General features: G+C 65.3%; 95 protein-coding genes and 2 tRNA genes (1 of these 97 running past the window's edge). 49 read left to right on the forward strand and 48 right to left on the reverse strand.

The window, feature by feature from the left end; genetic code table 11:
- On the forward strand, positions 1–840 hold an 840-nt coding region (gene dmpG / locus LC062_RS09670; RefSeq protein WP_224910834.1), incomplete at its 5' end, for a 4-hydroxy-2-oxovalerate aldolase.
- A gap of 13 nt (positions 841–853) precedes the next feature.
- Here the strand turns inward: dmpG and LC062_RS09675 are convergent.
- Positions 854–1,525, reverse strand: coding sequence for a TetR/AcrR family transcriptional regulator (locus LC062_RS09675; protein ID WP_224910835.1), 672 nt, complete (start codon positions 1,523–1,525; stop codon positions 854–856).
- 67 nt (positions 1,526–1,592) lie between these two features.
- On the opposite strand from LC062_RS09675, the gene LC062_RS09680 reads away from it, so the two are divergent.
- Positions 1,593–2,804, forward strand: a complete 1,212-nt coding sequence (locus tag LC062_RS09680) for an NAD(P)/FAD-dependent oxidoreductase (RefSeq protein ID WP_224910836.1) — start codon at positions 1,593–1,595, stop codon at positions 2,802–2,804.
- Between the two features lie 12 nt (positions 2,805–2,816).
- Here the strand turns inward: LC062_RS09680 and LC062_RS09685 are convergent, their stop codons facing one another.
- A complete protein-coding gene (locus tag LC062_RS09685) occupies positions 2,817–3,233 on the reverse strand; it encodes an Rrf2 family transcriptional regulator (protein WP_224910837.1) in 417 nt (138 codons plus the stop codon).
- Positions 3,234–3,370: 137 nt separating this feature from the next.
- On the opposite strand from LC062_RS09685, the gene LC062_RS09690 reads away from it, so the two are divergent.
- The 3 genes from LC062_RS09690 (at position 3,371) to LC062_RS09700 (ending at position 5,856) form a co-directional block, all read left to right on the forward strand.
- Positions 3,371–4,567, forward strand: coding sequence for an NnrS family protein (locus LC062_RS09690; RefSeq protein ID WP_224910838.1), 1,197 nt, complete (start codon positions 3,371–3,373; stop codon positions 4,565–4,567).
- A gap of 3 nt (positions 4,568–4,570) precedes the next feature.
- Entirely contained in the window at positions 4,571–5,242 is a 672-nt protein-coding gene (locus tag LC062_RS09695) for an NnrU family protein (protein WP_224910839.1), read from the forward strand.
- A 68-nt stretch (positions 5,243–5,310) separates the two neighbouring features.
- On the forward strand, positions 5,311–5,856 hold the full coding sequence (locus tag LC062_RS09700) for a DUF2478 domain-containing protein (protein ID WP_224910840.1): 546 nt from the start codon (positions 5,311–5,313) through the stop codon (positions 5,854–5,856).
- 37 nt (positions 5,857–5,893) lie between these two features.
- Here the strand turns inward: LC062_RS09700 and LC062_RS09705 are convergent, their stop codons facing one another.
- From LC062_RS09705 to LC062_RS09720, 4 genes are read right to left on the reverse strand one after another with little or no spacing between them, the layout of a single operon-like run.
- The gene (locus LC062_RS09705; protein ID WP_224910841.1) at positions 5,894–6,313 is read right to left on the reverse strand and encodes a MaoC/PaaZ C-terminal domain-containing protein; all 420 of its coding nucleotides are present in this window, start codon (positions 6,311–6,313) and stop codon (positions 5,894–5,896) included.
- Positions 6,310–6,735 carry a hypothetical protein gene (locus tag LC062_RS09710; protein ID WP_224910842.1) on the reverse strand — a complete coding sequence of 142 codons (426 nt, stop codon included), beginning with the start codon at positions 6,733–6,735 and terminating at the stop codon, positions 6,310–6,312. Before LC062_RS09710 ends, LC062_RS09705 begins: the two co-directional genes overlap by 4 nt.
- Before the next feature lie 22 nt (positions 6,736–6,757).
- A complete protein-coding gene (locus LC062_RS09715; RefSeq protein ID WP_224910843.1) occupies positions 6,758–7,978 on the reverse strand; it encodes a beta-ketoacyl-[acyl-carrier-protein] synthase family protein in 1,221 nt (406 codons plus the stop codon).
- The gene (locus LC062_RS09720; RefSeq protein WP_224910844.1) at positions 7,975–8,247 is read right to left on the reverse strand and encodes an acyl carrier protein; all 273 of its coding nucleotides are present in this window, start codon (positions 8,245–8,247) and stop codon (positions 7,975–7,977) included. The genes LC062_RS09715 and LC062_RS09720 overlap by 4 nt, the downstream gene beginning before the upstream one ends.
- 287 nt (positions 8,248–8,534) lie before the next feature.
- Between LC062_RS09720 and LC062_RS09725 the strand changes: the two genes are divergently transcribed.
- Complete coding sequence (locus tag LC062_RS09725) at positions 8,535–9,323, forward strand: hypothetical protein (protein WP_224910845.1); 789 nt, start codon at positions 8,535–8,537, stop codon at positions 9,321–9,323.
- 11 nt (positions 9,324–9,334) lie between these two features.
- On the opposite strand, the gene LC062_RS09730 is transcribed toward LC062_RS09725, so the two are convergent.
- Together LC062_RS09730 and LC062_RS09735 are read right to left on the reverse strand one after the other, a co-directional pair.
- Positions 9,335–10,117: a lysophospholipid acyltransferase family protein gene (locus LC062_RS09730; RefSeq protein ID WP_224910846.1), complete on the reverse strand. Its 783-nt coding sequence runs from the start codon at positions 10,115–10,117 to the stop codon at positions 9,335–9,337.
- A gap of 28 nt (positions 10,118–10,145) precedes the next feature.
- Complete coding sequence (locus tag LC062_RS09735; RefSeq protein ID WP_224910847.1) at positions 10,146–10,844, reverse strand: fumarylacetoacetate hydrolase family protein; 699 nt, start codon at positions 10,842–10,844, stop codon at positions 10,146–10,148.
- Positions 10,845–11,063: 219 nt separating this feature from the next.
- Between LC062_RS09735 and parA the strand changes: the two genes are divergently transcribed.
- Entirely contained in the window at positions 11,064–11,711 is a 648-nt protein-coding gene (gene parA, locus LC062_RS09740; RefSeq protein ID WP_224910848.1) for a ParA family partition ATPase, read from the forward strand.
- 45 nt (positions 11,712–11,756) lie between these two features.
- Here the strand turns inward: parA and aat are convergent, their stop codons facing one another.
- The 6 genes from aat to LC062_RS09770 form a co-directional block, all read right to left on the reverse strand.
- Positions 11,757–12,425: a leucyl/phenylalanyl-tRNA--protein transferase gene (gene aat, locus LC062_RS09745; RefSeq protein WP_224910849.1), complete on the reverse strand. Its 669-nt coding sequence runs from the start codon at positions 12,423–12,425 to the stop codon at positions 11,757–11,759.
- 61 nt (positions 12,426–12,486) lie between these two features.
- Entirely contained in the window at positions 12,487–13,836 is a 1,350-nt protein-coding gene (gene accC / locus LC062_RS09750; protein ID WP_224910850.1) for an acetyl-CoA carboxylase biotin carboxylase subunit, read from the reverse strand.
- Positions 13,837–13,850: 14 nt separating this feature from the next.
- A complete protein-coding gene (gene accB / locus LC062_RS09755; RefSeq protein WP_224910851.1) occupies positions 13,851–14,309 on the reverse strand; it encodes an acetyl-CoA carboxylase biotin carboxyl carrier protein in 459 nt (152 codons plus the stop codon).
- A 30-nt stretch (positions 14,310–14,339) separates the two neighbouring features.
- On the reverse strand, positions 14,340–14,780 hold the full coding sequence (aroQ, locus tag LC062_RS09760) for a type II 3-dehydroquinate dehydratase (RefSeq protein WP_224910852.1): 441 nt from the start codon (positions 14,778–14,780) through the stop codon (positions 14,340–14,342).
- Between the two features lie 142 nt (positions 14,781–14,922).
- Positions 14,923–15,681, reverse strand: a complete 759-nt coding sequence (locus LC062_RS09765) for a DsbA family protein (protein WP_224910853.1) — start codon at positions 15,679–15,681, stop codon at positions 14,923–14,925.
- Between the two features lie 84 nt (positions 15,682–15,765).
- Positions 15,766–17,190 (reverse strand): M48 family metalloprotease, encoded by a 1,425-nt coding sequence (locus LC062_RS09770; protein ID WP_224910854.1) that lies wholly within the window; start codon positions 17,188–17,190, stop codon positions 15,766–15,768.
- Between the two features lie 177 nt (positions 17,191–17,367).
- On the opposite strand from LC062_RS09770, the gene LC062_RS09775 reads away from it, so the two are divergent.
- Together LC062_RS09775 and LC062_RS09780 are read left to right on the forward strand one after the other, a co-directional pair.
- Positions 17,368–18,528: a pyridoxal phosphate-dependent aminotransferase gene (locus tag LC062_RS09775; protein ID WP_224910855.1), complete on the forward strand. Its 1,161-nt coding sequence runs from the start codon at positions 17,368–17,370 to the stop codon at positions 18,526–18,528.
- Between the two features lie 97 nt (positions 18,529–18,625).
- Positions 18,626–19,222: a hypothetical protein gene (locus LC062_RS09780; RefSeq protein WP_224910856.1), complete on the forward strand. Its 597-nt coding sequence runs from the start codon at positions 18,626–18,628 to the stop codon at positions 19,220–19,222.
- Positions 19,223–19,341: 119 nt separating this feature from the next.
- Here the strand turns inward: LC062_RS09780 and LC062_RS09785 are convergent, their stop codons facing one another.
- Positions 19,342–22,176 (reverse strand): Rne/Rng family ribonuclease, encoded by a 2,835-nt coding sequence (locus LC062_RS09785; RefSeq protein WP_224910857.1) that lies wholly within the window; start codon positions 22,174–22,176, stop codon positions 19,342–19,344.
- Positions 22,177–22,867: 691 nt separating this feature from the next.
- Between LC062_RS09785 and LC062_RS09790 the strand changes: the two genes are divergently transcribed.
- From LC062_RS09790 to prfB, 3 genes are all read left to right on the forward strand, one after another.
- Complete coding sequence (locus LC062_RS09790) at positions 22,868–24,145, forward strand: N-acetylmuramoyl-L-alanine amidase (RefSeq protein ID WP_224910858.1); 1,278 nt, start codon at positions 22,868–22,870, stop codon at positions 24,143–24,145.
- A 264-nt stretch (positions 24,146–24,409) separates the two neighbouring features.
- Positions 24,410–26,848: a penicillin-binding protein 1A gene (locus LC062_RS09795; protein WP_224911029.1), complete on the forward strand. Its 2,439-nt coding sequence runs from the start codon at positions 24,410–24,412 to the stop codon at positions 26,846–26,848.
- Positions 26,849–26,985: 137 nt separating this feature from the next.
- A protein-coding gene (gene prfB, locus LC062_RS09800; RefSeq protein WP_224910859.1) for a peptide chain release factor 2 occupies positions 26,986–28,117 on the forward strand; the annotation gives its coding sequence in 2 pieces (ribosomal slippage) (positions 26,986–27,054 and positions 27,056–28,117; 1,131 coding nt in all).
- A gap of 133 nt (positions 28,118–28,250) precedes the next feature.
- Here prfB and phnE read toward each other — a convergent pair.
- The 6 genes from phnE to LC062_RS09830 form a co-directional block, all read right to left on the reverse strand.
- Positions 28,251–29,063, reverse strand: a complete 813-nt coding sequence (gene phnE, locus LC062_RS09805; RefSeq protein ID WP_224910860.1) for a phosphonate ABC transporter, permease protein PhnE — start codon at positions 29,061–29,063, stop codon at positions 28,251–28,253.
- Positions 29,064–29,215: 152 nt separating this feature from the next.
- On the reverse strand, positions 29,216–30,220 hold the full coding sequence (gene phnD / locus LC062_RS09810; RefSeq protein ID WP_224910861.1) for a phosphonate ABC transporter substrate-binding protein: 1,005 nt from the start codon (positions 30,218–30,220) through the stop codon (positions 29,216–29,218).
- Positions 30,221–30,263: 43 nt separating this feature from the next.
- Complete coding sequence (gene phnC / locus LC062_RS09815; protein WP_224910862.1) at positions 30,264–31,127, reverse strand: phosphonate ABC transporter ATP-binding protein; 864 nt, start codon at positions 31,125–31,127, stop codon at positions 30,264–30,266.
- A 177-nt stretch (positions 31,128–31,304) separates the two neighbouring features.
- Positions 31,305–32,624: a peptidoglycan DD-metalloendopeptidase family protein gene (locus LC062_RS21470; protein WP_224910863.1), complete on the reverse strand. Its 1,320-nt coding sequence runs from the start codon at positions 32,622–32,624 to the stop codon at positions 31,305–31,307.
- A 134-nt stretch (positions 32,625–32,758) separates the two neighbouring features.
- A complete protein-coding gene (locus LC062_RS09825) occupies positions 32,759–33,610 on the reverse strand; it encodes a ferritin-like domain-containing protein (RefSeq protein WP_224910864.1) in 852 nt (283 codons plus the stop codon).
- A 52-nt stretch (positions 33,611–33,662) separates the two neighbouring features.
- Positions 33,663–34,133, reverse strand: a complete 471-nt coding sequence (locus LC062_RS09830) for a peroxiredoxin (RefSeq protein WP_224910865.1) — start codon at positions 34,131–34,133, stop codon at positions 33,663–33,665.
- Between the two features lie 263 nt (positions 34,134–34,396).
- Here LC062_RS09830 and LC062_RS09835 point away from each other — a divergent pair, with 263 nt between their 5' ends.
- Entirely contained in the window at positions 34,397–37,603 is a 3,207-nt protein-coding gene (locus LC062_RS09835) for an AsmA-like C-terminal domain-containing protein (protein WP_224910866.1), read from the forward strand.
- A gap of 64 nt (positions 37,604–37,667) precedes the next feature.
- On the opposite strand, the gene tyrS is transcribed toward LC062_RS09835, so the two are convergent.
- The 3 genes from tyrS to LC062_RS09850 form a co-directional block, all read right to left on the reverse strand.
- Positions 37,668–38,921: a tyrosine--tRNA ligase gene (gene tyrS / locus LC062_RS09840; RefSeq protein ID WP_224910867.1), complete on the reverse strand. Its 1,254-nt coding sequence runs from the start codon at positions 38,919–38,921 to the stop codon at positions 37,668–37,670.
- Positions 38,922–39,068: 147 nt separating this feature from the next.
- Positions 39,069–40,499 (reverse strand): MFS transporter, encoded by a 1,431-nt coding sequence (locus LC062_RS09845; protein WP_224910868.1) that lies wholly within the window; start codon positions 40,497–40,499, stop codon positions 39,069–39,071.
- On the reverse strand, positions 40,496–40,738 hold the full coding sequence (locus LC062_RS09850) for a DUF2798 domain-containing protein (protein ID WP_224910869.1): 243 nt from the start codon (positions 40,736–40,738) through the stop codon (positions 40,496–40,498). Before LC062_RS09850 ends, LC062_RS09845 begins: the two co-directional genes overlap by 4 nt.
- Before the next feature lie 130 nt (positions 40,739–40,868).
- On the opposite strand from LC062_RS09850, the gene LC062_RS09855 reads away from it, so the two are divergent.
- Together LC062_RS09855 and LC062_RS09860 are read left to right on the forward strand one after the other, a co-directional pair.
- Positions 40,869–41,783: a LysR family transcriptional regulator gene (locus tag LC062_RS09855; protein ID WP_224910870.1), complete on the forward strand. Its 915-nt coding sequence runs from the start codon at positions 40,869–40,871 to the stop codon at positions 41,781–41,783.
- A gap of 61 nt (positions 41,784–41,844) precedes the next feature.
- Positions 41,845–43,086, forward strand: a complete 1,242-nt coding sequence (locus tag LC062_RS09860; RefSeq protein ID WP_224910871.1) for an amidase family protein — start codon at positions 41,845–41,847, stop codon at positions 43,084–43,086.
- A 92-nt stretch (positions 43,087–43,178) separates the two neighbouring features.
- Here LC062_RS09860 and LC062_RS09865 read toward each other — a convergent pair whose 3' ends face one another.
- From LC062_RS09865 to rpsF, 5 genes are all read right to left on the reverse strand, one after another.
- Complete coding sequence (locus LC062_RS09865) at positions 43,179–45,725, reverse strand: zinc-dependent metalloprotease (RefSeq protein ID WP_224910872.1); 2,547 nt, start codon at positions 45,723–45,725, stop codon at positions 43,179–43,181.
- Positions 45,726–46,215: 490 nt separating this feature from the next.
- Positions 46,216–46,920 (reverse strand): carbonic anhydrase, encoded by a 705-nt coding sequence (locus LC062_RS09870; protein WP_224910873.1) that lies wholly within the window; start codon positions 46,918–46,920, stop codon positions 46,216–46,218.
- Between the two features lie 549 nt (positions 46,921–47,469).
- The gene (gene rplI, locus LC062_RS09875; protein WP_224910874.1) at positions 47,470–48,072 is read right to left on the reverse strand and encodes a 50S ribosomal protein L9; all 603 of its coding nucleotides are present in this window, start codon (positions 48,070–48,072) and stop codon (positions 47,470–47,472) included.
- Between the two features lie 131 nt (positions 48,073–48,203).
- Complete coding sequence (rpsR, locus tag LC062_RS09880) at positions 48,204–48,452, reverse strand: 30S ribosomal protein S18 (RefSeq protein WP_224910875.1); 249 nt, start codon at positions 48,450–48,452, stop codon at positions 48,204–48,206.
- An 11-nt stretch (positions 48,453–48,463) separates the two neighbouring features.
- The gene (gene rpsF / locus LC062_RS09885; protein WP_224910876.1) at positions 48,464–48,892 is read right to left on the reverse strand and encodes a 30S ribosomal protein S6; all 429 of its coding nucleotides are present in this window, start codon (positions 48,890–48,892) and stop codon (positions 48,464–48,466) included.
- A 361-nt stretch (positions 48,893–49,253) separates the two neighbouring features.
- On the opposite strand from rpsF, the gene fabD reads away from it, so the two are divergent.
- The 7 genes from fabD to gmk all read left to right on the forward strand — a co-directional run bounded on the left by fabD (position 49,254) and on the right by gmk (position 55,736).
- Complete coding sequence (gene fabD, locus LC062_RS09890; RefSeq protein WP_224910877.1) at positions 49,254–50,201, forward strand: ACP S-malonyltransferase; 948 nt, start codon at positions 49,254–49,256, stop codon at positions 50,199–50,201.
- Between the two features lie 36 nt (positions 50,202–50,237).
- Positions 50,238–50,975 carry a 3-oxoacyl-[acyl-carrier-protein] reductase gene (gene fabG / locus LC062_RS09895; protein ID WP_224910878.1) on the forward strand — a complete coding sequence of 246 codons (738 nt, stop codon included), beginning with the start codon at positions 50,238–50,240 and terminating at the stop codon, positions 50,973–50,975.
- Positions 50,976–51,254: 279 nt separating this feature from the next.
- Positions 51,255–51,491, forward strand: coding sequence for an acyl carrier protein (locus LC062_RS09900; RefSeq protein WP_181759842.1), 237 nt, complete (start codon positions 51,255–51,257; stop codon positions 51,489–51,491).
- A gap of 60 nt (positions 51,492–51,551) precedes the next feature.
- A complete protein-coding gene (gene fabF / locus LC062_RS09905; RefSeq protein ID WP_181759843.1) occupies positions 51,552–52,814 on the forward strand; it encodes a beta-ketoacyl-ACP synthase II in 1,263 nt (420 codons plus the stop codon).
- Positions 52,815–52,899: 85 nt separating this feature from the next.
- Positions 52,900–54,117: an endolytic transglycosylase MltG gene (gene mltG, locus LC062_RS09910; protein ID WP_224910879.1), complete on the forward strand. Its 1,218-nt coding sequence runs from the start codon at positions 52,900–52,902 to the stop codon at positions 54,115–54,117.
- Complete coding sequence (locus LC062_RS09915) at positions 54,114–55,028, forward strand: YicC/YloC family endoribonuclease (protein ID WP_224910880.1); 915 nt, start codon at positions 54,114–54,116, stop codon at positions 55,026–55,028. The genes mltG and LC062_RS09915 overlap by 4 nt, the downstream gene beginning before the upstream one ends.
- Positions 55,029–55,031: 3 nt before the next feature.
- Positions 55,032–55,736, forward strand: a complete 705-nt coding sequence (gmk, locus tag LC062_RS09920; RefSeq protein ID WP_224910881.1) for a guanylate kinase — start codon at positions 55,032–55,034, stop codon at positions 55,734–55,736.
- 47 nt (positions 55,737–55,783) lie between these two features.
- Here the strand turns inward: gmk and rsmA are convergent, their stop codons facing one another.
- The 6 genes from rsmA to lptF all read right to left on the reverse strand — a co-directional run bounded on the left by rsmA (position 55,784) and on the right by lptF (position 63,502).
- Positions 55,784–56,635 carry a 16S rRNA (adenine(1518)-N(6)/adenine(1519)-N(6))-dimethyltransferase RsmA gene (gene rsmA, locus LC062_RS09925; RefSeq protein ID WP_224910882.1) on the reverse strand — a complete coding sequence of 284 codons (852 nt, stop codon included), beginning with the start codon at positions 56,633–56,635 and terminating at the stop codon, positions 55,784–55,786.
- A gap of 10 nt (positions 56,636–56,645) precedes the next feature.
- A complete protein-coding gene (gene pdxA / locus LC062_RS09930) occupies positions 56,646–57,665 on the reverse strand; it encodes a 4-hydroxythreonine-4-phosphate dehydrogenase PdxA (protein WP_224910883.1) in 1,020 nt (339 codons plus the stop codon).
- Positions 57,666–57,672: 7 nt separating this feature from the next.
- The gene (locus LC062_RS09935) at positions 57,673–58,599 is read right to left on the reverse strand and encodes a peptidylprolyl isomerase (RefSeq protein ID WP_224910884.1); all 927 of its coding nucleotides are present in this window, start codon (positions 58,597–58,599) and stop codon (positions 57,673–57,675) included.
- A gap of 178 nt (positions 58,600–58,777) precedes the next feature.
- Positions 58,778–61,204: an LPS-assembly protein LptD gene (locus LC062_RS09940; protein ID WP_224910885.1), complete on the reverse strand. Its 2,427-nt coding sequence runs from the start codon at positions 61,202–61,204 to the stop codon at positions 58,778–58,780.
- Complete coding sequence (lptG, locus tag LC062_RS09945; RefSeq protein WP_404829702.1) at positions 61,204–62,301, reverse strand: LPS export ABC transporter permease LptG; 1,098 nt, start codon at positions 62,299–62,301, stop codon at positions 61,204–61,206. The genes LC062_RS09940 and lptG overlap by 1 nt, the downstream gene beginning before the upstream one ends.
- 13 nt (positions 62,302–62,314) lie before the next feature.
- Positions 62,315–63,502, reverse strand: a complete 1,188-nt coding sequence (gene lptF, locus LC062_RS09950; protein WP_224910886.1) for an LPS export ABC transporter permease LptF — start codon at positions 63,500–63,502, stop codon at positions 62,315–62,317.
- 223 nt (positions 63,503–63,725) lie between these two features.
- On the opposite strand from lptF, the gene LC062_RS09955 reads away from it, so the two are divergent.
- From LC062_RS09955 to LC062_RS09965, 3 genes are all read left to right on the forward strand, one after another.
- Positions 63,726–65,261, forward strand: coding sequence for a leucyl aminopeptidase (locus LC062_RS09955; protein ID WP_224910887.1), 1,536 nt, complete (start codon positions 63,726–63,728; stop codon positions 65,259–65,261).
- A 759-nt stretch (positions 65,262–66,020) separates the two neighbouring features.
- Positions 66,021–66,470, forward strand: a complete 450-nt coding sequence (locus LC062_RS09960) for a DNA polymerase III subunit chi (RefSeq protein WP_224911031.1) — start codon at positions 66,021–66,023, stop codon at positions 66,468–66,470.
- Positions 66,467–67,180, forward strand: a complete 714-nt coding sequence (locus LC062_RS09965; RefSeq protein ID WP_224910888.1) for a class I SAM-dependent methyltransferase — start codon at positions 66,467–66,469, stop codon at positions 67,178–67,180. The genes LC062_RS09960 and LC062_RS09965 overlap by 4 nt, the downstream gene beginning before the upstream one ends.
- An 85-nt stretch (positions 67,181–67,265) precedes the next feature.
- On the opposite strand, the gene LC062_RS09970 is transcribed toward LC062_RS09965, so the two are convergent.
- Together LC062_RS09970 and LC062_RS09975 are read right to left on the reverse strand one after the other, a co-directional pair.
- On the reverse strand, positions 67,266–68,420 hold the full coding sequence (locus LC062_RS09970) for a hypothetical protein (protein ID WP_224911034.1): 1,155 nt from the start codon (positions 68,418–68,420) through the stop codon (positions 67,266–67,268).
- Between the two features lie 223 nt (positions 68,421–68,643).
- Entirely contained in the window at positions 68,644–70,539 is a 1,896-nt protein-coding gene (locus tag LC062_RS09975) for an ABC-F family ATP-binding cassette domain-containing protein (protein ID WP_224910889.1), read from the reverse strand.
- Positions 70,540–70,663: 124 nt separating this feature from the next.
- Between LC062_RS09975 and LC062_RS09980 the strand changes: the two genes are divergently transcribed.
- Positions 70,664–71,488, forward strand: coding sequence for a cyclase family protein (locus tag LC062_RS09980; RefSeq protein WP_224910890.1), 825 nt, complete (start codon positions 70,664–70,666; stop codon positions 71,486–71,488).
- A 398-nt stretch (positions 71,489–71,886) separates the two neighbouring features.
- Here LC062_RS09980 and glnA read toward each other — a convergent pair whose 3' ends face one another.
- Complete coding sequence (glnA, locus tag LC062_RS09985) at positions 71,887–73,296, reverse strand: type I glutamate--ammonia ligase (protein ID WP_224910891.1); 1,410 nt, start codon at positions 73,294–73,296, stop codon at positions 71,887–71,889.
- 188 nt (positions 73,297–73,484) lie between these two features.
- A complete protein-coding gene (locus LC062_RS09990) occupies positions 73,485–73,823 on the reverse strand; it encodes a P-II family nitrogen regulator (protein WP_181759856.1) in 339 nt (112 codons plus the stop codon).
- A gap of 420 nt (positions 73,824–74,243) precedes the next feature.
- On the opposite strand from LC062_RS09990, the gene LC062_RS09995 reads away from it, so the two are divergent.
- The 9 genes from LC062_RS09995 (at position 74,244) to LC062_RS10035 (ending at position 84,587) form a co-directional block, all read left to right on the forward strand.
- Positions 74,244–74,654, forward strand: a complete 411-nt coding sequence (locus LC062_RS09995) for a VOC family protein (RefSeq protein ID WP_224910892.1) — start codon at positions 74,244–74,246, stop codon at positions 74,652–74,654.
- A complete protein-coding gene (locus LC062_RS10000; protein WP_224910893.1) occupies positions 74,651–76,210 on the forward strand; it encodes an NAD(P)H-hydrate dehydratase in 1,560 nt (519 codons plus the stop codon). Before LC062_RS09995 ends, LC062_RS10000 begins: the two co-directional genes overlap by 4 nt.
- Before the next feature lie 101 nt (positions 76,211–76,311).
- Positions 76,312–76,396: transfer RNA gene (locus LC062_RS10005), tRNA-Leu, on the forward strand.
- 95 nt (positions 76,397–76,491) lie between these two features.
- Complete coding sequence (tig, locus tag LC062_RS10010; protein WP_224910894.1) at positions 76,492–77,841, forward strand: trigger factor; 1,350 nt, start codon at positions 76,492–76,494, stop codon at positions 77,839–77,841.
- 201 nt (positions 77,842–78,042) lie between these two features.
- Positions 78,043–78,687 (forward strand): ATP-dependent Clp endopeptidase proteolytic subunit ClpP, encoded by a 645-nt coding sequence (gene clpP, locus LC062_RS10015; RefSeq protein WP_224910895.1) that lies wholly within the window; start codon positions 78,043–78,045, stop codon positions 78,685–78,687.
- 224 nt (positions 78,688–78,911) lie between these two features.
- Positions 78,912–80,177 (forward strand): ATP-dependent Clp protease ATP-binding subunit ClpX, encoded by a 1,266-nt coding sequence (gene clpX, locus LC062_RS10020; RefSeq protein WP_224910896.1) that lies wholly within the window; start codon positions 78,912–78,914, stop codon positions 80,175–80,177.
- Between the two features lie 454 nt (positions 80,178–80,631).
- Positions 80,632–83,067 carry an endopeptidase La gene (gene lon / locus LC062_RS10025; RefSeq protein ID WP_224910897.1) on the forward strand — a complete coding sequence of 812 codons (2,436 nt, stop codon included), beginning with the start codon at positions 80,632–80,634 and terminating at the stop codon, positions 83,065–83,067.
- Between the two features lie 185 nt (positions 83,068–83,252).
- A complete protein-coding gene (locus LC062_RS10030) occupies positions 83,253–83,528 on the forward strand; it encodes an HU family DNA-binding protein (protein WP_181759862.1) in 276 nt (91 codons plus the stop codon).
- Positions 83,529–83,753: 225 nt separating this feature from the next.
- Positions 83,754–84,587 (forward strand): glycosyltransferase family 2 protein, encoded by an 834-nt coding sequence (locus tag LC062_RS10035; protein WP_224910898.1) that lies wholly within the window; start codon positions 83,754–83,756, stop codon positions 84,585–84,587.
- A 358-nt stretch (positions 84,588–84,945) separates the two neighbouring features.
- On the opposite strand, the gene LC062_RS10040 is transcribed toward LC062_RS10035, so the two are convergent.
- On the reverse strand, positions 84,946–85,929 hold the full coding sequence (locus LC062_RS10040; RefSeq protein ID WP_224910899.1) for a trypsin-like peptidase domain-containing protein: 984 nt from the start codon (positions 85,927–85,929) through the stop codon (positions 84,946–84,948).
- 525 nt (positions 85,930–86,454) lie between these two features.
- Positions 86,455–86,530: transfer RNA gene (locus LC062_RS10045), tRNA-Val, on the reverse strand.
- A 281-nt stretch (positions 86,531–86,811) separates the two neighbouring features.
- On the opposite strand from LC062_RS10045, the gene LC062_RS10050 reads away from it, so the two are divergent.
- The 4 genes from LC062_RS10050 to LC062_RS10065 all read left to right on the forward strand — a co-directional run bounded on the left by LC062_RS10050 (position 86,812) and on the right by LC062_RS10065 (position 91,662).
- Entirely contained in the window at positions 86,812–87,408 is a 597-nt protein-coding gene (locus LC062_RS10050; protein WP_224910900.1) for a gamma-glutamylcyclotransferase family protein, read from the forward strand.
- A 212-nt stretch (positions 87,409–87,620) separates the two neighbouring features.
- On the forward strand, positions 87,621–89,003 hold the full coding sequence (locus LC062_RS10055) for a class II 3-deoxy-7-phosphoheptulonate synthase (protein ID WP_224910901.1): 1,383 nt from the start codon (positions 87,621–87,623) through the stop codon (positions 89,001–89,003).
- 353 nt (positions 89,004–89,356) lie between these two features.
- Complete coding sequence (locus LC062_RS10060) at positions 89,357–89,887, forward strand: response regulator (RefSeq protein ID WP_224910902.1); 531 nt, start codon at positions 89,357–89,359, stop codon at positions 89,885–89,887.
- Between the two features lie 86 nt (positions 89,888–89,973).
- A complete protein-coding gene (locus tag LC062_RS10065; protein WP_224910903.1) occupies positions 89,974–91,662 on the forward strand; it encodes an NAD+ synthase in 1,689 nt (562 codons plus the stop codon).
- A 47-nt stretch (positions 91,663–91,709) separates the two neighbouring features.
- On the opposite strand, the gene LC062_RS21475 is transcribed toward LC062_RS10065, so the two are convergent.
- Positions 91,710–92,333: a TetR/AcrR family transcriptional regulator gene (locus LC062_RS21475; protein WP_224910904.1), complete on the reverse strand. Its 624-nt coding sequence runs from the start codon at positions 92,331–92,333 to the stop codon at positions 91,710–91,712.
- 213 nt (positions 92,334–92,546) lie between these two features.
- Between LC062_RS21475 and LC062_RS10075 the strand changes: the two genes are divergently transcribed.
- Together LC062_RS10075 and LC062_RS10080 are read left to right on the forward strand one after the other, a co-directional pair.
- Entirely contained in the window at positions 92,547–93,734 is a 1,188-nt protein-coding gene (locus LC062_RS10075) for an efflux RND transporter periplasmic adaptor subunit (RefSeq protein ID WP_224910905.1), read from the forward strand.
- Entirely contained in the window at positions 93,731–96,814 is a 3,084-nt protein-coding gene (locus LC062_RS10080; protein WP_224910906.1) for an efflux RND transporter permease subunit, read from the forward strand. Before LC062_RS10075 ends, LC062_RS10080 begins: the two co-directional genes overlap by 4 nt.
- A 736-nt stretch (positions 96,815–97,550) precedes the next feature.
- Here LC062_RS10080 and LC062_RS10085 read toward each other — a convergent pair.
- Positions 97,551–99,557, reverse strand: coding sequence for a HAMP domain-containing methyl-accepting chemotaxis protein (locus LC062_RS10085; protein ID WP_224910907.1), 2,007 nt, complete (start codon positions 99,555–99,557; stop codon positions 97,551–97,553).
- Between the two features lie 488 nt (positions 99,558–100,045).
- Between LC062_RS10085 and gltX the strand changes: the two genes are divergently transcribed.
- Entirely contained in the window at positions 100,046–101,419 is a 1,374-nt protein-coding gene (gene gltX / locus LC062_RS10090) for a glutamate--tRNA ligase (RefSeq protein WP_224910908.1), read from the forward strand.
- On the opposite strand, the gene LC062_RS10095 is transcribed toward gltX, so the two are convergent.
- Complete coding sequence (locus LC062_RS10095; RefSeq protein ID WP_224910909.1) at positions 101,382–102,644, reverse strand: DUF2865 domain-containing protein; 1,263 nt, start codon at positions 102,642–102,644, stop codon at positions 101,382–101,384. The genes gltX and LC062_RS10095 overlap by 38 nt on opposite strands.
- 93 nt (positions 102,645–102,737) lie before the next feature.
- Positions 102,738–103,226, reverse strand: a complete 489-nt coding sequence (locus LC062_RS10100) for a MarR family winged helix-turn-helix transcriptional regulator (protein ID WP_224910910.1) — start codon at positions 103,224–103,226, stop codon at positions 102,738–102,740.
- A 253-nt stretch (positions 103,227–103,479) separates the two neighbouring features.
- Between LC062_RS10100 and LC062_RS10105 the strand changes: the two genes are divergently transcribed.
- Positions 103,480–103,833 carry a hypothetical protein gene (locus LC062_RS10105; RefSeq protein ID WP_224910911.1) on the forward strand — a complete coding sequence of 118 codons (354 nt, stop codon included), beginning with the start codon at positions 103,480–103,482 and terminating at the stop codon, positions 103,831–103,833.
- A 161-nt stretch (positions 103,834–103,994) separates the two neighbouring features.
- Positions 103,995–104,522 (forward strand): CreA family protein, encoded by a 528-nt coding sequence (locus tag LC062_RS10110; RefSeq protein ID WP_404829705.1) that lies wholly within the window; start codon positions 103,995–103,997, stop codon positions 104,520–104,522.
- 66 nt (positions 104,523–104,588) lie between these two features.
- Here LC062_RS10110 and LC062_RS10115 read toward each other — a convergent pair whose 3' ends face one another.
- Positions 104,589–104,921, reverse strand: a complete 333-nt coding sequence (locus LC062_RS10115; RefSeq protein ID WP_181759877.1) for an ArsR/SmtB family transcription factor — start codon at positions 104,919–104,921, stop codon at positions 104,589–104,591.
- A gap of 487 nt (positions 104,922–105,408) precedes the next feature.
- A complete protein-coding gene (locus tag LC062_RS10120) occupies positions 105,409–107,124 on the reverse strand; it encodes a L,D-transpeptidase family protein (protein WP_224910913.1) in 1,716 nt (571 codons plus the stop codon).
- A gap of 301 nt (positions 107,125–107,425) precedes the next feature.
- On the opposite strand from LC062_RS10120, the gene cysS reads away from it, so the two are divergent.
- From cysS to rarD, 3 genes are read left to right on the forward strand one after another with little or no spacing between them, the layout of a single operon-like run.
- On the forward strand, positions 107,426–108,859 hold the full coding sequence (gene cysS, locus LC062_RS10125; protein ID WP_224910914.1) for a cysteine--tRNA ligase: 1,434 nt from the start codon (positions 107,426–107,428) through the stop codon (positions 108,857–108,859).
- 35 nt (positions 108,860–108,894) lie between these two features.
- Positions 108,895–110,487, forward strand: coding sequence for a citramalate synthase (cimA, locus tag LC062_RS10130; protein ID WP_224910915.1), 1,593 nt, complete (start codon positions 108,895–108,897; stop codon positions 110,485–110,487).
- Between the two features lie 35 nt (positions 110,488–110,522).
- Positions 110,523–111,452 carry an EamA family transporter RarD gene (rarD, locus tag LC062_RS10135; RefSeq protein ID WP_224910916.1) on the forward strand — a complete coding sequence of 310 codons (930 nt, stop codon included), beginning with the start codon at positions 110,523–110,525 and terminating at the stop codon, positions 111,450–111,452.
- A gap of 73 nt (positions 111,453–111,525) precedes the next feature.
- Here rarD and LC062_RS10140 read toward each other — a convergent pair whose 3' ends face one another.
- Positions 111,526–112,122: an LOG family protein gene (locus LC062_RS10140; protein ID WP_224910917.1), complete on the reverse strand. Its 597-nt coding sequence runs from the start codon at positions 112,120–112,122 to the stop codon at positions 111,526–111,528.
- 273 nt (positions 112,123–112,395) lie between these two features.
- Here LC062_RS10140 and LC062_RS10145 point away from each other — a divergent pair, with 273 nt between their 5' ends.
- Positions 112,396–113,682, forward strand: coding sequence for an Ig-like domain-containing protein (locus tag LC062_RS10145; protein WP_224910918.1), 1,287 nt, complete (start codon positions 112,396–112,398; stop codon positions 113,680–113,682).
- A 111-nt stretch (positions 113,683–113,793) separates the two neighbouring features.
- Positions 113,794–113,993: the 5' portion of an ArsR/SmtB family transcription factor gene (locus LC062_RS10150; RefSeq protein WP_224910919.1), read on the forward strand. The gene runs 148 nt beyond the window's last position; only the first 200 of its 348 coding nucleotides appear in the window; the start codon lies at positions 113,794–113,796; its stop codon lies beyond the right edge, outside the window.

The following is a 113,993-nucleotide window of genomic DNA, read 5'->3' on the forward strand; positions in this document are numbered from 1 at the left end:
TATGGCTTCGGCAAATGCACGGATGCGGCCTGGATCGCCGAGGCAGCCAAGGTGTGCAAGCGTGCCCGGCTGACGACGCTGCTGATCCCCGGCATCGGCACCATCGAGGACCTGCGCCGTGCCCGGGACGTGGGCGTCACCTCCGTGCGCGTCGCCACCCATTCCACCGAAGCGGATGTGTCGGCGCAGCATATCGCCGCCGCCGTCGAGATGGGGATGGATGTCAGCGGCTTTCTGATGATGTCGCATATGACGCCGCCGGAGGTGCTGGCCGGCGAGGCGGCCAAGATGGAAAGCTATGGCGCGGCCTGTGTCTATGTGACCGACTCGGGCGGCGGCATGGTGATGCGCGATGTGGCGGCCCGGTTCGAGGCCTATGACAAGGTGCTGAAGCCGGAAACGGTACGCGGCGCGCATATGCACGAGAACCTGTCGCTGGCGGTGGCCAACTCGGTGGTGGCGGTGGAGCATGGCGCGACCCGGGTCGATGCCTCTCTGGCCGGCATGGGGGCGGGTGCCGGCAACACGCCGCTCGAAGCCTTCGTCGCGGTGGCCAACCTGATGGGCTGGCAGCATGGCTGCGATCTGTTCAAGCTGCAGGACGCGGCCGAAGAGCTGGTGCGCCCGCTGCAGGACCGGCCGGTGCGGGTCGACCGGGAGACCATGACGCTCGGCTATGCCGGGGTCTATTCCAGCTTCCTGCGCCATGCGGAACAGGCGTCGGACCGCTTCGGCATCGACACCCGTGACATTCTGGTGGAACTGGGCAAGCGCCGCATGGTCGGTGGCCAGGAAGACATGATCACCGATGTCGCCCTCGATCTGGCGAAGGCAAGGTGAGGGGATAGGGAGGCTAGCTTTCCGGGCGGTCCCCGTCCGCCGGAGGGGGCGCGGGCGCGGGCGGGGCCAGCATCGCCAGCGCGGTCTCCAGAAACTCCTCCTGCGACACCCGGTCGAGGGTCCGGTGCAAGGTGGCGTCGCCGATCATCAGGCAATAGGTGACGTAGCCGCGCCGGCGGGCCTCCTCCGGTCCATAGCCGAGGTCGCGGAACAGCCGTTCGAAATAGTCCTGGCGGATCTCATCGACCTCTTCCACGACCTCGCGCGGCATGTCCACCCGGCGGGCCCAGTCGCGAATGCTCGATTCGATCTGGGCAAAGGCCGGCGATTTCGGCTGGCGGGGCAGGGCCATCAGGTTGCGCAGCCGCTCCAGCGCCTTCTCGCCCGAGCGGGTGATGGAGCGGATGACATTGAGCGTCATCCGCCGGCGCCAGTTGGACAGGAGCGCGACCAGCAACTCGTTCCGCGTGGCGAAGTGCCAGTAGAAGCTGCCTTTCGTCACGCCGAGCATCTTGCACAGGGTGTCGATCTTGATGCCGCGCACGTTCTCGCGAACGAGGATTGTCGTGGCGGCGTCGATCCAGTCCTGCTCGTTGAGCGGCGCGTCCTTATGGCGGCGGGTGGGGCTGCGTTTGCGGCGCTGCGGCGTCGCCGGCGCTTCGGTCTCGTCGGCTTCGCCGGTCAAGAGGGCAATCCTTTGCAGGAGGCAAGAGCTTGAATCAGGATGCAGTTTATCAGAAGAGGGCAGTGGGATGGAACATGTGATCATCGCCGGCGCGGGACAGGCCGGCGCCGGGGCGGCGCTCAAGCTGCGCGAGCTGGGCTTCGCCGGGCGCATCACGCTTCTGGGGGCGGAAACCGTGCCGCCCTACGAGCGGCCGGAACTGTCGAAGGGCTATGCGCAAGGGACTGTGCCGTTCGAGAAGCTGGTGGTTCTGACGCCGGTGGCCGCGCGCGCCGCCGATATCGACCTGCGACTTGGCACATGCGTCGACGGTCTTGACCGGGATGCGCAGACCTTGCGCGCTGGAGACGAAACACTGTCCTATACGCATCTGGTGCTGGCCACGGGCGGACGGGCGCGCCGGCTGACACCTCCGGAGGGGTGGCGTGCTCCACTTCTCTCCATCCGCGATGTGAGCGATGCGGATGCACTTGCCACGGAATTGACCCGGGCCAGCGCGGGCCGGCGCCGCGCGGTGATCCTTGGCGGCGGCTGGCTCGGTCTTGAAGCCGCAGCGACCTGCCGGGCGGCCGGGTTCGAGGTGCATGTCGCGGAAACCGCCGAGCGGCTGTGTGCGCGGGTCGCCCCGCGCTGGCTGTCCGGTCGCCTTGCCGCGATGCATGGGGACGCGGGGGTCGGGCTTCGGCTTGGTACGCGGCCGTTCCTGGAAGGCGCGCGCGGTGTGCGCCTCGGTACGGATCTGGTTGAGGCGGATCTGGTGATCGCCGCCATCGGCATGCAGGCGAATGATGAAGTGGCCAGGACCGCCGGTCTGGACTGCGACGACGGCGTTCTGGTCGATGCACAGGGGCGCACCGCTGATCCTTCAGTTTTCGCCATTGGCGACTGCGCACGTTATCGTCATCGCGGCAACATGCGGCGCGAATCCTGGCAAAACGCCAATCAGTCGGCAGCGGCGGTTGCCCATCTGATCCTCGGACAGGAACCGCCGGTGGATGAGCCTGACTGGTTCTGGTCGACCCAGTTCGGCCACACCATCCAGATGCTGGGGGCTTGCGACGATGCCTTCGCGCAGGTGGAGCGGGAGGAGCCATCGGGGGGTGGCGTGACCCGCTTCTTTCTCGATCAGGGATGCTTGCGCGGGGTCATCGCCATCGACGCCAAGCGGACTCTGGGCATGGCCCGGCGGTTCGTCGCCTCCGGTGCGGCGATGGAGGCCGCTGACCTTGCCAATCCTGGAACGGCGCTGAAGGACTGCATCACGCGCCCTGCCGCCTGAGCGGGGCGTACCCTATACCTTTTCCGCCGGGGTGTAGATGCAATCGGCGAGGGTGCTTTCGTCGAGCGTGGCGAGAAAGGCCGCTTCGGCCCGGGCGAGCCGCGCCTTCAGCCGGCAGCGCGGGGTCAGGGTGCAGAGGTTTCCCGACGGGGCGAAACACTCCACCAGCACCTGATCGGCTTCCAGCAGACGCACGACTTCGCCAAGGCGGATCTGGTCGGCGGGCCGGGCCAGTATCGCCCCGCCGCCGCCGCCGCGCCGCGTGGCGATCAGCCCCGCGCCGGCCAAGACCGAGATCACCTTGGCCAGATGATGCCGGGACACGGCGAACTCCTCCGCCAGTTCGGCGGTGGAAAAGGCACGGGTTGGCTCGCCAGCCAGACGCATCAAGGCCCGGAGCCCGAAATCGGTGAAAGTGGTGAGACGCATCGCCACGGCCCTGAATTGGTATTTGCAATGCGCATTACATCGGTTTACAGCAAAAGGCAAATGCCGGGTGCCGGCAGGGTGTGCGACATGGTCGCCGTGCGCGGCACCGGAATGTCGCTTTGGCAAGAGGTGGAACCATGGCCTCGACTGCGGAACAGATGCGTGCCTGGACCGGTCCGGCGCTGCTGACTTATGGCTTTCGTCCGTTTTTTCTGTTTGCCGGGCTGTGGGCGGGCCTGGCGATGGCGCTCTGGGTGCCGATGCTCGCCGGGCATCTTGAGCTGCCGACCGCCTTCGATCCGGTCTCCTGGCACGCCCATGAGCTGCTGTTCGGCTATCTCGGTGCCGTCGTCGCCGGGTTTCTGCTGACGGCGGTGCCCAACTGGACCGGGCGGCTGCCGATCGTCGGCTGGCCGCTGGCCGGGCTCGCGGGGCTGTGGCTGGCCGGCCGTCTCGCGGTGTTCTTCTCCGCCGCCCTGTCGCCGCTTATCGTGGCGCTCATTGATCTCGCCTGTCTGATCGTGCTGGCGGGCGTGATTGCGCGGGAGATCGTCGCCGGGCAAAACTGGCGCAACCTGATTGTTCTGGCGATGCTCTTGGTGCTGACCATCGGCAATGCCGTGTTCCACTGGGAGGCGGCAAGCGGCGCCTATGCGGCGCAGGGGCTTGGTCTGCGCATTGGCCTGGCGGCGGGCATCATGATGATCACCGTGATCGGCGGGCGGATCGTCCCGTCCTTTACCCGCAACTGGCTGGTGCGGGAGGGCGATCCGGCGCGGCCCTCGGCCGTCGGACCGTTCGACAAGGCGGCGATCCTGTTGACCCTGTTCGTGCTCTGCGCCTGGGTGGTTATGCCGGAGCGGGCGGTGACCGGCGGCGGGCTGATCCTGGCCGGCGTGGTGCAGGCCGTGCGGCTCGGACGCTGGGCCGGATGGCGGACCGGTACCGAACCGCTGGTGTGGATCCTGCACGTCGGTTACGGCTTCGTGCCGCTCGGCAGTCTGGCCATCGGCGTCTCGATCCTCATTCCCGATTTGCTGCAATTGGCCGCCGCGCAGCATCTGTGGATGGCCGGTGCCATCGGCGTGATGACCGTCGCGGTGATGACGCGGGCGACCCTTGGACACACCGGCCGCGCCCTGACCGCAGGCAAGGGGACCGGGGCGGTCTATCTGGCGCTGATCCTGTCGGTGCTCGCCCGGATGCTGGCCGGGTTTCTGCCCGATATGGCCGCCGGGCTTTATTCTCTTGCCGGCGGCTTGTGGCTTCTGGCCTTCCTCGGCTTCGCCATCCTGTACGGGCCGCTTCTTCTGCTGCCCAAGCCGGTGCGCTGAGCCATGGGGTGGAGCGAATATGCACTCGCCTTCGCGGCGTTCTTCCTGACCCATTCGGTGCCGCTGCGCCCGCCCGTCAAGCGGCGTCTCGTCGGGGTTCTGGGCGCGCGCGGTTTCACGCTGGCCTATTCGGCGCTGTCGCTCTTCGTGCTGGGCTGGTTGATCGAGGCGTCAAGCCGGGCCCCTTATGTGGGGCTCTGGGACTGGGCGCCCTGGCAAAACCATGTGCCGCTGACCGTGATGGGCGTGGTCTGTCTGCTGCTGGCGCTGTCGCTCGGCCGGCCCAATCCGTTCTCCTTTGGCGGGGCGGGCAACGACAGGTTCGATCCGGCACACCCCGGGTTGGTGCGCTGGACCCGCCATCCCCTGCTGTTGGCGCTGGCGCTCTGGGCGGGCGCGCATCTGGTGCCGAATGGCGATCTGGCGCATGTGCTGTTGTTCGGCACCTTCGCCGGCTTCGCGCTGCTGGGCATGTGGATCGTCGACCGGCGCCGACGCCGGGAGATGGGGCCGCGCTGGGATGAGCTGCTGGCAAAGGTTCGTGCCGGCCCCGTGGTGCCGGTGCCGCAGTCGGCCGCCGGGCTGGCCTTGCGCTGCGGGCTGGCGCTCGGCGTCTATCTGCTGCTGCTGGCGGCCCATCCCTATCTGTTCGGCGTTTCGCCATTGCCGGTGTAGGAGCGCGCAGTCTGGGCATTTCTGCCGCCGCGCGAATGTGATACCCCGGGAGGGGAAGAGGTGACGAGATGACGATAGCCTATATCATGGCGCCCGGACGGGGAGACACCGATCAGGTGCTCGCGCGCTTTGCCGCCGCGCTTGTCGCGCGCGGCCTGAACTGCCACGGGGTGGTGCAGATCAACACCGACCGGGGCGAGGAGCATCCCTGCGATATGGACGTGCAGGTGCTGCCCGATGGGGCGGTGTTTCGCATATCCCAGTCGCTGGGGCCGGAAGCGCGGGGCTGTCGGCTCGATCCGGATGCGCTGGAATGCGCCGTTGCCGAGGTCGCGTCGGGCTTCGACACGTCCGCCGATATCCTGGTTCTCAACAAGTTCGGCAAGCATGAGGCGGATGGGCGCGGCTTTCGCGATCTGATCGGCGAAGCGGTGTCCCACGACATTCCCGTCGCCGTTGCCGTCAACAGCATGAACGAGGCGGCCTTTCTGGAGTTCGCCAGTGGGCTTGCGGTCAAGGTTGCTCCGACCGTGGAGGCATTGACCGCTTGGTTCCAGACCCTTGGCGACGGGGCGGCGCAAGATGCGCCAGCGGGGGATACGCTCGCCCTTTGAGCGAGCTGTCTATCCTGAGGTTTTTTGGGGGGGGCTTTCAGAGCCCGATCCGGGCGTCGCCGACGCAAATCGGCGTGCCGGTACCGTCGCGCACCATCAGCCGGACGATCAGCCGGAGCGGCGTCTCGGTCTCGACCTTGGCAACCCGCCCTTCGATGCGAAGGCCGCCGCCAACCGCCAGCGGCCTCAGGAAACGGGTCTGCATCGTCTCGATTCGGCACTCCGGCCGCCAGGCGCGCAAGGTCGCTTCGAACTGCCCCATCACCAGCATGCCGTGAACGATGGTGCCCGACAGTCCCGCCGCGCGGGCGGCATCCTCGTCAAGATGGATCGGATTGTGGTCGCCGGAGGCGGCGGCATAGGCCGCCACCTGCGCGCCATCCAGCGCTGTCACCAGATACTCGGGCAGGCGTTCGCCAATAGCCGGCACGGGAAGAGAGGGGGAGGCCGCAGTCATAAGGACGGGTCCTCCTCGCGACCACGACGATTTTCGAACAGGACGATTTCCGCCCGCAGCCGCTGGACTTCGGTGCCGTCCGCGTCCTGAAGGCGTGCCCGCACGACGATCCGGTCGGCGCGCTCCGGCACCTGGTGCCAGTCGACCACGGCCCGGTAGCGGCTGTCGGGCAGAAGCGGGGCGACATATTCGAACTGCTGCGCCTGATGGACGAGCACGGCATTACGATCCGCTGCGAGCCCCTCCAGCACGCGCAGCACCTCTGGCCGCGACAAAACGGTGAAGGCAAAGGTCGCCGGCACCCGCTGCACGGGCTCTGTCGCTTCCGCAGCGGGTTTACCCGCCAGCGCCGCCGCGAAGGCGGCGACGGTCTCGGACCGCGTGTCGAAATCGACGTCGGCGACGGGCTGCCAGTCGGCCATGTCCTCCACCTGAGCCATGGTGTCAGGCGTAGGCCTTCACCGCCAGGGTGGCGTTGATGCCGCCAAAGGCGAAGGAGTTGCTGATCGCCGCGTTGATCGGATGCGGCCGGGCGGTGTTGGGCACCGGATCCAGCGTGCATTTCGGATCCGGCTCGAGCCAGTTGATGGTCGGCGGCGCCACGCCCGCGCGTATGGCGGAGATGGTGATCACCATTTCGATGGCGCCGGCCGCACCAAGCGCGTGGCCGTGGATCGGCTTCGTCGAGGAGACGGGCAGGGCATCGAGATGATCGCCGAACACCTGACGCAGGGCCTGGGTCTCGGAAATGTCGTTGAGAACCGTGCCGGTGCCATGCGCGTTGACATAGCCGACCTCTTCCGGCGCCAGGCCGGCATCGGCCAGTGCGGCCTCCATCGAAGAAGCCGGACCCTCAACGGTTGGGCGCAGCAGGTCGCTGGCGTCGCTGGTGCTGCCATAGCCGGCGATTTCCGCCAGCGGCGTTGCCCCGCGCGCCAGCGCGTGCTCCAGCTCCTCGATCATCAGGACGGCGGAGCCTTCGCCCAGCACCATGCCGTTGCGCTTTGCCGAAAACGGGCGGCAGGCTTCCGGCGCCATCACCCGCAGCACTTCCCAGGCGCGGAAGGTGGCGGGGGTGAGCAGCGCTTCGCTGCCACCGACCAGCGCGGCGTCGATGATGCCGGCACGAATCATCTGCAGGCCATAGCCGATCGACTGGGTGCCGGAGGCGCAGGCGCTGGAAATCGCCAGCGAGGGACCACGCGCGCCATAGCGCATGCTGACCTGGGAGGCGGCCGCATTCGGCATCACCTTGGCGATGGTCATCAGGTCCGTGCGGCCCTTGCTGACATAAAAGCCGTAATGGCCATCGTCGTTGGTGTTGGCACCGCCAATACCGGAGCCGATGATGACGCCGGTGCGCAGGCCGCGCGGCTCGTCAATGTCGAGGCCGGCCTGTTCCAGCGCCTGGCGTGCGGCCAGAATGGCGAATTGCGCGAACCGGTCCGTGGTCTTCAGTTCCTGGGCGTTGAGAAACCCGGTCGGATCGAAATCGGGAATATGCGCGGCGCATTTGATTCGCTGGGTGGGGAAGCGCTCAAGCTGCAGCTGCGAGACGCCGGAGCGGCCTTCGCGGGCCGCCTCCCACAGGTCGTCGCAAGTCTTGCCCGCAGCCGTGATCGCACCCATGCCGGTCACGACAATGCGTCGATTGTGTTGTGTCACGCCGCATTGTCCTTCATGCGTTCCGCGAGGACCTTCAGGAAGTCCCCAACCGTTTGGGCGTCGGCAAGATCGCCGTCCACCGGAATGTAGACGCCAAATTCCTCTTCGATCGCCATCAGGATGACGACCATGTCGGCCGATTGGATGCCCAGGTCCTCGAAGGTGGCATCCGGCGTCAGCTTGTCCCGTTCGACCATGCCTTCCGTTGCAACGAGGTCAAGGAGGCGGTCAAGCGTCTCGGGTGCGATCCCGTCGACTTTCTGTTCCATGTGGCTTGTCTGTCCCTGTTGGCCCGACGTCTTTCGGGCTGTCATAAGTCCTTGTCGGCTTAGTATCCAGCAGGAAATGCACCGATAGCGCGCGCGGCAGCTTTCCTGCAGGTCTCCCTGACCATCCGGTCTGTGGGGCGCGGCTTGTCATACGGGGCGGCAATCCGGTAAGGACTGGCAATGCTGCTTGGCGCTGCGGCGCGATGACCTTTGCCGTCGATCTGGTGGGGCATGTGCGCGACGGGCATGGTCAAGGCAATCGGGGAAGGTCGAATGGGCTGGGAAACATGATGTCGCGCAGAGGGCTTGTTCTCGGCTTGGTGTTCAGTGCGCCGATCGTCGCCATTCCCCTTGTTCAGATACCGATGATGGTTTGGGCTCGTTGGGCTTTCTACCAGCGTCACCCCGACTACGTCCAGCATAGCGCTCCAACGATCAGCCGGGCAATTTCTGATCCGGTGATCGGCACGCCCTTTGCCGCGATGATCCTGGCGGTAACGACGATCATCGCCCTGGCGCTGGTGCCGATCGTCAACGGCTACCGGCTGGGTATCCTGGCGCGCTGCGGGGCGGGCGAGGAGCGCCGGCGCCGGTCGCTGATGCGCTGGCTGGTCATTGTCCTTTCGGCTCAGATCATCGGCAGTGGCGGCATGGTGGTTTGTACCCAGTACACCTTCGGCAACAATCACGATCTGCACATGCTGGGCAGCTATCTGTTCTTCCTCGGTCAGGGGACGGCGATTCTCCTCAGCGGGTATCTCGGCTCGCGGCTGGTCGATGTGCCGGACGATGGCCTTCGGCCCCGGCTGGCGCTGTTGCCGCGGATGAATGCCCTCAGGGTTCGGGCAGCGAAGATTATCACCGCGACTACGGTCCTTTATCTGGCGATGTTCGTGCTGAAGGGGCTGGTGCCCGATACCATCGAATACACGGTCTATTACATCTACACGCTGCAGGAGATCGTCGCGATCTCCGCTTTCATCGTCTATCTGGCGATGTTCGCGCCGGACCTGTTCGTGATCGGCCGCAGCCTCGGCCGGGAACGGGCGCCGCTGCCGGCGGGCGTCGCCGGCTGAGGCGGCGCTGGTTAGCGACCCGTTTCGGCGGCTTCCACCAGGATCCGCGTCCGGTCTTCGATCGTCTCCTGCAGGCGGGCGCGGAACGCTTCCTGATCGAGGCCGGGGGGAATGGGCGGCAGGATGTCGATGACGATGCGTCCGGGAAAGCGCCACAGACTGCGCCGGGGCCAGAACACGCCGGAATTGAGCGCAATCGGGACGCACGGAACCCTGAGGCTGCGATAGAGTGCCGACAGCCCGGACTTGTAGCTGGGCGGCGCCAGCGGCGCGCTGCGGGTGCCTTCGGGAAAGATCACCACCTGGCGCCCTTCGGCCAGCCGGGCGCGCGCATCGCGCACCATGTTCATCAGGGCGGAGGCGCCGGCCGTGCGGTTGATGCTGATATGTCCCAGCCGCCACATGGTCCAGCCGGCAAGTGGAATGAGGGTCAGCTCTCGTTTCAGCACGATGGCCGGATCGTCGAGAATGACCTGCAGCGCCAGGGTTTCGAAGGCCGACTGGTGCTTGGAGGCAACGAGACAGCCGCCTATCGGCAGGTTCTCACGGCCTCGCACCTCGTAGTCGAGACCGGCGATCACCTTCAGCAGCCACAGCCAGAACCGGAGCACCTGGCGGACGATCGCTAGGCAGGCGCGCCGTGGCATGATCAGGAGCGGGGTCAGCACCGACATCAGCACGAGAGAGGCGAGGACCAGCAAGAGGAACGCCAGAGAGCGCAGCACCACCAGCGGTCCGGCGCGGAGCGGCCGGAACCGGCTCGCGGGCGCGCGATCAGGGCCGGCGGGCGTCACGCGCGCCCCTTCCGCAGGAGGGGAGGGATCATGCGCGCGGACCGATGGTCAGGGAAATATCGGTGATGCCTTCGATGCCGCCTTCGATCTTGTCGCCGGGCTGCAGCGGGCCGACGCCGGCCGGGGTGCCGGTCAGGATCAGATCGCCCGGCTCGAGGCGCACGGCGCGGCTGCAGATGGCGACGATATCGGCGACCGGCCAGATCTGGTCGGCCAGATCGCCCTCCTGACGCAGCTCGCCATTGACCTTGAGCCAGATGCGTCCCGAAACCGGATGGCCGATCCGGCCGGCGGGGATCAGCGGTGCGCAAGGGGCGGATTGATCGAAACCCTTGGCCCAGTCCCAGGGGCGACCGAGTTTCTTGGCCTGGGCCTGCAAATCGCGGCGAGTGAGGTCGAGGCCGGCGCCATAGCCCCAGATGTGATCGTTGGCCGCAGCCGGGTCGATGTCGCTGCCGCCGACGCCGATGGCCACCACCAGCTCCATCTCGTGATGGAGGTCTTCCGTCAGCGGCGGATAGGGCACCGTGCCGCCGGCGTCGCAGACCGCATCCGCCGGTTTTGAGAAGAAGAACGGCGGCTCGCGATCCGGGTCGTTCCCCATTTCCCGGGCGTGGGCCGCGTAGTTGCGGCCAACGCAATACACCCGGCGCAGGGGGAAACGCTCGGCGCTTCTCTCAATGGCAAGGCTCGGCTGGCGGGGGGGAGCGATCACGAACTGAGCCATGCGACATGTCCTTATTTGAAGGGGGCGGGGGCGCGACGGGACCGGGCCCGAGTCGTGCGGAAATAGGATCGGTTGCATTACTAGGGGAAGCCCGGGCGCCGGTCCAGCGGATGCAACTGGCCGGCCGGCGGGGCGTCTTTCCATTTTGTTGCGGCGTCGGGCGAATTCAGCGTTGTCCGCCGCCTTTCGCAGTGCAACACTGTCGCCGGAGGCGATGACATGAGTGGCAGAATTCTTTCGGTGGCGCAGCAGAAGGGCGGATCGGGCAAGACCACGCTGGCCGCGCATCTGGCTGTGGCCCTGGCGCAGAGCGGCGCTTTTCCGGTGGCGCTCGTCGATGTGGATCCGCAAGGATCGCTCGGCACCTGGTTTGAAGCGCGCGAGCAGGCGCTTGGCGAACGCGCCACCGGCCTGACCTTCCGCACATCCAGCGGTTGGGGCGCGCGGCGCGAGGCGCGGTCGCTGGCGCGCGATCATGGGCTGGTGATCATCGATACGCCGCCGAAGACCGATTCGGACGTGCGCCCGGCCATCGAGGCGGCCGATCTGGTGATGATCCCGGTGCAGCCGACCCAGGTGGACCTGTGGGCCACCGGTCAGACGGTCGAGATCGCCGCACGCGAGAAAACCGCGTCGATGGTGGTGCTCAACCGGGTGCCGCCGCGCGCTGCGCTGACGGCGGAAATTCTGGAGGAGATCGCCGGGAACGGCTTCCAGGTCTGTGACGCGCGTCTGGGCAATCGTACCGCCTTCGCCGCCTCCATGGGGATCGGCAAGACGGTGCTGGAGACCGATGCGCGTGGCAAGGGGGCGGAGGAAGCGCGCCACCTGGCGGCGGAAATCGCAAAGGCACTGGACCTCGGCTGACCGGCCACAAGGCCGCGCCGGCAGCGCGGGAAGCCCGTTCTGCCGTTACGCCAGCCCGAGAACCGCAAGCACATCGGCGCCGGTGGCATTGCGCGGCAGGGCAAAGAAGTCGCCGCTATGGGTCAGACTGGCTTCCAGCATCCGGTCGTAGCGGAGCTTGGGCACTTCGATGACGCCGAACTGGGCGAGATGCTCGGTGACGAACTGGGTGTCGAGCAGGGTGAAATGGCCGGCAACCAGTCGGGCGATGAGATGGGCGAGCGCCACCTTGGAGGCATCCCGCTCAAAGGCGAACATGCTTTCACCGAAGAACGCCGCGCCGAGGCAGACGCCGTAGAGTCCGCCGACGAGGCGGCCCTCGCGCCAGGCTTCCACTGTGTGGCAATAGCCCATGTCGAACAGCGCGCCGTAGAGCCGGCGGATCTCGCTGTTGATCCAGGTCTTGCGCCGCCCCGGCATGGGGGCGGCACAGCCGTCGATGATGCCGTCAAAATCGCTGTTGATCCGGATCTCGAACACATCCTGGCGGAGGGTCCGGCGCAGCCGCTTGGGGATGTGCCAGCTATCCAGCGGCAGCACCCCCCGATGCTCCGGCTCGATCCAGAACAGGTTGGGATCGTCCGCCGATTCCGCCATGGGGAAGATCCCGCAGGCATAGGCCTTCAGCAGTACCTGCGGGGTGATCTCCAGAGCGTCGTTCTTGTTTGCGGCCATGTGCTTTCGTCCCGGAGTGCAGCGTCTCCGGTCCGCAACCGATCAGGATCGTCGATCCGGATCAGTCCTCGCCGGTCGCTGCCAGATATTTTTCCAGCCAATGGATATCATACATGCCATTGGCGATATCCTGATTGTCGACCAGATCGCGGAACAACGGAATGGTCGATTCGATCCCGTCGACCACGAATTCATCGAGGCAACGGCGCAGGCGCATCAGGCATTCCACCCGGTTGCGGCCATGGACAATCAGCTTGCCGATCAGGCTGTCATAATACGGCGGGATCCGGTAGCCCTGATAGACACCGGAATCGACCCGCACCCCCAGCCCGCCCGGCGGGTGGTAGTAGGTGATCTGTCCCGGCGAGGGCACGAAGCTGCGCGGGTTCTCCGCGTTGATGCGGCATTCGATGGCATGGCCCTCGAACAGCACATCTTCCTGACGGATGGTCAGCTTGGCACCGGAAGCGATGCGGATCTGCTCGTTGACGAGGTCGATGCCGGTGATCATCTCCGTCACCGGATGTTCCACCTGAAGACGGGTGTTCATCTCGATGAAGTAGAACTCGCCGTTCTCATAGAGGAACTCGATGGTGCCGACGCCGCGGTACTTGAGCTTGCGCATGGCATCGGCGACGATCTCGCCGATTTCGGTGCGCTGGCTGGCATTGAGGGCCGGGGAGGGCGCCTCTTCCCACACCTTCTGGTGCCGGCGCTGCAAGGAGCAGTCGCGCTCGCCCAGATGGATGGCATTGCCTTGGCCGTCGCCCAGCACCTGGATTTCGATGTGGCGCGGCTTGCCCAGGTATTTTTCCATGTAAAGGGCATCATCGCCGAAGGCGGCCTTGGCTTCGGCCCGGGCGGTCGACAGGGCCCGGTCGAGGTCCTTTTCGGTCTCGGCGACCTTCATGCCGCGTCCGCCGCCACCGGCGGCGGCCTTGACCAGCACCGGATAGCCGATTTCACGGGCTATGGCATGGGCGTCGTCCGAGGGGGTGACGGCGCCGTCGGAGCCGGGAACCACCGGAATGCCGAGCCGCTGGGCGGTCAGCTTCGCCTCGATCTTGTCGCCCATGATGCGGATATGATCGGCGGTGGGGCCGATGAAGGCGATGTTATGCGCCTCCAGAATGTCCGCGAACCGGGCGTTCTCCGACAGGAAGCCATAGCCGGGATGGACCGCGTCGGCACCGGTGATCTCGCAGGCCGCCAAGAGTTGCGGAATGTTGAGATAGCTGTCGGTGGCCGAGGGCGGGCCGATGCACACGCTCTCGTCGGCGAGGCGCACATGCATGGCATTGGCATCGGCGGTGGAATGCACCGCCACGGTCTGGATGCCCAGTTCCTTGCACGCGCGCAGAACCCGCAGGGCGATTTCGCCGCGATTCGCGATCAGGATCTTGGAAAACATCGGTTCAACCCCCGTCATTCAAGAATGACGAGGGGCTCGCCATACTCCACCGGCTGCCCGTCCTCGACGAGCACAGCGGTCACCCGGCCGGCCTGCGGCGCCGGGATATGGTTCATGGTCTTCATCGCCTCGATGATCATCAGCGTGTCACCGGCAGCGACCGTATCGCCGACCTCGACGAAATTGCGCGCACCCGGCTCCGGAGCCCGGTAGGCGGTGCCGACCATCGGCGAGGGGACCGCGCCGGGGTGACCGGACGGGTCGGCCGCAGCCGATGCGGCCGCCGGCTGGGCGGATGCTGCCGCCTCGGCGCGCGGCGCGGCGTGAACCGGGGCTTCGATGGTGATCTGACGGGCGACCCGGACGCGGAAATCGTCGCGCTCCAGTTCGATCTCGGTCAGCTTGGTTTCGTCGAGCAGCTCCGCGAGCTGGCGGATCAGATCCTGATCGAGCTTCTGCTTCTTGTCTGACATCGTCTTTTCTTGTTGGGCTCCGGTCGCGGATCAGGGCCTGATGACGGTGGAAAGCGCTTCGAGCGCGAGCCGATATCCGGTCGCGCCGAAGCCGCAGATCACACCGAGGGCCACCGGCGACACATAGGAATGATGCCGAAATGCTTCCCTGGCGAACACGTTCGACAGATGCACCTCGACGGTGGGAATTTCGACGGCACGAATGGCATCGTGGATCGCCACGGAGGTATGGGTGAAGGCCGCCGGGTTGAGCACCAGGCCCTGGGCCAGGTCGCCGGCTTCCTGAATCCAGTCCACCAGCAGCCCTTCGTGATTGGACTGCCGGAATTCGATCTCCAGATTGAGATCCTCACCGACATCGCGGCACAGGCCCTCGATATCGCCAAGCGTCATGCTGCCGTAGGTTTCCGGTTCACGGGTGCCGAGGCGATTGAGGTTGGGGCCATTGAGGATATAGATGGAGGCGGACATTCATTCCCCGCTAAGGGCGGCGCGACATCGATCATGCGCGCGCATCACACCGCCCCTTATATGCATTTGCCCCGGGGAGGAAAAGGGGAAACCGGACCGGGAGTGTCGACAACTCCCGATCGGCTCTTCAGTGCCACAGGGCTCAGCAGCTGCTCTCGTCGCAGTTGCGCGCCGCCGAGATCTTTTCCTTCAACTCGTCATAGCCGACCGCGCCCATCACGACGTCCTTGCCGACCACATAGGACGGGGTGCCGGTCAGGCCGAGCCGGTTGGCCAGCATGTAGACCTCTTCCACGGTGGCGCTGACTTCCGGATCGTTCATCGCCGCTTCCACCTTGCCCATGTCGAGGCCGGCCTTTTGGGCCGCGTCGAGGGCGCGGGCGCGGTTGGCCTGCTCCCGGCCGCCCATCAGCATCTTGTGAAACTCCAGATACTTGGAGGAATCGACCGCCGCCACCGCGATGGCGACCTGCGCGGCCTCCACCGAGCCCTGTCCGAGCACGGGGAATTCCTTCAGCACGACGCGCAGGTTCTTGTCCTCATCGAGGAGACGCAGCATGTCGTCCATGGCCCGCTTGCAGTAGCCGCAGTTGTAGTCGAAGAACTCCACCAGGGTGACGTCGCCATCCGGATTGCCGATCTCCACCTGGCGGGTGGAGTTGAACAAGACGTCGGACACGGTGCTGAGCGCATCGGCCCGGGCCTTGTTCGCCGCCGCGACCTCGCGTCGCTCCAGTTCCTTGATCGCATCGCGGATCACTTCCGGATTGGCGAGAAGGTACTCGCGCACGATGGTTTCCACATCGGCGCGGGCAAGCGGCTCCTCCGCGAGAGCCGGGGCGGGCAGGGCGGGGAGGGCAACGGCCAGCGCCAGCATGGCGGTCTGCAGCAGTTTCTTCATCTTTGTCTCCAGGCGGGTGGGAGCACCCGTATGCGCCAACAGGCGCGCAATTGCGAGAGGACTTGTTGGGTGTTCCGGACGGGGTCAGGACCGGCCCGGCAATTTCGGTGGCTGGTAGGACACGATATCGTCGGCTTGCAGCCAGGCGGGCGTGCCGCGTTTCAATTTTTTCCGGGCGCGAGTGGCGTAGCGCTTGGCGCCGCGGAAGTCACCCCGGGCCATCAGGCCGCGGGCGGTGGCAAGGTCGGCCTCGGCCGCCTCGCCCTGCCGCCCATGGGCGATGGCGAGCTGAGAATAGCCGATCGGCGAATTGGGATCGATCCGCAGACCCGCTTTCAGCATCTTTTCCGCCTCACCCAGGCGCGCGTTGTCGTTGGAGGCGACAAGGGCGAAGCCAAGCCAGATCATGAACTGGGCCTCGCGCGGGCGCAGCGACAGTGCCTTGCGGAAGGGGGCGATCGCCGCCTTCGGGCTGCCTGATTCCAGCAGCGCCTGCCCCTTCAGCTCATGAAAATAGGGATTGTCCGGCTGCCGCGAAATCAGCGCGTCGATCATCTTCACGCTGGTGCGGCGGCTCTTGGTGCGCATCGACACCACCGCCCGAGCGTACTCGGCCGCCAGCGACCGGTCGGACGAGGGGTAGGCGCGGGCCACCACATTCGGGTGGCTGGTGAAGGCCAGCAGCTTGGCGCGGACCATGTCGTGACGCGCCTGCAGGGCGGTCGGCGCCGGCTTGTTGTAGTAGCGGCTGCGTTTGGCGAGGGTTTCCAGCGCGTTGAGCCGCTCGCGCGGCATCGGATGGCTCTGGGCGTAGGGATCGGTGTATTTCGCCGAGAAAAGCGCCTGGTCGGCGAAGCGGGAGAAGGTCTTCAGCATCCCCTTGGCCGATTGACCGGTCTTTTCCAGGAAGGTGATGGCGGCCCGGTCGGCGACCGATTCCTCGCCGCGCCGGTAGGCAAGCAGCGTCCGCTGGGCAAGGCCGGCTCCGGCGGTCAGCGCGCCGGCCCCCCCTTGCACTGCGCTGCTGGAACCGGCCGAGGCGCCGGCCGCGACCGCGCCGGCTCCGAGCAGGATACCAAGGGCGGCCATCAACTGGGCGTTGGCCAGAGCCTGACGCATGCGGACCAGGTGATTGCCGGTGATGTGCCCGGTCTCATGCGCCAGAACGCCGATCACCTCGCCGGGGGTTTCCGCATCGAGGATCACGCCGATGTTGATGAAGATGCGCCGGGCGTCGGCGACAAAGGCGTTGAAGTCGGTCTTGTTGACCAGGATGATGTCGACCTGCGAGCGGGCAATGCCGGCAACGTCGAAGATCGGCGCGGCATAGTCGCGCATCAAGGCCTCGGTCTCCGCATCGCGAACGAGCGGAAGGGAGCGCTGCGCGGCAGCGGGAGGGATGGTGGCGGTCAGCGCCATCACGCCGGCCGTGGCAAGGGCGAGGAGCCGCCGGGGGCGGAGGCGCCGGGGGGGCGTTTCGGCCGCCGATGCGGCTGGGCGATGGTTCATGGCAGCGCCTTGTCGTCTCGATCGTTTTGATGCGCGGCTCTCGACAGAGCTTCGGCTGGAGGGTAGGGAGCAGCCTGACGGCGGTCAACCTGTGCTGGCACGACTTTGACAAGGCGAATGCGGCATCAGCTTGACCGGCACCGGCCCATCGGCCGCCGATTGAAAAGGACAGATGTCATGCCTCACCCTTCCAAACGCTCCGAGGTCGAGCCGTTTCGTGCCATGGATGTTCTGGCCAGGGCGAATGCGCTGGAGGCATCCGGCCGGCATATCCTGCATATGGAGGTGGGCCAGCCGGGCGCGCCGGCGCCCAAGCCGGTGCTGGATGCCGCCCGCGCGGCGCTCGATGGCGGGCGGCTCGGCTATACCGAGGCGCGCGGCCTGCCGCTGCTGCGCGAGGCCATCGCCGGCTACTATCGCGACAGCTTCGGCGCCGAGGTGCCGACCGAGCGGATCATCGCCACGACGGGCTCTTCCGCCGGGTTCAATCTGACCTTCCTTGCCGCCTTCGATCCCGGCGATCGGATCGCCATCGCCGCCCCCGGCTATCCGGCCTATCGCAACATCCTGCGTGCCCTCGGCATCGAGCCGGTGGAGATCGAGGTCGGTCCCGAGACCCGCTGGGCCCTGACGCCGGAGCTGATCGAGGCGGCCCATCGCGAGGCGCCGTTGAAGGGCGTCTTGGTGGCAAGCCCGGCCAACCCGACCGGCACGATGATGACGCCGGAGGCGCTGCGCACGCTGATCGCCGCCTGCGAGGACATGGGCCTGTGGTTCATTTCCGATGAGATCTACCACGGGCTGGTGTTCGCCGGTCAGCAGGAAACCGCGCTGACGTTTTCCGATCAGACCATCGTCATCAACAGCTTCTCCAAATACTATTGCATGACCGGCTGGCGGATTGGCTGGATGGTAGTGCCGGAGGTGCTGGTGCGGCCGATCGAGCGGCTGGCACAGAGCCTTTACATCTCCCCGCCGGAGCTGTCGCAGCGCGCCGCTGCCGCAGCCTTCTCCGCGACCGAGGAGCTGGAAGCGGTGAAGGCGGTCTACGCCAAGAACCGGGCGCTGTTGATGGAGCGGATGCCCGCGCTCGGCTTTGACGAGATGCTGCCGGTGGATGGCGCCTTCTATCTCTATGCCAGCGTGCGCCCCTTCGCCAACGACAGCACCGCCTTCGCGCGGTCGATGCTGGAGGAGGCGGGGATCGCGGCGACGCCCGGCGCAGATTTCGATCCGTTCCAGGGCACGCGCTTCATTCGCTTTTCCTTCGCTGGCACCCATGAGGACATGCGCGAGGCGATGGACCGGCTCGGCGACTGGTTGCCGCGTCAGCGATAAGCGGAGACGGGCGGGGCCCTAAGGCCTCGCCCGGCATGCCTTGCCAGTTTCCTGCCTGCGCCCTAGCCTGAAACCGAGCGGCGAAGGTGGGCTGGCGATGACGAAGTACATCATTCGGGCGGCCATGCAGGACGAGGCCAACGACGGCTGGATCTGGGCCAAGGGTTTTCCCTCCCGCTGCCTCGTGCGCATCGTCAATCCGGACAATGGCTACAACATCGTCTGTCAGGTCCGGGACATGGATTCCGGCTTCACCCGCAAATACAACCAGCCAGGCGCGGGCCGTATTCGCATCCGGCCCGGCACCGATGTGCTCGTCATGTCCTCCTGGTATCGCGACGGGCTCGGAGGCTTCGACCCCACCGACCGCGACGACCAGCGCGGCCGCAAGTCCCTGCAGATCCTGCCCTTCGACGGGTTCCAGTTCTGGGCGCAGATCCGGGCCGCATCGCATCATCCCGACGTGGCGGTGCGGCTGAGTGCGCGCCCTGGGTTGTCGGGCGTCTGGCTCGGCTGTCTCGGCGGCACCCTCGGTCTTTATTCCGCCATTCGCACCGAAGCACTGGAACCGGCGCTGCTGCCGGCCATGCTCACCGCCGTTCTGGGCATCGGCGCCGTCTTCATCGGTGCCTGCCGGGGGCCGAGGCCGCCAGTTCCCCACAAGGATGAACGGAGGCGCCCGGACCAGGACTGAGGCGACGCCACGTCGAATTCCTCCCGGTCAAAAACAAACCCCGCCGCATGTGCGACGGGGTTTGCGAAGAGGCGGAACGCCGGCGGGGCCGGTATTCCCTGTCTGTCGTGACCTTGCGATCAGAAGAAGCTGCGGCGCTGCCACCAGCCGGACCGCTTGGGACCGGTCTCCTTCTCCTCGGCGGTGCCGTCGCCCTTGATCTTCTCGCTGACGACCACCGGCTCCTTGGGAGCAGCAGGCGCCACGGGCGCCGGCTCGGCTTCGGCTGCAACTTCCGGCTCCGCCTCGGGCGTCGCCGTCTCGCCTTCGTCAACGTCGGCCTGCCCGGCCTCGGGCTCAGCCTTGGTCTGGGGCTCGGCCTCGGCCTCTGCCTCGGTGACGACGAGCGGCGCCGGTTCATCCGCCGGCGTTTCGATCGCCTCCGCCGTTTCCGTTGCCATGGTCTCGGCCGGTGCGCTGTCGCCGCTATCGTCCGCTGTGCTCACCGGTGCCAGGGCGGTCTCGTCCGCAGAGGTAGCTTCGGCTGCCTCACTTTCGGAGGCTGCAACGGTTTCCGCGGTCTCGTAACCAGCGGTCTCCATGGCGGTGGGAGCGGGTTCGCCATCGCTGGCCTCCGCAGGTGCCGCTTCGATGGTCTCGGAAGCCGCGTCCGGAGCGGTCTGCGGAACAGCGTCGGAGGTAGGGCTTTCGCTGGAAGCGTCGTCCGACGTCTCCGTCGACGTGTCCGACGCCTCGGCGGTTGCCTCGACGGTCTCCTCGGAGCCTTCGCCGTCGCGCCGACCGCGCCGGCCGCCGCGTCGTCCACGCCGCCGCTTGCGCCGTGCCCGATCATCGTCGCCATCCTCGTCGGAGGCACTCTTGTCCGCAGCGGCTTCGCCCTGGCTGTCGTCGCTGTCGTCTTCGCCGGCGGTCTCGTCGCGCTCGGCGTCCTGCCGGCTCTCCTCGTCGCCACCACCGCTCTTGCGCCGACGCCGGCGCCGGCGGCGCTTGCGCCCCGAACCATCGTCCTCACCGGAGGCGCTTTCGTCGCGGGTGCGTTCGGTCTCCGCCTCCTCGGCGATCTCATCCTCATCCTGATCGTCGGGCGTGATCGGCGTGACCATGTGCGGCTGAACCAGCGGCTGGGCCTCGATCTCGCGCGGTTCGACCGGCTCGCCCCGCTCCATCAGGTAATGGTGCCCGTTCTCCATCGCCGCCGCCTCGATCGCGATCTCCAGGCCGAAACGGGCCTCCAGATCGGACAGATGCGCGCGCTTCTGGTTGAGGATGTAGAGCGCCGCCTCGGTGGTGGTGCGCACGATCAGATTGTGCGTGACGCCCTTCAGCAGCATGTCCTCGATCGACCGCAGCACATGCAGGGCCACCGATTCGACCGAGCGGATCATGCCGGTGCCATGACAGTGCGGGCAGGGCGTCATGGAGCTTTCCAGAACGCCGGTGCGGATGCGCTGGCGCGACATTTCCAAGAGGCCGAAATGGGAGATGCGGCCGACCTGGATGCGTGCCCGGTCGTTCTTCAGGCAATCCTTGACCTTGCGCTCGACCGCCCGGTTGTTCTTGTTCTCCTCCATGTCGATGAAGTCGATCACGATCAGACCGGCGAGGTCGCGCAGGCGAAGCTGGCGTGCCACTTCCTCCGCCGCTTCCAGATTGGTCTGGACGGCGGTGTCCTCGATATTGTGCTCGCGGGTGGACTTGCCCGAGTTGACGTCGATCGCCACCAGCGCTTCGGTCTGGTTGATGACGAGGTAGCCGCCGGACTTCAGGGTCACCTGCGGCGAGAACATGGCGTCAAGCTGCGATTCGACCATGAAGCGGGAGAAGATCGGCGTCGCTTCCTTGTAGGGCTGGACGTTCTTCGCGTGGCTCGGCATGAGCATCCGCATGAAGTCCTTGGCCTCGCGGTAGCCCTCGTCGCCGGCAACCAGGACCTGCTCGATGTCCTTGTTGTAAAGGTCGCGGATCGAGCGCTTGATCAGCGATCCTTCCTCATAGACCAGATAGGGGGCGGAGGATTGCAGCGTCAGGTCGCGCACATTCTCCCAAAGCCGCATCAGGTACTCGAAGTCGCGCTTGATCTCGGCCTTGGTGCGGCTGGCACCGGCGGTGCGTAGAATCACCCCCATGCCCTCCGGCACTTCCAGCTCCGAGGCGATCTTCTTGAGACGCTTGCGGTCGGTCGGGTTGGTGATCTTGCGGGAAATGCCGCCGCCACGGGCGGTGTTGGGCATCAGCACCGAATAGCGGCCGGCCAGCGAAAGATACGTGGTGAGCGCCGCGCCCTTGTTGCCGCGCTCTTCCTTGACGACCTGAACCAGCAGCACCTGGCGGCGCTTGATCACTTCCTGAATTTTGTACTGCTTGCGATGACGGCGGACGCGCTGCGGCACTTCTTCCATCGCATCTTCGGCGCCGACCGATTCCACGTCGTCGTCGCCGTTTCCATCGCTGTCGTCATTGTCGTCGGCAGCACTGTCCGCGCCATTGTCCTCGACGGCGTTTTCCGCGTCAGCAACGGCGTTGTCGTTGCCGCTGGCACTCTCGTCGTCGCCCTTGTCCGAGGCCTCCGAGGCGACGGTGTCCTCCTCGGTTTCGGCCTTGGCGGCGGCGGCGGCCTTGCCACGACGGCGGCGGGGCTTTTCGGTCACTTCCTCGGCACTGGCGTCGTCGGCCTCTTCCTCGTCGAGGAGGGCCTGCCGATCGGCCATCGGGATCTGGTAATAATCCGGATGGATCTCGCTGAAGGCGAGGAAGCCGTGGCGGTTGCCGCCATAATCGACGAAGGCCGCCTGCAGCGACGGTTCGACGCGCGTTACCTTGGCAAGATAGATGTTGCCGCGAAGCTGTTTGCGGTTTGCGGCCTCGAAATCAAATTCTTCGACCCTGTTGCCACGCACGACGACGACCCGGGTCTCTTCCGGATGCGTGGCGTCGATCAGCATTTTGTTTGCCATTGATGGGGATCTCCACGACCGCCGCCCCGGCCCGGCATCGGGATCGTGCCCGATGCAGCCGCGACGTGACGGTCGTCCTGTTCTTCGATGTGAAGGTTGAAGGGGTGGCGCACTGCGCGGCGATCCCAAAGGGGGCGGCGACCTGGAAGTCGCCAGCCTCATTCCCTTGTCGGAACGTCATCGCGCATGTGGTCATTTCAGCGCCTGTCTGAACTATATTTCGCAGCGGTGAACCGGTTTGGCACACCTCGAGAACAACACGCAGGAGCAACCTGCGAACGGGCCTGGTCCGAGAGCGCCCGGCCGTCCCTAAATCGGTTTATCCCGGCTTCGGTCGAACGCCCTGCGGGTATGCGCAAGCTGATATCGTTCGAGCGAGCCAGTGACGCACGCGGGATTTGCCCACCCCGGGTTCAAGCTGCCACGTAATCTATTACGGATGACGCGAGGACAGTTGGCCAGGCCGGGCGCCGGTCAATGGCAACAGAACGTCCCGATTCGACGCATGTCCGAAACCGAGACCCGTTGCCTATCTTTTACGGGCGCGAACGAGTGTTGGCAAGCAAACTCGATCTTTTCCCGTTCTCTGCCGCCTCGCCCTATTGTCAATGAAAGGTTAACTTGCCTAAGGGTATCCCTTGGGATAGGGGCGGCGGCGCCATCGGGCGAAAGATGAATTGCAGGTGCCTTGGTGACCATTTTTACGCGAACACTGTGCGGTGTGGCCTTGATCGCGGCGGTTTTCGCCGGAACGGTCGGTCTGCGCGCCGAGGAGCCCCCCCGGCCGGCGGTGCCGGTCGCCCGCGAGGCGCGCGTTGCCGGGGACGATACCCGGACCCGGTTCGTGATGGATCTGACGCAGGCGGTGCCGTTCACGGTGTCGGTTCTGGCCGACCCGCACCGGTTGGTCATCGACTTTCCCGAGGTGCGATTCGATCTGCCGGAAGGTGCCGGCACCGAGGCACGCGGGCTGGTCGGCGCCTGGCGCTTCGGTCTGTTCGCCAAGGGCAAGTCGCGGATCGTGCTGGACCTGCGCGCGCCGGTGGCGGTCGACAAGGTGTTCGTTCTGCCGTCGGTTTCCGACCAGCCGGCGCGGTTCGTGCTCGATCTGGTGAAGACCTCGCGTTCCGCCTTCCTCGCCAAGGCCGGGGAGGCAACCGCCGCCGCGCCGGTGGCATCGGCGACGACACCAAGCAACAAGGGAGACCGGCTTGCCGGCGGCAAGGTCAAGCACCGGCCGGTGATCGTCATCGACCCGGGGCATGGCGGCATCGACACGGGCGCCGCCGGGACGGGCGGCACGCTGGAAAAGGCCGTGGTCCTGGAGTTCTCGCGGCTCCTGAAGAAGAAGCTCGACGCGCTCGACCGTTACGATGTGCATATGACGCGAGACACGGACATCTTCATTCCGCTGCGCGAGCGGGTGGAGATCGCCCGTGCGCTGGAAGCCGATCTTCTGGTGTCGATCCATGCCGATTCGGTGCGCATCGGCCGCGACCAGGTGCGCGGCGCCGGTGTCTATACCCTGTCGGAGACCGCCAGTGACGAGATCGCCGCCGCGCTGGCGGAGCGGGAGAACCGCTCCGATATCATTGCCGGTATCGATCTTGCCGACGAACCCGATGTAGTGACCGACATTCTGATCGATCTGGCGCGGCAGGAGACCAAGACTTTCTCCCATCTGTTCGCGCGGACCCTGGTGGGCGAGCTCAGCGGCGCGGCGAAGATGGTGAAGAACCCGCATCGTTCCGCCGGTTTCCGGGTGTTGACGGCCCATGACGTACCCTCGACGCTGGTGGAGCTTGGCTATCTGTCCAACCGGCTCGATGAAAAGCTGATGACCACGAGCGAGTGGCGCGAGCGGATGTCCTCGGCGATCAGCGGGGCGATCGACCGATATTTTGCCAAGCGTCGGGGCAAGAGCGCGGCCCTGCGGCTGTCCGTGACGCCGGGTGCCAAGGCGGACTGATTTGCCTCTCGGCATGGGTTAAGGTGGGGCAAGTGGTTGCGCGCGCCTCAGCATCGCCATATTGGTCGCTGATGGAATGGGGCGTGCCGATACCTTGCGAGCCGCAGCGGTGCGGTGCGCGCGCCGCGCCCCCAGGGGCGGCGGCCCGGTGAGGGGTGGAGGATGGCGCTCAGGTGGCCGCTCCGAAGCGACTGGGCCGAGGTGACTGGGCGAGGCGGGCATGGCAGACGTTTTCGGAAACAACGAGCCGGGTATATGAGATTTCTGATCAAGTTCTTTGGCTATCTGTTCGGCATTGGCGCGGTCTTCGCGCTGATCGGTGCGATCGGCGTGTGGCTTTATCTCCAGGAGATGAGCAAGGACCTGCCGGACTATACCGCGCTGAAGAACTACGAGCCGCCGGTGATGAGCCGCGTGCACGCCGCCGACGGCCAGTTGATGGCCGAATACGCGCGCGAGCGCCGGATGTTCCTACCGATCCAGGCGATCCCGGATCTGCTGAAGCAGGCGTATCTGTCCGCCGAGGACAAGAATTTCTACGAGCATTTCGGCATTGATCCGGAAGGCATCGCCCGCGCCGCGCTGACCTATGCGCGCAACTACGGTACCGGCCGCCGGCCGCAGGGCGCCTCGACGATCACCCAGCAGGTTGCCAAGAACTTCCTCTTGACCAACGAAGTGTCGATCGAGCGTAAGGTCAAGGAAGCGATCCTGTCGCTCCGGATCGAGCAGGCCTACACCAAGGACGAGATCCTTGAGCTCTACCTCAACGAGATCTACCTCGGCATCGGCGCCTATGGCGTTGCTGCCGCGTCGCTGCTTTATTTCGACAAATCGGTGCATGAACTCACCCTTGAGGAGATGGCCTATCTGGCCGCGCTGCCCAAGGGACCGAGCAACTACCATCCCTTCCGCCAGCGCGAGGAGGCGATCATCCGGCGCAACTGGGTGATCGACCGCATGGTGCAGAACGGCTACGTCGACAGCGCCGCCGGCGAGGAAGCCAAGGCCAAGCCGCTGGCGGTCAAGCCGCGCACCCGCGGATCGCAGCTGTTCGCCTCGGAGTATTTCGCCGAGGAGGTGCGCCGCAAGGTGGTCACCATCTATGGCGAGGAACGGCTCTACGAAGGCGGGCTGTCGGTGCGCTCCACGCTCGACCCCAGGCTTCAGGTGATCGCCCGCAAGGCGCTGATGGCCGGCCTGATCAATTTCGACCGCCGTCGCGGCGGTTGGCGCGGTCCGGTGGAAACGCTGGAGCTCGGCGCGGGCGACTGGGGCGAGGCGCTGGCCAAGGCGAAATCCTTCTCCGATCTTCCCGAGTGGCAGCTTGGCGTCGTTCTGTCGGTCTCCGACAAGGCGGCGGAAGTCGGCTTGCAGCCGGAGACGTTGGTCAGCGGTGCCCTGTCGACCGAACGGGTCCGGGTTACCCTGCCGTTCGAGGGCGTGAAATGGGCCAGGGTCAAGGGCCGCGCGCCCAAGAGCGTGGCCGATGTGCTCAACCCCGGCGATGTCATCTATGTGGAGAAGCTGGGCGAGCGCTACGAGCTGCGCCAGTTCCCCAAGGTGTCCGGTGCGCTGGTGGCGATGGATCCGTTCACCGGCCGCGTGCTGGCCATGGTCGGCGGGTTCAGCTTCGCCCAGAGCGAGTTCAACCGCGCCACCCAGGCCTATCGCCAGCCCGGCTCGGCCTTCAAGCCGTTCATCTACGCCGCCGCGCTCGACAATGGCTACACGCCGTCCAGCGTGGTGATGGATGCGGAGCTGGAGCTGAGCCAAGGGCCGGGCCTGCCGGTCTGGCGGCCGCAGAACTACGGCGGCAAGTACTATGGTCCCTCGACCCTGCGGCTTGGCATCGAGCTGTCGCGAAACGTGATGACCGTGCGGCTGGCGCAGGACATGGGCATGCCGCTGGTGTCCGAATATGCCAAGCGGTTCGGCATCTACGACGACATGCTGCCGGTGCTGTCCATGTCGCTGGGCGCGGGCGAGACCACCGTCCTGCGCATGGTCACCGCCTATGCGATGCTCGCCAATGGCGGGCGCAAGGTGACGCCGACCCTGATCGACCGCATTCAGGACCGTTACGGCAAGACCGTCTATCGGCATGAGGAGCGGATCTGCGATGCCTGTATCGCCGATCACTGGGCGGAGCAGAGCGAGCCGGAGCTGATCGACAATCGCGAGCAGGTGCTCGATCCGATGACCGCCTATCAGATCACCTCGATGATGGAGGGTGTGGTGTTGCGCGGCACTGCGACCAAGGTCAAGCAGCTCGGCCGTCCGGTCGCTGGCAAGACCGGCACCACCAACGACGAGAAGGACGCCTGGTTCGTGGGCTATACGCCGGACCTTACCGTTGGCGTTTTCGTTGGCTACGACACACCCAAGCCGATGGGCCGTGGCGCCACCGGTGGCCAGATCGCCGCGCCGATCTTCATCGACTTCATGAAGGAAGCGCTGGCGGACACGCCTCCGGTCGAGTTCCGGGTGCCGCGCGGGCTGCAACTGATCCCGATCAACCGGCGCACGGGCCTGCGCGCTTCGGCGGGCGCTCCGGGGACGATCCTGGAGGCTTTCAAGCCGGGCACCGCACCGCCGGACGAGTATTCGATCATCGGCTTCCAGAACGACGTGGGCATCCCGCGCACGGTCTCGCCGGAAGCGGGCGAAGCGGTGATGACGGGAACCGGCGGGCTTTACTGAGCCCTGGGCAAGACCTTGCCCGTCAAGGCGGTTTACAGCGCTGCGGACCTTCCACTATGGTCCGCAGCCGGGCCGGCCTTCGCGCCGGCCGATGATTTGCCATTCCATTCCCGCACCAACCAACAAGGGGAGTTGCGATGCGCGCCGAAACCGAGGCCGTTGTCGACGAAATCAAGCAGGCCATAAGCCTGCTGAGGAGGCATCTTTGACTGGGATACTGCAGTTTCCCGTCTGGATGAACTGAACGCCGCCTCCGAGGATCCCACCCTTTGGGACGATCCCGCGCGGGCACAGAAGCTGATGCGTGAGCGCCAGCAGCTCGATGACGGGCTGAACGGCGTGCGCGCGCTGGAAGCCGACCTGAACGACAATCTGGAGCTGATCGAGCTCGGTGAAATGGAAGGTGACAAGGACGTCATCCAGGAGGCCGAGACGGCGCTGAAGGCGCTGCGCGGCGATGTCCAGAAGCGTCAGATCGCGTCTCTGCTGTCCGGCGAAGCCGATGGTAACGATGCCTATCTGGAGATCAACGCCGGTGCCGGCGGCACGGAAAGCCAGGACTGGGCCAACATGCTCCTGCGCATGTACACCCGCTGGGCCGAGCAGCATGGCAACAAGGTCGAGGTGCTGGAGATCCATGACGGCGAAGAGGCCGGGATCAAGTCGGTGACGCTGAAGGTCAAGGGCGAGAATGCCTATGGCTGGCTCAAGACCGAATCCGGTGTCCACCGTCTCGTTCGCATTTCTCCCTATGACAGCCAGGCGCGGCGGCACACCAGCTTTGCCTCCGCCTGGGTCTATCCGGTGATCGACGATTCGATCGAGATCGATGTCGCCGAGAGCGATTGCCGGATCGACACCTATCGCGCATCGGGTGCCGGTGGGCAGCACGTCAACACCACCGACTCGGCCGTGCGCATCACGCACCAGCCGACGGGCATCGTCGTGCAGTGCCAGAGCGAACGGTCCCAGCACAAGAACCGGGCCACCGCCTGGTCGATGCTGAAGGCCCGGCTCTATGAGCTGGAGCTGCAGAAGCGCGAGGAACAGGCGAACGCGGAAGCCTCGTCCAAGACCTCGATCGGCTGGGGTCACCAGATCCGGTCCTATGTGCTGCAGCCCTACCAGCTGGTGAAGGACTTGCGGACCGGGGTGGAAAGCACCAGCCCGCAGGACGTTCTGAACGGCGATCTTGACAAGTTCATGGAAGCGACCCTTGCCCAGCGCGCCTTCGGCGGCGCGCCGGAGGAGGTCGAGGACGTCGAGTAGGACGCTCCGGTCAGATAACCGAAACGAAAACGGCGGCCCCCGGGAAGGAGGCCGCCGTTTTTGTATTCGTGGGCCGGGGCGTCGTTGTCTCCGGCCCGTGGGTTCGGTGCGTGCCGTCCCAGTGCGATCGGTGCTAGATCAGCATCTTGCGCAGGCGGCTGGAGATCATGTCGATCACCGTGACCGTCAGCACCATGACGATGATGATGGCGCTGGCTTCCTCGAAGCGGAAGCCCTTGAAGGCCTCGTTGAAGGTAAAGCCGATGCCGCCGGCACCGACGATGCCGAGCACGGTGGCGGAGCGCACATTGGTCTCGAAGCGGTAGAGCGAGAAGCTCGACCACAGGGGAATGACCTGCGGGATCACGCCGTAGAGGATTTCCTGAATGCGGCTGGCGCCGGTGGTGCGGATGCCTTCCACCGGGCGTTCGTCGATGGCCTCGACCGCCTCGGAAAACAGCTTGGAGATGATGCCCAGATTGTGCACGAAGATCGCCAACACGCCGGGCAGGGGGCCCAGGCCGACGACGGCGACGAACAGCACCGCGAACACCAGGTCATTGATGGCGCGGCTTGCATCCATCAGCCGGCGCATGGGGAAGACAACCCAGGCCGGGGCGATGTTGCTGGAGGCGAGAAGGGCGAGCGGCGCGCCGAAGATCACCGACAGGACCGTGCCCCACAGGGCGATCTGCACCGTCTCCAGCATCTTGGTCAGATACAGATCGAGATCGGTGAAATCCGGATTGAGAAACTGGGCGACCATCCCGTCGAGGAAGTCGTTGCCCTTGAGCAGTCGGGTCCAGTTGTTGATTTCCGCCGGATAGTACGACAGGGCCAGCAGGACGACGATCACGCCGGTGATGGCGGCAAGGCGCAGTATGTTCGACCAGCGCGGCTGCATCTGCGCGCGCACGGCGTCCGAAAGAGCGGCTTCGGCGGTCATTCGGCCCGTATCCGCAATCATGTTCGTTTCCTTCCCATTGGCAGACGGGCCGCAGGGGGTGCCTGCGGCCCGGATATTCCGGTGTCAGGTGCCGGCCCCGGTCCGGGGCCGGTCTCCCTTCAGGCTGGCTCAGTAGCCGGCTTCAGGCTGGCTCAGTAGCCGGCCTTGCCGACGATCTCGGCCTGCTTGGCAAGATCGGCGAGCAGAGCGTCGGCGGCCTTGATTGCCTCGGCGTCGCCGGCGGCCTCGGCCTTCAGCTTGGCCTTGAACGCCTCGATCTGGCGCACGTCGAGAAGCTGAGCGTTGGAGGAGGCAAGGAACGGCCCCCAACCATCGGACAGGCCGGCGAGGATCTTGCGCTCACGGGCGACCTTCTCCATGTCGCCGAAGCGGCCGTACTGCATGAAGAAGTAGTAGAGCTTCTCCTTGGCGGCGGGCGAGAGATCGGCGCGCCAGACCATCGGGTCGGACGGGATCAGCGGCGAGCGCCAGATTTCCTTGATCTTCGCGGCGGCTTCCGGCTTGGAGCTGGCAAGGCGGGCGTAGATGCTTTCGGTGTTGTTGGTGGCGACATCGACCTGGCCGGCGGCAACCGCAAGCGCATTGCCTTCATGGTTGGCGGAGGTCACGCGTGCGAAGCACTCTTCCGGGGTCTTGCCGTTCAGCGCCCAGACGTAATAGCCGGGGATGGCGAAGCCGGAGGTGGAGTTGGGATCGCCATTGCCGAAGGTCAGCGTCTTGTCGCATTTCAGAACGTCGTCGAGCGAGTTCAGCGGGCTGTCCTTCTGGGTGATCAGCAGGGAGTGGTAGCCGCGCGATCCGTCGTCCTTGATGGTCTGGGCGAAGACTTCGCCGCCGGCCTTGTCGACGGCCTGGATGGCCGATTTGTTGCCGAACCAGGCAAGGTCGACCTGCTTTGCGCCCATGCCGGCGATCACGCCAGCGTAGTCGGAGGCGAAGAACGGCTTGACCGTGACGCCGAGCGCCTTGGACATGTCGTCAAGGAAGGGCTGGAAGTTTTTTTCCAGAACCGAGGCGCTCTCGGTGGAAATGATGCCGAAGTTGATGGTCTCGGGCAGGGCGCCCTTTTCTTCAGCCTGTGCGATGCCGGTTGCGGACAGCGCGAAAGCCGCCGCCACAAGGACTTTCTTCAACATGGGTTTTCTCCTGATTGAACCTTTTGACGCGCGCCGTCCGGGCTCACGCGTTCGCGACCGCCAGTGCGGCCACTTTCGGCGCGGCTTCGGGCGCCGCGCCGCCATGCCCGACCAGTCTCGGGCCTGAGGGCATGTCCGGTGTCGACAGCATGTCGCTGTCGTAAAGAGCTGCCAGGTCGGCACGGCTGATGCCGCTGACCGGGCCGTCATAGACCAGGGTGCCCTGCTTCAGGGCAATGATCCGCTGGCAATGGCGGAAGGCATGGTCGATCTGATGCAGCGACACCACCACCGTCACCCCATCCTCGCGGTTGATGCGGGCCAGCGTCTCCATCACTTTTTCAGCCGAGGCCGGGTCGAGCGAGGCGATCGGTTCGTCGGCGAGGATCAGGCGTGCTTCCTGGGTCAGCGCCCGGGCAATCGCCGCGCGCTGCTGCTGGCCGCCGGACAGGCGCGAGGCACGGCGATGGGCGAAGTCGATGATGCCGACCCGCTCCAGCGCCTGCAGGGCGCGAATGCGGTCGGTGCGGGTGAAGAGGCCGAGGGTGCCGCGCCAGAAGGGCGTCTTGCCAAGCCGCCCCGCGAGCACGTTGCGCAGCACGCTGAGGCGATTGACGAGATTGAATTGCTGGAAGATGACGCCGACATCGCGACGGATGCGGCGGGCCTCGGTGGTGCGTCCGCCGCTTGCCTGAACGGTGCGGTCAAACACGGAAATCGCGCTGGCGCTGCCTCGGTCGATGGTTTCCAGGCCCGAGATCAGCCGGAGAAGGGTGGACTTCCCCGAGCCGGAGGCTCCGATGAGGGCCACCATCTCGCCATCCTCGATCGACAGCGAGACATCGTTGAGGACCGGCTTGTTGCGCTCGAACGCTTTTGAAACGGAGCGGGCTTCGATTGCTGGCATGTGCTGTGTTCTCCCTTGCGCCGCCGGGTTAAGGGAGAAGTGTTGCAGCCAGATGACAGAGGTCGCCGAACCGGGTGCGCAAGGGACCCGGAGGCGTGTGATTGCGTCGTCAAGCGCTGGAAACGACAACGGCGCCCATGGGGCGCCGCCTTTTCCGTTCACCGGTGAGGGAAGGGCTCAGTTCTCGATGATCGGGGTGATCGTTTCGCCGGCCGTCAGGAATCGGGCGGGATTGAGCGGCTTGTCGCCGATGCGGATTTCGTAGTGCAGATGCGGTCCGGTGGAGCGTCCGGTGGAGCCGACATAGCCGATCGTGTCGCGGGCGGAGACTGTCTGGCCCTCGGTGACGGCGATCCGGCTCATATGGGCAAAGCGGGAGACGACGCCGCTGGGGTGCTCGATCTCCACCGATTTGCCATAGCCGCCATTGCGACCGGCGAAAACCACCTTGCCCGTGCCCGGGGCCTGGATGGGGGTGCCGCGCGTTGCCTTGAAATCGGTACCGGTGTGCATCGCCATCCGGCCCATGAACGGGTCGAGGCGGGGGCCAAAGGACGAGGAGATCGGGGCGCCGGGAACCGGGCTGCGGACCGGAATGCCGCGCGCGGCCTGCTTGACCTTCTCCAGCGCAAGAAGGGCACTTTCCGCCCGCTCGAAGCGGGCATCGAAGCCGGTTCCGGCGGTCAGCGCAACAAAGGGGCCGCCGGTGCCTTCGGTTGCCGTGCGGGCGGGCATGCCGGCAAGGCGCAGACCGAGCCGATCCGCCGCGCCGACGATGGTGGCGTGATCGCGTTCGGCGGACATGGCAATCACGTCGAGGGCCAGATTCGCTTCCGTGTCCATGCGAGCAAGGGAACCGGACACGTCCTCGATCAGGCTGGCGCGTTTGTCCTCGGCGGTTGCGGCCGAAGAGGCGGCGGGGGAATTGATCGCTTTCCCGGCCGGGCGCTCGCCCTGGCTGCCGCGCAACTGCAGCTCCGGCATCAGCTCGATGGGCTCGGGCATGCCGCCGATGCCGGTGTCGCCGGTGTCCGTGTCCGGGCCAAAGGCAAGGAGGCCCTCGGGACGGTCCGGCTTGCTCTGTGGCATGGGGTTGCCGATGGCGACGCGGATGCCGGTCTTTGCCGCCTTTGCGATCAGCGAGGCGACGCGGGACTGGCGGCTGTCGAGATCCTGCTGCCGGCTGAGCACGGCGGTGAGCCGTTCCTCGATGGACTGGGCCTCCAGCACCCGGCGGCTGGTCAGCCGGTCGACCTTGGCGCGCAACTGGGCGATGCGGTCCTCATAGGAAAGCTGCATCTGTGCCTGGCGTTCGGCGGAGGATTGGATGATGTCGTCGCGCAGAACCAGATACGCGGTCGCGCCGATGTACCCGACGGCAAACAACAGGCCGACGCCGGTGGCAAGGCCGGCGAACCAAGGGGAAATGGTGAAGGAGCGAACCGTTTCGCCGCGTGCGATGATGACCCGGTGCGGTTCCTTGCGTTTGCCGAACACCCTGTCTGATCGTGCCCCGTGTTCCGTCATACTCTTTAGCCCCGTTCCGGATGATGCCTTGCGCGAAAGGTCACGCGATCCATCCAGCGGGATTAGAGTTGATTAAGGTTAACAAATACTAAGGAATGGCCGTCTCAACCGATCAGGCGGGCGAGGGGGCGGTAGAAGCCGGGGGTCAACCCTGCCTCGGCGCGGGCCCGGTCGTTGAAGGGCGGCTTCAGTCCCCCCTTGAAATGGCGGCGGACCAGATCTTGGAAGCGCCTTTCCGGATCGCAGCGGTCGCGGTCGCAGACGAAGCGGAACCACTTGGCACCGAAGGCGACGTGGCGCTTTTCATCCCGGTAGATGATTTCCAGGATCGCCGCCGTCTCCCGATCGCCGGCGGCCAGCGTCTTCTCGATCATCGGCGGGGTGATGTCGAGGCCGCGTGCCTCCAGCACCAAGGGGATCACCGCCAACCGGGCGGCGAGATCGTCGCCGGTGCTCTCCGCCGCTTCCCACAGGCCGTGATGGGCCGGCAATGCGCCATAATGCGAATCAAGTTCGACAAGCCTCTGCCGCAAAAGGGAAAAGTGCTTGGCTTCCTCAAGGCCGACCCGCACCCAGTCGTCAAAGAACGAGCGCGGCATCTGGCGGTCGGCGAAGCGCCCGACCAGGTCCCAGGTGAGGTCGACCGCGTTCAGCTCGATGTGCGCCAGGGAGTGGATCAGCGCGATCTTGCCCTGGCGGCCGCCGGCGGCGCGCTTTGGCATGTCGCGCGGCGGCAGGAGGAGGGGGCGTTCCGGGCGCCCGGGCTGATCGGGCATCGCCGCCGCTGCGGTGCGCCGGCGCACCGAAAGGGTGCGGGCAAACCACGCCCGGGCCGTCGCATGGGACAGGCGTATCTTCTCATCGAGATCGGCGGCGGCAACGATCTGCCGGGCGCCGCAGGCCAGCGAGGCCGGGGCGTGGCCTTCAACATCCGTTCGGGTGGGGGAAATCGACATGTCGGCCGGCGGCTTTCCGTTCTGGGACTGAAACAAGAGTGCGCGAAGGGGGTTACCCTTGCGCGCGCACCGCGTCCAGCACCGCTTCGGCATGGCCGGCGACCTTGACCTTGCGCCAGATCTTCAGAAGCGCGCCATCGGGGCCGATCAGGAAGGTGGAGCGCTCGATGCCCATGTACTTGCGGCCATACATGGATTTTTCCACCCAGACGCCATAGGCGTTCGCCGTCGCCTGATCGGTGTCGGCCGCCAGATGCACACTCAAGCCATGCTTGGCCTTGAACTTGTCATGCTTGGCCGGGGTGTCGGGGGAGACGCCAATCACCACGGCGCCGGCTTTTTCGAACTCTTCCCGCAGGGCGCTGAAGGCAATCGCCTCCTTGGTGCAGCCGGGCGTGTCGTCCTTGGGATAGAAGTACAGCACCACCATCTTGCCCGCGAGATCGGCGAGGGCGAGCCGCCGATCGCCATCCGTCGGCAGGTCGAAATCCGGGGCGGGATTTCCTTCTTCGAGTTTCGTCATTCTGCCTTCCTTTCGTCACATGCTGCTTCGACTAGTAGCAGATTCTCGAAGGTCCGGAGTCCCCGGGGCCGGCGACCATCCGAAGGTCGCGATAGGGGCTGGCAACCGCTAGTATCATCTCGATGATTCGGTTCTGCGGCGATTGTTGATGGTCAAGGAATAGAAATCTGTATAAGCGATTGATTCGACGTAATATTCCGCTTCGCGATTCATTGCGGCACTCGCGCCGGCGTTGGCCAAGGCGCGTGGCGGGCGCCTGCCTTGTGCTGATTGTGCTGGCGGTCGGCCTCGGTGTGATCCGGGCAATGCAGGGGCCGATCTCGATTGGCTTTGCCGCGCGCATGATCGAGCGCGAGGTGTCGTTCAACGGCGTTGCCCTGACCATCGGCGCCGCGACGGTCGATCTTTCCGAGGGGCTGCCGGCGCGACTGGAGCTGGAGAACGCCGCCGTCGAGTTGGAAGGCGCCCGCCCGCTCTCGCTGTTTCTGCCGCGTATTTCCGCGCCGCTCGATCTGGTTTCGCTGCTGACCGGCCGCATTTCCATCTCCGAAATCGTGCTGGAGCAACCGCGGTTGGAGCTGGAAACCGAACCGGCGGAAACCACCTCCGTACCGAAGATGTCCGGCATCGCCGAGGCGATGGACCAGATCGGTATCCTCGCGGGGCAGCAGCTCTCCCGCCGGGGCATTTCCCGCATCGAGATCGTGTCCGGCGAGGTGCTGGCCGAGGCGGAGGAGACCTATCGGATCTCCGGCATCGACGCCGAACTTACCCATGACGAAGACCTGACCTTGCGCATGGAAGCCGAGGTCGCCGGGCGCCTCGGTCGCTGGCGGGCGCAGGCATTGCGGCGGGTCGATCCGGAGACAGGCCAGCGGACCATTACCCTGGCCTTGCGCGATGTCACCATTGGCGAGTTCATGCCGGTCGACGCGGAGCTGGCGACCGGCAGGGGGCTTGGCGTGCCGATCCAGCCGACCATCGAGGTGTCGCTGGATGCCGCGGGCGCATTCCAGACCACCCGCGCGAGCCTGATCGTCACGCCGGGCTGGATCAACACCGGGCGGGCGATTGTCGGCTTCGACCGGATCGACGTGCAGCTTCTCTGGGAAGAGGGACGCCCCGGCTTCCTGATCGCGCCCTCGGTCTACATGCGCGGCAACACGGTGTTTCCCTTCGAAGGGGTGGTCGAACCCCCCAGGCAGCCGGGAAGCCTCTGGTCCTACCGAATCGATTCCCGCAACGGCCGCATCGGGCCGAGCGATGTGCCCGGACCGCCGTTCCTGCTGGAAAATTTCACCGCCAAGGGGCGGGCTGACCTGCGTCGCCGCGAGGTGTTCTTCGATACGCTGGTGCTGCAATCGGGCACGGCGTCGATGGATGGAGCGGGCTCGCTGCGCCTTGCCGAGGATGGTCCCTATCTGGCGCTTGCGGTGCAAAGCGGGCCGATGCCGGTCGCGACCATGAAACGGCTCTGGCCGGTGACCATGGTCCCGCCGGCGCGGGCCTGGATCATCGAGCACATGATCGACGGGCGGATCCTCAACGGGCGGGCGACGGTGGCGCTACAGCCGCCGGCCTTCGATTCCCAGGATCCGGATCCGGGCTGGTCCGGCAATGACGTTCGCGTCGACATCGCCTTCGCCGATGTCAGCCTGAAGACCATCGGCACGATCCCGGTGGCGCAGCGCCTGACTGGCACCATTGAGGTGGCGGACGTAATGCTAACGGTTTCCGCCGACAGCGGCGTGATGGTGGCGGGCGATACCGATCCGCTCGATCTCGGGCGCACCGTGTTTCGCATTCCGGATCTGCGCAAGTCCGGCATCAAGACCGGGGAGCTGGAGCTGGCGGTCAGTGGGCCGGCGGAAGGTCTGGCCAGCCTGATCGACGCCGAGCCTTTCCTGGTTTTGTCGAAGCGGGATATCGCGCCGGCGGATGTGTCGGGCGAAGGCAATCTCGACGTCCGTGCGCGGTTCGCGCTGGAGAAGGATGTGCCGGTCGAAGAGGTCGACTGGTCGGTGACCGGCGCCTTGCGCAAGTTCGCCAATGCCGAGCCGATCAACGGGCACAAGCTGTCCCGGGCCAATCTGACCTTCGATGCCAATGCCAACCGCCTGGAGTTGAAGGGCACGGGGCGGCTTGACGGGTTGGCGGCCAATCTGGATCTGGTGGTGCCGTTCGAGGGGCCGGGCGGCGAGGCGGTGGCCTCGCGGCAGGGGGTGGTGCTGGATGTCACCGCCAAGGAGCTGGCCGCCCGTGGCTTCGACCTGCGCGAGTTCATCACCGGCAAGCTCCGGCTGGCCACGGAGGATACCGCCGACGGGATGGCCTATGACGTCGATCTGACGCGGGCGCGGGTGCATCTGCCGCAAGTCGGCTGGATCAAGAGCCAGGGCGTGCCGGCGCGCGCGCGCTTCACGATGTATCAGGGGGAGGGGCGCCGGCAGGTCCGCAACTTCGAACTGACCTCGGAAGGGGTCGATATCGCCGGGTCGATCGATCTCAGCGAGGCAGGAGGGTTTACCGGCGCACGGTTCGACCGGTTCGCCTTGCGTCCCAGCGATGAGGCCAGCCTGCGGATTTCGCGCAAGGGCAAGGGTTATGTCGCCGATTTCAGGGCCCGGCGTTTCGACGGGCGCGGCCTTGTCGCCAGCTTCACGGAAGGCGGCAAGGGCGGTTCGGGGAAGGGCGCGGCGAGCGTCCAGGTCAATGCGGAAATCGACCGGCTGACGGGCTTTAATGGTGTGGTGGCCAATGACGTGCGCCTGCGGCTGGCCAGCAGCGGCGGCAATTTGCGCAGTCTGACGCTATCGGGCAAGACAGGCGCCCGGGCCGGCTTCGACATTGCCCTGACGCCGGGCTCGGGCGGACGGACCCTGAGCGGCGAGATCGCCGATACCGGGGCGCTGCTGCGCTTCACTGATCTTTACAAGCGCATGCGCGGCGGGCGCGGTGTGCTTGTGATGCAGATGCCGGGCGACAAGACCTGGCACGGCACTTTCAAGGTGCGTCGGCTGTCGATCACCGAAGATCCGGCGATCCGCAAGCTGGCAGAGGTGCCGCAGGTGGCCAACCCGGAAGGCAGCCAGCGAGGCTTGCGCGGTGCCGCCCGCAAGGGCGAGGCCTCGTTCAGCGCGCTCGACATCGCCTTCCGGCGCGAGGGCGATCTGTTGCGGGTGACGGAGGGAACCCTTGCCGGGGCAACGGTCGGAGGCAACATTTCCGGGACGGTCAATCTGGCCAGCCGGACCCTCGACATGACCGGCACTTTCGTGCCGATCTTCGCGCTCAACAATCTCTTCGCCAAGATCCCGATCCTCGGCTTCGCCCTTGGCGGCGGCTCGGATGAGGGGCTGATCGGCGTTACCTATCGCCTGTCCGGACCGGTCAGCGATCCGGTGCTGACGGTCAATCCGGCCTCGGTGATGGCGCCGGGCATCTTCCGCAAGATCTTCGAGTACCGGTAACAAAAACGGGAGGCGGTGATCCGCCTCCCGTCTGTAATCGGGTCCTGATGCTTTCTGGCGCCGGTCAGACCGGCTTCAGAAGCACGTGCCGCTTCTTGCCGAGCGAGAGCTTGATCACCCCGTCGTCCACCAGATCGGCTTCCGTCAGGCTGCGGCGCTCGTCGCTTTCCGGCTGGTCGTTGATGCGCACGCCGCCGCTCTTGACCTGACGGCGCACCTCGCCGTTGGAGGCGCACAGGCCGGCGGCGACGAAGGCCGCCAGCACGCCGAGACCGGCGGCAAGATCGGCCCGGGGGATTTCCACCGTGGGCAGACCGGCGGCCAGCGCACCTTCCTCGAACGCCTGGCGCGCGGTCGCGGCGGCGGCCTCCGCCGCCTCCCGGCCATGGGCCATGGCGGTCGCCTCGGTGGCCAGCACCTTCTTCGCCTCGTTGATCTCCGACCCGCCAAGGGCGGCAAGGCGGGCGATTTCGTCCAGCGGCAGGGTGGTGAACAGCTTGAGGAAGCGCTCCACGTCGCTGTCCTCGGTGTTGCGCCAGAACTGCCAGTAGTCGTAAGGGGCGAGCATGTCCGGGTTGAGCCAGACGGCGCCGGCGGCGGTCTTGCCCATCTTCGCGCCGGACGCGGTGGTGAGAAGCGGTGTCGTCAGGGCGAACAGCTCCACCTCTTCCATGCGCCGGCCAAGGTCGACGCCGGAGAGGATGTTGCCCCACTGGTCGGAGCCACCCATCTGCACCCGGCAGCCGGTGCGCCGGTACAGCTCGACGAAGTCGTAGCCCTGCAGCAGCATGTAGTTGAATTCCAGGAAGGACATGTGCTGTTCGCGCTCAAGGCGCAGGCGCACCGCGTCCCGCTGGATCATCTGGTTGACGGAGAAATGCCGGCCGACCTCGCGCAGGAAGTCGATGTACTGCAAGCCGAGCAGCCAGTCGGCGTTGTCCAGCATCAAGGCGTCCTTCGGGCCATCGCCGAAGGTCAGGAAATTGGCGAACACCTTGCGGATGCCGTCCTTGTTGTCCTCGATCTGCTCGCCGGTGAGAAGCGGGCGCGCGTCATCGCGGAAGGTCGGGTCGCCGATCCGGGTGGTGCCGCCGCCCATCAGGGTGATCGGCCGGTGACCGGTCTTCTGCATCCAGTGCAGCATCATGATCTGGACGAGCGAACCGACATGCAGGCTTTTCGCCGTGCAGTCGAAGCCGATATAGGCGGTGACCGTTCCGGACGCATACAGATCGTCGAGCCCGGTCGGGTTCGAGATCTGATGGATGAAGCCTCGCTCCTGGAGGGTCTTCAAGAACTCCGATTTGAAAGCGGTCATGATATTCACTGTCCGTGATGGTGAAGGTCGTCATGTGAGACGGCCCGCGCGGCGCCTTTCAGGGGCCTTGCCGCGCGAGCCACGTCCCTCATAGCCGAACTGACGGGAAAGGGGCAAAAAAAACCCGCCGATCAGCTATGCGCATCATCATCCTCCGCCGCTTTTCCGGGGCTGAGTGCCGGCGGCGAGAAGAAACGCGCCGACGACCAGAAGTCCGGCGAGCCCGAAGGTGACCTGCAATCCTGTGCCGACCGCTGCGGGAGATGCCTGGGAGATGTCGCTGGTGCCGGCAGCGGCGGCGAACACCGCGCCCATCAACGAGGCGCCGGTGATCAGCCCGAGATTGCGCGACAGGTTGAGCAGGCCGGAAATGACGCCGCGGCGGGCCTTGTCGACCCCTTGCATGAGGGATGTGTTGTTGGCCGCCTGAAACAGCTGGTAGCCGGGTGTCAGCAGGGCGATGGCGGTGATGTAGCCGGCAAGGCCGACGTGGGCCGGCAGGATCGCCAGGCCGAAGGACCCGGCCACCATGACGCCAAGGCCGAGGCGGACCGTTGCCGGTGCGCCGAGCCGGTCGACCAGCCGGCCGGCCGGGACACCGCTGAGGGCGGCGATGATCGGGCCGGCCGACATGGCAAGGCCGACCATTGCCGCGCTGAGCCCCAGCGCCTGCGACAGGTAGAACGGCCCGACCACCAGGGTCGCCATCATCACCGTTGCCACCACCGCGTTGACAGCAAGACTGCTGCTGAAGGTGCCATCGCGGAAGGCGGTGAGCCGGATCAAGGGCGCGGATACGCGGGTTTGCGCCAGTCCGAACAGGAGGGCGCCAAGCGCGGCGCCGACGAGAAGGGCGATGTTCAGAGCGCCGAAGTCGCCGCGCCCGAGCGTCATGGCGAGCGCATAGGCGGCGAGGAATGCCGCGAGCAGTGTCGTTCCGACCATGTCGATGCGTGGTCGGTCCGCGCGGGCCCCGCGCTTCTCCGCCGGCAGGCTGCGCCAGGCAAGAGCCAATGTGAGCAGGGCCAGCGGTACGGTGGCCAGAAAGATGGCGCGCCAGCCGGCGCCGGCGATCAGAACGCCGCCGAGCGTGGGGCCGAGCGCGGTGCCGACCGCCGACATGGTTCCCAAGAGCCCCATGGCGCTGCCGGTTCTTTCTCCGGACACCGCGGCGCCGACAAGGGCCATGGAAAGGGCCATCATGATCGCCGCGCCAAGGCCCTGCACCGCGCGGGCGGCGATCAGCGAGGGCAGACCGGGGGCAAGGCCGCCAGCGGCGGAGCCGGCGGCGAACAGCGCCAGCCCGACAAGCAACAGCCGGCGATGGCCGATCAGGTCGCCAAGCCGTCCGGCGCTGACGATCAGGGTGGTGATGGCCAGGAGATAGGCGAGCACCACCCACTGGATCTGGCCGAAGGAGGCGCCGAACACCTCCGCGAGCCTCGGCAGGGCGACATTGGCGATGCTGGTGCCGAGGGAGGACAACAGCACCGACAGGGACAGGCTGACGAGCGCCCAGCGGGCGGTGGGCGATCCGCCCTTATGTGCGACGCCTGCATCGTCTCTTGTCGTCGTCATCGGGTCACCTCCTCGTTGGTTCGCACAAGCCGGCGCACGGCGCGGCGGGCAATGGGGGCTATGGCCAGAACCAGCGGGAAGGCGACAAGCCAGGAGGCAAGCCATGCCCCGAGCCAGAGCCCGGGAAAGCCTTCGGCCAACCCGGCGCTGCGCCAGGTGGAGATCGCCGAGACCACCAGCGACATCAGGCCGGAGAGGAGGAGGCCGAAAAGAGCGGGTTCAAATCTGGCCGGGATCATCGGGTGACTTTCTGCAGGTGGAGATCACCCACAGGTAGTCGCTTGTCAGGCATGGCGGAACGCGCATCATTTGCAGCTTATTCATGCATCAAACGCTCTATATGGCCGGAATCATGCTAGGGTCCGGCCCATGTCGCGGCCCGATCTCAACCTGCTCGTCACTCTGGATGTCCTGCTGGCCGAAGGCAGCGTTGCCCGCGCCGCCGCGCGGTTGCGGCTCAGCCCTTCGGCCATGAGCCGGGCGTTGAAACGCCTGCGCGAGACGACGGGCGATCCGCTGCTGGTGCGCGCCGGGCGCGGGCTTGTGCCCACCCCTCGGGCGCTTGAGCTGCGGGAGCGGGTCGCTGGACTGGTCGCGGAAGCGGAAGCGGCCTTGCGCCCGGCAGCGGCGCTTGATCTCGCCCGGCTGCAGCGGGTCTTTACCCTGAGGACCAGCGAAGGTTTCGTGGAGAGTTACGGCGCGGATCTGATGGCCCGCCTCAGCGGTCAGGCGCCGGGCGTGCGTCTGCGCTTCGTGCAAAAGCCGGACCGGGACAGCGCGCCGCTGCGCGAGGGCACTGTTGATCTGGAAACCGGGGTCGTCGGCGAGGAGATGGGGCCGGAGCTGCGGGCGCAGGCGCTGTTTCGTGATCGGTTCATCGGCGTCGTGCGGTCCGGGCATGCCCTGTGTCAGGGGGAGATCACAGCGGCGCGCTATGCGGCCGGGCGGCATGTGCTCGTTTCCCGTCAGGGCCGGGAGGCGGGGCCGGTCGATCAGGCGTTACAGCCGCTCGGGCTGGCGCGGGAGATTGCCGTGATCGTCGGCGGGTTCTCCTCGGCGCTGGCGCTGGTGCGGGGCTCGGATCTGGTGACCGCGGTTCCCGAGCGACACACCGTTTCCCTGCGCGATGGTCTGTTCAGTTTTCCACTGCCGGTTTTCGTACCGGAGGTTACCGTGTCTTTGCTCTGGCACCCGAGGCTGGACGCCGATCCGGCCCATCGCTGGCTGCGCGACTGCGTGCGCGAGGTCTGTGCCGGGGCGCCGCGATCCGTCGCGGACGGTTGAGCCGCACGGTCCGATTGGCTATCGGTCTTTGCGTATTTTGCAGTTTTTTCCGGAGATTTTCATGGCTTCTTCCCCGCACGTTTCCGCATCCGATCCGACCGGCTCGCTGGTCGAGCGTCTGTCGATCCCGCCCTATCGCGGCGGGGTGCTCGACGGTTTGCGCTTCACGGTGAAGGATAACATCGATCTGGCCGGCCGGAAAACCTCCTACGGCAGCCCGGCCTGGCGCGATGCCCATGCCGCGCCGCAGCAGAACGCGCTTTGCGTCGATCAGCTGCTGGCAGCGGGCGGAACTTGCGTCGGCAAGGTGGTCGCCGATGAGTTCACCTACAGCCTCGACGGCGAGAGCCATTTCTTTGGCACGCCGGTGAATGCGCGGGCGCCGGAGCGTGTCCCCGGCGGCTCGTCCAGCGGTTCCGCCGCCTCGGTCGCCGGCGGCTTGGCGGATTTCTCCCTTGGGACCGATTCCGGCGGCTCGATCCGGGTTCCGGCGAGCCTCTGCGGCCTTTGGGGCATGCGCCCGTCGCTGCACCGGATTTCTGAAGCCGGGGTCTTGCCGTTCATGCCGAGTGTCAGCACGGTCGGGGCGGTGGCGGACCGGTTCGCCGTGCTCGACAAGGCGATGCGGGTGCTGCTGCGCAGCGCGCCGGAAGGGGATGCGACGGCTGGTGGGGAGCCGGCGGTTGAGCGGCTGCTGATTCTGGAGGATGCGTTCGCGCTTTGTGACGGCGCGGTCGCCCGGGCGGCGGAGGAGGCGCTGGCCGCGATCAGCGCGCGCGCCGGCATCGTCCCGGAGCGGGTGCGGTTTTCAGATCTGGTCGGCCGCGACATGGGGCTTGCCGACTGCAACGCAAAGGCCTTGCGCAATTTGCAGACGGCGGAGTTTCAAAACACCGGCGGCAACTGGATCGAGACCCACGCGCCGGAGCTCGGCGCGGTCTTTACCATGGCCTATGGCAATGTGCGGGCGTTCGACCGGATCGCCGCGCTCGACAGCCTTGCCTTGTGCGAGCGGCTGTTCGAGGCGATCAACGCGGCGCTGCCGCAAGGCACGGTGATCTGTTTCCCGACCACACCGGTGATTGCCCCGTTGAAGGGGTCGCTGACCAGTCTGGAGGCGGTGCTGGCGTTCTACGATCCGACCATGGCGATCACGTCGTTTTCCGGTGTGGGCCGGCTGCCGGAAATCACTGCGCCGCTCTTGACTGTCGAGGGCGCGCCGGTCGGGCTCTCCTTCGCCGCCCGGCACTACGGCGATGAAGCCCTGCTCGCCGCCACCCGCGCCCTGCTGCAGCCGGAGTAAGGACCGGGAGAAGCGGACGCGCGGCGGCTGCGCCGAAGCGCTCGGGGGCTTGAGGGGGCTCAGCTTTCCAGCCTGCCCCGGCCGGTTGCGGCCTACCGGGCGAGCTGTCTGGCACGCGCTGCCATTGCCAGAAAATGGTAGCGCTCGTCCGCGGTCCCGGCTTCATCGGCGGCGATCTCCAGACGATCCGCCAGCTTTGGCAACATGTCCCGCGCCCAGCCCGGAAAGACTGTCTCGGCGCTTGAGGACGTGATGCTCGCCGCGAATGCGGCTGTCAGCCCCTGGGCCATGGCGCTTCTTGCTTTCAGCCGGTCGGCCCGGTTCGAGGTCCTTTCTTCCTTCAGGATCGCAGCAATGTTGTCCAGATAGGCGCGTTGCAAGACGCGCCGCCAGGTTGGCGCGGACGACAGGTTGCTCCAGAGCGCCTCATAGGTGTCATCTGCAAAGTCCAGCGGCCCATAGGCGGCGGCGTTTCCGGCTTTCTGGGCCTCCAGCAATGGAAGTTTTTTGATGCCGGACGGAAACCCCGGATTTGGCAGAACTTCGAACAGATCGTCGACCAGCGAGGCCTGCAGGCCGGCGATTGCCTCCGCTCCACCAAAAACGGAGATGCGCTCGATCAGGCCCGGCTCCAGATAGGCATTCAGGCTGCGAGCACCTTCTCCGAGGAGGTAGTGGATCGCGGCGCGCTGCTGCTCGGCGGGAACCAGTCGCCTGTAGGGGCTGGGCGCCCAGGGATAGGCCTCCACGCCGGCGATCAGCTTCGTCACCGATTTCAGGAAGCGCATGTGGAAGGTCTGGATTGCGCCATAGGCGGCTGCCAGTTCCGTCTCGTCGCCCTTCGTTGCCGCCGACAGCTTCTCGATCGCCCGGACAATGTTGGTGACGCCGAGCCGTGTGGCTTCAACACGCTCCACCCCTGTGCTTTCCATCAGAACGCGAGGGTCGGCGTTCCAGATCTCCATTTCGCCGGCCAGTTCGCCCGCAGCCCATTGCAACCGGCGATCGGCTTGCGCCGCCTCGACGAGACTGGCGAGCGCCTTGTTTTCCTGATCCGGTGCCTTTCCGAAATCGCCATAGCCCCATTTGATCGCGAAGAAATCATAAGGCCCGGGATCCGGTATGAACTTGGTGACGCCGTCTCCGGGTTGCGCTGCCTGGTTCCAGCGTCCGTAGGACATGATCGAGGTGGTTGCCCCGGATGCGTTGTTGGCGAACTCCGGATTGCGCATCTGGGCGATGGAATAGGCGGTGGATGCCAGGTGATTATGCCGCAAGCCAATGCCGTGGCCGACTTCATGGGCAACGGCATATTGCAGCAGCCGTCCCTGCAGTTCTTCGCTCAAGGGGAGAGAGGTGACCCTTGGGTCGAGCGCGGCATGGATGCCGAAATAGTATTGGCTGAAGATCGTGATGACCCCTGGCCAGACCTCCACGTGCGACGACAGGATCTCGCCCGATCGCGGATCGACGATATGCGGTCCGGTCGCGTTTTGCGTCGGCCGGGCAAGCCACCTGATGGTGCTGTGGCGCGCATCCTCCGGTGTCCAGTCCGGATTGTCCGCGAAGGACGGGGCATCGCGCGCGACAATCGCGTTGGAAAAGCCCGCAGCCTCAAAGGCCGGCTGCCAGCTCTCCACCGCGCGTTTCAGATAGGGCCGCCACCGGTCCGGCACCTCGCGGCCGATGTAGAAGACGATCGGCTCGACAGGGTCGCTGACCGGAGCGTCCGGGGTTTTCTTCTCCAGCCTGTACCGCATGATCAAGCCTTGCGTTTGCGCCACGCGGCCGGCGTCCTCATAGACGGTGAAATCGGAATCCTGTTCAGTCACGCCGGAACCGGTGCGAAAATACCCGACCCTGGGATCGAACTGCCGTGCGGCCATCGGTTTTTCGGGCAGCATGACGAGCGAGTGACCGACCCGCATCGAAATGTTCCGCGGCGGCGCAATCGGGTCCTTGGCCTTGGCAAGGAAGGTCAGATGCGTCCTGACATTGAAGTTCTCGGGGAATATGCGCACGCTGGTGATGTAGGAGGCGGCCGGATTGACGTTGATTGGCGTCAGGCCGGTCTTGGCGATCAGCGCACGCGCCGACATGAAGTCGATGTCGTTGGAGAAAAGCGCCGTGATATCGACCAGAACGCGCCCGTCCTCGGCCGAGGCGACAACCGGCAAAATGGCCGCGATCGGCGGCTCGTTGGACCGGCGCACGGCAATCGCAATCGGATTGATCGTCGCCCCCGTTTGCTGGCCGAGTTCCGGCGCTTGGGTGTCGCCGATGCGATTGCCGAAGGCCGCGGTCAGGTCGCGGACAAAGACCTTGTCGCCCCGATGCTGGAACTGGACGACAGAGCCGCCCAACCATAGATGGTCATCTGCGCCGGATGGCACGGTGACCGTTTCGGAGTACCACAGGAACAACCGCTCGAATGCTGCTGTGGGAAGGACAACCAGGGCCTTTTCGTTTTTCGAATAGGCCTCAATGGTTCCCTTGCCGAGAAGTTTGGCATCGGAGAGAGCAGCTTCGATTGAAACCGGCTCAGGGGCGTTCTTCTGGTCCTGAGCGCTGGCGGAAAAGCAACTTGCCAGCAAGGAGAGAACACTTGCGACGACAGCGACAATCACATCCTGTTTCATGAGATGCTCCCACTCTAGGGCGCTCCGTCAGAGATCTCATGCCGTCGAATGCCTGCGCCTGCCATCAGGGTGGCCGAGACGCTGCACCATTGGCCGGCGTCGATCTCAAGCGACGGGTTGCGGTACGGATGGACAGGTGCCGTACGTCATCTACGCTGGGATGCAAGGTTCCCCCTCGCGAGGAGGAGCCGCACCGCGCCGATCCGTTGCCGTGATCATATATTTGCTTTGTGAGTTTACACGATTTTTCGAATAAGTCCGAACCTGTCGTAGGGTAAAATATTTTGCATTGCAGCATTTATCTAAGTTGGGTTTATGTGAATTTTGGAGTTTATGCTTTCTTGGATCTTTTGTTCTTTTAAATTCTCGAAATCATCGCGGTGCTGCTGCCTTCCCAGACGCAAAAGCCCCGCCAGTTTTGGCGGGGCTTGTCTCGTCGTTCGCAATCCCCGCCCGGTGTGCGGGCGGGGCGCTGCCGGCGTGGGGCCGCTTAGATGAAGCTGACCTTGCCGGTGGCGATGTCGTAGACGCCGGCCACGGACTTCAGCTTGCCGGCGGCGGCCTGCTCCGACAGGATCGGCGCTGCGTCTTGCGCCTTTGCCGCGTTCAGCCGGGCGTTCTCGGCGGTGGCGGCCACCAAAAGGTCGCCCGGATCGCTGGCCATGGCGCTTTCCACCGCCGGCCGGATGGCATCTGTCAGGCTCGGCAGATGGCCCGGCAGGGTGGTCTTCTCCTTGACCACCTTGATGGTGGCGTCGACCGCACCGCAGGCGCTGTGGCCGAGGACCACGATCAGCTTGATGCCGAGAACGGCGGCGCCGTATTCAAGGCTCGCCAGCCCGTCCTCATTGATGAAGTTGCCAGCCACCCGGATGACGAACAACTCACCCGGTCCCTGGTCGAAGATCAGTTCCGGAGCAACACGGGAATCGGCGCAGCTGACGATGGCGGCAAAGGGCTGTTGCCCGAGCGCCCGGTTGGCGCGCCCGACCGAATGGTCGGTGTTGATCGGGGTGTTCGCCACATAGCGCGCGTTGCCCTCGATCAGCCGCTGCATCGCCTCATCGGGCGAGACAGGCATGGCGGCGGTTTCCGCCGAAGCGCGCGAGGCAACCAGCGGCGCGGCCATGGAAAGCGCCAGGCCGCCGGCGAGCAGCCCGCGCCGGGTTACGGTTGTTGTCTTGCATTCGTCCATGTTAAATTGCTTCCGAGAAGGCTCAGCGCTCAAGGATACATCCGCGCCGGCTTCTTGATTTGAGATCCTACCACACATCGATAAACCCCCACTTTGCAAGCCATATATAGATTGATCCAGAATTGAAAATAAGAACTGAAATCAAAAATATAGATATCAGAAATATTTTTGAAAATATAAATAAATATTTTTTAAATTTATTTATATTTATCATCTAGTTAAGATCAACAGTGATTTCTGGAATATATTACATTTGATCTTGCACATGGATTTCACTTCGTCAAGCTACTTTGGGCGAAGACTGCAGTCGCAAGATTTAATATATGGCGTGGCCTTGTAAAAGGTGCGGGGCGATCGGGCGTCAGTTGGTTCGGTCGTGGCCTTGCGGAGGCCTGGCGGAATGCTCCCGCGCGGTCTGCCTGCCTTCAGAAGGTCTGTCCGCCGCAGCGGGAGACGGGCCGGCGAGGCGTGACAAAGAAAAAGGCCCCGCCGTTGCCGGCGAGGCCTTGTTTTTGTTCAGTCCTGGGCAGAGCCCGGGCGGAGCCTTGCTCAGAGAGCCTCTTCGGAGGTCTCGTCCTCGGCGGCGGCCTCTTCGCCTTCGCCCTCTTCGCCCTCGGTGCCTTCCTCTTCCTCATCTTCCTCGAACTCGAACGTGTCGTGTTCGCGGCTGGTGAGGTCTTCACCACGCGCCTGGCGCTCGGCCTCGTCGGCGGAACGGGCGATGTTGACGGTCACGCTGACCTCGACTTCCGGGTGCAGCACGATGGCAACCGTGTGCAGGCCGATGGTCTTGATCGGACGGTCGAGGCGCACCTGGGAGCGGGCCACGGAGAAGCCGCCCTCGGTCATTGCCTCGGCGATGTCGCGCGGCGACGCCGAGCCGTAGAGCTGACCGGTCTCGCCGGCCTGGCGCACGATCACGAAGGACTGTCCGTCCATGGTGCCCGCGACCTGTTCGGCCTCGGTCTTGCGCTCCAGGTTGCGGGCCTCAAGCTGCGCGCGCTCGTTCTCGAAGCGCTGCAGGTTGGCCTTGTTGGCGCGCAGCGCCTTGCCCTGCGGCAGAAGGTAGTTACGGGCGTAGCCGTCGCGAACCTTCACCGTGTCGCCCATCTGGCCGAGCTTGGCAACGCGTTCCAGCAGAATGATCTTCATTGGTCTTTGTCCTTGTGGTCTGTCCCGCGCGGGGAGGAGCCCGCCGCGCGGTTAGGGGCGGCGCCGTGACGCCAGACCCCAGCCGAATGTGATCCGGGCCGGCCCGAGGCCGGCCGCACCCGTCAAGGTGCTTACTTGATCACGAAGGGAAGCAGGCCGAGGAAGCGGGCGCGCTTGATCGCACGGGCCAGCTCACGCTGCTTCTTGGCGGACACCGCGGTGATGCGGCTCGGGACGATCTTGCCGCGCTCGGAAACGTAGCGCTGCAGCAGACGAACGTCCTTGTAGTCGATCTTCGGCGCGTTGGCACCGGAGAACGGGCAGGTCTTGCGACGGCGGAAGAACGGGCGGCGCGTCGGAAGTTGAGCGATATCAACCATCGTTTCTCTCCTTACGAGTCTTCGCCGCGGCGGCCGCCGCGATCACCACGGTCACCACGATCACGGTCGCCACCACGCTCCGGGCGGTCGCCACGGCCACGGCGACGGTCGTCCCGGTCGCGCTTCTGCATCATTGCGGAGGGCTCTTCCTCGTGCTCTTCGACCTTGAGGGTCATGAAGCGCAGGATGTCCTCGTTGAGGCGCATCTGACGTTCCATCTCAGCGACCGCCGCCGGCGATGCGTCGAGGTTCATCAGCGTGTAATGCGCCTTGCGGTTCTTGTTGATCCGGTAGGCCAGGGTGCGAAGGCCCCAGGTTTCCACCTTGCCAACGGAACCTTCGTTCTCGGTGATCAGCGTCTTGTACTGCTCGACCATCTGCTCGACCTGCTGGGCCGAGACGTCCTGGCGAGCCAGGAACACATGCTCGTAAAGCGGCATATCAGTGCCTTCCTCTCGTGCGGTTCACGGAACCCGGCGCTAAGCCTCTTCGAGCCTTCTAGAAGGCGGACGAAGCAACTTCGAAGGCGGAGACACGGGAAGACGGATGGGAATCGGGCCATCCTGCCAAGGGTCGAAACCGTTTGCGCGGTCCGGCCATCGGCCTTCCGTTCAGCCCCCGGCCAGAGTTCCGAACGACGCGCGGCTTATACAGCAATTGCGGTGTTTCGCAAGGGCCGGCGCGCTTTCCGCAGGCTTTTTTATGGCGAACGGCTTGACAGGCAAGCGTTGGCCCGTGTCTTTGCGGCAACTTCATTTGTGCGCCCGCTGGGGTGGCGCGGCAGAAAGACGGAGCCACGAGATGAGCATTGCATTCACCTTTCCCGGCCAGGGCAGCCAGGGCGTCGGCATGGGCAAGGAGCTGGCCGATCGCTTTCCCGAGGCGCGCGCGGTCTTCGAGGAAGTGGACGCAGCGCTGGTTCAGCGCCTTTCGGATGTGATGTGGAACGGGCCGGCGGACGAGCTGACCCTGACGGCCAATGCTCAGCCGGCGCTGATGGCGGTCAGCCTGGCGACCATCCGGGTGGCGGAAGCGCGCGGTCTCGACCTTGCCGGTTCGGTGGCTTTCGTCGCCGGTCATTCGCTGGGTGAGTATTCGGCGCTGGCCGCCGCGGGCGCGCTGAGCATCGGCGATGCGGCGCGGCTGTTGCGCACTCGCGGCACGGCCATGCAGCAGGCGGTGCCGGTAGGCGAGGGCGCCATGGCGGCGCTGCTCGGCCTCGATTTCGAGACGGCGGAAAAGGTGGCGGCGGAAGCGGCCGGCGATGAGGTCTGCCAGGCGGCCAATGACAATGCGCCGGGGCAGGTCGTGGTGTCGGGCCACAAGGGCGCGGTGGAGCGGGCAATCGCGATCGCCCAGGAGCATGGGGCCCGCCGGGCGGTGCTGCTGCCGGTCAGCGCACCGTTCCATTGTTCGCTGATGGCGCCGGCCGCCGATGTGATGGCCGAGGCGCTTGCCGCCGTTGAGCTCAAGGCGCCGGTGGTGCCGCTGGTGGCCAATGTGCTGGCTGGCCCGGTCACTGATCCGGACGAGATTCGCAAGCTCCTGGTGCAGCAGGTGACCGGAACCGTGCGCTGGCGCGAGTCGGTCGGCTTCATGGCCGCCGAGGGTGTGGATACCGCCTTCGAGATCGGTACCGGCAAGGTGCTGACCGGCATGGTCAAGCGCATCGCACGTGGGGTAACCGGCATTGCCGTGAACACGCCGGAGGATGTCGATCTCCTGATGGACCGGCTGGCCAACCCCTGATAGGCATACTGGGACAACAACGGAAAGTATCTGTGCATGTTTGATCTGACGTCAAAAACGGCTCTCGTTACCGGTGCGACCGGTGGGATCGGCGAGGCAATCGCGCGGGCCCTCCACGCGCGCGGCGCGACCGTGGCCCTGTCGGGCACCCGGGCGGAGAAGCTGGAGGCGCTGGCCGCCGATCTCGGCGAGCGGGCGCATGTGCTGCCGGCGAACCTGTCCGATCGCGAGGCGGTCGAGGGGCTGGTGCCGGCGGCCGAGGCGGCAATGGGCGGTCTCGACATTCTCGTCAACAACGCGGGCATCACCCGCGACAACATCTTCATGCGCATGAAGGACGAGGAGTGGGAGCAGGTGCTGGAGGTCAACCTGACCGCCGGTTTCCGGCTGTGCCGCTCAGCCGTCAAGGGCATGATGCGCCGCCGCTCCGGCCGGATCATCGGCATCGGTTCGGTGGTCGGCACCACGGGCAATCCGGGACAGGCGAACTATGCTGCCGCCAAGGCCGGTATGATCGGCATGGCCAAGGCGCTGGCGCGTGAGGTTGCCAGCCGCAATGTCACCGTCAACACCATCGCGCCGGGGTTCATCGAAACGGCGATGACCGATGCGCTGAACGACAAGCAAAAAGAATCGATCCTCGGCACGGTGCCGGCAGGTCGGCTCGGCACCGCGGGTGAAATCGCCGCCGCCGCCGTCTATCTCGCCAGCGACGAGGCAGCCTATGTTACGGGGCAAACGCTGCACGTCAATGGCGGTATGGCAATGATTTAAAAGAAGAATTGGCGCCGGGGGCATGGTGCTCCCGGATGCCTGTCGTGCCCGGTCCGGGCGGCTGGTCAATGCTGGGAAAGTGTGTTACGAACCCGCCGGCCAGCAGACGCGAACATGGACGATTGGCGCTCGGGCGCGGCCGACCAGACGGACGAGGTCCACAGGATTTGGTGTCGGTTCGGGCTGGTACCCAATTCACCGAGTTCCGAAGATCGGGTACAAGGTACGGCGCTGGGCGCTGGATATGCGGAAACCGTTGGAAACATTAAGGATCATAAAATGAGCGATATCGCGGATCGGGTTAAGAAGATCGTCATCGAGCACCTCGGCGTGGACGCCGAGAAGGTGACCGTGGAAGCCAGCTTCATCGACGATCTTGGCGCTGACAGCCTTGACACCGTGGAACTGGTCATGGCCTTCGAGGAAGAGTTCGGGGTCGAGATTCCCGATGACGCTGCCGAGACGATCCTGACCGTCGGCGATGCGGTCAAGTTCCTTGAAAAGGCTGCCGCTTGATTTGAACTTCTTCACATCGGGCGGCATGCGTCGCCCGATGTGAACAAAGATGGATTTGTGATGAGGCGAGTTGTCGTTACCGGCCTTGGTATGGTCACGCCGTTGGCGTGCGGTGTCGAGGAAAGCTGGTCCAGGATTCTCAAGGGAGAGAGCGGCGCGAGCCGGGTCTCCAGTTTCGAGGTCGAAGACCTGGCGTGTCAGATCGCCTGTCAGATCCCCCGTGGCGACGGGTCGAACGGGACCTTCAATCCAGACGACTGGATGGACCCGAAAGAGCAACGCAAAGTCGACGATTTCATTGTTTTCGCCATGGCGGCGGCCGAGCAGGCCATTGCCGACTGCGGCTGGAAGCCCGAGACCTATGAGGAGCAGATCCGCGCCGGTGTGCTGATCGGGTCGGGTATCGGCGGGTTGCAGGGCATCGAGGCAACGGCCCATGTGCTGCGCGACAAGGGTCCGCGGCGGGTCTCTCCGTTCTTTATTCCCGGTCGCCTGATCAACCTGGCGGGCGGCTATGTTTCGATCCGTCATGGATTGAAGGGGCCGAACCACGCGGTGGTGACGGCTTGCTCCACCGGTGCGCACGCCATTGGCGACGCGGCGCGGTTGATCGCGCTCGACGATGCCGATGTGATGGTCGCCGGCGGTACGGAATCGCCGGTCTGCCGGCTGGCACTGGCCGGGTTCGCCTCGGCGCGGGCGCTGTCCACCGGGTTCAACGATCGGGCGAGCGAGGCCTCGCGCCCCTATGACAAGGACCGGGACGGGTTCGTCATGGGCGAGGGCGCGGGCGTGGTCGTGCTTGAGGAATACGAGCGGGCCAAGGCACGCGGCGCGACCATCTATGGCGAGGTGGTCGGCTACGGGATGTCGGGCGATGCCTATCACATCACTGCACCGTCCTCCGATGGCGATGGCGCCTACCGCTGCATGCAGGCGGCGCTGAAGCGGGCCGGCATGTCGGCTGGCGAGATCGATTACGTCAATGCTCATGGTACCTCGACGCCGCTTGGCGACGAGATCGAGCTTGGCGCGATCCAGCGTCTGGCCGGTGATGCGGCAAGCCGGATGACCATGTCCTCGACCAAGTCCTCGACCGGGCACCTGCTCGGCGCGGCGGGTGCGATCGAGGCAATCTTCTCGCTTCTGGCGATGCGCGATGGCATGGCGCCGCCGACGATCAATCTGGTCAATCCCTCCGTGGAGACCGAGATCGATCTGGTGCCGAACAAGGCCAAGCCGATGACCATCGATTCCGCTTTGTCGAATTCCTTCGGCTTCGGCGGCACGAACGCCTCTTTGGTGTTCCGTAAGGTCGCTTGATACAAGCGACCTTCTTCGCGGTTTGGCCATAATTTCGCTTCATGTGGCGAACCCATTCACTCGTTCAACCTGACCGGATGGGATCATGACCGAGACGCCCAACGATGGATCCACAGGCAGCACGGAGGACACTGCGTCCTCCCTGCGCGTGCATCCGAAAAGTCCGCGTGAAGCGATCCAGCCGGATCCGGCACCGCCACCGCCCTCGCGGTCGCGGCACGCGCGCAACCCGATCGTCATCTTCATCAATTTCCTGCTGAGCGTTGCCGTGATCGGCGTGGTTGCCGCCGGCGGTCTGCTTTACTGGGGCAAGACCCAGTTCGACGCGCCCGGTCCGATGACCGTGGACAAGACCGTTGTCATTCCGTCCGGGTCCGGCCTGTCGGTGATTGCCGATACGCTGGAGAATCAGGGGGTGATCGACAACGCCCAGATATTCTGGGCCGGGGTGCTCGCCCACAAGAACGCGCAGAAGCTGAAGGCCGGCGAATACGCCTTCACCGCCGGCAGCTCGATGCGACAGGTGATGGAAGACCTGGTGGAGGGCAAGGCGGTCTACCATACGGTGACCGTGCCGGAAGGTTGGACCAGCGCGCAGATCGTGGCGCGGGTGCGCGAGCATCCGGTGCTGACCGGCACGCTCGACAAGATCCCGCCGGAAGGCTCGCTGCTGCCGGAGACCTATACCTTCACCCGTGGCACCAGCCGGGCGCAGATCATCAAGCAGATGATGGAGGCGCAGAAGAATGCTCTGGCCAGCATCTGGGAGCGGCGCAACAAGGACATTCCGCTGGAAAGCCCGGAAGAGCTGGTGATCCTGGCGTCGATCGTCGAGAAGGAAACGGCGCGGTCGGATGAACGCACTCGGGTGGCTGGCGTGTTCATCAACCGGCTGCGCAAGTCGATGCGGCTGCAGTCGGATCCGACGATCCTTTACGGGCTGCATGGCGGTTCCGCCTGGCAGCAGGATCGCTCGGCGATCACCCGCTCCGATCTGGATGCGCGCAACCCGTACAACACCTACCAGATCGACGGGCTGCCGCCGGGACCGATCGGCAATCCGGGCCGGGCAGCACTGGAGGCGGTGGCCAATCCGTCGCGCACCAAGGATCTTTATTTCGTTGCCGATGGCACCGGTGGGCATGTGTTCGCCGAGACCTATGAGCAGCACCGGCGCAATGTCGCCAACTGGCGCAAGGTCGAGCAGGAGGCGCGCCGCAAGGCGGCCGAGGCCGCCGAGGCGGAAAAGGCCAAGGACGGCGATGCGACAGAGCCCGCCGTAAATCCCGACGTGTCGCAATGAGCGGTGGCGGTCGGGAAACCGGTCCGGTTTCCAGCATGACCGGCTTCGGCCGGGTCGACGGCCGGGACGGCGCGGCGCGCTGGAGCTGGGAGCTGCGCTCGGTCAATGGCAAGGGGCTCGATGTGCGCCTGCGCCTGCCGGTCGGGTTCGATGCGCTTGAAGCACCCTGCCGCGAGGCGGTGACGCGGCGGCTTGCTCGGGGCAATGTGACCGTGGGGCTCAGCCTGCAGCGGGACCAGAGCGAGGCGGCGCCGCAGGTCAATGAAGTGGCGCTGACCGCCGTTCTTTCGGCGCTGGAGGCGTTGCGCCGCAGGCTGCCGGAGGCCGCGCCCGTGTCGCTCGACGGGATTCTGAACCAGCGCGGCGTGGTGGAGTGGAAGGAACCGGAAGAGGACGAGGCGGAGCGCGCGGGCTTGCTGGCGGCGCTGAAGGCCTCGCTGGAAACCGGCCTCGACGCGCTTGAGGGGATGCGCCGGTCCGAAGGCAGGGCCATCGAGGCCGTGCTGCGCGGACAGCTCGCGAGGATCGCGGAGCTGCGTGAGGCGGCCGAAGCCGCGCCCTGTCGCTCCCTGGAGGCGATCCGGGCGCGGTTGACGGCGCAGGTGGAAGCCTTGATGGAAACCGGAACGGGGCTCGATGTGGCGCGGCTGCATCAGGAGGCCGCGCTGCTGGCCACCAAGGCGGATGTGCGCGAGGAGCTGGACCGGCTGAAGGCGCATGTGGATGCGGCGCTGGAGCTTCTGGACGGCGGCGGCGCCATCGGCCGCCGGCTGGATTTCCTGGCGCAGGAGTTCAACCGCGAGGCCAACACCCTGTGCTCCAAGTCCAACGGAACGGAATTGACGGCCATCGGGCTTGAGCTGAAGGCGGTGATCGACCAGATGCGCGAGCAGATTCAGAACCTGGAGTAGATGATGAGCGAGTTTCCGAGCGGAACCGTGGTGACCTCGGACGAGGCGGATGCACGGCGCCGGGGCGTCATGCTGGTGCTGTCCTCGCCATCGGGGGCGGGCAAGTCGACCATCGCCCGCCAGTTGCTCGATCATGAAAGCAACCTGAAACTGTCGATTTCGGTGACGACCCGGCCGCGTCGGTCGAGCGAGATCGACGGCGTGCACTATCATTTCATCACGTTGGAGCGGTTCGAGCAGATGCGCGCCCGCGACGAGCTGCTGGAATGGGCGGAAGTGCACGGCAATTTCTACGGCACGCCGCGCGACCCGGTGGAAAAGGCACTGGAGAGCGGCCAGGACGTTCTGTTCGACATCGATATCCAGGGCACCTTCCAGCTCTATGAGACGGTGCGTCCGGACGTGGTGTCGCTGTTCATTCTGCCGCCGTCGATCGCCGAGATGAAGTCGCGGCTGCACCGGCGGGCGGAGGATACCCCCGAGGTGATTCAGCGCCGGCTGAAAACCGCCGTTGGCGAGATGAAGCACTGGTCGAAATACGATTATGTGATCGTCAATGACGATCTGCAGCGCGCTTTCGACGGCGCCCGGTCGATCCTCAAGGCCGAGCGCCTGCGGCGCGAGCGCAGCCCAGCCATCGGTTCGTTCATCGACGGCATGGTCGAAGACCTGAAGCGGGAAACCGGAGAGGCGCCGGCGGACGACTGAGCCGCCGGTTTTCTCTGCGGTCTGGCGTTTCAGCCAGCCGTTTTCTACTAGCTGAAGGTCGCGCCGGCAAAGGCGTTGGCGAGGGCAACGAATTCCTCGATCGACAGTTGCTCGGCCCGTTCGGTTGGCGTGATGCCCGCCGCGACGATCCGCTCTTCGGCATCCGTGGCCAGCGGCTTCAGGCTGGCGCGCAGCATCTTGCGGCGCTGGCCGAAGGCGGCGGCGGTGACCCGCTCCAGCGCCTTCAGATCGCAGGCGAGCGGCGCGGCGCGCGGGGTCAGGTGGACGATTGCCGAGGTGACCTTGGGCGGCGGGGTAAACGCCTTGGGGCTGACATCGAAGGCAAGGCTCGCATGGCAGCGCCAGCCGGCCAGCACGCCGAGCCGGCCATAGGCCTTCGAACCTGGGCGGGCGACGATGCGCTCGGCCACTTCCTTCTGGAACATCAGCGTCAGCGATTGCCACGCCGGTGGCCAGTTGGCGCAGGCGATCCAGTTGATCAGCAACTGGGTACCGACATTGTAGGGCAGGTTGGCGACGATCTTCAGCGGCCCGTCACCGGCGATGTCCGCAAGGCGCATTTGCAGCGCATCGCCGGAAATCACCTCAAGGCGGCCGGGATAATGGGCGGCGATCTCCGCCAGTGCCGGCAGGCAGCGCTCGTCCTTTTCCACCGCGACAACGCGCCTGGCGCCGGCAACCAGCAGGGCCCGGGTGAGCCCTCCGGGGCCGGGGCCAACCTCCAGCACCGTGGCCTCTTCCAGCGGCGCGGCGGTGCGGGCGATGCGCAGGGTCAGATTGAGATCGAGCAGGAAATTCTGCCCCAGCGTCTTCTTGGCGCGCAGATCATGGGTCTGGATCACCTCGCGCAAGGGGGGCAGCGTGTCGATCTGGCTCATGCACTCGGGCTCATTCGATCAGGCCCGGATCGGACATCACTGCGGCCAGGCGCACGGCGGCGGCGAAACTGTCCGGCCGGGCCTCGCCGGTCCCGGCAATGGAAAGCGCCGTGCCGTGGTCCGGGGAGGTGCGCACGAAGGGCAGGCCGAGAGTGGCGTTGACCGCCTCGTGGAAGGCGAGGGTCTTGGCCGGGATCAGTGCCTGGTCGTGGTACATCGCCAGGGCGCAATCATAGCCGGCGCGCGCTTCCGCGTGGAACATGGTGTCGGCCGGCAGTGGGCCGGTGGCGTCGATGCCCTCGGCCTGCAGCCGGGCGATGGCGGGGGCGATCACCTGATCGTCCTCCTGTCCCAGGGCGCCGCCTTCGCCGGCATGCGGGTTGAGCCCGGCGATGGCAAGGCGCGGGTTGGCGATGCCGAAGCGGGTGACAAGGTCGTGATGGACGATCCGGGCGGTGGACAGGATACGCTCGCCGGTCAGCTCGGTCGGCACCGCGCTCAGCGGGATATGCACGGTGACGGGGACGACCAGGAGGTCCGGGCCGGCCAGCAGCATCACCGGCTGGTGTCGCTCCGCGCCGTACTGGCGCGCGAGAGCGCCGAGGAACTCGGTGTGCCCAGGATGCTGAAAGCCGGCGTCGTAGAGCGCCTTCTTGTGGATCGGATTGGTGACGACCGCTGCCGCCTTGCCGGCCATGGTGTCGGCGACCGCGCGTTCGATGGCGGCGATGACCTGCGCGCCGGTCGCCGGATCGGCGGTGCCGGGGGTATCCGCTACCGGTCCGTCCAAGGGGACCACCGGCAGCGCATCGGGGAAGATCTCCAGCGCCTCTTCCGGGGCGCATTCGCGCAGCTTCAGCCGCAGGCCGAGACGTCGGGCCCGGGCGGCAAGAAAGGCGGGGTCGGCGATCATGTAGAAGGGCGGGAGAGCGTCTTCCACGCGGGTGTCATAGGCGTGCAAGGCGACATCGGGGCCGATGCCACCCGGCTCACCCATTGTCACGGCGAGGGGACGCAGGCTGGTGCGCATCATCCGCTCAGCGATAGTCGATCAGCGCCTTGCGGCGCAGTTCGCGAAGATAGCGGCGGCTGAGCTGCTGGCCTTCCTTGTTGCGCAGCTCGTCCTCCACCTCGGCCCGGGCGGCGGCATCGCTGGCAATCTCGCGCTTGTCGCAAACGGCGATCATCTCGTAGCCATTCTGGGAGCTTTCCGGCGAGGTCAGCTTGCCCACGGCGGTTTTCGCCACGGCCTTGCGCAGGTTGTCCGGCAATTCCGATTCCAGCCGGAGCTGGGTCGGCATGACCACCACCTCGCGGAACTGCTTGGCCAGGGTTGCGGCCTGGTCGCAGGAGGAGACCTGCGAGCGGAAACGCTGCGCCTCGCCCTTGCGCTTGGACTTCTGCCCCGAGGGTGCCTTTGCCGGCACCACGAAAATGACCGACTGGAGCCGATACTCCATGCTCTTTTGCGCGTCCTTGTCATTGTCGCGCTGCAGGGCGGCGATGACATCGGCTTCCTCGATGCGCACTTCCGCCTGGAACCGGCTGCGCATGACCTGGCCCCAGGCGATCTCCGCCCGCAGGCGATCACGCAGGGTCCCGGGGTTGACGCCGGACTGGCGCAGCACGCCGGAGAGTTTCTTCGGCGACAGCTTGACGCGGGAGGCGAGGGTGGCGAAGGCTGCGTCGACCTCGCCCTTGGAGACCGAGACGCCGCGGCGGCTGGCTTCCAGTAGCTTCAGTTCATCGTTGATGAGCTCTTCGGTCGCCTGACGGCGCGCAGTCGATCCGCCCACCCGGGTGGTCAGACGGATCAGACCGGCCCGCTGGGCAATGTCATAGCTGGTGATCGGGCGATCATTGACGAGAACCTTGATCGAGGTTTGCGCCGTAGCTGGCGCGCTGAGCAGTCCCGCCGTCACCAGCGCCATTGCCGCAACACGCAGCCTTCGCATCATCGTCATCCCGTACCCCCTTCCTGTTTCGTCTCGCTGGCCGCCATGCCGGCCGCGCGGAGAGTTGCCGCGCGCTTGGGGCGAATGCCAATCTTTGTTCGGACAGTCTGCTGACACCAGAAAACGGCCAAATTCCGAACGTAGGCCACCAGAACGAGGGCTACGCCCCTGACCGTTCGCCGCTGGGTCAGTTGACACCGTTGGTGGAGAATTGCGTGTCGCCGAGCGTGCGCAGGCCCAGCCTCAGGAAAAACAGCCGGTCGGTGGTCTGCCCGTTGTTGCGGCTGCGGTCTTCCGAATAGGCCAGCGAGAGGGAGAAGCCTTCATCGTCATAGCCGAAGCCGACGCTGTCGCGGACCGTGTTGTTGCTCTCCAGATCGTAGCGCACCGAACCGAACAGGCGCCAATTCTCCTGAAGCCGCAGGCTGGCGGAGCCGATCACCTCCTGGCGCAACGTTTCGATGCCAATGCTCGGCTGCGGCGAGAGATAGGCGTAGGCGAGATTGCCGGTCAGCGGGCCATAGATGCCGGTGGCCTCGATCTGTCCGCGCTGGACGGCGAAGGTTTCGCCGTCGAAGCGCCCCTGCGCTCCGATCCGGAAGCCTTGCCGGCTGTCGAAATACAGGCTGCCGACATAGTCGCTGGCGCCGGTTTCCAGGCCTGAGCTGCTGGTGGCATCGAGAATGTCGGCCTGGCTGAAGGAGTTGGTGCCGGCGAGATGGAAGGAGCGGCCGATCAGGGCGCTCACATTGATGCCATTGTCGAGCTGCAGGCTGTATTTCAGGCCGAGGTTGGCGCGGGTGCCGCCCTCGCTGCGGTCGAAGCCGGAGAACTTGTCGTATTCGAACAAGGTGGTGGAATCGAAGACGATGCTTTGCGCATCCTCGTTCGGCAACTCGCCGATCCGGCCTTCGTTCGGGCGGACGATGATCTGCGCCATCGGCTCGAAGATCTGATTGCCGCCCTCGAAGGTGGCAAGGATCGGGAAGCGGTACTCCAGGCCCACCGCAGGCATGATCCGGCCGACCACGCTCTCGTCGGTGAGGGCGGCAACGTTCTTGTCCGCCGAGGCGAGGAAGAACAGGTCGCCCTTCACATAGGCGAAGGGGGTGAACATCTGGCCGAGCGGGTCGATCACCGTGGTGCGCCAGTCCGCCTGCAGGCTGGTGCGGGTGAAGGTGCCTTCAACGCCGCGGAAACGGGTGACGCCGCCAACACCGCCGATTTGCACCGCATCCGTCTGGTCGCGGGTGAGGCTGGTCCAGTTCCCGGTGAGGGAGAGTTCGCCGCCGACGACCGGGTCCTCGAAGATGTAGTTGTAATCCAGCACCGGGTGGACGAGGGGTTGTTTGTCCTGGAGCTGGGAGCCGACCGGCAGGAAGCCGGGTGCATTCAGCGAGGCGGGCGTTGCCGCATAGTCTTCCTGCGAGATGCGGAAGGCATAGGCGCGCAGGTCAAAGCGGTTGCGCTCGCTCTGCCCGGTCAGGAACACCTTGGACACATCGCTGGCGTTGCCGAAGCGGGTGAACTTGTAGTCCTGCAGGAAGGCTCGGTCGGAGCGGAACGAGGCATCCCAGCCCCATTGCCAGCGGTCGTTGATGTCGAAGGTACCGGTCGAGGCGATGACACCGCGGAAGCGCCGGTTGCCGCTCGACGTGCCGAACTCGCCGGGTTGGGCCTGCATCAGGCCGCCCAGATGCACCGAATACTCGCCGTTGGCGAGCTTCTGCCGCCAGTCGGCCTGCGCCAGCACGCCCTGCTTGCTCAGCGGGGTCGCCGAGAGTAGCAAATCATAGTTGGGGTCAAGGGCAATGTAGTACGGAATGCGCACACCTGCGCCGATCCGGTCGCCGATCGCCAAGGTCGGGATCAGGAAGCCGGTCTTGCGCTTGACCGTGGGATCCGGCATCGTCAGATACGGCAGGTAAATCAACGGCTTTCCGAAGAACTCAAGCGCCGCATCGGAGAACTCGATGCTCTTTTCCTGCTGGTCGTGGACGATGGTTGTCGCGCGCACGTTCCACAGGGGTGGCTTGCCCGGCGGGTTTGTCGGCCGGGTGTAGACCGTGTAGACGCCGTTTTCGAACGTGGTCCGGTTGCCGTCCTCGCGCTTGGCGCTTTCGGCGATGAAACGGGTGCGCTCAGGCGTGTCGAGCTGCAGCGCACTGGCAAAGCCGTCGCGCAGATCTTCCGACAGGTCCAGCTCCTGGGCGTAAAGCACATTGCCGTCCGGCTCGGTCATGCGGACGTCGCCTTCGGCGCGCAGGCGGTTGTTGCGGCGGTCGAACACGACCCGCTTCGCCTCGACGGTGTTGCCGCCGTAGTAGATCTGCACATTGCCGAGCGCGGAAATCCGGTCGCGCTTGAAGTCGTAGCGCAGCTCGTCCGCCTCCAGCAGTAGCGGTTCCTTCTCGTCGACCCGGGCGCCGAGCGAATCGGCCAGCTCCGACTGGGCCGCGACGCCCTGCGCGAGAAGCAGGGGGGCGGCGACGGTGCCGAGCGCCAGGCCGGCCAGGGCGGTGCTGCGCAGAAGCCGGGCGGCAAGCGACACGCCGCGCAGGGCCGCGCCACGGCACATACGAGCCATCTGCGGAAGGACTGCGGCCAATGACATCAGCCGTCCTCCAGATGCAAGAGGATCGTAAAACCCATCAGAACTCCAAACACTCCAGGCGCCCAAGCAGCAACGATCGGCGGCACGATTCCCGCACCTCCGAGATCCTTTCCCAACTCCGAGAGAACGTAAAGCACGAACCCGGCAAGGATGCCACCCAGAATCAGCCGTCCGATACCCCCCATCCTCGTTACCCTCAGGGAGACGCAGGCGGCAATCAGCACCATCGCGGCCAGGAGCACCGGCCGCGCCAGAAGTGTCTGATACTGAAGTGAATACCGATAGGCCGGCAAACCGGCGCGTTGCGACAGCTCGATCACCCGCGGCAGGTCCCAGAAGCCGATGGATTCCGGCGCGGCGATGCTCTCGCGCACCTCGGTTGGCGTCAGGTAGGTGCTGATCGTGTAGACGTCATATTTTCGGGGATCGGCCTCGGTCGTGTAGACGGTGACATCGGAAAGGTTCCAGACCTTGTCGCCGAGCCGCGCCTCGCGCGCCTCGATTCGCTCGGAAAAATAGCCGTCCCGGTCGAAACTGAAGATGGTCACGCCATAGAGCCGGGCGCCGCCGGCCAGGATCTGGTTGGCATGCAGCACCGATTCCCCGTCGAGGCCGTCCTGGCGCAGCCAGGTCGCGCCGGTGGTCTGCATCAGGAAATTCTGTTCCCGACCGAACAGCCCGGACGCGATTTCATCGGACTGGGCGCGCAGCACCACCGCCAGCGGATTGTAGACCGTTACCGCGAACACGCCGAGGCCAATGCCGACGATCAGCGCCGGGGCGATGAATTGCCAGACGGACACGCCGGCGGCACGGGCGACCACCAGTTCCAGCTTGCGGCTGAGGGCGAGAAAGGCGGCGATGGAGCCGAACAGGACGGCGAAGGGCAGCACCTGCTCCATCAGCTGCGGTGTACGCAGCAGGGAAATCAGGCTGATGCGGATCAATCCGGCATCGTCCTCCCCGCCGCCACGGCGCAGCAGCTCCAGCAGGTCGAAGATGAAGATCAGGATGGCGGCAAGCGCGAACAGGCCGAGTATGGCGCCGAGAAAGCGCCAGGAGAAATAGGTGGCGAGGGTTCGCCGCGTGATGCTCATGCCCATGATCATGCTACGCCGTGCCATCCTGACGGCTGCGGGTCAAGCGGGCGGCGATCCCGGCGAGCCAATCGCCGAGCTGATCGCCGAGATGGGTCAGGAAAAGCACCCAGCGCGGGGTGCGTCCATGGATGATCGCCCAGCCGGCCAGCGCAATCGCGGCCAGCGGCAGCAGATAGAGCCCGAATCGAACGGCCGGGACGGCCGGCACCAGTGTCAGCATTCCGAAGCCGGCGGTCCGTAACAGGATCGACAGGCAAAGGGCGGCGAGGATGGCCACATGGCGGTTCTGCCGCGTGGTGCTGGGCTGGCCGAGAAACAGAAAGACGATGGCGGCAAAGGCCAGCGGATAGAGCGGCTGCGACAGGCGGTCATGCAACTCCGCCTGGAGCCGCTGCGGATAGGCGGCGGCATACTCATCATCCGGCGCCGGCGACAAGAGGTCCGCCAGCGAGCGCTCGCTGGCCTTGTAGGTGGCGGTGGTCGCCGTCGGAATCATGCTCGACAGATCGAAGGCATAGGACTGGAAGCGGACGATGGAGATGTTGTCGTCCTCACCGGTACGTCGCTGGATCGTGCCGTTCTGCATCACCAGCAAGGTGCGGTCGGCAGCTTCGACGATCCGGCCATGGGCGGCCTCGTAGGTCAGCACCTTGTCCGCGGCGCGCTGGTCATGCATCAGGAGCCCGTCGAGTTGGCCGTCGCCGCTCCGGTTGCGGATATGGAAGGTCAGCCCGTCCTCGATGCTGATGAACCGGCCGGGACGGACGATATTGGCCACCAGATCGACGCGCACCCGGGTGATTTCATCGCGCAGCGCCGCAAGGCCCAGCGGGGCAATGGTGGTGGACAGCAGCGCGCAGAGCACGGCAACCAGCATGGCGGCGACCAGCACCGGGCGCAGCAGCACCGTGCGCGAGGCGCCGGAGGCGTTGATGACGATCAGCTCACTGTCGTTCGACAGGGTGTTGAGCACGACGATCAATGCGATCAGGAAGGCAAAGGGGGCGATTGCCAGGGCCAGGAACGGCATGGCCAGCAGCGTCATGCCGATGAACTGGACAATGGTCTGGCCCTTCGCCGTCACCAGATCGAGCTGGCGCAAGGCCTGGGTGGCCCAGACGACACCGGCAAGGGCGGCAAGCGTCACCAGAAAGGCCGCGGAAAGGCGTCGCAGAACATAGCGTTCAAAGGTCGTCATCGGGCGCCGCGGTCTGATCGGTCGAAGGCGGCCGAGATGCCTCGCGGCCGGTCGCTGGGTTTCTGGGTCCTGAAGATATAGGACCGAATTTAGGTAAATACTCCCGAAATAAAAAGGGTTAACGCGACATGAAGACGCTGGCGCTTGCCGGGAGGCGGTTCCCGGACCATTCTAGGCGCCAAGGTCGCCAGGCCGCCTGCAACCGATCCGTGTCGCGGATCCCATGGTTCCGGCAGCCGGATGCGGCTTGTCACCGTTCAATCGTGAGGTCATTGTCTTGTTGCCGAAACTCTCCTTTTCCAAACTGTCCGTCCCCGGCAAGGGTGTGGCGGTCGTTTTCGTGAATGACAAGCTGTCCGCCGGCGCGGTTACCTCGGACTTGCTCGGCGGGGCCGAGGGCTTGCTCGCCCGGGCGGCGGAGACGGCCGGCTTTTCCGGCAAGGCGCGCACGACCCTGGACCTCATCGCACCGGCGGGTCTCGGCCTTGACCGGCTGATCGTCATCGGCCTTGGGGCAGAGGAGCTTTCCGAGACGGACTGGATGGCGCTTGGCGGCGTGGCGATGGGCGCCATTGGTTCGGCCAAGGCCGCCACTGTCTGCCTGGAGGCGCCCGGCGGCGATATTGCTGCGGAGATGGCGGCGGCCTTTGCCATGGGCATGAAGCTGCGCGGGTACAGCTTCGACCGCTACAAGTCGCGCAAGGACGAGGATGCGCCGACGGAACCGGCCCGTGTGGAGATCGGCACCTCGGATGCCAAGGGCGCAAAGAAGGCCTGGGCGGAGGCGGACGGCGTCAGCGATGGCGTGGTTCTCGCCCGCGATCTCGTCAACGAGCCGGCCAACGTGCTGACCACGCTGGAATTCGCCAAGCGGGCGCAGGCGCTCGCCGATCTCGGGGTCGAGGTCGAGGTGCTTGACGAAAAGGCGATGAAGAAGTTGAAGATGAACGCGCTTCTTGGCGTGGCGCAAGGCTCGGAAACCCCGCCGCGGCTGGTGGTGATGCGCTGGAACGGCGGCAAGAAGGACGCGCAGCCGGTGGCCTTCGTCGGCAAGGGCGTCGTCTTCGACACCGGCGGCATTTCCATCAAGCCGGCCGCCAGCATGGAAGACATGAAGGGCGACATGGGCGGGGCGGCGGCCGTCACCGGCCTGATGCACGCCCTGGCCGCACGCAAGGCCAAGGTCAATGTGGTCGGCGTCATCGGTCTTGTGGAAAACATGCCTGACGGCAAGGCGCAGCGACCGGGCGATATCGTCACCGCCATGTCGGGGGCGACCATTGAGGTGATCAACACCGACGCGGAAGGCCGGCTCGTGCTCGCCGATGCGCTCTGGTACACGCAGGATCGCTTCAAGCCGGCGTTCATGATCAACCTGGCCACCCTGACCGGCGCCGTTCTGGTGGCGCTCGGCAGCCAGCACGCCGGTGTCTTCTCCAACGATGACGCGCTGGTGGGACGACTCGCGGAAGCCGGTGCGGCGACCGATGAGAAGGTCTGGCGCCTGCCGCTGTCGAAGGAGTATGACAAGCTGATCGACACGCCGAATGCCGACATGAAGAACACCGGCGGGCGGATGGCCGGCTCGATCACCGCCGCCCAGTTCCTGCAGCGCTTCGTCAATGATGTGCCGTGGGTGCATATCGATGTGGCCGGCACGGCGATGGCAAGCCCGAAGACCGAGACCAGCAAGGGCTGGGCCTCCGGCTATGGCGTGCGCCTGCTCGACCGGCTGGTGCGCGAGCATTACGAGGGCTGATGCAGCTCGCCGCAACGGGCGCGGGGGGTCCCGCGTCCGTTGTTGGTCTTGTCAGCAAAAACAACGCTGGCAGGCGCCCGGCTCCTGCTTCTGACAAAGGGCAGCAGCCCCTCCTGGCGTCATCCCGCCCCCACGAGCCGGGATCGGAGAGCCGAAAGAGCTGTGTTTTCATGGGACTGGATCCAAGAGGCTGTGGCTCGCCGGTCCCGGGTCGCGCGTGATGCTTGCCCGGGAAGACGCGGAGAATGCGGCGATGTCTGGCGTAAAGCAGCCTCTGCCTTTCGTCGGCCGTCCGGTTTGGCTCTTTCAGGCAATAAAAAACCCGCCGGCAAGCGGCGGGTCGGTCGGTGCGTCGGCCTGTTGGTGGCCGTGAGGCGGCCGGGATCGGGCCTCAGCAGGTCTTGTAGGCGGCGCAGGAGCCGGAGGGTTCACTGACGACCACGCCCATTGCCGTGGTGGCGCCGGCAAGGCCGAGGACAAGGCCAAAGAACAAAGCAATCCGCACAGCCATTCAATCGTTCTCCATTGCCCTGACGATGGGAGGGGGCGTACCGTCCATCACTGGATTTGGCGACGCACCGGTCAGGGGGCAGTCCGTTCAGGGAATCTCCGACGCAATGGTGCCGCGCCGGCAGTTGGCATTTGGTTAATCGTGAATCGGCTTGAAGGCAAAGCCGCTTTGCGTCATCCACATGCTTCCGCCGAGCGGTGTTGCGCAACTGCCGCAGTTTTCGCCGCCCGACAAGATGAGGTGCCGTGTTGGCCGATGTGCTGTTCTATCACCTGACCCGCCAGCCGCTGGAAGAGGTGCTGCCGGGCCTTCTGGAAACCTGCCTCAAGCGGGACTGGCGGGTTGTCGTCCAAGCCGGCTCGCCGGAGCGGTGCCAGGCGCTCGACGCGCTTTTGTGGACCTATCGCGACGACAGCTTCCTGCCGCATGGCACCTCCGCCGACGGGCACGAGGCGGCGCAGCCGGTGTTTCTCACCTGCGGCGAGGACAATCCCAACGGGGCGCAGGTGCGCTTTCTCGTCGACCGCGCGGTGCCGCCGGACCTGTCCCCCTATCAGCGCGGTGTCTTCCTGTTCGATGGCGGCGATCCGGAAGCGGTGATGGACGCGCGCGGCCAGTGGAAGGCGGCGAAGGCCGCCGGCCATGCGATCACCTACTGGCAGCAGGGGGAAAGCGGACGCTGGGAGAAGAAGGCATGAGCGCTTCGCCCAAGGATCCGGATTTCGCCGGCCGGCGCGATGCGGCACGCGACCGGCTCGACGGGCTGTTCGGCGCCAAGGGCGGCGACCGGGCGGATCGCAGCGCCTGGTTTCATGCGGTCTATGAGACGGCTGGCGGCGATCCGGCGGCCGTCCCCTGGGCCGACCTTGCCGCCAAGCCTGAGCTTCTCGCCTGGCTCGCGGACAATCCCGGAGGGGAGGCGGAAGCCCCGTTGCGGGCGCTCGATGTCGGCTGCGGCCTGGGCGACAATGCCGAGGCGCTGGCCGCCGCCGGCTATGCCACCACTGCCTTCGATCTGGCACCGGCGGCCATCGACTGGGCGCGCCGGCGGTTTCCGGCAAGCAGCGTGGGCTATTGCGCCGCCGACCTGTTTGATCCGCCGGCGGCGTGGATCGGCGCCTTCGATCTCGTGCATGAATGCTACACGCTGCAGGCGCTGGACGGTGCGCTGCGCGCCGCCGCCTTTCCCGCCACCGCCCGGCTGCTTGCCCCCGGTGGGCGGCTCCTGATCCTCACCCGGTCGCGGGTGGAGGGGACGGAGTCGGACGGACCGCCCTGGCCATTGACGCCGTCGGAGCTTGCCCGCTTCGAGGCGCTGGGGCTGGAGAAGGTCGAGGAGACGCCCTATGAGCTGCGCAAGGGCGAGCGGGTCATCCCCCATATAAGGGCGGTCTACCGCCGCCCGTAGGGCGTGCTCCTTGCAGGCGTGCGCATAAAAAAACGGCGGGGCCGATGGGCGCCCGCCGCTTCAAACTGGATTTTATCCGTGCCGATCAGCCGTTGGTCTCAACCTCGGCCGTCGCCTCAGCCTCATCCGCCTCGCGGATGGCGCGAACCTCGTCGATACGGCCGACGGCGTCGCCCACGCCGAGCACATCCTTGGCCCAGTCGAGGACCTCCGGATCGATCTCGGCGTCAGGGGCCAGGCCGCCGTTCTTGCCCGGATTGGAGATTTCCTTCAGCACTTCCGCGAGCGCCTCGTCGGAGGCGGCGCCTTCCAGAGCTTCAAGGTCCTTTTCCATCTCGGCCAGCTCCGCTTCGGCCTCCGAGAGCGTCGTCGCGGCCTCGCTGGATAGGGCTTCGTCGAGTGCGGCCACCTCGGCGTCGAGCGCCTCGATTTCCGCGTCGTCGAGGCCCTCGCGGTCGATCCCGTTCAACTCGTCGAGGCGTTCGTTCAGCTCCGTCAGGCTCTTGCCCTGATAGTCGTAGTCGTCATGGGGTGCGATCGCGCCGATGGTCTCATCGAAGCTGGTCTGAGCCTCGGCGAAGGCCTCCTTCAGGGCGTCGATCTTTTCGACCGCATTTTCATAGTCGATCGATGCGTCGATGAATTCGCGCATGGCCACCATGCGCGGATCATTGGCATTGAGGTAGGCGTTGACGTTGCGGTTGAGCGAATTGAGCCCGCCCAGCTTGGCGTGGAGGTTGCGCTCGCGCGGCTTGGCCGTCGGGGTCGCCTTCGCATCGCGGCGAACCGAAGCGACCTTCTGGTTGCGCTGCTGCTGCTTGTGCGTAGCCTGTTTTGCCTTCTGGGCTTTGGCCGGCTTGGTTTCAGCGCCAAACAGGCCGCCGATGAAATTGGCGACGCCGTGGCCGACCGCGTTCACCGTCCCGCCGCCATTGCCGCCGCCATTGCCGCCGCCGTTTCCGCGCTCCGTCCGTGCGGCGCGGGCCGCTTGCGAGCGTGCCGCGCCATTGCCCATGGAGCCACGGCTGGCGCCGGCACCGCCATGCCCGCCACTGTTTCCGCCGGCGTTGCCCTTGCCGCCGCCGTTTCCATTTCCACCGCCGTTGCCGCCGCCATTGCCGTTTCCGTTGCCGGCTTCAGCGCTCCAGCCTGAAAGCTGGTTGGGGGCGATATCCGTGAAAAAGGTCGGGGCGAGGGTCACCGCTGTGGCGAGAAGGAGACGGTTGAACTGCGGCGTCATGAATTTCCTGCTCCGTGTTGCTTGCGAGAAGGCTAGCGACTCAGGTTTCCCAAAACTCTCAATCGAATGGGGGGAATCTAAGTCGAAGTTTAGGAAGCTTGTGCAAACATTGGGGCGTCATTGATCGCGTGCGCCGCGCCTTGCCGCAAGAAGGCTGAGGTTGCGCCCCTTGCGGCATCGCACGCGATCTTCTTTTCTCCCGCTCGTTGGCGGCGGTGTTTTCTCAGGCGCCTTCCAGCTCGGCGGAGAGCTCCAGCCAGAGCTCCTCGGTCTTCGCGAGCTTCTTTTCCATGAAGGCGCGCTCCTTGGCGAACTTCGTCGCCCGCTCCGGATCTCTTGTGAAAAAGTCCGGATCGGCGAGGGTTTCGTCGATGCGGGCGAGCTTTTCGGTGATCCGCGCCATCTCCTTCTCGGCGGCGGCGATGTCCTTGCGCAAGGGGGCGAGCTGCGCCCGGCGCTCGGCGGCGTTGCGCCGCTTGGCCGAACGTTCCTCCTCGGCGGCGTCGGTTGCCGCCGATGCCGGTTCGGCTTCGGATCGGTTTTTCCGCTCGCCCCGGTCACGCTGCAGGATCAGCCGGCGATAGTCTTCCATGTCGCCGTCAAAGCTGCGCACCCCGCCATCGGCAACGAGCCAAAGCCGGTCGGCGCAGGCCTCCACCAGATGCCGGTCATGCGAGATCAGCACCACCGCTCCGTCATAGTCGTTGATCGCCTGGATCAGCGCCTCGCGGCTTTCGATATCCAGGTGGTTGGTCGGCTCATCGAGGATGAGCAGATGCGGGCCGTCGAAAGTGGCAAGGCCCAGCAGCAGGCGCGCCTTCTCGCCGCCGGACAGATCCTTGGCGGGGGTGTCCATACGGCTCGTCGGCAGGCCGAAGCGGTCGACCCGGGCGCGTACCTTGGATTCGGCCGCGTCCGGCATCAGCTTGCGCACATGGGCGACCGGACTGTCGGCGGGAATGAGATCGTCGAGCTGGTGCTGGGCGAAGAAGGCGACCTTCAGCTTGCGCGCCCGGGTGATCTTACCGCTCATCGCCTCCAGCCGGCCGGCGATCAGCTTGGCGAAGGTCGACTTGCCGTTGCCGTTGGCGCCGAGCAGGGCGATGCGGTCGTCATTGTCGATGTTGAGCGCCAGCGACGACAGGATGGTGGTCTCGCCATAGCCGACGGCGACATCGTCCAGCCGGATGATCGGCGGGGCAAGGCTGCCATCGGGGTTGGGAAAGGAGATCGGCAGTGCCTCGGCGCCGCGAATGGCGGCGATCGGCTCCATCTTCTCCAGCATCTTCAGCCGCGACTGGGCCTGGCGTGCCTTGGTGGCCTTGGCGCGGAAGCGATCGACGAAGGCCTGCATGTGCTTGCGCTGGGCCTCCTGCTTCTCGCGGCTCTTTTCCTGGAGCGCCATGGTTTCGCGCCGCTGCCGGTCGAAGCTGTCGAAGCCGCCGCGATAGAAGGTCAGGCCGAACTGGTCGAGATGGACGATGGAATCGACCGCCTTGTTCAGAAGGTCGCGGTCGTGGCTGATCAGCAGCACCTGATGCGGATAGCGGGAGACATAGTTCTCCAGCCAGAGCGTGCCTTCCAGGTCGAGGTAGTTGGTCGGCTCGTCGAGCAGCAACAGGTCCGGTTCGGAGAACAATACGGCGGCAAGGGCCACGCGCATGCGCCAGCCGCCGGAGAAGGAGGAGCAGGGCCGGGCTTGGGCTTCGGCGTCGAAGCCGAGGCCGGCAAGAATGCGCGCCGCGCGTGCTTCCGCCGTGTGGCTGTCGATGTCGGCCAGCCGGGTGTGGATCTCGGCGATCCGGTGCGGATCCTCGGCCGTTTCCGCTTCCGCCAAAAGGGCGGTGCGTTCCGTGTCGGCGGCCAGCACAATCTCCAGCAAGGTCTCTTCCGTGCCGGGGGCCTCCTGCGCCACCTGGCCGATCCGCAGGCCCTTGGGCATGCGGATCTCGCCGCTCTCTGGTGAGGCATCGCCGGTGATCAGGCGGAAGAGGGTGGACTTGCCGGCACCGTTGCGACCGACGAAGCCGGTCTTGGCGCCGCTGGGCAGGGTGACACTGGCCCGCTCCAGAAGCGTGCGGCCGGCGATGCGGAAGGTGAGGTCGGTGATCTGTAACATGGTCGGATCAATGGCGGGAAAACACGCGCCGTGCAAGGGGAAGGCGCGGTGGCGGGGGTGATTGCCGCAGCGAAAGGTGCACCCTACCATGGTGCTCTTGTCAGACGTGCAAGGGAGGATCGTTATGTGTGTTCCGGGATGCCAGGACGTGGTGGCGCGCCGTCTCAGCCGGCGCGGATTGTTCAAGGGGGTGGCGGGCACGCTCGCCGGCGCCGCTGTCTTCACCGCCTTTCCGCCGCCGCGCGCGGCCCGCGCGGCCACTAACGGATTTTCCAGGGTGGTCGACCTGACCCACACCCTCGGGGAAGATTTTCCCACCTTTTTCGGCGTGCCCGGACTGGAGATGGAACGCACCGCCGCCTTCGATGAGAACGGCTTCAACATGTACAAGTGGCATCTGGTGGAGCACACCGGCACCCATCTCGATGCGCCGATCCATTTCGCCAAGGATGCTCCCGCCGCCGATGAGATCGCCATCGACCAGTTGGTGGTGCCGCTGGCGGTGCTGGATGTGAAGGAGAAGGCGGCCGCCGATCCGGACTATCAGGTCTCGGTGGAGGATCTGAAGGCCTATGAGGCTGCCGTCGGGCCGCTGCCGCAGGGAGGCTGCGTGGCGATGAACTCCGGCTGGGCCGGCAAGGTCGGCGGGGAGGGGTTTCGCAACGCCGATGGCGACGGGGTGATGCATTTCCCGGGCTTTTCCAAGGAAGCGGCGCTCTACATGATGGAACAGGGCGTGGTCGGCATGGCGGTCGATACCCTGTCGCTCGACCACGGGGCGTCCAAAACCTTCGATACCCACTACAGCTGGCTGCCGAGCGGGCGCTGGGGGCTGGAGTGCGTTGCCGCGCTCGACGAAGTTCCGGCCAGCGGGGCGACGCTGGTGGTCGGCGCGCCGAAGATCAAGGGGGCGACCGGCGGGCCGAGCCGGATCATGGCGCTGGTCTGACCCCTGGGGCGGGCAGCCCCCCGCGCTTGCCCCATCCTCTGCGTCCTCCCGGACGCCGCGAAGCGCAGATCCGGGATCGGCGAGGCACGGCGTGTCGGTTCCAGCCCTCTGGCAAGGTTAGTCTTTTGGCTCTCCGATCCCGGCTCGGGGGCCGGGATGACGCCCTTCCTTGTGGCAACGACTGGTCTCCTTCGGACCTCGCCCCACCCTCCGCGTCCTCCTGGACGAAGCGTGAGCGCGACCCGGGACCGGAGAGCCACGGTGTTCCGGATCTTCTCCCGCCGCCAACCGCGCGCTGTTCGGAGGGGGGAACGGAAGTCCTTGCCCGGCGAGCAACAAAAAACCCCCGGCGATGGCTCGCCGGGGGCTTGATTGGTCACGCTGGGTAATGGCGTGGATCAGACCGAGAAGTACAGGTCGTACTCGACCGGATGCGGGGTCATTTCGTACCGCATGTTCTCTTCCATCTTCAGCTCGATGTAGGAGTCGATCTGGTCGTCGTCCATCACGCCGCCGGCCTTCAGGAAGTCGCGGTCGGCGTCGAGGGCTTCCAGTGCCTCACGCAGCGAGGCGCAGACGGTCGGAATGTCCTTCAGCTCCTCCGGCGGCAGGTCGTAGAGGTTCTTGTCCATCGCGTCGCCCGGATGGATCTTGTTCTTGATGCCGTCGAGGCCGGCCATCAGGATGGCCGCGAAGCACAGGTACGGGTTCGCGGAAGGATCCGGGAACCGCACCTCGACGCGCTTTGCCTTCGGCGAGGAGGTGAAGGGGATGCGGCAGGACGCCGACCGGTTGCGCGAGGAGTAGGCCAGGAGCACCGGCGCTTCGTAACCCGGGACCAGACGCTTGTAGGAGTTGGTCGAGGGGTTGGTGAAGGCGTTCAGCGCCTTGGCGTGCTTCAGGATGCCGCCGATGTAGTAGAGGCAGGTCTCCGACAGGTCGGCATACTGGTTGCCGGCGAAGGTCGGCTTGCCGTCCTTCCAGATCGACAGGTGCACATGCATGCCCGTGCCGTTGTCGCCGAACACCGGCTTGGGCATGAAGGTTGCGGTCTTGCCATAGGCATGGGCGACCTGATGCACCGCGTACTTGTAGATCTGCATCTTGTCGGCGTTGCGGGTCAGCGTGTCGAACATGATGCCGAGCTCATGCTGGGCCGCAGCCACCTCGTGGTGGTGCTTCTCGACGGTGACGCCCATTTCCTTGAGCACGGTCAGCATCTCGGAGCGGATGTCCTGGCAGCTGTCGATCGGCGGAACCGGGAAGTAGCCGCCCTTGGTGCGCGGACGGTGGCCGAGGTTGCCGGTGTCGTATTCCGAACCCATGTTCGACGGCAGCTCGGAGGAATCCACCTGGAAGCCGGTGTTGTAGGGGTCGGTGGAGAAGCGCACATCGTCAAAGATGAAGAATTCGGCTTCCGGACCGACATACACCGTGTCACCGATGCCCAGCGACTTCACATAGGCCTCGGCCTTCTTGGCCGTGGTGCGCGGGTCGCGGTTGTAGGCCTCGCCGGAAACCGGGTCGATGACGTCGCAGATGATCGACAGGGTCGACTGGGCGAAGAACGGGTCGATGTGTGCGGTCTCGGGATCGAGCACCAGCATCATGTCGGACTCGTTGATGGCCTTCCAGCCGGCGATGGAGGAGCCGTCGAAAGCGACGCCTTCAGCGAACATGTCCTCGTCCACCAGGCCGGCGTCCATGGTCACATGCTGCATCTTGCCGCGCGGATCGGAGAAGCGAAGGTCAACGAACTTGATGTCCTTGTCCTTGATCTCCTTGAGAACTTCAATGGCGGTCGTCATGGAAAACTTCCCTGTCATTCGTGGTGGTCACTGGTGCCGCTTCTGGCAAACCGAAAACCGGTCGTCTGCGCCAGACGGCATGAAAGCTCATGGATGAAGCGGTTTCACGACAGCGGGAAACCGCTCTGGATGTCGAGGAAGGCCGGCGTTCCATGCCGCGGGGCGCCATTCGCCTTCCGGCCGGGAGGCTAGATCGCGTCCGTTCCGGTCTCGCCGGTGCGGATGCGTACCGCGTCCTCGATGGAGGAGACGAAGATCTTGCCGTCGCCGATCCGTCCGGTCTGGGCCGCGTTGCGGATGGCCTCGACCGCCTTGTCGACCAGATCGTCGGTGAGGACGATCTCGACCTTCACCTTGGGCAGGAAGTCGACGACGTATTCGGCGCCGCGATAAAGTTCGGTATGGCCCTTCTGGCGACCGAAGCCCTTGGCCTCCGTCACCGTGATGCCCTGGAGGCCGACTTCCTGAAGCGCCTCCTTGACCTCGTCGAGCTTGAACGGCTTGATAATCGCTTCGATCTTTTTCATCGTCTCCGCCACTTCACGTCGCCCGGGTTCAAAAAAAGCGGGTCCCCGTGTTTCGGGGCCGTGTCCCTTGATTAGCATGGGCCGTGCCAGTCCCGCCTGCCGAAAAAAACAGCCTGTTATTCGGGCAATCGCGCGCGCAAACCCGCAGCCTGCCGCAGTTGCTTCTCGGCGCCTGTTTATTTTCTGCTCACGTTGCACAATAAATATGCAGAAAAACAAGGCAGGCGGATCGGCGGCCGGTGCCGCCGATTGCATCGGCGGGCGGCAGGTTGCGCAATCGCTGGGCAACGGCGAGACCGTTCGGGGCGTTTGCGGCAAGGCGGTTGCGTTTGGCCGCCATTCCCGGCGAAATGCGATGAGCCTGTCTGAAGGGGCCGCCAGGCGAAGCGGCGGAAAGGGCAGGGCAACAAGGAGGTCACGATGCGGATCATGGCACTCGATCACATCGTTCTGACGGTCACGGACATGGATGCCGCCGTCAGGTTCTATTGCGAGGTTCTGGGCATGGAGGAGGTGGTGTTTGGCGGTGGTCGCCGGGCGCTGCGCTTCGGCAGCCAGAAGATCAACCTGCATCCGCCCGGTCACGATTATGCCCCGGTGGCTGAGCGGCCCGCGCCCGGGTCGGCGGATCTGTGCTTCCTTGTCGCCTCGCTCGATGCGGCCATCGCCGCTCTGGAGGCGGCCGGTGTCGGGATCGAGGAGGGGCCGGTGTCGCGCACCGGCGCGCTCTCGCCGCTGCGCTCGATCTACATCCGCGATCCGGAGGGCAATCTGGTGGAGTTGTCCGAACCCCAGAATGTGGTGCTGGCCGGCAGCGGGGACCGGGGATGACAAGCGAATTGCTGACACCGGTGCAGATGGGCGAGGCGGACCGGCTGACCATCGAGGGCGGGGTGCCCGGCATCGAGCTGATGGAGGTCGCCGGACGGGCGGTCGCCGATGCCGCCTGCCGTATGGCCGGATATGACGCGGGCATTCTCGTGCTGGCCGGGCCGGGCAACAATGGCGGCGATGGGTTTGTCGCGGCCCGCCTGTTGAAGCGGCGTGGCTACAAGGTGCGGGTCGTTCTGCTGCCGGGCGGCTGGGAGGCGCGGGGCGATGCGGCGCTGGCGCTCGCGGCGATGAAGGAGGCTGGCGTTTCGCCTGAGACGTTGCCGCAGGCGCAGGAAGAAGAGGTGCTGGGCGCGCATCTTGCTGCCGCAGGACTGGTAATCGACGCCCTGTTCGGGGCCGGGCTTGACCGGCCGCTGACCGGCCCGGTCGCGGCGGCGGTGCGGCAGGTCAACGCGGCGCGGGAGGCCCGGGGGCTTCTGGTTCTCGCCGTCGATCTGCCCTCGGGGGTGAACGGGGAGAGTGGCGCCATACTCGGCGCGGCGGTGGCGGCGGATCGCACGGTCACTTTCTTTCGTGCCAAGCCGGGGCACCTGCTTTATCCCGGGCGTGGTCTGTGCGGCCCGTTGGAGATCGCAGATATCGGCATCAGGGACAGGGTGCTGGAGACGGTGCGGCCGGCGCTGTTCCGCAACACGCCGGAGCTGTGGCGGGGGGCGTGGCAGCCGCCGGGGCCGGAGGGGCACAAGTACAGCCGGGGCCATGCGGTGGCGATCTCCGGTCCGGCGCTTGGCACCGGCGCGGCACGGCTCGCGGCGGGGGCGGCACTGCGCTGCGGCGCCGGGCTGGTGACGGTGGCGACCCCGCCCTCGGCGGCGCTGGTCAATGCCGCGCATTTGACGGCGGTGATGGTGCGCTCCTTTCGCGGCGAAGACGGTCTGTCGGATCTGCTCGCCGACCCCCGGCTCAACGCGGTGCTTTTGGGGCCGGGGGCCGGAGTGGGCGAGGGGACGCGGGCGCTGACACGTGCCTGCCTTGCCGGGCCGCGCGCGGTGGTGCTCGATGCGGATGCCTTGACCAGCCATGCGGATGCGCCTGAGGAGCTGTTCGCGCTGATTGCCGCTTTGAGCCGGTCGGGCGCGGGAGAGGCGGCGGCGGTCGTTCTGACGCCGCATGAGGGCGAGTTCACCCGGCTGTTTCCGGATCTGTCCGCCGCCGGTCTGCCGTCCAAGGTGGAGCGGGCGCGGGCGGCGGCTCGGCGCAGCGGCGCGGTGGTGCTGCTGAAAGGCGGCGACACGGTGATCGCCGAGCCCGGCGGCCGGGCGGCGATCAACGATTGCGCGCCGCCCTGGCTGGCGACCGCCGGCTCCGGCGATGTGCTGGCGGGGATCGTCACCGGCCTCTTGGCGCAGGGGATGCCGGGATTCGAGGCCGCCTGCATGGCGGTCTGGCTGCATGGCCAGGCCGGCGCCGAGGCTGGGGCGGCGCTGACGGCGGAGGATCTTGAGCCGGCTTTGCGGGTGGTCTTGCGCCAAATGATGGAGGAAAAGCGATAAATGAAGGGTGGGAGGGACGGCCTCAAGCCCGGATTTTCCTTTGACCCTGTCATATGCGGTGCTATAGAGGCCGCGCCTCGGTTCAAGGCGCTGCGCAAGTTGCGGGCGTGGTGGAACTGGTAGACACGCCAGATTTAGGTTCTGGTGGCGCAAGCCGTGGGGGTTCAAGTCCCTCCGCCCGCACCACGTATGGCCTGAACCCGAAGCAGACCCGGTACAGGGCATCATTTTCAAACGAGCTGTCGGAAAGACGTTCTCGATCAAGGACGAAGCACACGACCATGCAGGTAACAGAGACCCTGGCCGAGGGGCTGAAACGCGAACTGAAAGTCGTCATTCCGGCGTCTGAGCTTGCAAGCCGCCTCGATACGTATCTTGAAGATCTCAAGGGCAAGGTTCAGATCAAGGGCTTCCGCCCGGGCAAGGTTCCGTCTGCCCATCTGAAGCGCCTCTACGGGCGCCAGGCAACCGCCGAGTTGCTCAACGAGATGATCACCGAGACCACGCGCTCGGCCGTTCAGGAGCGCAACGAGAAGCCTGCGCTCCAGCCGGAAATCGATCTGGCTGACGATGACGCCGAGGCGATTCTCACCGGCGGCGCCGATATCGCCTTCACGATGAGCTACGATATCCTGCCGGAATTCGAGATCATCGATTTCAAGACGATCTCGATCGAGCGCCCGGTGGTGGAGATCGACGATTCGGAAGTCGACGAGCAGATCGCGCAGATCGCCAACAACAACAAGCCGTTCGAGACCAAGGACGGTGCGGCGGAAGATGGCGACCGGGTGCTGATGAGCTACCTGGGCAAGCTCGATGGCGAGCCCTTCGACGGCGGTGCCGACGAGAACGGCCAGCTGGTGATCGGCTCCAAGCAGTTCATCCCGGGCTTCGAGGAGCAGCTTGTCGGTCTGAAGGCCGGCGACGAGAAGACCATCGAGGTCAGCTTCCCCGAGGACTATCCGGCGAAGCACCTGGCCGGCAAGCCGGTGACCTTCGACATCGTCGTCAAGGAAGTGCAGTCGGCCGGTGAGGTGACCATCGATGATGAGTTCGCCAAGGGGCTGGGCCTCGACTCGCTCGACAAGCTGAAGGAAATCGTCCGCGGCCAGATCGAGAGCCAGTACGGCGCGATGACCCGCCAGAAGATCAAGCGGCAGCTTCTCGACAAGCTCGACGAGCGCTACCAGTTCGATCTGCCCGAGCGTCTGGTCGCTTCCGAGTTCGACGGCGTGTGGCGCCAGGTCGAGGCGGACATGACGAACGCCGGCAAGTCCTTCGAGGACGAGGGCTCCTCCGAGGAAGAGACCCGCGCGGAGTACCGCAAGATCGCCGAGCGCCGCGTGCGGCTTGGCCTGGTCCTGTCGGAAGTCGGCGACCAGAACGAGATCAAGGTCAGCGACGAGGAAGTGCAGCGCGCGCTGTACGATCGGGTGCGTCAGTTCCCGGGCCAGGAAAAGGAAGTGTTCGAGTTCTACAAGAGCAACCCGACCGCTCTGGCCAGCCTCCAGGCTCCGATCTACGAAGAGAAGGTGGTGGACTACATCCTCGAACTTGCCGCGGTGACCGACAAGACCGTGACCAAGGAAGAGCTGATGGCAGAGGACGAGGAAGAGGGCGCGTCGTCGTAATCGGCGGCACGCACTTTTAACCCTTGCCTGTGTGCAACTAGCACCTACCTTTCGAAATGAAGCGACATCCCCTATGTATGGGTGTCGCTTTTTTCGACTCAAGAAGACCGAGGCCGAGACCGTCCCTCCCGAAGGCCTGCCGACCCGCTGACACGATGCGGTTCTCAGGCAGGGGGCGTTCCTCCAAAACATGGACGAGGCATGAAGGATCCAGTTGATTTCGCCATGAGTTCACTCGTTCCGATGGTCGTCGAACAGACGAACCGGGGTGAACGCGCATACGATATCTATTCGCGGCTGCTCAAGGAGCGGATCATTTTCCTGACCGGCCCGGTAGAGGACCATCTGGCGACGCTGGTCTGCGCCCAGCTTCTTTATCTGGAAGCGGAAAATCCGACCAAGGAAATCGCGATCTACATCAATTCTCCGGGTGGTCTGGTGACCTCGGGCCTGGCGATTTACGACACGATGCAGTTCATTCGGCCGGCCGTGTCGACCCTGTGCATCGGTCAGGCCGCGTCGATGGGCTCGCTGCTTCTGGCGGCTGGCGCCAAGGGGATGCGGTTCTCGCTGCCGAATGCGCGGGTGATGGTGCATCAGCCCTCCGGCGGCTTCCGCGGCCAGGCGGCGGATATCATGCTGCATGCTCAGGAAATCCTGAAGATGAAGCAGCGCCTGAACGAGATCTACGTCACCCACACCGGGCAGTCGCTCGATGCGGTTGAGGAAGCGCTCGATCGCGACAACTTCATGTCGGCGGAGACGGCCAAGGCCTTCGGCATCGTCGATGAAGTGATTGTCGATCGCGCGGCGGTGCTTGGCGGTACCGAGGAAACGTCTAAATAACCTATGAATGGCGAGGTTTTCGCCGTTCAGCGGGACTTGGGCGATCCGTCGCCATGCCCCTGCCTTAAACGAATATTGATTTTTGAGGTGGAAGCATGGTGAGATTCCGGGACACTGACCGGTGGGTGGTGTGCCCGGAGCCCGGAGGAAGACGCGCCGCGCGCTTCTTTCACCAATAAACACCGGGGGGACAAGGTCCTTCCGAACCACGCGGGGTTTACCTGATGACTAAGGCCAGCGGCGGCGATTCGAAAAACACGCTCTATTGCTCCTTCTGCGGCAAGAGCCAGCATGAAGTGCGCAAACTGATCGCCGGCCCGACCGTCTTTATCTGCGATGAATGCGTTGAGCTGTGCATGGACATCATCCGCGAGGAAAACAAATCCTCGCTGGTCAAGTCTCGTGACGGCATCCCGACGCCGCAGGAAATCCGCAATGTTCTCGATGACTATGTGATCGGCCAGAACAGCGCGAAGAAGGTACTGTCGGTCGCGGTCCACAATCACTACAAGCGCCTGAACCACGCGTCGAAGAACAACGATGTGGAACTGGCCAAGTCGAACATCCTGCTCGTCGGTCCGACCGGTTGCGGCAAGACGTTGCTGGCACAGACGCTGGCGCGCATCCTCGATGTGCCCTTCACCATGGCCGATGCGACGACGCTCACCGAAGCCGGTTATGTCGGTGAGGATGTGGAGAACATCATCCTCAAGCTGCTGCAGTCGGCCGACTACAATGTGGAGCGGGCGCAGCGCGGCATCGTCTACATCGACGAGGTCGACAAGATCAGCCGCAAGGCGGACAACCCCTCGATCACCCGCGATGTATCGGGCGAGGGCGTTCAGCAGGCGCTGCTGAAGATCATGGAAGGCACGGTCGCCAGCGTGCCGCCGCAGGGCGGGCGCAAGCATCCGCAGCAGGAGTTCCTGCAGGTGGACACGACCAACATCCTGTTCATCTGCGGTGGGGCGTTCGCGGGTCTGGAGAAGATCATTTCCGAGCGCGGGCGCAAGACCTCGATCGGCTTCAAGGCCAATGTGGAGGCGCCTGAAGACCGGCGTGCGGGCGAGCTGTTCGGCGAGCTGGAGCCGGAGGATCTGCTGAAATTCGGCCTGATTCCGGAATTCGTCGGCCGTTTGCCCGTGATCGCCACCCTGATCGACCTTGATGAGGAAGCGCTGGTGCAGATCCTGACCGAGCCGAAGAACGCGCTGGTCAAGCAGTACCAGCGGCTGTTCGAGATGGAAAACGTCGAGCTGACCTACCACGAGGAAGCCTTGAAGGCGATCGCCCGCAAGGCGATCGAGCGCAAGACCGGTGCACGCGGTCTGCGGTCGATCCTGGAGGCGATCCTGCTCGACACCATGTACGAGCTGCCGGGGCTGAAGGGTGTCAAGGAGGTGGTGATCTCCGCCGAGGTGGTCACCGGCGAGGCGCGTCCGCTGTACATCTACGAGGATCGGGCGGAAAACTCGGCCACCAGCGCCTGAAACTGATCGCCGCGCGGCCTCCTGCCGCGTGCCGCGCAATCTGACAATCGGCGGCCCCGGTCCTTGCCAAGGATCGGGGCCGTTTTGCGTTGGGGCGAGGGGCGGCCTTCTGCGGACGCCAGGGCGGTGCGGGGGGCGGGGAACGGCCGGCGGATTTCCACCGATTGCTTGTGCGAAAGCGTTGTTTTTACGCGAATCAGCGGCTTTTCCGCTTAATGTTGAGAGCAAAGTTCCGGTTGGTCTGGCCCCTTGCCTTGACACTGCCCGGGGTGGGAGCCACCTAATGAGGCAACAGGCAGCGGGGCGGATGCCATCCGTGCCCATTCGGGGCGGTGGTGACCGGCCAGGTGGTGTGATCGGTGTGTGCCGTTTCGATCCATCGCCGCTGCCGCCAATGCGCCCGTCCGTATCCGCCACTTGATGGGGCGGCGGGTTCGCAAGGAAAGGACGATCTATGACTGAGTTCGAAACGCGGCCCATGGGCGAGGGAGACGGCGAGGGCACGCTGTACCCGGTTCTGCCGCTGCGGGATATCGTCGTGTTCCCGCACATGATCGTGCCCCTGTTCGTTGGCCGTGAGAAGTCCATTCGCGCCCTTGAGGAGGTGATGAGTGCGGACAAGCAGATCCTGCTTGCCACGCAGGTCAACGCCTCTGACGATGAGCCCGCGCCGGAGGACATCTACAAGGTCGGGACGCTGGCGACCGTTCTCCAGCTGCTGAAACTGCCGGACAACACCGTCAAGGTGCTGGTCGAGGGCGGCGCGCGTGCGTCGATCTCCGACTACACGGAGCGCAGCGACCTGTTCGAGGCCCGCGCGGTGGTGCTGGAAGAGGAAGAGGCCGACACCGTCGAGGTGGAGGCCCTGTCGCGTTCGGTGGTCTCGGAGTTCGAGAATTACGTCAAGCTGAACAAGAAGGTCTCGCCGGAGGTGCTGGGCGCCATCGGGCAGATCGACGACAACTCGAAGCTGGCGGACACCATCGCCTCGCATCTGGCGGTCAAGATTCCGGAAAAGCAGGAGATCCTGGGGATCACCTCCGTCGCGGCGCGGCTGGAGCGGGTGCTGGGCCTGATGGAGAGCGAGATTTCCGTTCTCCAGGTGGAAAAGCGCATCCGCTCGCGGGTCAAGCGGCAGATGGAGAAGACCCAGCGCGAGTATTATCTCAACGAGCAGATGAAGGCGATCCAGAAGGAACTCGGCGACGGCGAGGATGGCCGCGACGAGGTTGCCGAGCTTGAAGAGCGGATCACCAAGACCAAGCTGTCGAAGGAAGCGCGCGAAAAGGCCACGGCGGAGCTCAGGAAGCTCAAGCAGATGAGCCCGATGTCCGCCGAGGCGACGGTGGTGCGCAACTATCTCGACTGGCTCCTGGGTATTCCCTGGGGCAAGCGGGGCAAGGTCAAGCATGACCTGAAGCATGCGCAGAGCGTGCTCGACACCGACCACTATGGCCTGGAGAAGGTCAAGGAGCGCATCGTCGAGTATCTGGCGGTGCAGAAGCGGGCGAACAAGCTGAAGGGGCCGATCCTGTGCCTCGTCGGTCCTCCGGGCGTCGGCAAGACCTCGTTGGGCAAATCGATCGCCAAGGCGACGGGCCGTGAGTTCGTGCGCATGTCGCTGGGCGGCGTGCGGGACGAGGCGGAGATCCGTGGTCACCGGCGCACCTACATCGGCTCGATGCCCGGCAAGGTCATCCAGTCGATGAAGAAGGCGAAGAAGTCCAACCCGCTGTTCCTGTTCGACGAGATCGACAAGATGGGCATGGACTTCCGGGGCGATCCGTCCTCGGCGCTGCTTGAGGTGCTGGATCCGGAGCAGAACAGCTCGTTCATGGATCACTATCTGGAGGTCGAATACGACCTGTCCGATGTGATGTTCGTGACCACGGCCAACACGCTCAACATCCCCGCGCCGCTGATGGACCGGATGGAGATCATCCGCATCGCCGGCTACACCGAGGATGAGAAGGTCGAGATCGCGCGCCGGCACCTGCTGCCGAAGGCGGAGAAGGACCATGGCCTGAAGGCCGGCGAGTTCGAGGTGGGCGACGCGGCGCTGCGCATGGTGATCCGGCGTTACACCCGCGAGGCGGGCGTGCGTAACCTTGAGCGGGAGCTGGCGACCCTCGCCCGCAAGGCGGTCAAGGACATCCTGATGAACGACAAGGAGGCCATCGTCGTCGATGAGGCGGTTGTCGAGGAGTTCCTCGGGGTGCCGCGCTACCGGTATGGCGAGGCCGAACTGGAGGATCAGGTCGGTGTCGTCACCGGGTTGGCCTGGACCGAGGTGGGCGGCGAGCTGCTGACCATCGAAGGGGTGATGATGCCCGGCAAGGGCAAGATGACCGTCACCGGCAACCTGCGCGACGTGATGAAGGAATCGATTTCGGCGGCGGCGTCCTATGTGCGCTCGCGGGCGGTCGATTTCGGCATCGAGCCGCCGCTGTTCGACCGGCGCGATATCCACGTGCACGTGCCGGAGGGCGCGACGCCCAAGGACGGACCGTCGGCGGGCATCGCCATGGCGACGGCGGTGATTTCGGCCATGACCGGCATTCCGGTGCGCCGCCACGTGGCGATGACCGGCGAGATCACCCTGCGTGGCCGGGTGTTGCCGATCGGCGGGCTGAAGGAGAAGCTGCTGGCCGCGCTGCGGGGCGGGATCAAGACCGTTCTCATTCCGGAAGACAACGCCAAGGACCTGGCGGATATTCCGGATAACGTGAAGAACGACCTCGACATCATCCCGGTTTCGCGGATGGAGGATGTCCTGAAGACCGCGCTCCTGCGTCAGCCCGAGCCGATCGAATGGGACGAGGCGGCGGCCGATGCGGCCCGCAAGGCCGTGGTTTCGGACGAGGATGGGCCGAACGTCCTGGCCCATTGAGCCAACGGCTTTCCACAGAAATGGGGGCTCCGGTGCCAGCCGGGGCCCTTTCTTTTGCCAAAATGACGGAAAAATCGCGGAATTCCGCCACTTTCAGCTTGCCAAGGCCGGGAAATCGCAAGAGTGTCCTGCCCCGAGGCCTGTCACGAATCGACGGGCTTGCTGTTTCCAGGAAAGGGACTGCCATGAACAAGAATGATCTGATCGCTGCGGTCGCGGACAAGACCGGTCTCACCAAGGCGCAGGCCGGTGAAGCTGTTGACGCTGCTCTCGAAGCCGTCACCAACACCCTGAAGAGCGGCGACGAAGTCCGGATCATCGGCTTCGGCAACTTCAGCGTTTCCGAGCGCGCTGCCTCCGAGGGCCGCAACCCGCGCACCGGCGAGACGATCCAGATCCCGGCGTCGAAGACGCCGAAGTTCAAGGCCGGCAAGGGCCTGAAGGACGCAGTCAACGCCTGATCAGGCAGAAGGCTCCTGGAAGCTCCCGCATTCTGGCTGCAGAATGCGGGCGCGCCAGGCGGACGGCTCCCCGGGAACCCGGGACGAGTGGTCCGGCCCATCAAAAAGACCCCGGTGGCGTTCGGCCATGGGGTCTTTTTTTATGCCTGCTTTTCTGTCTGAAGCCGGTCTCCCGGACAGGGGCGGCGTTGCGCCCGAAAGGCTGGCAAAAGGATGGAGCACCGGATGCTTGCCGTTTCCCTTTCGGCGATCCCGCCACGTTTTCCCAGGCTTGATCTCACGCTGCGCAGCATTCTGGCGCAGAGCCGCCCGGCGGACCGGGTCCTGCTTTACATTCCGCGCGCCTATCGCCGCTTTCCCGAGTGGGATGGTGTGTTGCCGGAGGTGCCCGAGGGGGTGGAGATCCGTCGCTGCGAGATGGATATGGGACCGGCGTCGAAGGTCCTGCCGGCGGCCATGGAGCTGCAGGGCCAGGATTGCGACCTGCTGTTTTGCGACGATGACAAGATCTTCCATCCGGACTGGATCGCGCGGTTTCTCGCGGCAAAGGAGCGGCATCCGGGCTGCGCCATCGCCCAGAGCGGTCAGGAGGCTCATTGGCTGGCGCCGGGCGGCTCTGAGCGGGCATTGCGCCCCCGAGCGGTGCGTCGCTGGCGGATCACCGACATTCCCTTCCAGCTCCGCTTTCTGCTGCGGGACATCAGGGCCGGGAAGGCGCGCGCCACGCTGCCCGATCCGCCGCGCCGGGCGTTCAAGCGCTCCGGCTACATCGACATCTTCGAAGGCGGGCATGGGGTGCTGGTGCGGCCGGAGTGGTTCGCGCCGGAGGATTGCGACATTCCGCCGGTGATCTGGTCGGTGGATGATGTCTGGCTGTCGGGGATGGTGGCCCGCAAGGGGATCCCGATCTGGCTCGACGCCAATGTGCTCGATCCGGTGGAGACCATGTCCTCGCCGCTGGCCTCGCTCAATGCCGCGGTGCTGGATGGGGTGGGGCGGGAAGACGCCGATGCCGCCGCCGTCACCTACATGCGCAACACCCACGGCCTGTGGCTGTAGCGTGGCCAGCGCCCGGCGGGCGGTGAGAGAGCGGCCTCTGGGTGTCTAAGGCCAAGACTTCCTTACCTTTTCCCGTGAGCAGGCGCGCGCAAATTCTCCTTCCCATACCTCGCCCCAAAAGAGAGCGGCGCCGACCGCTTGTGCTGACAGAACGTCACGTAGGTGCACCTAATCTGTGCGCTGTCTGTCAAATAATGAGCATGAAGTTAGCTTGCATTGGCGCTTCCAGTCTTCATGGTGGACTGGAGGGGCGCGTACCGTTGCCCCAAAGACCTGGGAGCTGAGCTTCTTAGGGCGGCGTGGGGAACGATGCTTCTATTGTGTCGCTTTATCTATATTAGGGATCAATTAAATTTACTCATAGTCCAATACCATGGACCTGTGACATCCCCTCATTCCCCCGCTCGAGTAGCGAACGAAGTGATTGTCCATTGACCTCGGGCTCATCCATCGGGAGCGCCATGGCAGGACCGAGCATCGAGCCGTAGGCATGTTCCTCACCTGAAAAGCTGCGGCTGACGACTCCACGGATCACGGCCCCTTGTGCTCCGAAAACGGGGGCGCCGCTCATTTTTCCGGGAACGCGAGCATTGAAATCAAAGCATGGTCCGGGTGTGGAAACCTCTCTCGCAATATGGTTCTGAGGAAACGTTTGTAGGACTTTTCCAGCAGTAACATAGATGTTGAGGCTAAAAGATCTGTCTGAGATTACGCTTGTATTTGGGTTAATCTCGATGTTAGGTAATTCTGCGTAGCCCAACGAATAGGCCGCCTCGCCGGGCACAAAGGGATTAAGAGACATGTTTAAGGGCTGGTGCGCATGCCCATTTGGCATTTCTCGGATTTTGCAGACAGCCACATCGGTTAAATATTCCCACCGGTCGTCTTCATGGAGTAGCGGGCTTTGTTTCCAATCACCCCATACCCACATCTTTTGGAAGGGGAAGAACCGAAACGCTTTCGCAAAATAGATGCCCCCAGCTGGTGCCATGTATGGGATGAGCACGCCAAAGTTCAGGTCCTTTCGATACTGATGCCCTCCTATGTGGGTGGCCCCATATCCAGCTTCTATTGGGTCCAGCAGGACATGAGCCGCCGTGATCAGATATCCGGTGCAACTGATGATTGACGCAGTTCCTATGCATCTGATGGCTGATTCTCCCTCATTCCACGCAACCACAGGCACAATGCTCTGCTGCATCAGATAGTCGGTGGTGCCGAACAGAGACAAGGCATCTGCGATCTGCCTATTCGGTCGATTGGTCATTAATTCAAAGTCACCACCGAGAAGAAAGTACCTGTCATCGCCAGGTTTTTCTGGTTTAAGTGTTAGACTTTTCAAGTTTGAGATTGCCCATCGCCCATCTGGGCGGTGACTCCAGACTGATTTCAATATGCTTAAAGGAAATTCTATATCCAATTTATTGCCTCTCGCCTTGATTTCTCTTCAAAAATATATACAGAATGATCAACGAAATTATAGAGAAAACGGCGTCTGACAATAGTTCTGGTATGTTCAAAATCGCTGAATGTGCTCAGGCGCTTAGGCCAGATCAAGCGTGGCCTGTTCTCATGCTCCGCTTGCGGGTCTCCCAGATGCATCGCGGCGCCTTAGGAGCGGCAGCGTCTCTGGTCGCGAGCAAAATATTGGCCTCGTCGCCGCCCTTCATGGTCACGATGCGTGCGCCGATGGGAATGCGGGCGGATCTGCTGCGAGTGCGCTAGCAACACTGGCGCGGAAAACAATGCGCCGAGGCTAACTTATCGTGGTAGTTGGGCGCTAGAGAGGAGGTTGTGCTTGCTGTTGCGCACAGCCCGGCTCGGCTGAAGCTGCCCAGAGCAAGGCCCGTATCAAATCTTGGGAAAATGGTGGGCGGTGAGAGACTCGAACTCCCGACATCCTCGGTGTAAACGAGGCGCTCTACCAACTGAGCTAACCGCCCGTTCCGGGCCGCCTCTGGCGACCTCGCTGCTCTCCGTCCGGCCAGTAACCCGGCGGGGAAGGGAGAAGGCGCGGCAATCCGGCGCCGGATGGCCGGCCAGATCGCGCGACCGCTTGTCTAAGGCGCCTTGCCGGGGATTGCAAGACGCTTTCCGCCTCCTGCCAGCCTGTGGCGGCTGGCCAAGGGGCCCTGTCAGCGGTTAAGTGGGGCGGGGCTTGGCGAAAACACGATTGCATCTCCTGTGGGAAACGGCAGGCGGTGGTGAAGGACCGGAAACACCCATGACGATCACCTATTTCGGCTACGGCTCGCTGGTGAATGTGCGCACGCTGGACCCGGCGGCGCGGGCAACGCCGGGCACCCTTGCCGGCTGGCGCCGGGAATGGCGGGCCTGGTGGACGGAGCACGAGGGGCCGCGCGTGTGCACCTTGACGGTGGTGCCCGACCCGGATTGTGCCATCGACGGGGTGATGGTCAGCGAACCGGCGGAGGGGCTGGCGGTGCTGCAGCAGCGCGAGCGCCGCTATGAGCGGATCGATGGCATCGGTTCGCAGTTTCGCGGAGCCGCCGATGGCGCGCCGGCCGGCGCCGATGCCTTCCTGTTCCAGGCCGATACGGCAATCCGCAAATGGGGCGATGAGACCCATCCGATCCTGCAAAGCTATGTGGATTGCGTGCTGGCCGGTTTTCATGCCTTCTGGGGCGAGGAGGGGGTGGCGCGTTTCATCGCCTCCACCCATGGCTGGCACGCGCCGATCCTGGCCGACCGCGCCGCGCCGCGCTATCCGCGCGCTCAGGCAATCGACGCCGGGCTGCTCGCCCGCTTCGACGAGATGCTGGCCGGCGAAGGGGTGCGGTATCTGGCGCCGGCAGACTGATCGGCCCGGCCGTGGGCGCCCGCGGCCGGCCAGAACCGGGCATAAACGGTGGCCTCAACCGGGCAAGGTGTGTATAACCGCGCTCACCCGGCCTGCGACGACGTCGCGGCTGGACATTGTTGCGTGCAACACGATGTAAACACGCAATGCAGACAAGGGCCGGTGCGCGGGAAGACGCTCATCGGCGGATCGGGTTTTTGGGAGTTGAGGTGATGGCGCAGAACTGGACACCGGAAAGCTGGCGGTCGAAGCCGATCGTGCAGGTGCCGGAGTATCGCGACGCGGAAGCGCTCGCGGAAGTGGAGCGCCGCCTGGCAGACTTTCCGCCGCTGGTTTTTGCAGGTGAGGCGCGCAAGCTGAAGGCCCAGCTCGCCGAAGTGGCCGAGGGACGCGGCTTCCTGCTGCAGGGCGGCGATTGCGCCGAGAGCTTCGCCGAGCATCACGCCGATCACATCCGCGACTTCTTCCGCGTTTTCCTGCAGATGTCCGTGGTGCTGACCTATGCCTCGGCACAGCCGGTGGTGAAGGTCGGGCGGATCGCCGGGCAGTTCGCCAAGCCGCGTTCGTCGGCGACGGAAACCAAGGATGGCGTCGAGCTGCCGAGCTACCGCGGTGACATCATCAACGACATCAATTTCGATGCGGTCAATCGCGAGCCCGATCCGCAGCGCCAGATCATGGCCTACCGGCAATCGGCGGCGACGCTGAACCTGCTGCGCGCCTTTGCCCAGGGCGGCTTTGCCAATCTCGACCATGTGCATCGCTGGATGCTGTCCTTCGTCAAGGACAGCCCGCAGAGCCACCGCTATCAGGTGCTGGCCGACCGGATTTCCGAAAGCCTCGACTTCATGCGGGCCTGCGGCATCGATCCGGACACGGCGCCGCAGCTGCGCTCGACCGAGTTCTTCACCAGCCACGAGGCATTGCTGCTGGGCTATGAGCAGGCGTTGACCCGCGTCGACAGCACCTCCGGCGACTGGTACGCCACCTCCGGCCACATGCTGTGGATCGGCGACCGCACCCGCCAGCCGGATCATGCGCATGTGGAGTATTTCCGCGGCGTGAAGAACCCGATCGGCCTGAAATGCGGCCCGAGCCTTTCCGCCGACGGGCTGCTGGAGCTGATCGACACGCTCAACCCGGAGAACGAGGCCGGCCGGCTGACGCTGATCTGCCGCTTCGGTGCGGACAAGGTGTCCGAGCATCTGCCGGCGCTGGTGCGCGCGGTGGAGCGGGAAGGGCGCAAGGTGGTGTGGTCCTGCGACCCGATGCATGGCAACACCATCACCGCCAACAGCTACAAGACCCGGCCGTTCGACCGGATCCTGCGCGAGGTGGAGGCTTTCTTTGCCGTGCACCGGGCGGAAGGCACCTATGCCGGCGGCATCCATGTGGAGATGACCGGCAAGAACGTGACCGAATGCACCGGCGGTGCCCGCGCGCTGACCGCCGAGGATCTGGCCGATCGCTACCACACCTATTGCGATCCGCGTCTCAACGCCGAGCAGGCGATCGAACTGGCGTTCCTTGTTGCCGAGAATGTGCGCAAGGAGCGGGACCTGCGCGGCTCCGCACCGCAGGCCGCAGCCAGCTGACGCTTCGGACCCCGCTGCATGTCGGTGCAGCGGGGCTCGGACGCTGGCAAAGAGCAGCGGCACTTCCCGTGTCATCCCGGGCAAGCCTTGGCGCGACCCGGGATCAGGGAGCCGAAAGACGTGCGTTTTCAGTCGGCTGGACCCGAGAGGCCGTGCCTCGCCGGTCCCGGATCTCCGCTTCGCTTCGTCCGGGAAGACGCCCTCCAGGGCGCTTTTTGCATCATGACTTTCTTTCAAGACTATTTCGAACCCGGCGCCTTGTTGCGCCGCCGCCGTTCGCTCACGTAACGGAATTTTTCGAATTCAGGAATATTATCTGGAGCGGGCCAAACGGGAAGGGGGACCGTGGCGCCATGAAACTGGATCTTTCAGGAATTGCCGTTCTTGTCATTGATGACAATGCGCATATGCGGTCGCTGTTTCGCGCCATTCTCAGTGGGTTCGGCATTCGCAGGGTGTTCGAGGCGGCCGATGGCGCGGACGGTCTTGCGGTCATTCTCGACAGGCAGCCGGATGTGGTGATCTGCGACTGGCTGATGGCGCCGGTCAGCGGTGCCGATTTCCTGTCTCTCCTGCGGCGGGACACCAACGACGGGCTGGCGATGACGCCGGTGATCATGGTCAGCGCCGATGCGCGCAAGCCCGTGATCCTGCGCGCGGTCAAGCTCGGCATTCATGAGTTCCTGGCCAAGCCGATCTCCCCGGCGCTGCTTTACCAGCGGCTGCAACGGGTGGTGACCGAGAATCGCGCCTTCCTGCGCTGCGGCGAGGCGGTGCATCCGGTGCCGCGCGCCGCGATGCCCGCCCCTGGCAGGGGCATGTCGCTGGCCCCGCCTTCGGGCGGAGCTGCGCCATCCGCGCAGGATGCGGCGGTCTTCATCTGATCCTCTGTCGCGGAAGCGTTCTGCGGTCTGACTTTCGGCGACGGTGGATGATTGCGCTCGGACAACCTGCGGGCTAAACGGGGAGCATGATCGACACGACCACCCCCCGTTCCAATGACCGCCTGCGTCTGGCGGTTGCCCAGCTCAATCCGACCGTTGGCGATATCGCCGGAAACCTTGCGCTGGTGCGCGAGGCCCGGGCCGAGGCCGCTGCCGCAGGTGCCGATCTGGTGCTGTTTTCCGAGTTGTTCCTGTCCGGCTACCCGCCGGAGGATCTGGTGCTGAAGCCAGCCTTCTTGCGGGCCTGCCGGCACGCGCTCGACGATCTGGCGGCGGATACGGCAGATGGCGGGCCGGGGGTTCTGATCGGACTGCCCTGGCGCGAGGGCGACAAGCTGCACAATGCGGTGGCGCTGGTCGATGGCGGGCGGATCGAGGGGGTGCGCTTCAAGGTGGATTTGCCGAACTATGGCGAGTTCGACGAAAAGCGCGTGTTCCAGGCGGGGCCGCTGCCCGGGCCCATCGGCTTTCGCGGCATTCGGCTCGGTGTTCCGGTTTGCGAGGACACCTGGAGCGATGAGGTTTGCGAGTGTCTGCAGGAAACGGGGGCGGAGTTACTGCTGGTGCCCAACGGATCGCCCTTTCATGCGGGCAAGCCGGAGATCCGCCTGCAGATGATGCTGCAGCGGGTGGTGGAGACCGGATTGCCGCTGGTCTATTGCAACCAGGTTGGTGGCCAGGACGAGCTTGTGTTCGACGGCGCCTCCTTCGCGCTGCAGGCGGATCGCCGGCTGGCGTTCCAGATGCCGGAGTTCGAGGCGGCGGTGACGGTCACCGACTGGCGGCGGCAGTCGGCCGGGGGCTGGGTCTGTGACGGCGGGCCGGTCGCATCGCTGCCGGATCTCGATGCGGCGCGCTGGTCGGCCTGCGTGCTGGGCCTGCGTGACTATGTGGAGAAGAACCGGTTCCCCGGCGTCGTGCTCGGGCTGTCGGGGGGCATTGACAGCGCCATCGTCGCGGCGATGGCGGTGGATGCGCTCGGGCCGGAGCGGGTGCATTGTGTGATGCTGCCCTACCGCTACACTTCCGAGGAAAGCCTCGCGGATGCGCGGGGCTGCGCCGAGGCGCTGGGGCTGCGCTATGACACGGTGCCGATCGCGCCAGCGGTGGAGGGGTTCACCGAGGCGCTTTCCGGTCTGTTCAGCGGCACGGAAGCGGGGATCACCGAGGAGAATATCCAGTCGCGCGCGCGCGGTGTCATCCTGATGGCGATTTCCAACAAGTTCGGCTACATGGTCGCCACCACCGGCAACAAGTCGGAGATGTCGGTGGGGTATGCGACCCTTTACGGCGACATGAACGGCGGGTTCAACCCGATCAAGGACCTGTACAAGATGCAGGTCTATCGGCTGGCCGCCTGGCGCAACGACAATCGTCCGGCGGGCATGCTCGGGCCGGAAGGCGAGGTCATCCCCACCAATATTCTCGTCAAGGTGCCCTCCGCCGAGCTTCGGGAAGGGCAGAGCGATCAGGATTCATTGCCTGAATACGAAGTGCTGGACGATATTCTCGAATGCCTGGTGGAGAACGAGATGTCGGTGAGCGAGATCGAGGCGCGCGGCCATGACCGGGCACTGATCCACCGGATCGAGCATCTGCTTTACATCGCCGAGTACAAGCGGCGGCAGTCGGCGCCGGGGGTGAAGATCACCCGCAAGAATTTCGGCCGCGACCGCCGCTATCCGATCACCAACCGGTTCCGCGACCGCCACTGAAAGGGCACGGTGAGGGCAGGGCTGGAACCTGGAATTGGGTCGGCCGGTCAGCCCTGCTGCGGTGCCGTGTGCGCTGTGGTCTCTCCCGCGCTGCCGCGGTCGGTCAGGGCGATCAACCGGTCGATCACGGCGAGGGTTTCCGCGTCGGACATCTCATCGACGTCGAACAGCCGGCCGTGGCGAATGCCTTCCAGGGTGAGGAAGGTCATCATGGCGAATTGCGGGTCCTTGCAGCACGCGCGAATGGTCTGCATCAGCTCCGCGTTCTTTTCCCGCACCGGGTCGAGCAGTTCCGGCGCCTCTGCGATTGCCGCGAGAAAGCCTGAGGGCGGCCTGCTCTTGCGGCAGAGATGAAACCGGAAGGTCTCCAGATAGCCGCGCATCAGCGGGTCGGGGTGGCCTTCGCTGGCAAAGCGCTCCTGTTCCTTCTGGAAGTGGGAGGCGAACCCGTCCACATGCCGGGCGACCATGGCGGTCATCAGTGCGGCCTTGGTGGGGAAGTTGTAGAGCAGGCCGCCCTTGGAAATGCCGGCTTTCTGGGCGACTGCATCAAGAGAGAACTTGCGCGCGCCCTGTTCCGCCACCACTTCTATGGCGGCCTCCACGATCCGCACGCGTGTTTCAGTACCGCGTTTGGTGGCGCCCTGTTTCTTCTGTGTTGTCCGTGCCACAGTTGCTCCCTCGTCTGTCGCCCTATCCCCGGTGGAGGGGACAGGGTGTTGACTTTACCGTCTGGACGGTAAAGAAACAAGCTACGTAGGAATAACCATGACATACGGTAGGCTCCGGTTTTTCCGGTGGCACGCAGGCGAAGGGCCGCGTGACGCCATGGCGGTCCTGCTGTTCCCATTCACATTTTCGCACCGAGCCCGTCCGAGAGCCCCATGCTGAAGCGCATTCTTGCTTTCCTATTTGTCCTCGTCATTCTCGCCGCCTGTGCCGGCCTGATCTGGTTCAATGTCTTCCGGGACAAGATGATCGGCCAGTTCTTTGCCAACATGCAGCGCCCGACCGTCACGGTTTCGACCCTGGTGGTGGAGCCGCAGGACTGGCACCCCGGCATCGAGGCGATCGGCACGATCGTCGCCCGGCAGGGTGTCGATGTCGCCTCGCGCGCGCCCGGTCTGGTGCGGGAAATCCACTTCAAGGCCAATGACAAGGTCGAGGCCGGGGCGCTGCTGGTCCAGCTCGACGATGCGGTCGAGCAGGCCGACCTGATCGCCGCCGAGGCCAATCTGGCCCGCGATCAGCAGGCGCTCAACCGGGCCGAGGCGCTGGCCGGGCGCGGCGTCAGCTCCGCCTCCGTGCTGGACAATGCCCGGGCGGCGCTCGATGCCTCTCGCTCACTGCTGGAGCGCGTCAAGGCGCAGCTCGATCTGAAGCAGATCAGGGCGCCGTTCTCCGGCACCATCGGCATTCCGCGCATCGACCTCGGTCAGTATCTGAGCGCGGGCGCGGTGATCGCCACGCTGCAGGATCTCGACACCATGAAGGTCGACTTCAACGTGCCGGAAGGGCAGATCAAGTCGATCGGCCTTGGTCAGACGATCCGCCTCGGGCTCGATGCGGAGCATCTGGACCACACCGGCGAGATCATTGGTGTCGACCCGAAGGCCGACCCGAATTCGCGGCTGGTGGCGGTGCAGGCTGAGGTGGACAACGCCGACTATGCCTTGCGCCCGGGTCAGTTCGCGGCCATCCGCATCGAACTGCCGATCGAAAAGGACCTGATTGCCCTGCCGCAGACCGCCGTGGTGATGAGCCTTTACGGCTCCTATGTCTATGCGGTGCGTGAGGTCGAGGTTGAGGAGGACGCGGACGGGGCGCCTGACGCGGCCAAGCCGGAGGCGGGCAACGATGGCGAGGCAGGCGAGAAGAAGCTCGTCGCCCGTCAGGTGTTCGTGAAGACCGGCCGCCGCTATCTCGGCGTGATCGAGGTCACCGAAGGGTTGAAGCCGGGCGACGTGATCGTCACCGCCGGCCAGAACAAGCTGTCCATCGGCACGCCGGTGCGGATCGACAACACCATCGACCCGTCCACCACGTCGGGCCTTGGCGGAGGTGAATCGTGAACTTTTCCGAAGTCTTCATTCGCCGGCCGGTGCTGTCCACGGTCGTCAGTCTGATCATCCTGCTGGTTGGTGTGCAGGGGATCCTCAACATGACGATCCGGCAGTATCCGGAGGTCGAGGAAACCGTCATCACCGTGTCGACGATCTATCCGGGCGCCAGTGCGGATCTGATCCAGGGCTTCATCACCACGCCGGTCGCCAAGGCGGTGGCGACGGCGGAGGGCGTTGATTACGTCACCTCCAAGAGCACGCTCGGCATGTCGACGGTGACCGTGCAGATGCGCCTCAACACCAGCCCGGATGCGGCGCTGACGGAGGTGATCTCCAAGGTGCAGCAGATCCGCGGGCAGTTGCCGCGTGAGGCGGAGGACCCGGTGATCCAGAAGGGCACCGGCAACACCTTCGCCCTGATGTATCTGTCGGTGCTGTCCGACATCATGTCGCCGCAGCAGATGACCGAGTTCATCTCGCGGGTGATCGAGCCGCAGCTCTCCACCGTGGAGGGTGTCGCCGATGCCCAGGTGCTGGGTGGTCAGACCTTCGCCATGCGCATCTGGATCGACCCGATCAAGCTGGCCGCGCGCGGCGTGACGGCGACCGATATCCAGCTTGCGGTGCAGAGCGCCAACTTCCTGTCGGCGCCGGGCAAGACCGAGAACGAGTACGTCGCCTATCAGATCGAGATGCAGACGACGCTGCAGACGCCGGAAGCCTTCGGCCTCTTGCCGATCCGCTCCGACGGCGACGAGATCGTGCGGCTGCGCGATGTGGCACGGATCGAGCTGGGCAGCGAAAACACCGATACCAAGGTCTCCTTCAACGGCCGGCAGGGCGTGTTCATCGGCATCATGCCGAGCCCTTCGGCCAACCCGCTGGACACTGCCGACGGGGTGCGGGCGGAGCTGGAACGGATTTCCGCCAACCTGCCGGAAGGGGTGTCGATCACGGTGCTCTACGACAGCACCAGCTTCATCAGGGCGTCGATCGGCGAGGTGTTCACGACAATCGCAGAGGCGGTGGTCATCGTCATTCTGGTGATCCTCCTGTTCCTCGGCTCGTTCCGGGCGGTGCTGGTGCCGATCGTGACGATCCCGCTGTCGCTGGTCGGTGTCTGTTTCTTCCTCTGGGGGCTGGACTATTCGCTCAACACGCTGACGCTGCTGGCGATGGTGCTGGCCATCGGCCTTGTGGTGGATGACGCCATCGTCGTGGTGGAGAACATTCACCGGCACCTGGAAAACGGGATGAAACCCTTGCCGGCGGCCATCGTCGGCATGAAGGAGATCTTCGGCCCGGTGGTGGCGATGACCATCACCCTGGCGGCGGTTTACGCGCCAATCGGTTTCGCGCAAGGGCTGACGGGCTCGCTGTTCCGCGAGTTCGCCTTCACGCTGGCCGGTGCGGTGGTGATTTCCGGCTTCGTCGCCGTCACCCTGTCGCCGATGATGTCGGCGCGGCTGCTCTCCAGCAAGCCGAGCCGGTTCCAGCATTTCGTCGACCGGATCTTCACCCGGCTGGCGGACTGGTACGGACGGCGGCTCGACGGCTCGCTGAACTACAAGCCGGCGACGCTGGCAATCGTCACCATCCTGCTCGCCACCACCGGCTACCTGTTCGTCAACACCAAGACCGAACTGGCGCCGGAGGAAGACCAAGGGGCGTTGTTCGCGCTGACCACCGCGCCGCGCTATGCCACCTCCGATTACACCAAGCTCTACACCGATCAGTTCTACGATCTGACCGACGATGTGCCGGGTGTGGAGGCGCGGTTCCAGGTGGTTGGCACCGGTTCGACCAATTCGGCCTTCGCCATCTGGGCGCTGAAGCCGTGGGACGAGCGCGAAGAGAGCCAGAAGGCGATCCAGGAGATGATCCAGCCGCGCCTGCAGAAGTCGGCCGGCGTCGAGGCCTTCGTGTTCGCGCCGCCCTCCCTGCCGGGCGCCGGTGGCGGGTTGCCGATCCAGTTCGTGTTGCAGTCCACCGGCGCGGCTGAGCAGGTGTATGAGATCGCCGAGGAAATCCGCCAGAAGGCGATGGCCTCGGGCAAGTTCATCGTCGTCCAGAACTCCCTGTCCTATGACAGCCCGCGGGTGCGGGTGGTGATCGACCGGGACCGGGCGGCGACCCTTGGCGTGCCGATCTCAAGCATTGGCCAGACGCTGAACATTCTCGTCGGCGAGGCGGAGGTGTCCAAGTTCGACCGGGAGAGCCGGTCTTACAAGATCATCCCGCAGGTCGACCGGGCGTTCCGTCTGAACCCCGAACGGCTCGACTATTTCTACGTGCGTTCGGCCAATGGGGCGATGGTGCCGCTGTCGGCGGTGGTGAAGATCGACGCAACCGCAGCGCCTGCGGCGATCGAGCAGTTCAACCAGCTCAACTCGGCGACGATTGCCGCGTTGCCGCTGCCCACCGTGACCTCCGGCGAGGGGCTTGCCACCTTGCAGGAGATTGCCCGGGATGCGATGCCCGATGGCTTCTTCGAGGATTACGCCGGTCAGTCGCGGCTGGAGATCAAGCAGGGCTCGACGATCCTGTTTGTCTTCGCCATGGCGGTGGTGGTGATCTATCTGGTGTTGGCGGCGCAGTTCGAGAGCTTCCGCGATCCGTTCATCATCATGATGTCGGTGCCGCTGTCGATCTTCGGGGCGATCGTGCCGTTGAACCTCGGTCTGGGCACGCTGAACATCTACACCCAGGTCGGGCTGATCACCCTTGTCGGGCTGATCACCAAGCACGGCATTCTGATGGTGGAGTTCGCCAATGCTCAGCGTGACGAACATGGGTTGAGCAAACGCGAGGGCATCGTCGAGGCGGCGCGCGAGCGTTTGCGGCCGATCCTGATGACCACCGGCGCGATGGTGCTTGGCGTCATTCCGCTGGTGCTGGCCGAGGGGGCGGGCGCGGCCGCGCGCTACTCCATCGGCCTGGTCATTGCCTCGGGCATGTCGGTGGGCACCATCTTCACCCTGTTCGTGGTGCCGATGTTCTACATGTATGTGGGGCATCCGGACCGCAAGCCGGTCACTGACGACGATGCGGGCGAGGCGGTGACGGCGAGCCCGGCGCCGGCCGAGTAGGCACGTCGCCGGGCAGGGCGGCACCGCCGTACCGCCGCTTTCAGTGAAACTTCCCCGCGAAAAAGACCCCGTCGCCGGTTTCCGGCGGCGGGGTCTGACTGTTGATCGAGGGCAACGACACCTTTCGGCGTCATCAACTCATTCCAGTCAATTCGTCTCTCAAGCGCACATTGAGGAGGGCGATGATCTTGCGCATGACGGCAATCGATGCCTCGCGCCTCGGCGTCATCCCGGCCCCCGTGCCGGGATCGGAGAGCCAAAAGCCCGGCGTTTTCATGGGTCTGGAACCGGCACACTGTGGCTCGCCGGTCCCGGATCTCCGCGTGCGCTGCGTCCGGGAAGACGTGGAGTGTGGGGCAATGTCGGGAGAAGAATAACCCCTGCGCTATTTCTCGGCGTCATCCCAGGCGAGCTCTGGCGCGACCCGGGATCGGAGAGCCGAACGACGTTCGTTGTCATGAGGATGGAGCCGACAGGCCGTGGCTCCTTGATCCCGGATCTCCGCTTTGCTCCGTCCGGGAGGACGCCCCTAGGGGGTATCACATTTACCCCGTCGCCGGCCTCCGGCGGCGGGGTTTTTCATGAGCTGAAGGGCAGGCCGGGGAGGGGCAAGAGGCAAGGGGGCGCCATGGCGCTGAGGCGCTCTGCCACAAAAAAGCCCGCCGATGCTGGGCATCGGCGGGCCTTCTGTTTGTGGTAGCGCCGGCCCGGTCGGGGTCGGCGACGTGCCTTGGTATCAGGCGGCGCGCACGTCGGCGAGGAACTGCTCCACCTCGGCCTTCAGCCGTTCGGCCTTGCTGCTGAGGTCGGCGGCGACACCGGTCACCTGGGTGGCCGCCGCACCGGTCTCGGTCGCACCGTGAGTGACCTCGATGATGTTGCTGGACACTTCCTGGGTGCCGATCGATGCCTGTTCCACGTTGCGGGCGATTTCGCCGGTGGCGGCGCTCTGCTCCTCGACGGCGGCGGCGATGCCGGCGGCGATTTCGTTGATCTCGGTGATGGTGCGGCCGATCACCTGGATCGCGGCCACCGCCTCGTCTGTCTCCGTCTGGATCGAGCCGATCTGCTGGCTGATGTCCTCGGTTGCCTTGGCGGTCTGGTTGGCCAGTTCCTTGACCTCGGCGGCGACGACCGCAAAGCCCTTGCCGGCTTCTCCGGCGCGGGCCGCCTCGATGGTCGCGTTGAGGGCCAGAAGGTTGGTCTGTTCGGCGATTGCCGAGATCAGGCTCACCACCTCGCCGATGCGCTGGGCCGCCAGGGCAAGACCCTGGACCTGACCGTTGGTCTTGTCCGCCTGTTCCACCGCGCGGCCGGCGATGCTGGAGGACTGGGCCACCTGGCGGGAAATTTCCTGGATCGAGCTGGACAGCTCATCCGTCGCCGAGGCCACCGTCTGCACATTGGCGGAGGCTTCTTCGGCGGCGCTGGCCACGGTGGTTGCCCGGTCGTTGGTGTCGTTGGCGATGGTCGACATCGAGCTGGCCGTTCCCTCCATTTCGGTGGAGGCGCTGGCCACGGCATTGAGCAGTTCCGAGATGCTGGCGTCGAAGTTCTGGGTGAGCTGCTCGATCCGCTGGGCCCGTGCCTGACGCGCCCGGGCTTCTTCCGCCTCGCGCGCCGACAGGGTGTCGGCCTTGATCATGTTCTCCTTGAAGATGTTGACCGCGGCGGCCATGTCGCCAATCTCGTCGCGATGATCCTGCCCGGGGATCTCGGTGGTCTTGTCGCCGGCGGCCAGGGTCTTCATCGCCTCGGTGATCGCGCGGATCGGGTTGGCGATACCGCGGCCGATGAACCACGCGGCCCAAAGTCCAAGGGCGATGGCGATCAGTGCGACGGTCACGGTCAGTACGACGGCCTGGCTCATGGCGGCGGTGGCCTGCGGACCGAGACTCTCCTGTTCGGCCTTGATGGCCAGCTTCAGTTGCTCCATCTCCTGCGCAATCTTCGGGCCATAGACGTCGAGAGCCTGGGCGGTGATCCTGTTGCGCTCGATCGTGGCGTCGTGAATGCGGGTGGCGCCGGCGATATAGGCTTCGCGCAGGGAGCCGACCTCCTTGGCGAGGGCGCGCCGGGTGGGGTCCTGAAGCTCGATGACCAGGCTCTTGTGAAGCTCCGCCATCGCGGTTCCTTCCTGGACGACGCGGTCGAAATCGGCGTCGCTGCTGGTGACCAGGAACTTGGCCATGTAAAGCCGCATGAGCAGCAGGCTGCGCTGGACATTGGCGGCGCGGTAGGCGGCTCCCACGTCCCGGTCGTCATAGGCGCTGCGCATGATTTCGGTCAGTTTGCGCTCGATTTCCACACCGGCGCTGTTGAGGACGTCGGCGATCAGCCCGTCGCGCTCCGCCTGCAGACGGACCACCTGTGCAAAGCCGTCCGTATAGGCGGTGATTTCCTCGCCCGCATTGGCGATGATCTTTCCGATCTCCGATCCGGCGAGCCCCTCGTTCAGCTCGCGGCCAAGCTCCCGGGTCCGCTGGATGCGGTTTTCGACGGTTGCCACATCCTCCTGGGAAGAGCGCTGGATGAAGTTCTTCACCGCCAGGCGCGCTTCAAGAAGATTGGACTGTACCTCGCCGGCAAGGTTGGTTTGGATGGCAATGGCTCTGTAGCGGGCGAAGTTGTCGCTTCCGCTGCTGAGATTGAGGGATGAGACGGTGCTGATGACAAGAAGAAGGAGGAGGATCGTGCCGAATCCTCCAAATATCTTCTTTGAAATCTTGATGTGATTTAGCAAGGATCTTCACCTTCTTATGCGGTTGTTTTTCGATTATGTCTGACGTCGCGGTCAGGCTCTATGGGGGGTTGCAGTATCGCGGCTATTTTCATTGCGAAATCTAGTAAATCATCGTTAATGAATGGTTATTTATGTTAAAATATGTTTTTATATTTAAGATTTTTTGATTTTTTAATGTATTATTGGGTTGCATTATTTAAATTAATCAATTTATAGGTTTGTTTTCTGGTTTTCCTTCTCTGGGAGATCTCCCTGCTCGTCCTTTCCCGGTAGGGCGGGCTCCTTTCCGCTCGATTTCCTTGAGAAAATCATCCGGCGCTCCCCGTTTGGTTCTTGTTGATCTGGACGTCGGTGGTCCACCGGCGAAGAGCCGGGGCGTGACTCAACGTCCGGCGTGCCGGAGGTCTTGCGATCGTTGGGAATGGGGCAACGGGGAGGGCGGCGTGATCGGGATTGCCGCCCGTGCTGCTTCTGGGTAAGAGAGCGTCATGACCGTTACCGTTCGATTTGCTCCCTCGCCCACCGGATTTCTCCATATCGGCAATGCCCGACCGGCGCTGTTGAACTGGCTCTATGCGCTGAAGACCGGTGGCAGCTTCGTGCTGCGCTACGATGACACCGATCTGGAGCGCTCGACCGCCGAGTTCGCTGCGGCAATCGCCGAGGATCTTGGCTGGCTCGGCATCGTGCCGGACCGGGTCTGTCGCCAGTCGGAGCGGATCGCCGCCTATGATGCGGCGGCGGAGCGGCTGAAGGCCGCCGGGCTGCTCTATCCCTGCTATGAGACTGCCGAGGAGCTGGAGCGCCGCCGGGCGCGGGCGCGGGCGCTTGGTCGTCCGCCGGTCTATGACCGGGCCGGGCTTCGGCTCACCCCGGAGGAGCGGGCGGCACTGGAGGCCGAGGGGCGCAAGCCGCATTGGCGCTTCCTTCTGCCCAATCATGCGGGCGATCCGTTCTCCACCGTGCGCACGGAGGAAAGCTGGCAGGACCTGTGCCGCGGCGAACAGGCCGTGGATCTGGCCTCCCTGTCCGATCCGGTGCTGATCCGCGCCGACGGCACCTACCTCTATACGCTGCCGTCGATTGTCGATGATATCGACATGGGCATCACCCATGTCATTCGCGGCGAGGATCATGTGGCCAACACCGCCGTGCAGCTGGCGATCTTCGCCGCGCTCGACGCCAAACCGCCGGTGTTCGCCCATCACAACCTTCTGACCACCGTGTCCGGCGAGGGGCTGTCGAAGCGCAAGGGGGCTCTGTCGCTGCGGTCGCTGCGCGAGGCGGGCTACGAGCCGCTGGCGGTGGCGTCTCTGGCGGTTCTCACCGGCACCCGCCATGCCATCGAGCCGGCGGAGAGCCTTGCGGCGCTGGCCGGGCAGGTGGAGCTGACCGATATTTCCCGCTCAGCCGCCAAGTTCAATCCGGACGACCTTCGCCCGCTCAATGCCCGGCTGGTTCACGGTCTGCCGTTCGCGGCGGTGTCGGAGCGGCTTGAGGCGCTTGGTATCGGCGGCGGCGCGCCGTTCTGGGATGCGGTGCGGGCGAATTGCGAGACGGTGGCGGACGCGCAGCGCTGGTGGCAGGTGGTCGCGGGCGGCGCGGACATGCCGGCCGATGCGGCGCCGGCGCTCGAGGATGCGGAGTATCTGAAGCAGGCGGCGGAGCTGCTGCCGGCCGAGCCCTGGGACGAAACCACCTGGGGCGCCTGGACGGGCGCGCTGAAGGCGCAGACCGGGCGTAAGGGCAAGGCCTTGTTCCTGCCGCTGCGGCTGGCCCTGACCGGTGCCGCGCATGGGCCGGACATGAAGACCTTCCTGCCGGTTATTGGGCGACGTAATAGCGTGGCCCGACTACCCTGACCGGGCGCTTGCCCTCCTCGGCGGGTTTCGTCACCGCAGGGGCGGCGGGCTCTGCCTGCGGCGCCACCTCGGTGAGTGTCGGTGTCGTTTCGGCCTGAGGGCGCCCGAGCACCGGCAGGCGCGCCGGCGCACGCTCGGGGGCAAAGCCGAGGCGCAGGTTAAGAGCGGTGTCCGGATCGGCGCCCCTTGGTACTCTTGGCTGGGGGGCTTTTAGCTCGGCCTTGCCCGCAATGCTGTCGCGCAGATAACCGGCGGCCTCGGCATCGTCGCCACTGGTGATCAGGCTGGCCATGGTCTGGCGCTCGCTGTTCTCCGACTGGCAACTGCAACCTGAAACGAACTGTGTCCGGAACCGGTTGGCGTTCGGCAGCATGTCATAGGGCGTGCCGTCGAGGGCTACCAGGTCGTCGAGGGTTTCCCCCGGATTTCGATGCAGGAACAGCCGGGTTTCCGCCGAGGGGCACATGGAGCGGCAGACGGCCGCATCGCGGCTCAGGCCGTTTTCGGTCACCGCATAGCTGATGGGGAAGAAAAAGCCATCGCAGGTGCGCACGCACATGGTGCGGTAGGTCTGGCCAATGGCCCGGCGGGGCGCACTGCGGTCGCTGGAGGAGGTGACGCGGACGCTGGAGCGGCGCCGGTCCGGCGCGGTCGCCGCAGAGGATGCCTGCACGGGGCCGCCCCTGTCGTCTGCCCTATCCGTGTTCCGGCCAATGCCGAACAGCGCAAGAAATCCGCCGCCGCGATCTGACGACCGGGCGCTGCGGGTGGTGCCGCAGCCCTGGCTTTTCATGGCGCGCCTGAGCTGCGCCGTGCGCGCCTTGGCACCGCCGCCGCCCCGGGTGAGCCGGTCGCGCTTGCGCTCCAGCTTTGCCAGATTGGCCCGCATCTTCTTGATCTTGGCAGTGAGGGGGGAGCAGGAGGCATCGGCGCCGCCTGCGTTGCAGCCGAGATGGCGCGCATCCCGCTCGGCGAGCGACAGGGACTTGGCCTGTTGCCGCGCTGCCTTGGCCCATTTTCGTTGTTCCGCCGATTGCGGCGTGCGCGCGGTGCTGCGGCTCAGTTCGGCGGCCAGAGCCGAGCAGGTGGCGGCGGAGGCGTCTTGCGGGCCCGCGACCAGCAGCGCAGCCGTCAGCAGCACGCCCGTCAGGAGCGCGCGCGTCACGGGCGCGGTGGCGCGCTGCCGTTTGGCGTTTCTCATCACCTCTTGCCGTCCCTGGCTCATTCGCACGTTTCCCTTGTGGGAAATCTCTTGCTGAACTATCGCCGCCGGGCCGCCTCGACACAACAAAAGCCGGGGAGTTTAGTAAATTGCGCGCTAACTCCCTGTGCCGTCCGGTCGCTCGTCCATCCGGTCGTTCAGTTCGAAGGCGCGCTCGGTCAGGCGCTGCAACAGCGGCTCCAGTGTCGTCCGCTCTTCCTCCGACAACGGCGCGAGCAGCCGGTCGACGAAGCCAAGGGCTTCCGGTACGAGTTCGTCGTAGATGCGGCGGCCCGCGCTGGTCAGCTCCAGAAAGCTCTCGCGCATGTCGCGGCTGTTGGTGTGGCGGCGCACCAGCCGGCGCTCTTCCAGCGTGGCGACGGCCCGCGACACCTTGGTCTTGTGCATGCGCGAGTGCAGGCCGATTTCCTTGGCGGTCATGCTGTCGAACTGGCCGAGCGTGGCCAGCACCCGCCATTCCGGGATGGCGATGCCGTAGCGGCGCCGGTAGACGCCGGCGAGCGACTGGCTGACAGCCTCGGCCAGGATGCTCAGTCGGTAGGGGAGAAAGGCCTCCAGCTTCAGCGTTGGCGGCGTGGCGGTCATGATGGCGATACGGCCCTTGATTTTGGTTGAATATTCTCTTTATGCTCGCAATAAGAGTAAAGATGCGAGCGCAACGAGTTTAGGCCAGTTCGGTGGGGGCCGTCATCGCTTTCCTGCAAAACCACCTCTCCTTCATCAAGCACATCTACGGTGCTGTGTCCCGGCGTCGGTCTGGATGCGCGCGGAAACCGGTTGCCAGCGGTGCACGGGGCATGTCACCTCGACATAGTGCAACGGGGCTCACGCGAATCGTATGACACGACCGGCCAACACCTCACCTCCGCCACAGAGCGTGGCCCTTGTCTGGACCGTGCTGGTGCATGTGCTGGCGCTGCCGCTGGCCGGCGCCTTTCTGCCGGCGTTGCTGATCCGCCCCGCCACCGCCGGCGGAAGTGGGCCGGCGGCCGGGTATCTCCTGGCCGGCGTTTTCCTGGTGCTGATCGTCGGGTTGCACCTTGCGCTCTGGCGGCTGGCGCGGGGCAAGGGGGAGCGGCGCCTGGCCGTGGTCATCCTGGTGCTGGGCGCACTCAGCCTGGCATCCCTGGCACTGCTGGCGACCCCGTCGCCGCTGGTGGGGCTGGTGCATCTGGGCGCGCTTTTGGTGTGAAGTGTCATAGGCTGGGCAGGGCAGGGCGAACCGCCGCGCTGCGTGGTCTCCGGCCGGGCCTTGGCCCGAGCCCCTCGCAATTTCGCGCCTTTGCCCCCATATCGGGACCGGCGGCCTTTCGGCGCCAACAACCTTTCGGGGAGACAGACCGGATGACCTTGATGACACGGCTGGCCGGTGCGGCCTTTGTGACCTTGCTCGCACTTGGGCTCGGGCTCGGGCTTGCCAGCGGCGCGCAGGCGGAGGGCGAACCGGACCTGATTTTCAAGAAATCGACGGTCTGGAAGCTGCTGACACCGGATCACAAGCTGGCGACTTACGCGATCGACGATCCGATCGTGCAAGGGGTGGCCTGCCACTTCACCGTTCCGGAAAAGGGCGGTGTGTCCGGTTGGCTGGGCGTGGCCGAGGAGGTCTCGGACGTGTCGCTCGCTTGCCGTCAGGTTGGGCCGGTGACGTTCAAGGAGAAGTTCGAGCAGGGCGAGGAGATGTTCCGCCAGCGCCGCTCGTTCCTGTTCAAGAAGATGCGGATCGTGCGTGGCTGCGATGCCAAGCGCAATGTGCTGGTCTATCTGGTCTATTCGGACAAGATCATCGAGGGCAGCCCGAAGAACTCCACCTCGACCGTGCCGATCATGCCCTGGGGCGGGGCGGAAGCGCCGGCCTGTGCCGACTGGCTCGACGAGTAAACCGCGACGTTCAGGGCGCGGCGGTTGCGTTGCGCCCGTGAGGGAGCGCTGGCACGGGGACGACGCTTATTGCGCGGCCGCGCGCTCCTTTGTTGCCTGGATCTCTTCGGGCGGACAGAAGTGCTTTTGCAGCAGCGCCAGCACGTCGATGGCGATCTCGCTGTCGAGGCTGTAGTAGATGGTGGTGCCATCCCGCCGGGTGCGCACCAGCCCTTGCGCCCGCAACAGGGCCAGTTGCTGCGACACCGTCGGCATGCGCATGCCGGTCTGTTCAGCCAGGTGACCGACGCTGGTTTCCCCGCCCGCCATGTTGCACAGGAGCATCAGCCGTGGGGCCGAGGCCAGCATCTTGAGAAAGCTTGCTGCGTCCTCTGCCTTGTTCTGCAGCGCGTCGATCATCCGTTCTATTCCTGTCGAGCCCTTGGCCTGTGCCGCCGTCTCCCAGAAAGTGTGCTGCGGGACTATGGCGTCTTGACGATGGTGCCGGTTTGCCGCCCTCCGGCGCAAATGGCACGCGGGAGACTATCGTCGCGACTTTCCCTTTCGTCAACGTGTGGAATGCATGTGGTATGCTCCGGCGCTGCAGCCAAAGGCATCGGGAATGCAGTCCGACACGCGGGAAAGCCGCATTTCAGAACGGTCTCCAGCCTCTGGCGCGGAGACCATCAGGACAACCGGTGAGAGAAGAGCGACGGACAGAATGAGTGCGGCGAGCACCTGACGAAACATCTGGGACATGAGAAAACACCCGATACGCGAGACCTGATCGATGCGTGATCGTCGCATTCGGGCCGTGAACCGCCCCTGAGAGGAGCGTTTATCCACCGTTCAGTTTCCTTGCGGCCGCAGTGCGGGGGGGAGGGGGCGCCGCGACCGCTGCCGTGCCTCAAAGGTCGGCGCGGCGATTCGTCGTCAGCGCGGTTTTCAGCACCTTGTCCCGGCCATAGACGTCCCGGCGGAAGTGGGTCGAGCCATCCTTGTTCACCCAGGCGGTCAGGTAGGTGAGGTGGACCGGAATGGGCTCCTTCAGCTTGACGATGCGGCGCTTCTGCGTGTCTCGGGCGGCAATCAGCCGCTCCTTGCTCCAGCCATCGCGGGCAAGCAGCACATCGCCAAGATCGAACGGGTTTTCCGCGCGGATGCAGCCATGGCTGAACGAGCGCTGGGCCCGGGAGAACAGCGCCTTCGACGGGGTGTCGTGGATGTAGATGCTGAACTTGTTCGGGAACATGAACTTGATGCGTCCCAGGGCATTGCTCGGGCCCGGGTCCTGGCGCAGCGTGTAGGAGAAATTGCGCCGGCTGACCCCGTTCCAGTCCACCGCATAGGGGCTGATCTCGCGATTGCCGGAAAAGATGCGAATGTTCTTGGCGGCAAGGGCGCCGGGATTGCGCTGAAGCTGCGGCAGGTATTCCGAGGTCGCGATCGAGAAGGGGACCGTCCAGAACGGATTGATCTCCGCGTAGGTGATCTGGTCGGAAAACACCGGGGTGGCATGATAGGGCTTGCCCACCACCACCCGGGTGGTGTGCACGGTCTTGTCGTTATCCACCACCTTCAGGTTCTGGTCGGCGAGGTTGATGAAGACGTAGCGCTCGCCCAGATCGTCCGGCATCCAACGCCGCCGCTCCATGTTGAGCGCCAGCTGTTCGATCCGCGCCGAAATCGGCACATTGATCTCGACAAGGGTGTTCTTGCCGATGACGCCATCGACCTCCAGCCCGTGCCGCTCCTGAAACAGCTTCACCGCCGCGAGCAGGGCACCGTCATAGACGTTGCCCGAATGGCTGCCGGCGGCCAGAAGGTCTTCTTCGATCAGCCGGGCGCGCAGGGCCTCCAGCCGGGCGTCGGTCATGCCGGGTTTCAGCACCGGGCCGCCCGGCACGAGGGTGAAGCCGCCGGCCGCCTGCTTGACGCGGTAGTCGGCGAGGCGATCCTGCAGCCGGTCATAGTTGGGGGTATTCGGCGACAGGCCTTCGAGCACTTCGGTGAAGCTCTCGCTGGAGTCGACCAGATCCAGAAGGGTGACCGGGTCGGGCGCCAGCGGGAAGAGCTTCAGGGACTTGTTGACCCGGTTCGGCTTGACCCGGCCGGCGGCCAGGTGGCTCGCATAGGTGACGTAGGTGCTCGACAGGGCGACGTCGAGCGCGGCCAGATCCTCCACGCCGGCGGCGTTGAAGGCGAGCTGGGCGAGCCGGTCCGGGTCGTAATCCTCCGGGTCGAGCGCATGTTCGCCCGCGTTTTCAAGGGCGACGAGCAGCTCCTTGGCGAACGGGTTGAGCCCATCCTCGGAGAGCCAGAGCGGTTGAAACTGGCGCTGCTGGTAGAAATCGCGGACGCTGAGTTCGGCCTCCTCCTCGCTGCCGGCGTTGAGCGCGGCATCCAGCATCATGCTGTCGGCACTGTCGAGCCGGGCGGCGATGGCAAAGGCCAGCGGATCGGTCGGGAGCAGGTCGGCCGGGACTTTCTCCGCTGTTGCCGTGCCATCCATGTCCGGCAGCGCCGCCGACTGGGCAAGCGCCGGCGCTGTCGGAGACAGCAGGCCGGCAAGCGGCAACCCCACCGCGAGCGAGGCGGCAAGGATGGTGGTGGCAAGACGCATTGAATTCTCCCTTTTCCGGCGACCGTGGCGTCATCCTACACAACCGGAAGGTAAACGGGGAGAGTGGATCGACCGTGCGCCCGGTTCCAACCACAAAGGAATTGGCGCATTGAAATGCTTGACCCGCTGCGGCAATCGGGCCAAAACGCTCCCCATGACAACGGCCACGCGGAACCGAATCTCGATTCTCATTATTTGCAGCTAGCGACACCGCTGGCTGTGGCCGTTCTCCTCATGCGTGATGCCTCCCGACGGGAGATGAGACGGACGCCCCGGCCAGCCGGCCAGGAGATGTTCGACCATGAGCTTTGACCATGCGTTCAAGCTGACCAATACCCTGACCCGGACCAAGGACGTGTTCGTCCCCGAGGATCGGACCAACGTGCGCATGTATGTCTGCGGGCCGACGGTCTATGACTATGCGCATATCGGCAATGCGCGCCCGGTGGTCGTGTTCGACACTCTCTTCCGGTTGCTGCGTCACCTCTACGGGGCGGAGCACGTCACCTATGTGCGCAACATCACCGACGTGGATGACAAGATCAACGCACGGGCGGCGGCCGAAGGGGTGTCGATCGGCGAGCTGACCGAACGCACGGCGGCGCAATATCATGCGGACATGCGGGCGCTGGGCGCGCTCGATCCGACCATCGAGCCGCGCGCGACCGAGCATATCGCCGAGATGAAGGCGATGATCGAGCAACTGGTGGCCAAGGGCCATGCCTATGTGGCCGAGGGCCATGTGCTGTTCGATGTGGGTTCGATGGCCGATTACGGCAAACTCTCGGGCCGGTCGCTGGAGGACATGCAGGCCGGAGCGCGGGTCGAGGTGGCGCCTTACAAGAAGGACCCGATGGACTTCGTTCTGTGGAAGCCGTCGAAGGAGGGCGAACCTGGCTGGCCGGGGCCGTGCGGCATCGAGGAGCCGGGGCGGCCGGGCTGGCATATCGAATGCTCGGCAATGGCGCGGCGCCATCTGGGCGAGACCTTCGACATTCACGGCGGCGGTGCCGATCTGGTGTTCCCGCACCATGAGAACGAGGTGGCGCAGTCGCGTTGCAGCCACGGGACCGAGGTGATGGCCCGCTACTGGCTGCACAACGGGTTCCTTCAGGTCGAAGGCGAGAAGATGTCGAAATCGCTCGGCAACTTCATCACCGTGCATGACCTGCTGGAGACGGAAAAGCTTGGCGGGCGGGTCTGGCCCGGCGCGGCGATCCGGCTTGCCCTCTTGATGACCCATTACCGCCAGCCGCTCGATTTCACCGAAAAGAGCCTGTCGGAGGCCGAGGGGCTGTTGCAGAAGTGGGATGCGTTGCTGGCCTCCATGCCGGCGGACAAGGCCGATACCAAGGTGCCGGATGCGCTGGTGGAGGCCCTGTGCGACGATCTCAACACCCCGCGCGCCATTGCCGTGTTGCACGGGCTGGCGCGGGAGGCCCGCGGCGGCGATACCCAGGCGAAAGCGGCGCTGGCGGCCTCGCTCGACTTCCTCGGCGTCGACCTCACCGGCATCCGGGCGGCGGCGGAGGAGGTCACGGCCCGGGCGGCGGATCCGGAGCTGGCGGCACGGGTCGACGGCCTGATCGCGGAGCGCAACGCGGCCCGCGCGGCGAAGAACTGGGGCGAGGCGGACCGGATCCGCGATCTGCTCGCCGCCGAGGGCGTTGTCCTGAAGGATGCGCGCAATGCGGACACCGGCACGGTGGAAACCACATGGGAACTGGCACGATGACCGCGCCGGAAGGTCAGACGTTCAAGGATGGGTCAATGACACGCGATCGCCTCTACCTGTTCGACACCACCTTGCGCGATGGGGCGCAGACGGCTGGCATCGACTTCTCGGTGGAGGAGAAGATCGTCATCGCCGAACTGCTCGACCGGCTCGGCATCGACTATGTGGAGGGCGGCTACCCGGGCGCCAATCCCACCGACACGGCGTTCTTTGCCGAAAAGCGCACCCGGAAGGCCACCTTCACCGCCTTTGGCATGACCAAGCGGGCGGGGCGGTCGCTGGCCAATGATCCGGGCGTGCAACTGCTGCTGGATTCTGCCGCCGAGGCAATCTGTTTCGTCGCCAAGAGCTGGGACTACCACGTCAAGGTGGCGCTGGGCTGCAGCAACGAGGAGAACGTTGTCTCGATCCGCGAGAGCGTCGAGGCGGCGGTGGCTGCCGGCCGGGAAGCGATGGTCGATTGCGAGCATTTCTTCGACGGGTACAAGGCCAATCCGGAGTATGCGCTGGAGTGTGCCCGCACCGCCTATGCGGCGGGCGCGCGCTGGGTGGTCTTGTGCGACACCAATGGCGGCACGCTGCCGGGTGAGCTGCGCGAGATCGTCGGTGCGGTGACCAAGGTGGTGCCGGGCGCGCATCTGGGCATTCACGCCCATGACGACACCGGCCACGCGGTCGCCAATTCGCTGGCGGCGGTGGAGGCGGGCGTGCGCCAGATCCAGGGCACGCTCAACGGCATCGGCGAGCGCTGCGGCAATGCCAACCTGATCACCCTGATCCCGACCCTGATGCTGAAGCCGGCCTATCGCGCCCGTTTCGAGCTTGGGGTGAGCGGTGAGGCGCTGGCGGAGATCACCTCCATCTCCCGCGCCTTCGACGAGATCATCAACCGCTCGCCGGACCGGCACGCGCCTTACGTTGGCGAGAATGCCTTTGCCACCAAGGCCGGCATTCATGCCTCGGCAATCCTCAAGGAGCCGCAGACCTATGAGCATGTGCCGCCGGAGACGGTCGGCAACCGGCGCCGGGTACTTGTTTCCGATCAGGCGGGCAAGTCCAACCTGCTTGGCGAATTGCAGCGGCTCGGGATTGCCGTCGACAAGGCCGATCCCCGGCTTGATGCGCTGCTGGCGGATGTGAAGGAGCGGGAGGCGCAGGGCTATGCCTATGAGGCGGCGGATGCCTCCTTCGAGCTTCTGGCCCGGCGCCGGCTCGGCGAGGTGCCGCAGTTCTTCGACGTCAAGTCGTTCCGGGTGATGGTCGAGCGGCGGCACAATGCGCTCGGCGAGCTGGTGACCGTCTCCGAGGCGGTGGTGAAGCTGGAGGTCGATGGCGAGCTTCTCATGTCTGTGGCCGAGGGCAACGGTCCGGTGAACGCGCTGGACAAGGCGCTGCGCAAGGATCTCGGCCGCTATCAGGACGCCATCGACGCCATGGAACTGATCGACTTCAAGGTGCGGATCCTCAACGGCGGCACGGATGCGGTGACGCGCGTTCTGGTGGAGAGCCAGAACCGGCGCACGCATAAACGCTGGTTCACCATCGGCGTTTCCGGCAATATCGTCGATGCGTCGTTCCAGGCGCTGATCGATTCCCACACCTACACGCTGCTGAAGGCGACCCGCTAGCGGGTCGGCCCTTCGGGGCTGAAAGCGCATCCGCGATGACTTCACTTGCGTCCGATGAGGCGGCCCGGGCCGAATGGCGGCTCGGCATGATCTTCATGGTGTCCGCCTACCTGCTCTGGGGGTTCCTGCCGGTCTATTACAAATGGACCGGGGACATCGACGCCGACATCATCGTCGCGCACCGGATCCTGTGGTCGGTGCTGTTTCTGGCAATCTTCCTGGGGCTGCGCGGCCGGCTTTCGGAGGTGCGCGCGATCCTCGCCAACCCGCGGATCCGGGGCAAGCTGACCCTGTCGGCGCTGATCATCTCGGTCAACTGGCTGGTGTTCATCTGGGCGATCGACAATGCGCGGATCCTGGAGATCAGCTTCGGCTATTTCGCCAATCCGCTGGTTTCCGTGGCGATCGGCATGGTCGTGCTGAAGGAGCAGGTCAGCCGCACCCAGAAGATCGCGCTCACCATCGCCGCGCTGGCGGTGGGCGCGCAAGGCATGGCGCTCGGCACCTTTCCCTGGGTGGCGATGGTGCTGGCGGTGACCTTCGCGATCTATGGCTATATCCGCAAGATGGTGCCGGTGGGCGCCTCGCCGGGGCTGATGGTCGAGGCGCTGCTGTTGTCGCCGCTGGCGCTGGGCTACCTGCTTTATGCCGGCGTCACGGGAACGGCGGATGTGCTGCCGCTCGACCGGCCGGGGCTGTTCCTGCTGCTCGCCGGCACGGGCATCGTCACGGCGGTGCCGCTGGCGCTGTTTGCCGGGGGCGCGCGGCGCTTGCCGCTGACCACCGCCGGGCTGCTGCAGTATCTGGCGCCCAGCCTGCACTTGCTGATGGCGGTCTACATCTATCACGAACCGATCAGCACGCTCAGGCTTGCCACCTTCGTGTTGATCTGGCTGTCGCTGGCGCTGTTCACCGCCGACGCCTGGCGGCGGCGGGCCCGGGTGCGGCCGGAAAAGGTGATGTAGCATGGGGGCGACCGGCGCGGGGTTCCCGCGCTGGCCTTGGGTGTTGCGCCTTGGGTGAGGGCAGGTGTGCCGCTCAGAACCGGTTCAAATCGGCGAGCTGGGCGCCCTGAGTGGCGACCTTGCAGGCTTCGCGCAGGGTGGGAACGATGTCGGCGGCCCGGCCGACCGCATGATAGTCGATCTCGAAGCCGGGGCGGATGAAGGCTTCGCTCTTCATATGCTCCAAGAGATCGACGAGCGGGCGCCAGAAGCCGTTGATGTCGGCAAGCACCACCGGCTTGCGGTGGCGGCCGAGCTGGCCCCAGGTCAGCACCTCGACCAGCTCTTCCAGGGTGCCGATGCCGCCGGGCAGGGCGACGAAGCCGTCGGCCCGCTCGAACATCGCCCGTTTGCGCTCGTGCATATCCTCGGTGACGATCAGCTCGGTGACGGTCTGCATCATCACCTCCCGCTCCTGCAGGAAGCGGGGTATAATGCCGGTGACCTTGCCGCCGGCTTCCAGCGTCGCGCGGGCGACGGCGCCCATCAGGCCGATGGAGCCTCCGCCGTAGACGAGGGACAGACCAGCCTCGGCGATGTTCCGGCCCAGGGTGGTAGCGGCTGCCACATAGGCCGGGTCGGTGCCCTCGCCGGTGCCGCAGTAAACGCAGATGGATTTGAGATCGCTCATGCGATCTGTTTGGCATTGCGGCGCGATGCCGGTCAAGCGGCCAGTTGAGCCGGGGAGCGCAAGCGGGCGCGCTTGCCGCTCCGGGAAAAGCGGTATAACCATGCCTGCCGGCCTCGGGGCAGTGGTTTTGGGGTGGCCGTTATCGGCGCGTTTCGGGCGTGGCTTGCCGCCGTTGATGCGTGGAAGCGTTGCGCCGGCCCTCGAAAGACGGTCAACTTGTGATCCTCGGCCGATTCCGGTCGTGGCACAGGGGATCGGGGAGTAGGTTTCTTCATGTCGCGAAAAGTCCTGGTTCAACTGCTCGTGGTCGCTGGCATCGTCGTTGCCGGCGCCCTTGGCTTTGGCTGGTGGAAGACGCAGCAGCAGGACGAGGCGGGCAAGCCGGCCCCCGAGGTCTCGGCGCAGGCCCCGCAAAAGGGCGAGAGCGCTGTTCCAGCGGGCACTGACGCGGCCGCATCTGGCGCCGCAGCCCGGCAGAGCGCCGATGCCGGCGAGGCGGCGAGCGATGCGGGGGCGGGCGAGGTAGACGCTGCGGTTCCCACATTTGACCTGATGCGCGTGGAGCGGGACGGCTCGGCGGTGGTGGCTGGCCGGTCGGAGCCCGGGGCGATCATCGCGCTTTTGTCCAATGGCAAGGTGGTCGGCAGGGGCATTGCCAATGCCACCGGCGAATTTGCCATCGTGCTTGACGAGCCGCTGGCGCCGGGCGCCCATTCGGTGACGCTGGAAGTTCACAATGCCGAGGGTGAAACCGCCGCGCAGTCGGTCCAGAGCCTGGCGGTGTCGGTGCCGCAGGATCCGCAAAGCGGCGAGGTGCTGGTGATGCTCAACACGCCGGGCACTGCCTCGCAAATTCTGCAGAAACCGGAAGCCCTGGAAGCGGCAACGGAGTCCGCCAGCGGCAAGGCGCCGGCGGATCAGGTTGCGGCGGCCGCGATCGACAAGCCCGATGCGTCGGCCCCGTCAGAGGCTGCGGCACCGGCCGAGAGCGCGGCCGAGGATGCGACCAGCGCGCCGTCCGCCGCCCCGACGGTCACGGTCGATGCGGTGGAGACGGAAGACAGCAAGGTCTATGTGGCCGGGGCCGGCGAGCCGAACAGCGATGTGCGGGTCTATCTCGACAACAAGCTGGTGGGCGAGGCGCGCACCGACAGCAAGGGCCGCTGGCTCCTGGAGGCGGACAGCGCGGTGGCGCCGGGCGAGGTGGAGGTGCGGGCCGACCAGGTGGCACCGAACACCGGCGCGGTGACGGCTCGTGCCGAGGTGACCTTCAACCGGGCGGACGAGGATGACATCGTGCTGCGGCCGGTGGCGGCTTCCGGCAGCATGGGCGGCGGCGAGGGGGCGAGCGGCGATGCCGCCAAGCGCCAGATCGCCAACATCATCATTCGCTCCGGTGATAATCTGTGGACCATCTCGCAGCGGCGTTATGGCGAGGGTCTGCGCTACACCACCATCTATCAGGCCAACAAGGATCAGATTCGCAATCCGGACCTGATCTATCCCGGGCAGGTGTTCATGATGCCCGAGGGCGACCGCAACTGGCCGTCGCAGAACTGACTGCCGAGCGCTCAGCGGGGCATCGGCGTCGCGGATTGACAATTCATCGTCATAATACGATGCTATCGCCATCTAACGATGAGTTGAAATCGCCATGCCCGGATTCGAAGCATGACCGTTTCCGAAACTTGTGGGGCGCCGGGCGACTGCCGGGCGCTCGCCGAGCTGTTTCGTGCCCTGTCGCACCCTGCGCGGATCGAGATCCTGCGGACCCTGGCCGGCTGCGAGGCCGCCTGCTGCGGCGAGATCGTGGAATGCCTGCCGCTGGCCCAGTCGACGGTGTCCCAGCACCTGTCGGTGTTGCGGGAGGC

Source organism: Stappia indica (genome assembly GCF_020177335.1).
Taxonomy (GTDB): Bacteria; Pseudomonadota; Alphaproteobacteria; order Rhizobiales; family Stappiaceae; genus Stappia; species Stappia indica_B.

What these genes read in the sequence shown, in the direction of transcription:
- LC062_RS09680 (WP_224910836.1), top strand. Translation starts at nt 1,593, where the DNA reads ATGGAACATGTGATCATCGCCGGCGCGGGACAGGCCGGCGCCGGGGCG.
- LC062_RS09685 (WP_224910837.1), bottom strand. Translation starts at nt 3,233, where the DNA reads ATGCGTCTCACCACTTTCACCGATTTCGGGCTCCGGGCCTTGATGCGT.
- LC062_RS09690 (WP_224910838.1), top strand. Translation starts at nt 3,371, where the DNA reads ATGGCCTCGACTGCGGAACAGATGCGTGCCTGGACCGGTCCGGCGCTG.
- LC062_RS09695 (WP_224910839.1), top strand. Translation starts at nt 4,571, where the DNA reads ATGGGGTGGAGCGAATATGCACTCGCCTTCGCGGCGTTCTTCCTGACC.
- LC062_RS09700 (WP_224910840.1), top strand. Translation starts at nt 5,311, where the DNA reads ATGACGATAGCCTATATCATGGCGCCCGGACGGGGAGACACCGATCAG.
- LC062_RS09705 (WP_224910841.1), bottom strand. Translation starts at nt 6,313, where the DNA reads ATGACTGCGGCCTCCCCCTCTCTTCCCGTGCCGGCTATTGGCGAACGC.
- LC062_RS09710 (WP_224910842.1), bottom strand. Translation starts at nt 6,735, where the DNA reads ATGGCCGACTGGCAGCCCGTCGCCGACGTCGATTTCGACACGCGGTCC.
- LC062_RS09720 (WP_224910844.1), bottom strand. Translation starts at nt 8,247, where the DNA reads ATGGAACAGAAAGTCGACGGGATCGCACCCGAGACGCTTGACCGCCTC.
- LC062_RS09725 (WP_224910845.1), top strand. Translation starts at nt 8,535, where the DNA reads ATGATGTCGCGCAGAGGGCTTGTTCTCGGCTTGGTGTTCAGTGCGCCG.
- LC062_RS09735 (WP_224910847.1), bottom strand. Translation starts at nt 10,844, where the DNA reads ATGGCTCAGTTCGTGATCGCTCCCCCCCGCCAGCCGAGCCTTGCCATT.
- parA (WP_224910848.1), top strand. Translation starts at nt 11,064, where the DNA reads ATGAGTGGCAGAATTCTTTCGGTGGCGCAGCAGAAGGGCGGATCGGGC.
- aat (WP_224910849.1), bottom strand. Translation starts at nt 12,425, where the DNA reads ATGGCCGCAAACAAGAACGACGCTCTGGAGATCACCCCGCAGGTACTG.
- accC (WP_224910850.1), bottom strand. Translation starts at nt 13,836, where the DNA reads ATGTTTTCCAAGATCCTGATCGCGAATCGCGGCGAAATCGCCCTGCGG.
- accB (WP_224910851.1), bottom strand. Translation starts at nt 14,309, where the DNA reads ATGTCAGACAAGAAGCAGAAGCTCGATCAGGATCTGATCCGCCAGCTC.
- aroQ (WP_224910852.1), bottom strand. Translation starts at nt 14,780, where the DNA reads ATGTCCGCCTCCATCTATATCCTCAATGGCCCCAACCTCAATCGCCTC.
- LC062_RS09765 (WP_224910853.1), bottom strand. Translation starts at nt 15,681, where the DNA reads ATGAAGAAACTGCTGCAGACCGCCATGCTGGCGCTGGCCGTTGCCCTC.
- LC062_RS09770 (WP_224910854.1), bottom strand. Translation starts at nt 17,190, where the DNA reads ATGAACCATCGCCCAGCCGCATCGGCGGCCGAAACGCCCCCCCGGCGC.
- LC062_RS09775 (WP_224910855.1), top strand. Translation starts at nt 17,368, where the DNA reads ATGCCTCACCCTTCCAAACGCTCCGAGGTCGAGCCGTTTCGTGCCATG.
- LC062_RS09780 (WP_224910856.1), top strand. Translation starts at nt 18,626, where the DNA reads ATGACGAAGTACATCATTCGGGCGGCCATGCAGGACGAGGCCAACGAC.
- LC062_RS09785 (WP_224910857.1), bottom strand. Translation starts at nt 22,176, where the DNA reads ATGGCAAACAAAATGCTGATCGACGCCACGCATCCGGAAGAGACCCGG.
- phnE (WP_224910860.1), bottom strand. Translation starts at nt 29,063, where the DNA reads ATGACCGCCGAAGCCGCTCTTTCGGACGCCGTGCGCGCGCAGATGCAG.
- phnD (WP_224910861.1), bottom strand. Translation starts at nt 30,220, where the DNA reads ATGTTGAAGAAAGTCCTTGTGGCGGCGGCTTTCGCGCTGTCCGCAACC.
- phnC (WP_224910862.1), bottom strand. Translation starts at nt 31,127, where the DNA reads ATGCCAGCAATCGAAGCCCGCTCCGTTTCAAAAGCGTTCGAGCGCAAC.
- LC062_RS09825 (WP_224910864.1), bottom strand. Translation starts at nt 33,610, where the DNA reads ATGTCGATTTCCCCCACCCGAACGGATGTTGAAGGCCACGCCCCGGCC.
- LC062_RS09830 (WP_224910865.1), bottom strand. Translation starts at nt 34,133, where the DNA reads ATGACGAAACTCGAAGAAGGAAATCCCGCCCCGGATTTCGACCTGCCG.
- tyrS (WP_224910867.1), bottom strand. Translation starts at nt 38,921, where the DNA reads ATGACCGCTTTCAAATCGGAGTTCTTGAAGACCCTCCAGGAGCGAGGC.
- LC062_RS09845 (WP_224910868.1), bottom strand. Translation starts at nt 40,499, where the DNA reads ATGACGACGACAAGAGACGATGCAGGCGTCGCACATAAGGGCGGATCG.
- LC062_RS09850 (WP_224910869.1), bottom strand. Translation starts at nt 40,738, where the DNA reads ATGATCCCGGCCAGATTTGAACCCGCTCTTTTCGGCCTCCTCCTCTCC.
- LC062_RS09855 (WP_224910870.1), top strand. Translation starts at nt 40,869, where the DNA reads ATGTCGCGGCCCGATCTCAACCTGCTCGTCACTCTGGATGTCCTGCTG.
- LC062_RS09860 (WP_224910871.1), top strand. Translation starts at nt 41,845, where the DNA reads ATGGCTTCTTCCCCGCACGTTTCCGCATCCGATCCGACCGGCTCGCTG.
- LC062_RS09865 (WP_224910872.1), bottom strand. Translation starts at nt 45,725, where the DNA reads ATGAAACAGGATGTGATTGTCGCTGTCGTCGCAAGTGTTCTCTCCTTG.
- LC062_RS09870 (WP_224910873.1), bottom strand. Translation starts at nt 46,920, where the DNA reads ATGGACGAATGCAAGACAACAACCGTAACCCGGCGCGGGCTGCTCGCC.
- rplI (WP_224910874.1), bottom strand. Translation starts at nt 48,072, where the DNA reads ATGAAGATCATTCTGCTGGAACGCGTTGCCAAGCTCGGCCAGATGGGC.
- rpsR (WP_224910875.1), bottom strand. Translation starts at nt 48,452, where the DNA reads ATGGTTGATATCGCTCAACTTCCGACGCGCCGCCCGTTCTTCCGCCGT.
- rpsF (WP_224910876.1), bottom strand. Translation starts at nt 48,892, where the DNA reads ATGCCGCTTTACGAGCATGTGTTCCTGGCTCGCCAGGACGTCTCGGCC.
- fabD (WP_224910877.1), top strand. Translation starts at nt 49,254, where the DNA reads ATGAGCATTGCATTCACCTTTCCCGGCCAGGGCAGCCAGGGCGTCGGC.
- fabG (WP_224910878.1), top strand. Translation starts at nt 50,238, where the DNA reads ATGTTTGATCTGACGTCAAAAACGGCTCTCGTTACCGGTGCGACCGGT.
- LC062_RS09900 (WP_181759842.1), top strand. Translation starts at nt 51,255, where the DNA reads ATGAGCGATATCGCGGATCGGGTTAAGAAGATCGTCATCGAGCACCTC.
- fabF (WP_181759843.1), top strand. Translation starts at nt 51,552, where the DNA reads ATGAGGCGAGTTGTCGTTACCGGCCTTGGTATGGTCACGCCGTTGGCG.
- mltG (WP_224910879.1), top strand. Translation starts at nt 52,900, where the DNA reads ATGACCGAGACGCCCAACGATGGATCCACAGGCAGCACGGAGGACACT.
- LC062_RS09915 (WP_224910880.1), top strand. Translation starts at nt 54,114, where the DNA reads ATGAGCGGTGGCGGTCGGGAAACCGGTCCGGTTTCCAGCATGACCGGC.
- gmk (WP_224910881.1), top strand. Translation starts at nt 55,032, where the DNA reads ATGAGCGAGTTTCCGAGCGGAACCGTGGTGACCTCGGACGAGGCGGAT.
- rsmA (WP_224910882.1), bottom strand. Translation starts at nt 56,635, where the DNA reads ATGAGCCAGATCGACACGCTGCCCCCCTTGCGCGAGGTGATCCAGACC.
- pdxA (WP_224910883.1), bottom strand. Translation starts at nt 57,665, where the DNA reads ATGCGCACCAGCCTGCGTCCCCTCGCCGTGACAATGGGTGAGCCGGGT.
- LC062_RS09935 (WP_224910884.1), bottom strand. Translation starts at nt 58,599, where the DNA reads ATGACGATGATGCGAAGGCTGCGTGTTGCGGCAATGGCGCTGGTGACG.
- LC062_RS09940 (WP_224910885.1), bottom strand. Translation starts at nt 61,204, where the DNA reads ATGTCATTGGCCGCAGTCCTTCCGCAGATGGCTCGTATGTGCCGTGGC.
- lptG (WP_404829702.1), bottom strand. Translation starts at nt 62,301, where the DNA reads ATGAGCATCACGCGGCGAACCCTCGCCACCTATTTCTCCTGGCGCTTT.
- lptF (WP_224910886.1), bottom strand. Translation starts at nt 63,502, where the DNA reads ATGACGACCTTTGAACGCTATGTTCTGCGACGCCTTTCCGCGGCCTTT.
- LC062_RS09955 (WP_224910887.1), top strand. Translation starts at nt 63,726, where the DNA reads ATGGTTCCGGCAGCCGGATGCGGCTTGTCACCGTTCAATCGTGAGGTC.
- LC062_RS09965 (WP_224910888.1), top strand. Translation starts at nt 66,467, where the DNA reads ATGAGCGCTTCGCCCAAGGATCCGGATTTCGCCGGCCGGCGCGATGCG.
- LC062_RS09970 (WP_224911034.1), bottom strand. Translation starts at nt 68,420, where the DNA reads ATGACGCCGCAGTTCAACCGTCTCCTTCTCGCCACAGCGGTGACCCTC.
- LC062_RS09975 (WP_224910889.1), bottom strand. Translation starts at nt 70,539, where the DNA reads ATGTTACAGATCACCGACCTCACCTTCCGCATCGCCGGCCGCACGCTT.
- LC062_RS09980 (WP_224910890.1), top strand. Translation starts at nt 70,664, where the DNA reads ATGTGTGTTCCGGGATGCCAGGACGTGGTGGCGCGCCGTCTCAGCCGG.
- glnA (WP_224910891.1), bottom strand. Translation starts at nt 73,296, where the DNA reads ATGACGACCGCCATTGAAGTTCTCAAGGAGATCAAGGACAAGGACATC.
- LC062_RS09990 (WP_181759856.1), bottom strand. Translation starts at nt 73,823, where the DNA reads ATGAAAAAGATCGAAGCGATTATCAAGCCGTTCAAGCTCGACGAGGTC.
- LC062_RS09995 (WP_224910892.1), top strand. Translation starts at nt 74,244, where the DNA reads ATGCGGATCATGGCACTCGATCACATCGTTCTGACGGTCACGGACATG.
- LC062_RS10000 (WP_224910893.1), top strand. Translation starts at nt 74,651, where the DNA reads ATGACAAGCGAATTGCTGACACCGGTGCAGATGGGCGAGGCGGACCGG.
- tig (WP_224910894.1), top strand. Translation starts at nt 76,492, where the DNA reads ATGCAGGTAACAGAGACCCTGGCCGAGGGGCTGAAACGCGAACTGAAA.
- clpP (WP_224910895.1), top strand. Translation starts at nt 78,043, where the DNA reads ATGAAGGATCCAGTTGATTTCGCCATGAGTTCACTCGTTCCGATGGTC.
- clpX (WP_224910896.1), top strand. Translation starts at nt 78,912, where the DNA reads ATGACTAAGGCCAGCGGCGGCGATTCGAAAAACACGCTCTATTGCTCC.
- lon (WP_224910897.1), top strand. Translation starts at nt 80,632, where the DNA reads ATGACTGAGTTCGAAACGCGGCCCATGGGCGAGGGAGACGGCGAGGGC.
- LC062_RS10030 (WP_181759862.1), top strand. Translation starts at nt 83,253, where the DNA reads ATGAACAAGAATGATCTGATCGCTGCGGTCGCGGACAAGACCGGTCTC.
- LC062_RS10035 (WP_224910898.1), top strand. Translation starts at nt 83,754, where the DNA reads ATGCTTGCCGTTTCCCTTTCGGCGATCCCGCCACGTTTTCCCAGGCTT.
- LC062_RS10050 (WP_224910900.1), top strand. Translation starts at nt 86,812, where the DNA reads ATGACGATCACCTATTTCGGCTACGGCTCGCTGGTGAATGTGCGCACG.
- LC062_RS10055 (WP_224910901.1), top strand. Translation starts at nt 87,621, where the DNA reads ATGGCGCAGAACTGGACACCGGAAAGCTGGCGGTCGAAGCCGATCGTG.
- LC062_RS10060 (WP_224910902.1), top strand. Translation starts at nt 89,357, where the DNA reads ATGAAACTGGATCTTTCAGGAATTGCCGTTCTTGTCATTGATGACAAT.
- LC062_RS10065 (WP_224910903.1), top strand. Translation starts at nt 89,974, where the DNA reads ATGATCGACACGACCACCCCCCGTTCCAATGACCGCCTGCGTCTGGCG.
- LC062_RS10075 (WP_224910905.1), top strand. Translation starts at nt 92,547, where the DNA reads ATGCTGAAGCGCATTCTTGCTTTCCTATTTGTCCTCGTCATTCTCGCC.
- gltX (WP_224910908.1), top strand. Translation starts at nt 100,046, where the DNA reads ATGACCGTTACCGTTCGATTTGCTCCCTCGCCCACCGGATTTCTCCAT.
- LC062_RS10095 (WP_224910909.1), bottom strand. Translation starts at nt 102,644, where the DNA reads ATGAGCCAGGGACGGCAAGAGGTGATGAGAAACGCCAAACGGCAGCGC.
- LC062_RS10100 (WP_224910910.1), bottom strand. Translation starts at nt 103,226, where the DNA reads ATGACCGCCACGCCGCCAACGCTGAAGCTGGAGGCCTTTCTCCCCTAC.
- LC062_RS10105 (WP_224910911.1), top strand. Translation starts at nt 103,480, where the DNA reads ATGACACGACCGGCCAACACCTCACCTCCGCCACAGAGCGTGGCCCTT.
- LC062_RS10110 (WP_404829705.1), top strand. Translation starts at nt 103,995, where the DNA reads ATGACACGGCTGGCCGGTGCGGCCTTTGTGACCTTGCTCGCACTTGGG.
- LC062_RS10115 (WP_181759877.1), bottom strand. Translation starts at nt 104,921, where the DNA reads ATGATCGACGCGCTGCAGAACAAGGCAGAGGACGCAGCAAGCTTTCTC.
- LC062_RS10120 (WP_224910913.1), bottom strand. Translation starts at nt 107,124, where the DNA reads ATGCGTCTTGCCACCACCATCCTTGCCGCCTCGCTCGCGGTGGGGTTG.
- cysS (WP_224910914.1), top strand. Translation starts at nt 107,426, where the DNA reads ATGAGCTTTGACCATGCGTTCAAGCTGACCAATACCCTGACCCGGACC.
- cimA (WP_224910915.1), top strand. Translation starts at nt 108,895, where the DNA reads ATGACACGCGATCGCCTCTACCTGTTCGACACCACCTTGCGCGATGGG.
- rarD (WP_224910916.1), top strand. Translation starts at nt 110,523, where the DNA reads ATGACTTCACTTGCGTCCGATGAGGCGGCCCGGGCCGAATGGCGGCTC.
- LC062_RS10140 (WP_224910917.1), bottom strand. Translation starts at nt 112,122, where the DNA reads ATGAGCGATCTCAAATCCATCTGCGTTTACTGCGGCACCGGCGAGGGC.
- LC062_RS10145 (WP_224910918.1), top strand. Translation starts at nt 112,396, where the DNA reads ATGTCGCGAAAAGTCCTGGTTCAACTGCTCGTGGTCGCTGGCATCGTC.